96 protein-coding genes (2 of these 96 only partly in view) are annotated in these 115,343 nt (G+C 73.0%); 68 read left to right on the top strand and 28 right to left on the bottom strand.

Annotation, left to right across the window (positions count from 1 at the left end; translation table 11 throughout):
* The 3 genes in view from HNP84_RS56220 to HNP84_RS27735 are tightly spaced (at most 22 nt apart) and all read left to right on the top strand, a layout consistent with a single transcriptional unit that may run on beyond the window.
* Nucleotides 1-261, top strand: the final stretch of a protein-coding gene (locus tag HNP84_RS56220; protein ID WP_185052856.1) for an FAD/NAD(P)-dependent oxidoreductase. The gene continues 1,137 nt to the left of window position 1, outside the view; only the last 261 of its 1,398 coding nucleotides appear in the window; its start codon lies beyond the left edge, outside the window; it ends in the stop codon at nt 259-261.
* On the top strand, nt 258-1,145 hold the full coding sequence (locus HNP84_RS27740) for a dihydrodipicolinate synthase family protein (RefSeq protein WP_185052855.1): 888 nt from the start codon (nt 258-260) through the stop codon (nt 1,143-1,145). The genes HNP84_RS56220 and HNP84_RS27740 overlap by 4 nt, the downstream gene beginning before the upstream one ends.
* A gap of 22 nt (nt 1,146-1,167) precedes the next feature.
* Nucleotides 1,168-2,169, top strand: coding sequence for a proline racemase family protein (locus HNP84_RS27735; RefSeq protein ID WP_185052854.1), 1,002 nt, complete (start codon nt 1,168-1,170; stop codon nt 2,167-2,169).
* On the opposite strand, the gene HNP84_RS27730 is transcribed toward HNP84_RS27735, so the two are convergent.
* Nucleotides 2,166-3,644, bottom strand: a complete 1,479-nt coding sequence (locus HNP84_RS27730; protein WP_312925817.1) for an MFS transporter — start codon at nt 3,642-3,644, stop codon at nt 2,166-2,168. The genes HNP84_RS27735 and HNP84_RS27730 overlap by 4 nt on opposite strands.
* 298 nt (nt 3,645-3,942) lie before the next feature.
* Between HNP84_RS27730 and HNP84_RS27725 the strand changes: the two genes are divergently transcribed.
* From HNP84_RS27725 to HNP84_RS27710, 4 genes are all read left to right on the top strand, one after another.
* Entirely contained in the window at nt 3,943-4,866 is a 924-nt protein-coding gene (locus HNP84_RS27725) for an SDR family oxidoreductase (protein ID WP_185052853.1), read from the top strand.
* 5 nt (nt 4,867-4,871) lie between these two features.
* Nucleotides 4,872-5,717 carry a MaoC/PaaZ C-terminal domain-containing protein gene (locus HNP84_RS27720; protein ID WP_185052852.1) on the top strand — a complete coding sequence of 282 codons (846 nt, stop codon included), beginning with the start codon at nt 4,872-4,874 and terminating at the stop codon, nt 5,715-5,717.
* Between the two features lie 1,425 nt (nt 5,718-7,142).
* A complete protein-coding gene (locus HNP84_RS27715; protein ID WP_185052851.1) occupies nt 7,143-8,312 on the top strand; it encodes an acyl-CoA dehydrogenase family protein in 1,170 nt (389 codons plus the stop codon).
* A gap of 1 nt (nt 8,313) precedes the next feature.
* Nucleotides 8,314-10,452 (top strand): acetate--CoA ligase family protein, encoded by a 2,139-nt coding sequence (locus HNP84_RS27710; RefSeq protein WP_185052850.1) that lies wholly within the window; start codon nt 8,314-8,316, stop codon nt 10,450-10,452.
* 37 nt (nt 10,453-10,489) lie between these two features.
* Here HNP84_RS27710 and HNP84_RS27705 read toward each other — a convergent pair whose 3' ends face one another.
* Both HNP84_RS27705 and HNP84_RS27700 read right to left on the bottom strand, forming a co-directional pair.
* Nucleotides 10,490-11,638, bottom strand: a complete 1,149-nt coding sequence (locus HNP84_RS27705; protein ID WP_185052849.1) for a thiolase C-terminal domain-containing protein — start codon at nt 11,636-11,638, stop codon at nt 10,490-10,492.
* Entirely contained in the window at nt 11,635-12,114 is a 480-nt protein-coding gene (locus tag HNP84_RS27700) for a Zn-ribbon domain-containing OB-fold protein (RefSeq protein WP_185052848.1), read from the bottom strand. The genes HNP84_RS27705 and HNP84_RS27700 overlap by 4 nt, the downstream gene beginning before the upstream one ends.
* Before the next feature lie 125 nt (nt 12,115-12,239).
* Here HNP84_RS27700 and HNP84_RS27695 point away from each other — a divergent pair, with 125 nt between their 5' ends.
* The 4 genes from HNP84_RS27695 (at nt 12,240) to HNP84_RS27680 (ending at nt 15,681) form a co-directional block, all read left to right on the top strand.
* Nucleotides 12,240-13,202 carry a proline racemase family protein gene (locus HNP84_RS27695; RefSeq protein WP_185052934.1) on the top strand — a complete coding sequence of 321 codons (963 nt, stop codon included), beginning with the start codon at nt 12,240-12,242 and terminating at the stop codon, nt 13,200-13,202.
* A 2-nt stretch (nt 13,203-13,204) separates the two neighbouring features.
* Nucleotides 13,205-14,173 (top strand): ornithine cyclodeaminase family protein, encoded by a 969-nt coding sequence (locus HNP84_RS27690; protein WP_185052847.1) that lies wholly within the window; start codon nt 13,205-13,207, stop codon nt 14,171-14,173.
* Between the two features lie 61 nt (nt 14,174-14,234).
* Nucleotides 14,235-14,930 (top strand): GntR family transcriptional regulator, encoded by a 696-nt coding sequence (locus tag HNP84_RS27685; protein WP_185052846.1) that lies wholly within the window; start codon nt 14,235-14,237, stop codon nt 14,928-14,930.
* A gap of 106 nt (nt 14,931-15,036) precedes the next feature.
* Nucleotides 15,037-15,681, top strand: coding sequence for a dihydrofolate reductase family protein (locus tag HNP84_RS27680; RefSeq protein WP_185052845.1), 645 nt, complete (start codon nt 15,037-15,039; stop codon nt 15,679-15,681).
* 28 nt (nt 15,682-15,709) lie between these two features.
* On the opposite strand, the gene HNP84_RS27675 is transcribed toward HNP84_RS27680, so the two are convergent.
* The 5 genes from HNP84_RS27675 to HNP84_RS27655 form a co-directional block, all read right to left on the bottom strand.
* Nucleotides 15,710-16,057 carry a hypothetical protein gene (locus HNP84_RS27675; protein ID WP_185052844.1) on the bottom strand — a complete coding sequence of 116 codons (348 nt, stop codon included), beginning with the start codon at nt 16,055-16,057 and terminating at the stop codon, nt 15,710-15,712.
* The gene (locus tag HNP84_RS27670) at nt 16,054-17,028 is read right to left on the bottom strand and encodes a zinc metalloprotease (protein WP_185052843.1); all 975 of its coding nucleotides are present in this window, start codon (nt 17,026-17,028) and stop codon (nt 16,054-16,056) included. The genes HNP84_RS27675 and HNP84_RS27670 overlap by 4 nt, the downstream gene beginning before the upstream one ends.
* A gap of 118 nt (nt 17,029-17,146) precedes the next feature.
* Complete coding sequence (locus HNP84_RS27665) at nt 17,147-18,082, bottom strand: EamA family transporter (protein WP_185052842.1); 936 nt, start codon at nt 18,080-18,082, stop codon at nt 17,147-17,149.
* Nucleotides 18,083-18,167: 85 nt separating this feature from the next.
* On the bottom strand, nt 18,168-18,893 hold the full coding sequence (locus tag HNP84_RS27660) for an ABC transporter permease (protein ID WP_185052933.1): 726 nt from the start codon (nt 18,891-18,893) through the stop codon (nt 18,168-18,170).
* A 41-nt stretch (nt 18,894-18,934) separates the two neighbouring features.
* Nucleotides 18,935-19,855, bottom strand: coding sequence for an ABC transporter ATP-binding protein (locus HNP84_RS27655; protein ID WP_185052841.1), 921 nt, complete (start codon nt 19,853-19,855; stop codon nt 18,935-18,937).
* Between the two features lie 260 nt (nt 19,856-20,115).
* Here HNP84_RS27655 and HNP84_RS27650 point away from each other — a divergent pair, with 260 nt between their 5' ends.
* The 10 genes from HNP84_RS27650 (at nt 20,116) to HNP84_RS27605 (ending at nt 30,540) form a co-directional block, all read left to right on the top strand.
* A complete protein-coding gene (locus HNP84_RS27650) occupies nt 20,116-21,366 on the top strand; it encodes a multidrug effflux MFS transporter (protein ID WP_185052840.1) in 1,251 nt (416 codons plus the stop codon).
* Nucleotides 21,367-21,553: 187 nt separating this feature from the next.
* Nucleotides 21,554-22,327 (top strand): helix-turn-helix transcriptional regulator, encoded by a 774-nt coding sequence (locus HNP84_RS27645; protein WP_185052839.1) that lies wholly within the window; start codon nt 21,554-21,556, stop codon nt 22,325-22,327.
* Nucleotides 22,324-23,736, top strand: a complete 1,413-nt coding sequence (sufB, locus tag HNP84_RS27640) for a Fe-S cluster assembly protein SufB (protein WP_185052838.1) — start codon at nt 22,324-22,326, stop codon at nt 23,734-23,736. The genes HNP84_RS27645 and sufB overlap by 4 nt, the downstream gene beginning before the upstream one ends.
* 2 nt (nt 23,737-23,738) lie before the next feature.
* Complete coding sequence (gene sufD / locus HNP84_RS27635) at nt 23,739-24,860, top strand: Fe-S cluster assembly protein SufD (RefSeq protein ID WP_185052837.1); 1,122 nt, start codon at nt 23,739-23,741, stop codon at nt 24,858-24,860.
* Entirely contained in the window at nt 24,857-25,174 is a 318-nt protein-coding gene (locus HNP84_RS27630; protein ID WP_185052836.1) for a non-heme iron oxygenase ferredoxin subunit, read from the top strand. Before sufD ends, HNP84_RS27630 begins: the two co-directional genes overlap by 4 nt.
* Nucleotides 25,175-25,178: 4 nt before the next feature.
* A complete protein-coding gene (gene sufC / locus HNP84_RS27625) occupies nt 25,179-25,925 on the top strand; it encodes a Fe-S cluster assembly ATPase SufC (protein WP_185052835.1) in 747 nt (248 codons plus the stop codon).
* A complete protein-coding gene (locus HNP84_RS27620; RefSeq protein WP_312925812.1) occupies nt 25,922-27,202 on the top strand; it encodes a cysteine desulfurase in 1,281 nt (426 codons plus the stop codon). Before sufC ends, HNP84_RS27620 begins: the two co-directional genes overlap by 4 nt.
* A 2-nt stretch (nt 27,203-27,204) precedes the next feature.
* Nucleotides 27,205-27,642, top strand: a complete 438-nt coding sequence (gene sufU / locus HNP84_RS27615; protein ID WP_185052834.1) for a Fe-S cluster assembly sulfur transfer protein SufU — start codon at nt 27,205-27,207, stop codon at nt 27,640-27,642.
* Complete coding sequence (locus HNP84_RS27610; protein WP_185052833.1) at nt 27,639-28,007, top strand: metal-sulfur cluster assembly factor; 369 nt, start codon at nt 27,639-27,641, stop codon at nt 28,005-28,007. Before sufU ends, HNP84_RS27610 begins: the two co-directional genes overlap by 4 nt.
* Nucleotides 28,008-28,806: 799 nt before the next feature.
* Entirely contained in the window at nt 28,807-30,540 is a 1,734-nt protein-coding gene (locus HNP84_RS27605; RefSeq protein WP_185052832.1) for a DEAD/DEAH box helicase, read from the top strand.
* 1,294 nt (nt 30,541-31,834) lie between these two features.
* Here HNP84_RS27605 and HNP84_RS27600 read toward each other — a convergent pair.
* A complete protein-coding gene (locus HNP84_RS27600; protein WP_185052831.1) occupies nt 31,835-32,860 on the bottom strand; it encodes a LacI family DNA-binding transcriptional regulator in 1,026 nt (341 codons plus the stop codon).
* A gap of 221 nt (nt 32,861-33,081) precedes the next feature.
* Here HNP84_RS27600 and HNP84_RS27595 point away from each other — a divergent pair, with 221 nt between their 5' ends.
* The 8 genes from HNP84_RS27595 to hisG all read left to right on the top strand — a co-directional run bounded on the left by HNP84_RS27595 (nt 33,082) and on the right by hisG (nt 42,565).
* Nucleotides 33,082-35,577, top strand: a complete 2,496-nt coding sequence (locus tag HNP84_RS27595; RefSeq protein ID WP_185052830.1) for a glycoside hydrolase family 2 protein — start codon at nt 33,082-33,084, stop codon at nt 35,575-35,577.
* Between the two features lie 31 nt (nt 35,578-35,608).
* The gene (locus tag HNP84_RS27590; protein ID WP_185052829.1) at nt 35,609-37,369 is read left to right on the top strand and encodes an ABC transporter substrate-binding protein; all 1,761 of its coding nucleotides are present in this window, start codon (nt 35,609-35,611) and stop codon (nt 37,367-37,369) included.
* 64 nt (nt 37,370-37,433) lie between these two features.
* Entirely contained in the window at nt 37,434-38,429 is a 996-nt protein-coding gene (locus HNP84_RS27585) for an ABC transporter permease (RefSeq protein ID WP_185052828.1), read from the top strand.
* Nucleotides 38,426-39,358, top strand: a complete 933-nt coding sequence (locus HNP84_RS27580) for an ABC transporter permease (RefSeq protein ID WP_185052827.1) — start codon at nt 38,426-38,428, stop codon at nt 39,356-39,358. Before HNP84_RS27585 ends, HNP84_RS27580 begins: the two co-directional genes overlap by 4 nt.
* Nucleotides 39,358-40,305 carry an ABC transporter ATP-binding protein gene (locus HNP84_RS27575; RefSeq protein WP_185052826.1) on the top strand — a complete coding sequence of 316 codons (948 nt, stop codon included), beginning with the start codon at nt 39,358-39,360 and terminating at the stop codon, nt 40,303-40,305. The genes HNP84_RS27580 and HNP84_RS27575 overlap by 1 nt, the downstream gene beginning before the upstream one ends.
* Nucleotides 40,306-40,309: 4 nt before the next feature.
* Complete coding sequence (locus HNP84_RS27570; RefSeq protein WP_185052825.1) at nt 40,310-41,182, top strand: ATP-binding cassette domain-containing protein; 873 nt, start codon at nt 40,310-40,312, stop codon at nt 41,180-41,182.
* 206 nt (nt 41,183-41,388) lie between these two features.
* Nucleotides 41,389-41,652 (top strand): phosphoribosyl-ATP diphosphatase, encoded by a 264-nt coding sequence (locus HNP84_RS27565; RefSeq protein ID WP_185052824.1) that lies wholly within the window; start codon nt 41,389-41,391, stop codon nt 41,650-41,652.
* Nucleotides 41,653-41,719: 67 nt separating this feature from the next.
* Nucleotides 41,720-42,565 carry an ATP phosphoribosyltransferase gene (gene hisG / locus HNP84_RS27560; protein WP_185052823.1) on the top strand — a complete coding sequence of 282 codons (846 nt, stop codon included), beginning with the start codon at nt 41,720-41,722 and terminating at the stop codon, nt 42,563-42,565.
* Between the two features lie 121 nt (nt 42,566-42,686).
* On the opposite strand, the gene HNP84_RS27555 is transcribed toward hisG, so the two are convergent.
* A complete protein-coding gene (locus tag HNP84_RS27555) occupies nt 42,687-43,859 on the bottom strand; it encodes an EAL domain-containing protein (RefSeq protein ID WP_312925807.1) in 1,173 nt (390 codons plus the stop codon).
* A gap of 1,290 nt (nt 43,860-45,149) precedes the next feature.
* Nucleotides 45,150-45,656, bottom strand: coding sequence for a hypothetical protein (locus tag HNP84_RS27550; protein ID WP_185052822.1), 507 nt, complete (start codon nt 45,654-45,656; stop codon nt 45,150-45,152).
* Here HNP84_RS27550 and HNP84_RS27545 point away from each other — a divergent pair.
* The 5 genes from HNP84_RS27545 (at nt 45,642) to HNP84_RS27525 (ending at nt 51,603) form a co-directional block, all read left to right on the top strand.
* Nucleotides 45,642-46,106, top strand: a complete 465-nt coding sequence (locus tag HNP84_RS27545) for an acVLRF1 family peptidyl-tRNA hydrolase (RefSeq protein WP_185052821.1) — start codon at nt 45,642-45,644, stop codon at nt 46,104-46,106. The genes HNP84_RS27550 and HNP84_RS27545 overlap by 15 nt on opposite strands.
* Nucleotides 46,107-46,532: 426 nt before the next feature.
* Nucleotides 46,533-48,131 carry an ABC-F family ATP-binding cassette domain-containing protein gene (locus HNP84_RS27540; RefSeq protein WP_185052820.1) on the top strand — a complete coding sequence of 533 codons (1,599 nt, stop codon included), beginning with the start codon at nt 46,533-46,535 and terminating at the stop codon, nt 48,129-48,131.
* Between the two features lie 114 nt (nt 48,132-48,245).
* Nucleotides 48,246-48,461 carry a helix-turn-helix domain-containing protein gene (locus HNP84_RS27535; RefSeq protein ID WP_093173121.1) on the top strand — a complete coding sequence of 72 codons (216 nt, stop codon included), beginning with the start codon at nt 48,246-48,248 and terminating at the stop codon, nt 48,459-48,461.
* A 133-nt stretch (nt 48,462-48,594) separates the two neighbouring features.
* Complete coding sequence (locus HNP84_RS27530) at nt 48,595-49,413, top strand: enoyl-CoA hydratase/isomerase family protein (protein WP_185052819.1); 819 nt, start codon at nt 48,595-48,597, stop codon at nt 49,411-49,413.
* 318 nt (nt 49,414-49,731) lie between these two features.
* Complete coding sequence (locus HNP84_RS27525; protein WP_185052818.1) at nt 49,732-51,603, top strand: ABC transporter ATP-binding protein; 1,872 nt, start codon at nt 49,732-49,734, stop codon at nt 51,601-51,603.
* On the opposite strand, the gene HNP84_RS27520 is transcribed toward HNP84_RS27525, so the two are convergent.
* Nucleotides 51,600-52,502, bottom strand: a complete 903-nt coding sequence (locus HNP84_RS27520) for a sulfotransferase family protein (protein WP_185052817.1) — start codon at nt 52,500-52,502, stop codon at nt 51,600-51,602. The genes HNP84_RS27525 and HNP84_RS27520 overlap by 4 nt on opposite strands.
* 128 nt (nt 52,503-52,630) lie before the next feature.
* On the opposite strand from HNP84_RS27520, the gene HNP84_RS27515 reads away from it, so the two are divergent.
* Both HNP84_RS27515 and HNP84_RS27510 read left to right on the top strand, forming a co-directional pair.
* The gene (locus tag HNP84_RS27515) at nt 52,631-53,542 is read left to right on the top strand and encodes a S66 peptidase family protein (RefSeq protein ID WP_185052816.1); all 912 of its coding nucleotides are present in this window, start codon (nt 52,631-52,633) and stop codon (nt 53,540-53,542) included.
* A 38-nt stretch (nt 53,543-53,580) separates the two neighbouring features.
* On the top strand, nt 53,581-54,510 hold the full coding sequence (locus HNP84_RS27510) for a hypothetical protein (RefSeq protein ID WP_185052815.1): 930 nt from the start codon (nt 53,581-53,583) through the stop codon (nt 54,508-54,510).
* Between the two features lie 46 nt (nt 54,511-54,556).
* Here HNP84_RS27510 and HNP84_RS27505 read toward each other — a convergent pair whose 3' ends face one another.
* On the bottom strand, nt 54,557-56,389 hold the full coding sequence (locus HNP84_RS27505; RefSeq protein WP_185052814.1) for a glycoside hydrolase family 15 protein: 1,833 nt from the start codon (nt 56,387-56,389) through the stop codon (nt 54,557-54,559).
* Between the two features lie 9 nt (nt 56,390-56,398).
* A complete protein-coding gene (gene yczE / locus HNP84_RS27500) occupies nt 56,399-57,067 on the bottom strand; it encodes a membrane protein YczE (RefSeq protein ID WP_185052813.1) in 669 nt (222 codons plus the stop codon).
* 74 nt (nt 57,068-57,141) lie between these two features.
* On the opposite strand from yczE, the gene yczR reads away from it, so the two are divergent.
* Entirely contained in the window at nt 57,142-58,617 is a 1,476-nt protein-coding gene (gene yczR / locus HNP84_RS27495; protein WP_312925803.1) for a MocR-like transcription factor YczR, read from the top strand.
* A gap of 35 nt (nt 58,618-58,652) precedes the next feature.
* Here yczR and HNP84_RS27490 read toward each other — a convergent pair whose 3' ends face one another.
* A complete protein-coding gene (locus tag HNP84_RS27490) occupies nt 58,653-59,267 on the bottom strand; it encodes a trimeric intracellular cation channel family protein (protein ID WP_185052811.1) in 615 nt (204 codons plus the stop codon).
* Nucleotides 59,268-59,408: 141 nt separating this feature from the next.
* On the opposite strand from HNP84_RS27490, the gene HNP84_RS27485 reads away from it, so the two are divergent.
* The 3 genes from HNP84_RS27485 (at nt 59,409) to HNP84_RS27475 (ending at nt 63,981) form a co-directional block, all read left to right on the top strand.
* Entirely contained in the window at nt 59,409-61,253 is a 1,845-nt protein-coding gene (locus HNP84_RS27485; protein WP_185052810.1) for an AMP-dependent synthetase/ligase, read from the top strand.
* A gap of 633 nt (nt 61,254-61,886) precedes the next feature.
* Nucleotides 61,887-63,371: a hypothetical protein gene (locus HNP84_RS27480; RefSeq protein ID WP_185052809.1), complete on the top strand. Its 1,485-nt coding sequence runs from the start codon at nt 61,887-61,889 to the stop codon at nt 63,369-63,371.
* A gap of 136 nt (nt 63,372-63,507) precedes the next feature.
* Entirely contained in the window at nt 63,508-63,981 is a 474-nt protein-coding gene (locus HNP84_RS27475) for a hypothetical protein (RefSeq protein WP_185052808.1), read from the top strand.
* A gap of 63 nt (nt 63,982-64,044) precedes the next feature.
* Here HNP84_RS27475 and HNP84_RS27470 read toward each other — a convergent pair whose 3' ends face one another.
* Entirely contained in the window at nt 64,045-65,373 is a 1,329-nt protein-coding gene (locus HNP84_RS27470) for a glycoside hydrolase family 6 protein (RefSeq protein WP_185052807.1), read from the bottom strand.
* A gap of 247 nt (nt 65,374-65,620) precedes the next feature.
* Here HNP84_RS27470 and HNP84_RS27465 point away from each other — a divergent pair, with 247 nt between their 5' ends.
* The 6 genes from HNP84_RS27465 to HNP84_RS27440 all read left to right on the top strand — a co-directional run bounded on the left by HNP84_RS27465 (nt 65,621) and on the right by HNP84_RS27440 (nt 74,312).
* Nucleotides 65,621-66,253, top strand: a complete 633-nt coding sequence (locus tag HNP84_RS27465; RefSeq protein ID WP_185052806.1) for an alpha-ketoglutarate-dependent dioxygenase AlkB — start codon at nt 65,621-65,623, stop codon at nt 66,251-66,253.
* Nucleotides 66,254-66,667: 414 nt separating this feature from the next.
* The gene (locus HNP84_RS56750) at nt 66,668-67,075 is read left to right on the top strand and encodes a S16 family serine protease (protein WP_376771963.1); all 408 of its coding nucleotides are present in this window, start codon (nt 66,668-66,670) and stop codon (nt 67,073-67,075) included.
* A 75-nt stretch (nt 67,076-67,150) separates the two neighbouring features.
* Nucleotides 67,151-67,612 (top strand): GNAT family N-acetyltransferase, encoded by a 462-nt coding sequence (locus HNP84_RS27455; RefSeq protein ID WP_185052804.1) that lies wholly within the window; start codon nt 67,151-67,153, stop codon nt 67,610-67,612.
* 220 nt (nt 67,613-67,832) lie between these two features.
* Nucleotides 67,833-73,469: a SpoIIE family protein phosphatase gene (locus tag HNP84_RS27450; RefSeq protein ID WP_185052803.1), complete on the top strand. Its 5,637-nt coding sequence runs from the start codon at nt 67,833-67,835 to the stop codon at nt 73,467-73,469.
* A complete protein-coding gene (locus tag HNP84_RS27445) occupies nt 73,466-73,846 on the top strand; it encodes an STAS domain-containing protein (RefSeq protein WP_185052802.1) in 381 nt (126 codons plus the stop codon). The genes HNP84_RS27450 and HNP84_RS27445 overlap by 4 nt, the downstream gene beginning before the upstream one ends.
* Nucleotides 73,847-73,916: 70 nt before the next feature.
* The gene (locus tag HNP84_RS27440; protein WP_185052801.1) at nt 73,917-74,312 is read left to right on the top strand and encodes a DUF3224 domain-containing protein; all 396 of its coding nucleotides are present in this window, start codon (nt 73,917-73,919) and stop codon (nt 74,310-74,312) included.
* 241 nt (nt 74,313-74,553) lie between these two features.
* Here the strand turns inward: HNP84_RS27440 and HNP84_RS27435 are convergent, their stop codons facing one another.
* The 5 genes from HNP84_RS27435 to HNP84_RS27415 form a co-directional block, all read right to left on the bottom strand.
* A complete protein-coding gene (locus HNP84_RS27435) occupies nt 74,554-75,624 on the bottom strand; it encodes a helix-turn-helix transcriptional regulator (protein ID WP_185052800.1) in 1,071 nt (356 codons plus the stop codon).
* A 370-nt stretch (nt 75,625-75,994) separates the two neighbouring features.
* Complete coding sequence (locus HNP84_RS27430) at nt 75,995-76,777, bottom strand: enoyl-CoA hydratase/isomerase family protein (protein ID WP_185052799.1); 783 nt, start codon at nt 76,775-76,777, stop codon at nt 75,995-75,997.
* Nucleotides 76,774-78,345 carry an AMP-binding protein gene (locus HNP84_RS27425; RefSeq protein WP_185052798.1) on the bottom strand — a complete coding sequence of 524 codons (1,572 nt, stop codon included), beginning with the start codon at nt 78,343-78,345 and terminating at the stop codon, nt 76,774-76,776. The genes HNP84_RS27430 and HNP84_RS27425 overlap by 4 nt, the downstream gene beginning before the upstream one ends.
* A 19-nt stretch (nt 78,346-78,364) precedes the next feature.
* A complete protein-coding gene (locus HNP84_RS27420; RefSeq protein ID WP_185052797.1) occupies nt 78,365-79,087 on the bottom strand; it encodes a TetR/AcrR family transcriptional regulator in 723 nt (240 codons plus the stop codon).
* A gap of 880 nt (nt 79,088-79,967) precedes the next feature.
* Entirely contained in the window at nt 79,968-81,122 is a 1,155-nt protein-coding gene (locus tag HNP84_RS27415; RefSeq protein WP_185052796.1) for an RtcB family protein, read from the bottom strand.
* 212 nt (nt 81,123-81,334) lie between these two features.
* Here HNP84_RS27415 and moaA point away from each other — a divergent pair, with 212 nt between their 5' ends.
* Genes moaA through HNP84_RS27400 form a run of 3 tightly spaced genes read left to right on the top strand, consistent with a single transcriptional unit; the run spans nt 81,335 to nt 83,223 of the window.
* Nucleotides 81,335-82,324 carry a GTP 3',8-cyclase MoaA gene (gene moaA / locus HNP84_RS27410; RefSeq protein ID WP_185052795.1) on the top strand — a complete coding sequence of 330 codons (990 nt, stop codon included), beginning with the start codon at nt 81,335-81,337 and terminating at the stop codon, nt 82,322-82,324.
* 16 nt (nt 82,325-82,340) lie between these two features.
* Nucleotides 82,341-82,988 carry a molybdenum cofactor guanylyltransferase gene (gene mobA, locus HNP84_RS27405; RefSeq protein ID WP_185052794.1) on the top strand — a complete coding sequence of 216 codons (648 nt, stop codon included), beginning with the start codon at nt 82,341-82,343 and terminating at the stop codon, nt 82,986-82,988.
* Entirely contained in the window at nt 82,975-83,223 is a 249-nt protein-coding gene (locus HNP84_RS27400; protein WP_185052793.1) for a DUF6457 domain-containing protein, read from the top strand. The genes mobA and HNP84_RS27400 overlap by 14 nt, the downstream gene beginning before the upstream one ends.
* 417 nt (nt 83,224-83,640) lie before the next feature.
* Here HNP84_RS27400 and HNP84_RS27395 read toward each other — a convergent pair whose 3' ends face one another.
* The 3 genes from HNP84_RS27395 to HNP84_RS27385 form a co-directional block, all read right to left on the bottom strand.
* Nucleotides 83,641-83,961, bottom strand: coding sequence for a DUF3099 domain-containing protein (locus HNP84_RS27395; protein WP_312925794.1), 321 nt, complete (start codon nt 83,959-83,961; stop codon nt 83,641-83,643).
* 206 nt (nt 83,962-84,167) lie between these two features.
* Complete coding sequence (locus HNP84_RS27390; RefSeq protein ID WP_185052792.1) at nt 84,168-85,541, bottom strand: metallopeptidase TldD-related protein; 1,374 nt, start codon at nt 85,539-85,541, stop codon at nt 84,168-84,170.
* Entirely contained in the window at nt 85,541-87,034 is a 1,494-nt protein-coding gene (locus tag HNP84_RS27385) for a TldD/PmbA family protein (RefSeq protein ID WP_185052791.1), read from the bottom strand. Before HNP84_RS27385 ends, HNP84_RS27390 begins: the two co-directional genes overlap by 1 nt.
* Nucleotides 87,035-87,111: 77 nt before the next feature.
* Here HNP84_RS27385 and fabG point away from each other — a divergent pair, with 77 nt between their 5' ends.
* Entirely contained in the window at nt 87,112-87,816 is a 705-nt protein-coding gene (fabG, locus tag HNP84_RS27380) for a 3-oxoacyl-ACP reductase FabG (RefSeq protein ID WP_185052790.1), read from the top strand.
* A 1-nt stretch (nt 87,817) separates the two neighbouring features.
* Nucleotides 87,818-88,579, top strand: a complete 762-nt coding sequence (fabI, locus tag HNP84_RS27375; RefSeq protein WP_185052789.1) for an enoyl-ACP reductase FabI — start codon at nt 87,818-87,820, stop codon at nt 88,577-88,579.
* 136 nt (nt 88,580-88,715) lie between these two features.
* On the opposite strand, the gene HNP84_RS27370 is transcribed toward fabI, so the two are convergent.
* Nucleotides 88,716-89,591, bottom strand: coding sequence for a hypothetical protein (locus HNP84_RS27370; RefSeq protein WP_185052788.1), 876 nt, complete (start codon nt 89,589-89,591; stop codon nt 88,716-88,718).
* Nucleotides 89,592-89,871: 280 nt separating this feature from the next.
* Nucleotides 89,872-90,819, bottom strand: a complete 948-nt coding sequence (locus HNP84_RS27365; protein WP_185052787.1) for an aldo/keto reductase — start codon at nt 90,817-90,819, stop codon at nt 89,872-89,874.
* Between the two features lie 200 nt (nt 90,820-91,019).
* On the opposite strand from HNP84_RS27365, the gene HNP84_RS27360 reads away from it, so the two are divergent.
* The 5 genes from HNP84_RS27360 (at nt 91,020) to mshC (ending at nt 95,268) form a co-directional block, all read left to right on the top strand.
* Entirely contained in the window at nt 91,020-91,721 is a 702-nt protein-coding gene (locus HNP84_RS27360; RefSeq protein ID WP_185052786.1) for a histidine phosphatase family protein, read from the top strand.
* A 9-nt stretch (nt 91,722-91,730) separates the two neighbouring features.
* On the top strand, nt 91,731-92,279 hold the full coding sequence (locus HNP84_RS27355; protein WP_185052785.1) for an Rv2134c family protein: 549 nt from the start codon (nt 91,731-91,733) through the stop codon (nt 92,277-92,279).
* Nucleotides 92,280-92,330: 51 nt separating this feature from the next.
* Complete coding sequence (locus tag HNP84_RS27350) at nt 92,331-93,092, top strand: Rv2133c family protein (protein WP_185052784.1); 762 nt, start codon at nt 92,331-92,333, stop codon at nt 93,090-93,092.
* A 110-nt stretch (nt 93,093-93,202) separates the two neighbouring features.
* On the top strand, nt 93,203-93,973 hold the full coding sequence (locus HNP84_RS27345; RefSeq protein ID WP_312925791.1) for an NRDE family protein: 771 nt from the start codon (nt 93,203-93,205) through the stop codon (nt 93,971-93,973).
* Between the two features lie 71 nt (nt 93,974-94,044).
* A complete protein-coding gene (gene mshC, locus HNP84_RS27340) occupies nt 94,045-95,268 on the top strand; it encodes a cysteine--1-D-myo-inosityl 2-amino-2-deoxy-alpha-D-glucopyranoside ligase (RefSeq protein WP_185052783.1) in 1,224 nt (407 codons plus the stop codon).
* An 83-nt stretch (nt 95,269-95,351) separates the two neighbouring features.
* Here mshC and def read toward each other — a convergent pair whose 3' ends face one another.
* Nucleotides 95,352-95,828 carry a peptide deformylase gene (gene def / locus HNP84_RS27335; protein ID WP_185052782.1) on the bottom strand — a complete coding sequence of 159 codons (477 nt, stop codon included), beginning with the start codon at nt 95,826-95,828 and terminating at the stop codon, nt 95,352-95,354.
* A gap of 286 nt (nt 95,829-96,114) precedes the next feature.
* On the opposite strand from def, the gene HNP84_RS27330 reads away from it, so the two are divergent.
* The 7 genes from HNP84_RS27330 (at nt 96,115) to HNP84_RS27300 (ending at nt 105,979) form a co-directional block, all read left to right on the top strand.
* Nucleotides 96,115-97,476 (top strand): MFS transporter, encoded by a 1,362-nt coding sequence (locus HNP84_RS27330; RefSeq protein WP_185052781.1) that lies wholly within the window; start codon nt 96,115-96,117, stop codon nt 97,474-97,476.
* 196 nt (nt 97,477-97,672) lie between these two features.
* Nucleotides 97,673-99,802 carry a molybdopterin oxidoreductase family protein gene (locus HNP84_RS27325; RefSeq protein ID WP_185052928.1) on the top strand — a complete coding sequence of 710 codons (2,130 nt, stop codon included), beginning with the start codon at nt 97,673-97,675 and terminating at the stop codon, nt 99,800-99,802.
* Nucleotides 99,799-101,226, top strand: a complete 1,428-nt coding sequence (locus HNP84_RS27320; protein ID WP_185052780.1) for an FAD-dependent oxidoreductase — start codon at nt 99,799-99,801, stop codon at nt 101,224-101,226. The genes HNP84_RS27325 and HNP84_RS27320 overlap by 4 nt, the downstream gene beginning before the upstream one ends.
* A complete protein-coding gene (nirB, locus tag HNP84_RS27315) occupies nt 101,223-103,679 on the top strand; it encodes a nitrite reductase large subunit NirB (RefSeq protein WP_185052779.1) in 2,457 nt (818 codons plus the stop codon). Before HNP84_RS27320 ends, nirB begins: the two co-directional genes overlap by 4 nt.
* Nucleotides 103,676-104,035 carry a nitrite reductase small subunit NirD gene (nirD, locus tag HNP84_RS27310; RefSeq protein ID WP_185052778.1) on the top strand — a complete coding sequence of 120 codons (360 nt, stop codon included), beginning with the start codon at nt 103,676-103,678 and terminating at the stop codon, nt 104,033-104,035. The genes nirB and nirD overlap by 4 nt, the downstream gene beginning before the upstream one ends.
* 22 nt (nt 104,036-104,057) lie before the next feature.
* Complete coding sequence (locus tag HNP84_RS27305) at nt 104,058-105,239, top strand: uroporphyrinogen-III synthase (RefSeq protein WP_185052777.1); 1,182 nt, start codon at nt 104,058-104,060, stop codon at nt 105,237-105,239.
* Nucleotides 105,236-105,979: a sirohydrochlorin chelatase gene (locus tag HNP84_RS27300; protein WP_312925787.1), complete on the top strand. Its 744-nt coding sequence runs from the start codon at nt 105,236-105,238 to the stop codon at nt 105,977-105,979. The genes HNP84_RS27305 and HNP84_RS27300 overlap by 4 nt, the downstream gene beginning before the upstream one ends.
* Before the next feature lie 114 nt (nt 105,980-106,093).
* Here the strand turns inward: HNP84_RS27300 and HNP84_RS27295 are convergent, their stop codons facing one another.
* A complete protein-coding gene (locus HNP84_RS27295; RefSeq protein WP_185052776.1) occupies nt 106,094-106,948 on the bottom strand; it encodes a PAC2 family protein in 855 nt (284 codons plus the stop codon).
* A gap of 307 nt (nt 106,949-107,255) precedes the next feature.
* Between HNP84_RS27295 and metH the strand changes: the two genes are divergently transcribed.
* The 5 genes from metH to HNP84_RS27270 form a co-directional block, all read left to right on the top strand.
* Nucleotides 107,256-110,720: a methionine synthase gene (metH, locus tag HNP84_RS27290; protein WP_185052775.1), complete on the top strand. Its 3,465-nt coding sequence runs from the start codon at nt 107,256-107,258 to the stop codon at nt 110,718-110,720.
* Nucleotides 110,713-111,393: an HAD family hydrolase gene (locus HNP84_RS27285; protein ID WP_185052774.1), complete on the top strand. Its 681-nt coding sequence runs from the start codon at nt 110,713-110,715 to the stop codon at nt 111,391-111,393. The genes metH and HNP84_RS27285 overlap by 8 nt, the downstream gene beginning before the upstream one ends.
* A gap of 111 nt (nt 111,394-111,504) precedes the next feature.
* Nucleotides 111,505-111,996, top strand: coding sequence for a cellulose synthase (locus tag HNP84_RS27280; RefSeq protein ID WP_185052773.1), 492 nt, complete (start codon nt 111,505-111,507; stop codon nt 111,994-111,996).
* Between the two features lie 1,815 nt (nt 111,997-113,811).
* Complete coding sequence (locus HNP84_RS27275; protein ID WP_185052772.1) at nt 113,812-114,807, top strand: ABC transporter permease; 996 nt, start codon at nt 113,812-113,814, stop codon at nt 114,805-114,807.
* Between the two features lie 61 nt (nt 114,808-114,868).
* Nucleotides 114,869-115,343, top strand: the 5' end (the start) of a protein-coding gene (locus HNP84_RS27270; RefSeq protein WP_185052771.1) for an ABC transporter substrate-binding protein. It continues 1,292 nt past the right edge of the window; the window shows 475 of its 1,767 coding nt (coding positions 1-475); the start codon lies at nt 114,869-114,871; its stop codon lies off the right edge, out of view.

The raw sequence follows: 115,343 nt of genomic DNA, 5'->3' as shown, positions 1-115,343 counted from the left end.
TGCGAGGAGGTGCCGTACTCCCGCGTCGCCGAGGCCCGCAGGCTGGGCGCCCGCGACGCCCGCGCGATCAAGCTCCTGGCCCGCCCCGGCATGGGCTGGTGCCAGGGCCGGGTGTGCGGCCACGCCATCGCCTCCCTGGCCGGCGAGCCGCCCGCGCCGCCCCGCCGCCCGATCGCCCAGCCCGTACGCCTGGGCGACCTCGCCGCACCCCCCGACTCCGGGACCGAACCCGGGCAAGCACCCCCAAAGGAGATTCGATGACGACCCTTCCGTGGCACGGCGTGCTCGTCGCCACCGCGCTGCCGCTGAACGAGGATCTATCCCCCGACTTCGGCGCATACGCCGAGCACTGCCGCTGGCTGGTGGCCAACGGCTGCGACGGCGTCGTGCCCAACGGCTCGCTGGGCGAGTACCAGACCCTCACCCCGGAGGAGCGGGCCCGGGTGGTGGAGACCGCGGTGGCCGCCGTCGGCCCGGAGCGGGTCATGCCCGGCGTCGCGGCGTACGGCGCGGCCGAGGCGCGCAGGTGGGCCGAGCAGGCGCGCGACGCGGGGTGCGGCGCGGTGATGCTGCTGCCGCCCAACGCCTACCGGGCCGACGAGCGCGCGGTGCTCGGGCACTACCGCGAGGTGGCCGAGGCGGGCGTGCCGGTCGTGGCGTACAACAACCCCTACGACACCAAGGTGGACCTCACCCCGGCGCTGCTGGCGAGGCTGCACGGCGAGGGGCTGATCGTGGGGGTGAAGGAGTTCACCGGCGACGTGCGCAGGGCGTACGAGCTGGCCGAGGTGGCCCCGGGGCTGGACCTGCTGGTCGGCTCCGACGACGTGCTGCTCGAACTGTGCCTGGCCGGCGCGGCCGGCTGGGTGGCCGGCTACCCGAACGCGCTGCCCGCCTCCTGCGTCGCCCTGTACCGCGCCGCGGTCGCCAAGGACCTGGAGACCGCGCTGCCGCTGTACCGGCTGCTGCACCCCCTGCTGCGCTGGGACTCCAAGACCGAGTTCGTGCAGGCCATTAAGCTGTCGATGGACCTGGCCGGGCGCAGGGGCGGGGCGTGCCGGCCACCGCGGGTGCCGCTGACGCCCGAGCAGGAGGCCGCGGTGCGCGCGGCCACCGAGAAGGCCCTCGCCGAGGGACTGCGCTAGGAACCGGGGAGGGGAGTCACAGGTGAGAACGCGCCACGTCTACCACGCGGTCGACTCGCACACCGAGGGCATGCCCACGCGGGTGATCACCGGCGGGATCGGCGTGATCCCCGGCGCGACCATGGCCGAGCGCCGCGAGCACTTCATGGCGAACCTCGACCACGTGCGCAGGCTGCTGATGAACGAGCCGCGCGGCCACTCCGCGATGAGCGGCGCGATCCTGCAGCCGCCCACGCGGCCCGACGCCGACTACGGCGTGGTCTACATCGAGGTCTCCGGCTGCCTGCCGATGTGCGGCCACGGCACGATCGGGGTGGCGACCGTGCTGGTCGAGACCGGCATGGTGCCGGTCGTGGAGCCGGTCACCACGATCCGCCTCGACACCCCCGCCGGGCTGGTGGTCGCCGAGGTGAAGGTCGAGGACGGCGCGGCGACCGCGGTCACGATCCAGAACGTGCCCGCCTTCAGCGTCGGCCTGGAGCGCACGGTGAAGGTGCCGGGCCTGGGCGAGGTCGGCTACGACCTGGCGTACGGCGGCAACTTCTACGCGATCCTGGACATCGAGTCGGTGGGGCTGCCGTTCGACCGGGCGGCCAAGCAGCAGATCCTGGACGCCGGGCTGGCCATCATGGCGGCGATCAACGAGCAGGACGAGCCGGTGCACCCGCTCGACCCGGGCATCCGCGGCTGCCACCACGTGCAGTTCGTCGCCCCCGGCTCCGACGCCCGGCACTCGCGGCACGCCATGGCCATCCACCCGGGCTGGTTCGACCGCTCGCCGTGCGGCACCGGCACCAGCGCCCGCATGGCCCAGCTCCACGCCCGCGGCGAGCTGGAGCTCGGCGCCGACTTCGTCAACGAGTCGTTCATCGGCACCCGGTTCGTGGGGCGGCTGGTGGCCGAGGCGGAGGTCGCGGGCAGGCAGGCGGTCGTGCCCACGATCACCGGGCGGGCCTGGGTGACCGGCACCGCGCAGTACTTCCTCGACCCGCGCGACCCCTTCCCCGAGGGCTTCGTCCTCTAGCGGCCCGCGGCGGCCCGCCGGCCCGCGCGCCGCCTGCCCAGGCAGGTGAGCGTGCACAGCGCCGAGACCGCGGCCATGCACGCCAGCGCCCAGCGGTAGCCGAGCGCGAGCTGGGCGGTGGCGGGGCCGGAGACGTCGTGCAGCGTCCCGGCGAACACCGCGTCGTGCAGGTCGGCGGGCAGCGGCGCCGTGATGATCGACAGGGCCAGGGCGGTGCCGACCACGATGCCGGTGTTCTGCAGCATGAGCCGCATCGCGTTGGCGATGCCCACGCGGCCGGCCGGCATGCCGTCCATCAGCACCACCGTGTTGGACGGCAGGAACGTGCCCGAGCCCAGGCCGATGACCAGCAGGGCCGCGCCCAGCAGCGGGTAGGGCGCGTCCGGGGAGATCGTGGCGAGCAGCGCCAGCAGGCCCAGCGTGACCAGGCCGCTGCCCGCCGCGGCGAGCGTGCGCGCGCTGAGCCGCCGCTGCAGGAACCCCGACCCGGCCGAGGCGACCATCGCCGCGACCGCCAGCGGCAGGATCTTCAGCCCGGCCGTGACCGGGTCGTCGCCGTGCACGGCCTGGAAGAACAGGGCCAGCAGCAGCACCACCGCGACCCGGGCGCACGAGGCCAGGAACGAGGCCGCGGTGCCCAGCGCGAACGCCGCCTGCCGGAACATGCGCAGGTCCACCACCGGGCGGCGGTGCCGCAGCTCCACCAGCAGGAACAGCGGCAGGGTGACCGCGAACCCGGCCAGGCCCGCCAGGATCAGCGGGTCGTGCCAGCCGCGCCTGCTGACCTCCGACAGCGCGATGAGCAGGCCGCCCAGGCACAGCAGCACCAGCAGGTTGCCCGGCCAGTCCATGCCGCGCTCGGTCTGACGCGGCCGGGTGCGCCGCAGCACGTACGCGTCCCAGGCCAGGCAGCCCACGCCGATCGGCACGTTGTACCAGAACACCCAGCGCCAGCCCAGATGCTCGGCCAGGAAGCCGCCCATGGTCGGCCCGATGAGCTGGGCGATGGAGAAGCAGGCGGTGTAGACGCCCATGCCCTCGCCCAGCCGGGCGCGGGGGAACGCGTCGGTGATCAGCGCGGCGCTGTTGGTCAGCAGCATCGCCGTGCCCGCCGCCTGGAACACCCGCAGCGCCACGATCAGCCACGGGTCGGGCGCGAACCCGGCCAGCAGGCTGGCCGCGGTGTAGGTGGCCAGGCCGCCCAGGTACATCGCGCGCCGTCCGAACATGTCGGCCATGCGGCCGAAGGCGACCATCAGCGTGGTCGTGGTGAGCTGGAAGGACAGCAGGATCCAGCTCGCGGCGGCGGCGCTCGCGCCCGTCTGCTGCACCACCTGCGGCAGGGCCACGTTCAGGGCGCTGCCGCCCAGCGCGGTGAGCACGCCGGCCAGGCCGACCACCGAGACCACCCGCCAGGCGTAGCCGATGCTCCGCTCCTCGCCGCCCGCGGTGACCTCTTCCCGTACCGAAGTCACCTCGCAGGCTCCCGTCTGTCTGGGGGGTGGCGCACACCGGAGTTCTTGAAGTCTAATACTAGAATTACATTCGCGACAGAGGGCGGTGAGTGGACCAACCTCGTCCGGCCCGCCCAAGGGGCCGGTGAGAGGCGCGCCAGGGCGCCCGGATGTGCGCCGGAGCCCGGTGGCCCCTCCTGCCTGCGGGAACGGCACGGTTGGCGAAGGTTCGGTGTTGACATCGGGTCCGGCGTGGGAAACGCTCAGCGTTCTAGAACTATGTTCCACTCTGGGTCCGGAGCGTTCGATGGGAGATCGGATGAACGGGATCGCGGCCGGCCGCACGGTGATCGTCACCGGGGCGGCGCGGGGGATCGGCAGAGGGCACGCGCTGGAGTTCGCCCGCCAGGGCGCCCGGGTCGTGGTCAACGACCTCGGCGCGGAGGTGGACGGCACCGGGTCCTCGACCGGGCCCGCCGGCGAGGTCGTGGAGGAGATCCGCGCGATGGGCGGCGAGGCCATCGCCAACGGCGAGGACGTCGCGGACTTCGAGGGCGCGCGGCGGCTGATCCAGGCCGCCATCGACCACTTCGGCGAGCTGCACGTGCTGGTCAACAACGCCGGCATCCTGCGCGACCGGATGCTGGTCAACATGACCGCCGAGGAGTGGGACGCCGTCATCCGGGTGCACCTGCGCGGCACGTTCGCGCCGACGCGGCACGCGGCGGCGTACTGGCGGGAGCGGGCCAAGGCCGGCGAGCAGGTGGAGGCCGCGATCATCAACACCACCTCGTCGTCCGGCATCTACGGCAACCCCGGGCAGACCAACTACGGCGCCGCCAAGGCCGGCATCGCCGCCTTCACCGTCATCGCCGCCCAGGAGCTGGCCAGGTACGGCGTCACGGTCAACGCCGTAGCGCCCGCCGCGCTCACCCGCATGACCGAGAACCTCATGCCCGGCCGGCGCCGGCCCGCCGAGGGCGAGTTCGACGCCGGCCACCCCGACAACATCGCCCCCCTGGTCGTGTGGCTGGGCAGCGAGGAGGCCCGCGGCATCACCGGCCGGGTGTTCAACGTGCGCGGCGGCATGATCAGCGTCGCCGAGGGCTGGCACGCCGGCCCCGGCGCCGACAAGGGCGCCCGCTGGGACCCCGCCGAACTCGGCGCCGTCATCCCCGGCCTGGTCGAGAAGGCCGCCCCCAACGCCCGGCAGGACGGCGTGATCCCCGGACGGGAGGGCTGATCGGCATGCCGCTGGACCACGACGTCATCGGGGTGGAGAGCGAGCCGTACGAGCGCTCCTGGACCTCCAAGGACACCCTCCTGTACGCCGTCGGCGTGGGCGCCGGCCTCGGCGACCCGCTGCGCGAGCTGCCCTTCACCACCGAGAACTCCGCGGGCGTACGGCAGCGGGTGCTGCCCACCTTCGCCGTCCTGGCCGCCCAGGCCCCCCTCGGCCGCAGGTTCGGCGACTTCGACCCCGCCATGCTCGTCCACGCCGAGCAGTCCTTCGAACTGCACCGCGAACTCCCGCCCGAGGGGACCGTACGCACCACCTCCAAGGTCACCGGCATCTACGACAAGGGCTCCGGCGCCCTGGTCGTCACCGAGGCGGCCGCCGTGGACGCCGCCACCGGCGACCCCATGATCACCTCCCGCAGCTCGGTGTTCATCCGCGGCGAGGGCGGCTGGGGCGGCGACCGCGGCCCCCGTACCACCTGGGAGGAGCCCGACCGGGCCCCCGACCACAAGCTCACCTACGAGACCCGCCCCGAACAGGCCCTCATCTACCGCCTGTCCGGCGACCGCAACCCCCTCCACTCCGACCCCGCCTTCGCCGCCCGAGCCGGCTTCGACCGCCCCATCCTGCACGGCCTGTGCACGTACGGCGTCACCGGCCGAGCCCTCCTCCACGCCCTCACCGACGGCGACCCGTCCCGCTTCAGATCCATGTCCGGCCGCTTCACCACCCCCGTCTTCCCCGGCGAGTCGCTGACGATCAACATCTGGGTGGACGACCGTACGGCCCGCTTCCAAACCCTCAAACCCGACGGCCGCCCCGCCATCTCCCACGGCGTCGCCACCTTCATCTAGCCCCGCCCCAGGCCCAGGGCGCCCTTCCCCCCAGCAGCAGGCGCGCCCCGGGCCGCACGCCACAAGACCGCCGCTCCCGCCGCCGTGCCCCCGGGCCCACGGCGTCCTCCAAGGCGGCCCGGCGCGTGCGCACGAGGAGAAGGCAGGGAGTGTCCGGGCAACGGTGGATCTTGCGCCCGACGGGATGGGGGTGGATGCCGGAACTTGCGGAAACGCGACGCCCTCCGGCCGCCTCCTCCCGAACGGCGACACACCCAGAAGGCAGGGGAGAACGCCGCCCGTCGGCACATGCTCCGCCATCCACACCGCGTTATGGAAGATCCCCCGTTGCCCGGGCACTCTCGCGGGGACCTGTCGGGGGCGGCGACGCCCCGACCCGGCACGGCCCAGGAGTGCGGGCGCGGCACCGGGGTGGGTGTGGGGTGGGGCTGTGGGCCGTGTCCGTGGCGTGTGCCGCAGCGTCCGAGGGTGGGGTGCGGCGCCGGGGTGAGCGGGGAGGTGGGCTGTGGGCCGTCTCTGTGACGTCTTGCCGCAGCCTCCACGGTGTGCGGGGCGCGGCGCCCTGGTGGGGGCATCGGGTGGGGTGTGGGCCATGGAGTGGCCGTAGCGTCCGCTGCGCGGGGTGCGGCGCCGGGGTGGCGTGGGCGGCCCCGGTGGGCCTGTGGGCCGTGTCCGCGGCGTGCGCCGCAGCGTTCGGGCCGCTGCGGGTGAGGGCTGTAGCGGCGGATCGCTTCGCCGGTCCCATTCCCAACCACCACCGTCCCCTCGCGCCCTGGCGCGTATCCTCGGCGGCACCGCGCACCGTTGGCCTCCCGTTCCGGCCGGTCCTGGGGGTTGCGCGTCCCCGCTCGCAGCGCAGGAGGGCACCGCGGGCGCACCTGTCACGCCGGAACGCGCGCGGCGTAAGAGGCCGCCGACGACGCCTGGCACGAGAGCCGGCGTGGGGCAGGGAACGTGGAGCCTGAGACCGAGGGGAGCGAAGCCCGAGAACGGGACGTGGAGGCGCGGGGCCGTGGGCGCTGGGAACCTGCGGATGCCCGGCACGAACTCGGCAGCGGACAGCGGGAACAGGCCGGCGGTTCACACCCGAGGTGAGGGCCGGTCGCGTCGTGGGCGGCGGCGGGGCGACCAGGCCCATCGGGGTGCTCTGGCCGATCGACGGCCGGCGGTTGAAGGCGTTCAGCAGGTTCAGGCCCATCACCCCGACGGCCAGGAACATGACCGGGTGCTGGGGGGCGGAACCTTCGAAGCGCGGCCGCGCTCTCGCGCTGTGCGCTCTCCCGCTGTGCTTTGCCTGTCGCGGCTCCTCTTGGGGGTGGGTGCGCACTGCTGGGGCCTTGACAGGGGGCGGTGGGCGGATCAGGGTGGAATTTACTTCTAGAGGCGTATTCTAGAAATGACGTCGGACGGCGGAAGGACCCGGCCATGGACTTCGGGCTCAGTGTGGAAGAGCGGCAGATTCGGGACACGGTGCGGGCGTTCGTGGAGAAGGAGGTCATGCCGCTGGAGCCCGAGGTGTTGCGGAACGAGCGGGCGGGGCGGCCGGGGATCGAGCCGGAGGTGTTGCGGGGGCTGCGGGACAAGGCGCGGCAGATGGGGTTCTGGGGGATCAACACGCCGGAGGAGTACGGCGGGGCCGCGCTCGGGCCGGTGATGTCGGCGATCATCGCGATGGAGACCGGGCGGACGTTCGTGCCGTTCAGTTTCGGGGGCAGCGCGGACAACATCCTGTACGCCGGGAACGAGGAGCAGAAGCGGCGGTACCTGATCCCCACGATCGAGGGGGAGCGGCGGTCGTGTTTCGCGATCACGGAACCGGGGGCCGGGTCGGACGCGCGCAACATCCGGACGCGGGCGGTCAAGGACGGCGGCGAGTGGGTGATCAACGGGGAGAAGACGTTCATCACCGGGGGCAACGAGGCCGACTTCGTGATGGTGTTCGCGGTGACCGACCCCGAGAAGGGCGCCAACGGCGGGGTGACCTGCTTCCTGGTGGACCGGGACATGGGGTGGAAGTCGGAGCCGATCCCGACGATGGGGCAGTGGGGGCCCGCGTCGCTGGTGTTCGAGGACGTCCGGGTCCCTGAGGAGAACATCCTCGGGGAACTGGGGCAGGGGTTCCAGCTCGCGATGCAGTGGATCGGGCAGGGGCGGTACATGATCCCCGCGCGGGCGGTCGGCGCGGCCGAGCGGCTGCTGCAGATGGCCATCGACTACGCCAAGATCCGCAAGTCCATGGGGCGGCCGATCGCGGAGTACCAGGCCATCCAGTGGATGATCGCCGACTCGCAGGTCGAGATCGAGGCGGCCAAGTGGCTGACCCTCAACGCCGCCTGGCAGGTGCAGCAGGGCCGGGACGCCCGGCACGCCGCGTCCATCGCCAAGCTGAACGGGGCGATCATGGCCAACCAGGTGGTGGACCGGGTGATGCAGATTCACGGGGGCATGGGATACACCAAGGAGCTGCCGATCGAGCGGTGGTACCGCGAGCTGCGCCTGTTGCGCATCTTCGAGGGCACCGACGAGATCCAGCGGCGCACGATAGCGCGCAACCTGCTGCGCGGGCACGCCCGTCTCGGCACCATCGGGGAGTGAGATGACGGCACAGGCGGGCGTTCCGGCGCCGGACGTCAGGGCCCTGTTCAACCCGCGCTCGATCGCGCTGGTCGGCGCCACGGACAAGTCCGGATGGTCGGTCAGCACCTTCGGCAACCTGCGGGCCCAGGGGTTCGCGGGGCCGGTGCACCTGGTGAACCCGCGCGGCGGCACGGTCCACGGGCAGGACGCATACCGCAGCCTGTCGGACGTGCCCGGTCCGGTGGACCTCGCGTACGTGATGGTGCCCACGCGGGCGGTGCTGCCGATCCTGCGCGAGGGCGCCGGGCTGGGCGTGCGCGCCTATGTGGTGCTCACCGCCGGGTTCGGCGAGGTGGGCGGCGAGGGCGCGGCGCTGGAGCGGGAGGTGGCCGGCTTCGCCCGGGAGCACGGCCTGGCGCTGCTCGGCCCGAACGGCAACGGCTACATCAACGCGGCGGCCGGCGTCACCCCGTACGGGCTGCCGATCCCGGCGCCGCTGCTGCGCGGCTCGGTCGGGGTGGTGCTGCAGAGCGGCGCGCTGGCCAGTTCGGTGCTGGCCTTCGCCCAGGCGCGCAACGTCGGGATCAGCCTGCTCACCTCGATGGGCAACGAGGCGGTGCTGACCGTCACCGACGTGATCGACTACCTGGTGGACGACCCCGCCACCAAGGTGATCGCGCTGTTCCTGGAGTCGGTGCGCGATCCGGCCGAGTTCGCCCGGGTGGCGCGCAGGGCGCTGCTGAAGGGCAAGCCGATCGTGGCGCTGAAGATCGGCCGCAGCTCGCTGGCCTCGCGCACCGCCCAGGCCCACACCGGCGCGCTGGTGGGCGACGACAACGTGGTGGACGCGGCGTTCCGCGGCCTGGGGGTGCTGCGGGTGCGCTCGCTGGAGGACCTGCTGATCACGGCCGGGCTGCTGGACGCGGTGGGCGAGATCCCCGGCCGCCGTCTCGGCGTCGTCACTCCGTCGGGAGGCGCCTCGGAGATCATCGCCGACCGGGCCGAGGACGAGGGCCTGGAGCTGCCGGAGTTCGCGCCGGAGACCGCGGCGAAGCTGGCCGGGATCGTGCCCGCGTTCGCGACCGTGCAGAACCCGCTGGACGTCACCGGCTACGTCCTCATCGACCGTACGCTGCTCGGCCGCGCGCTGGAGGCCGTGACCGGCGACCCCGGCATCGACGCCGTCCTGCTGCTGTCGGAGCCGCCCCGGGCGGAGCCGCCCGACCCGGCGCCGGTCCTGGCGACGTACCGGGCCGCCGCCGAGCGGATCGCCGCCTCGCCCACGCCGGTGGTGGTGGTCTCCAACGTGCTCACCGACATCAGCCCGTTCGGCCGCAGGGTGCAGGCCGAGACCGGCTACCCGTACGTCGCGGGCGGCATCGAGCACGGCCTGTCCGCCATCGGCGCGGCGGTGCGCTGGTCGGAGATCCGGCGCGCGGAGCTGGAACGGGCGGCGGCCTCCGCCGAGCCGGCGCGCCCGAAGGCCGTCGCGGTGCCCGAGGGGGCGAGCGGCCTGTGGGCCGAGCACCGCGCGGCCGCCCTGCTGGCCGAGGGCGGCATCCCGGTGGTGCCCTCCGAACTGGCCCGCGACGAGGAGTCGGCGGTGGCCGCGGCCGAGCGGTTCGGCTACCCGGTGGTGCTGAAGGTCGCCGCGGAAGGGCTCGGCCACAAGAGCGACATCGGGGGCGTGAAGCTCGGGCTGGCCGACGGGCACGAGGTGCGCAAGGCGTACCGGGAGGTCGTCGCGGCGGTCCCGGAGGGGATCGAGGCGAGCGGCGCGCTGGTGCAGCCGCAGCGCCCCAAGGGGGGTGTGGAACTGCTGGTCGGCGTGGTGCGCGACCCCGGCTGGGGCCTGACCCTGGCCGTCGGCCTGGGCGGCGTCTGGGTCGAGGTGCTGCGCGACACCGCCCTGCGGGTGCTCCCGGTGGACGCCGCCGAGGTGCGCCGGGCGCTGGGCGAGCTGCGCGGCGCCCGCCTGCTGGAGGGGGCCCGCGGCACCGAGCCCGCCGACCTCGGCGCGGTCGCCGCGGTCGTGGCCCGGATCGCCGCGTTCGCGCAGGGGCTCGGCGACCGGCTGGAGTCGCTGGAGATCAACCCGCTGCTGGTCACCGGCTCCCGGGTGGAGGCGCTGGACGCCCTGGTGACCTGGCGTGACTGAGCGCGGCGGCGGCGCCCGGCCGCCGCCGCGTACGCGGCTAGCCCTCGCGGTCGGCCAGGACCAGCGTGGCCGCGCTGGCGAACATCCCGCCGTTGCCCAGCACCACGCTCACCTCCACGCCGGGCACCTGTGCCGCGGCCTCGCCGCGAAGCTGGCGCACCGACTCCTGGATGGCGAACATCCCGTACATCCCGGTGTGCGTGTACGACAGCCCGCCGCCGTTGGTGTTCATCGGCAGCCGGCCGCCGGGCGAGGTGTGGCCCTCGGCGATGAACGCGCCCGCCTCGCCCCGCCCCACGAAACCCAGGTCCTCCAGGCCGTAGATCGGCACGTGCGCGAACGCGTCGTAGATCATCAGGTGGTCCACGTCGGCGTGGGAGATCTTCGCCTCGGCGAAGGCGGCCTCGCCCGCCCTGCGGAAGGCGGCCGACGTGGTGAAGTCCTCCATCTGGGAGATGATCGGCGACTCGGCGGACTCGCCACTGCCCAGCACGTACACCGGGGGCCTGGGCGTGCCGAGCGCCCGCGCCCGCTCCTCGGAGGTGACGACGAGCGCGCCGCCGCCGTCGGTGACCAGGCAGCACTCCAGCAGGTGGAACGGGTAGGCGACCATCCGGGAGGCGAGCACGTCCTCCACGGTGATCGGCTCGCGCATCATGGCCCGCGGGTTGAGGTGCGACCAGCGCCGCTGCGCCACGGCCACCTCGGCGAGCTGCTCGTGGGTGAGCCCGGTCTCCTTCATGTAGCGCAGCGCGGTCAGGGTGAACGTGGTGGCCGGGCCGAGCACGCCGTACGGGGCCTCGAACTGCCCCGGCAGCGAGTCCGGCGCGGGCGCGAAACGGGGCGCGCCCACCCGCGAGCGTCCCGACTCGCCGTGGGTGATCAGCACCGTGTGGCACAGCCCGGCCCGGATCGCCGCGACGGCGTGCCGCACGTGGAACAGGAACGACGAGCCGCCCACGCCGGTGCCGTCCAGCCAGGCCGGCGTGATGCCGAGCGCGTGCGCGATCTGGATCGGGCCGGGCGTGCCCACCGTGGCCACGCCGTCGATGTCGTCCTTGCCGAGCCCGGCGTCGGCCAGGGCGTTGCGCGCCGCCTGGAGGTGGAGCTGCGTGGCGGACATGTGGGGCAGCTTGCCCAGCTCGTCGGTCTCCGCGGCCCCCGCGATCACGATCCGCACGCTCATCCCTCCGCCGCCTCGGCCGCGGGCTCGTACGCGGGTTCGAACAGGGGCAGGCGCACCCCGCCGCGCTCCTCGAACACCACCCGCAGCGGCATGTCGAGCACCAGGTTCTCCGGCGTGGCCTCCACGTTGACGATGTTGGTCATCATCCGCACGCCCTCCTCCAGCTCGACGACGGCTATCGCGTACGGTCCCTCGTGCTCGAAGCCGGGGGCGGGCCGGTGGCTGATCACGTACGAGTACAGGGTGGCCCGCCCGCCGGTGGCGACCCACTCCACGTCCTGCGAGCCGCACCTGGGGCAGGCGGGCCGCGGATAGAAGTAGTGCCGCGCGCAGGCCGTGCACCGCTGCACCCGCAGCTCCCCGGCGGCGGCGCCCTCCCAGAAGGGCAGGGTGTCCGGCGTCGGCTTGGGCACCGGCTTGGGCACGGGCGGGCGCGGGCCGTCGGGTGGGGGCGGGGGTGGAGCCGGAACGCTCATCGTTCTCCTCGCGGCCGGGGGCCAGGTCTTAGAGGTTTATTCTAGAACTCAACTCTAAGAATGGCGAGGCCCCTCCCGCCTGCATCGAAGCCGCAGTAATACATCACACTTTGTATGTGACTTACTTGAGCGAGGTCCGTACCGTGGACTACCACACGGCCGGGGAGCCGTTCCGGATCGTGCTGTCCGGGGTGCCGGAGATACCCGGGGCCACCGTGCTCGACCGCCGCGAGGCCGCCGCCGCGCCCGCGATCGACCGGGTACGCAGGCTGCTGTGCCACGAGCCGCGCGGTCACGCCGACATGTACGGCTGCTTCCTGGTGCCGCCCGACGACGACGGCGCCCACCTCGGGGTGCTGTTCTGGCACAAGGACGGCTACTCCACCGCCTGCGGGCACGGGACGATCGCGCTCGGGGTGCACGCGGTGGAACGGGGCCTGGTCGAGGCCGCGCCCGACGGCGAGACCGACGTGGTGATCGACGTGCCCTCGGGGCGGGTCACGGCCCGGGTGCGCTGCTCGGGCGGGCGGGTCGAGGAGGTGACGTTCCGCAACGTGCTGTCCTACGTGCTCGCGCGCCGGGTCCCCGTGCCCGGCGGGCACGCCGACCTCGCCTACGGGGGCGCGATCTACGCCAGCGTGCGCGCCGCCGATTTCGGGCTCGCGGTGGAGCCCGCGCGCCTGGGCGAGCTGATCGCGGCCGGCCGGGCCGTCAAGGCGGCGCTGGCCGGCCACCCCGCCACCCGGCACCCCGACGACGAGCGGCTGTCCGGCGTGTACGGCGTGATCTTCCACGACGAGCTGGGCCCCGGGCGGCAGCGCAACGTCACCGTCTTCGCCGACGGCGAGGTGGACCGCTCGCCCTGCGGCTCGGGCACGGCGGCCCGGCTGGCGCTGCTGCACGAAGAGGGGTTCACCGGGACGCTCACCCACGAGAGCATCGTGGGAAGCGTGTTCAGCGGCCGGGTCGCGGAGGCGCGCGACGGCGGGGTGATCCCGGAGATCGCGGGCATGGCGTACCGCACGGGGGAGCACCGCTTCATCCTCGACCCGCGCGACCCGCTCGGCACCGGGTTCACCCTGCGATGAGGATGGGGACCGACGTGAACGAGGAGACCGCGCCGCCGCACATCGGCGGCGCCGAGCTGCGGGCGCTGGTGCCGGTGGAACGCGCCGTACGCGTGCTGGGCGACGCCCTGCGCGGTGGGCTGGACCCCGAGGACACCCCGCGCCGGCCGGTCATGGACGTGCCCGCCGGGCAGTTGATGATGATGCCCGCCGCCTGGGACCGGTACGCGGGCCTGAAGGCCGTCACCGTGGCGCCCGGCAACCCGGGGCGAGGGCTGCCGCGCATCCAGGGGACGTACCTGCTGTTCGACGGTGAGACGCTGGCGCCGCTGGCCACGCTGGACGGGATCGCGCTCACCTCGCTGCGCACCCCGGCGGTCTCCGCGCTCGCGGTGGACCACCTGGCCCGGCCCGGCGCGCGCACGCTGACGGTCTTCGGCACCGGCCCGCAGGCGTGGGGCCACGTGGAGGCGCTGCGCGCCGTGCGCCCGGTCGAGCGGGTCACCGTGGTCGGGCGCGACCCCGGGCGGACGGCCGCGTTCGCCGCCCGATGCGCCGGCGCGGGCCTGGAGGCCGCCGCCCTGACCGCCGGCGACCCCGCCGTGGCCTCGGCCGTCGCCGGATCGGACCTCATCGCCTGCTGCACAACCGCTCGCGTCCCCGTGTTCCCCGGTAAGCTCACCCGCGACGACGCCACCGTCGTCGCGGTCGGCTCGCACGAGCCCGACGCCCGGGAGATCGACGAGGATCTCGTCGCCCGCGCCACCGTGGTCGTGGAGGCGCGCGGCGCCGCCCTCGCCGAAGCGGGCGATCTGGTCGTTCCCCTGCGAACCGGTACCATCGCGGTTGGCCATCTCGCCGGGAATCTGGCCGAGCTGGTGACCGGCGCCGTCGAGCCGGCCCCCGGTCCACGGGTGTTCAAGGGCGTGGGCATGGCCTGGGAGGACCTGGTCGTGGCCGCCGCCGCGTACGAAGCCCGCGCGGCGCGGTAGCCGAGGGGCGAGCAAGTCGGATGCGTTCACGCGCGCGAGCGCGACGAGGGAAGGTCTTGGGATGATGCCTTCGGCGGATGGCCGGCTCGATCTGCCGGTCGTGGGCGAGCGGCAGAGCCTGCGCGAGCAGGTGGCGCACGCACTGCGCGTCGCGCTGATCACCGGTGAGATGCGGCCCGGCATGGTGTACTCGGCGCCGGTGCTGGCCGCGCAGTTCGGGGTCTCGGCCACGCCGGTGCGCGAGGCCATGCTCGACCTGGCCAAGGAGGGCCTGGTCGAGGCGGTGCGCAACAAGGGTTTCCGGGTGACCGAGCTGTCCGACCGCGACCTCGACGAGCTGACCCACATCCGCCGGCTCATCGAGGTGCCCACCGTCGCCGCGCTCGCCGACGCGTCCCGCGAGGACGAGTTCGAGCTGCTGCGCCCGCTGGCCGAGGAGATCGTCACCGCCGCCCGCGAGGGCGACCTGCTGACCTACGTCGACGCCGACCTGCGCTTCCACCTGGAGCTGCTGTCGCTGTCGGGCAACGCCCACCTCGTGGACGTGGTGCGCGACCTGCGCAACCGGGCCCGCCTGTACGGCCTGGACGCGCTGTACAGGAAGGGCACGCTGGAGGAGTCGGCCCGCGAGCACGTCGCGATCCTCGACGCCCTGATGGCCGGCGACAGCGAGGCCGCCCGCCGCCTCATGGACCAGCACATCCAGCACGTACGCGGCATCTGGGCCGCCCGCCCCGAGCCGCCCGCCCCGGCCTAGCACACAGCCGCGGATCGCGCCGACGCCCTGCGTGACGCCGGACGCAGGGGCGGCCTGTGATCTATCGTGGGTGGGGAGTGGACGGCCAACTCATCGGGAGCAAGGCATGGGCCTCATCCACATCGAGATGTTCGCGACCCTCGACCTCGTCGGGCAGGCGCCCGGCGGCCCCGGCGAGGACCCGGTGGGGTTCCCGTTCGGCGGCTGGCAGGCGCCCCTGCTGGACGAGGTCACCGGGGCGCAGGTGAGCGCCGCGTACGAGGGCACCGACGCCCTCCTGCTCGGCCGGCGGACGTATGACATCTTCGCCGCCTACTGGCCCTACCAGGAGGGCGGCGAGGCCGACGAGATCGCCACGCTCTTCAACAGAGTCCCCAAGTACGTCGCCTCCCGCGGCAGGCCCGACCTCTCCTGGGCCGGGTCCACGCACCTCGGCCCGCACCTTGCCGGTGCGGTGCGCGAGATCCGCGACCGGCACGAGCACGTGAAGGTCGTCGGGAGCCTGAACCTGGTGCAGACCCTCCTGCGCGAGAAGCTCTTCGACCGTCTCGACCTGTGGGTGTACCCGATCGTGCTCGGCGTCGGGAAGAAGGTGTTCGACGGTGGCGCGGTGCCCACGAACGTCACACTCCTCGAACCGCCGGTGGCCAGTCCGAAGGGCACCGTGTACCTGCGCTACGGCCTCGCCGAGGGCACGCCCGCGACGGGGGACATGAGCGAGCCCGGCCGCGGCGCCGGGCCCGGGGACTGAACCGTTCTCACCCTCGTCCCGCCCCCGGTCAGGGCTCGGGGACGCGCACCTCGATCCGGCCGGGGCCGGCGGCGACGACCTCGATCCTGCGCGAGCGGGCGGCGGGATCGTCGGGGGTGAGCACGATCGCGGGCCCGGGGCCCACCGTCCACCGGCCGTGGTCGCGGGCCGAGCGGTCGTCGGCGGCCAGGCGGTGGTCCACGTACGTGCCGTCGGGGCGCAGGTCGAGCCGGTGCCGCCAGCGCGAGGGCGGCAGCGGGTGGCCCCTGGGGCGGTAGACCCGCACGCCCGCGGAGTCCTCCTCGCGGGCGTGGGTCCACTCGCCGGCGAGACGGGCGCGCAGCGCCCCCGCCTCGGCCGGAAGGTCCTCGCTCACGCTTGGCTCCGGGTCATCTCCTCGGGCACGCCCTCCCACATCTGCTCCAGGGTCGGCTTGGCGACCAGTGAGGAGCGCGGGCCGGCCAGGCAGGCGTCCATGCGCTCGCCCTGCCCCTTGGTGAACATGAACATCGCCCGGTCGTCGGTGTAGTCCATGAAGTTCATGAACATGTCGCCGTCGGGGGCGTTGCCGCAGCTTATGTGGGGGAAGGCCGGGGCGCCGAAGTTGGGGCCGCCCTGGTTGGGGGTGTCGGCCACGAAGTCGTCGCCGGAGCAGCCGTCGCCGTCGTCGCCCCAGATGTGGCGCAGGTTGAGCCAGTGGCCCACCTCGTGGGTCGCGGTGCGCCCCAGGTTGTACGGCTCGGCGGCGGTGCCGGTGGTGCCGAAGGCGGTGTGGCCGATGACCACGCCGTCGGTCTCGGCCGGCCCGCCGGGGAACTGCGCGTAGCCCAGCCACGGCTCCAGCCGGCACACCCACAGGTTCAGGTAGCGGTCGGCGGGCCAGGCGCTGGAGCCGCCCCGGTCGTCGAACTTCACCGCCTCGTCGTCGCCGAAGGAGGACCGGGTGGTCCGCCTGCGCACGATGCCGTCGGTGGCCGCGCCCGAGGGGTCGGTGTCGGCGAGGCGGAACTCGATCCGCGCGTCGTCGGCGAGGTCGCGCCAGACCGACGGCACCTTCGCGGCGTCGGGGTTGGCCTTGCGGAAGTCCTGGTTGAGCACCGCGATCTGGCTGTCGATCTGCTCCCGGGAGACGTTCTCCTCCTCGCTCGCGTACACGACGTGCACCACGACCGGGATCGTGACCACGTCGGCCCGGCGCGGCGCGCGGGCGGTGCGGCGTTGGAAGGCGGTGTTCTCGATCGCCGCCCTGGCGATGGAGTACTCGGGCAGGCCGGCAATGAGCTGGTGGTGCACCGGCATCGTGCCGCACCAGTGGCGGCGGCGGTCCTCCGCGTCGGGCATCGACATGGCCCCTCCTGGACTGCGCTTCCTGGACTGCGCTGGCTGACCACGCCATCCTCGCCCGCGCGGGCCCGTCGCGCACGAGGACCCGCGTACTCAGGCGGTCAGAACCCTGTAACCCCGCTCAGGACGCGCGGCCCGACCGGGTGGCGCCGACGCTGGCCACGACCACGCAGCCGATCGCGGCCCACTCGCGCAGGTGCAGCACCTCGCCCAGCACGACCAGGCCGACCAGGGCCGCGGCGGCGGGCTCCAGGCTCATCAGGATGCCGAAGACCTTCTTCGGCATCCGGCGCAGCGCCTCCAGCTCGATGGAGTAGGGGATCACCGAGGACAGCAGGCCCACGCCCAGCCCGATGAGCAGCAGCTCCGGGTCGAGCAGGCCGGCGCCGCCGCTGGCGAGCCCGACCGGGGCCACGAGCACCAGCGAGACGATCATCGCGAAGGACAGCCCGGTGGTGCCGGGGAAGCGCCGCCCGGTCGCGGCCGACAGCACGATGTACCCGGCCCAGCACAGCGCGGCCAGCGCGGCGAAGCCGATCCCGGCCCAGCTCACCCGGGACGCCTCGCTCCACGGCGCCAGCAGCGCGATGCCGGCCGCGGCCAGGACCACCCACAGCAGGTCCAGCCGCCTGCGGGAGGCGGCCACGGCGACGCCGAGCGGGCCGAGGAACTCGATCGCCACGGCGATGCCCATCGGCAGCCGCGACAGCGCCTCGTAGAACGCCAGGTTCATCAGGCCCAGGGTCACGCCGAACGCCACGCCCACGGCCAGGTCGGAGCGGCTCAGGCCGCGTAGGCGGGGGCGTACGAACGCGCCCAGGATCAGCGAGCCGGCCGCGATGCGCAGGAACACCACCGCGCTCGGCGGGAGCTGGGCGAACAGGTCCTTGGCGAGCCCGGCGCCGATCTGCACCGACAGGATCGCCAGCAGCACCAGCCCCGACGGCGGGATCGCGCCCGCGGCGGCCGACAGCAGGTCTCCGGGCCGGGGCAGCCCCCGCCGGTACGGCTCGCCGGGGCCGGTCACCGAAAGGCCGGTCACCGGAACGGGGGTCATCGAAAGACCGGTAGTCGAAAGGCCGCTCATGGCAGCGCCCATGGCAGTGGGACGATCACGGGGGAAGCGGTCACGGTGGAGAACGCTACTCCCAGCGGAACGTGCGCGCCGCGAGGGCCAGGGCCGCCGCGGCCCACACCACCAGGACGGCCGCCGGGCCGAGCGGCAGGGCCGCGCCCTCGGCCAGCACCTCGCGCAGGCCGCCGGTGAGCGCCGTGATCGGCAGCAGTTCGAGCGCCGGCCGCACGGCCTCGGGGAACGCGGTGAGCGGGAACACCACCCCGCCGCAGCCGAGCAGCACGAGGTAGACCAGGTTCGCCGCGGCCAGGGTGGCCTCGGCGCGCAGCGTGCCGGCCATGAGCAGGCCGAGCCCGCTGAACGCGGCCGTGCCCAGCACGATCAGCAGGGCGGCGGTGAGCGGCGAGCCCTGCGGGCGCCAGCCGAGCGCGAGCGCGACGCCGGCGATCACGGCCACCTGCACGACCTCCACCGCGATCACCGCGGCGGTCTTGGCCAGCATCAGCCCGGTCCGGCTCAGCGGGGTCGCGCCCAGGCGCTTGAGCACGCCGTAGCGCCGCTCGAACCCGGTGGCGATGGCCTGGCCGGTGAACGCGGTGGACATCACCGCCAGCGCGAGCACGCCCGGCGCGAGGAAATCGACCCGGCGCACCTCGCCCAGGTCGAGCAGCGGCGCGGCGGAGAACCCGGCCAGCAGCAGCACCGGGATGATCAGGGTGAGCAGGAGCTGCTCGCCGTTGCGCAGCGTGGCCCGGACCTCGGCGGCGGCCTGCGCGGCGACCATGCGCGCCATCGGGGCGGCCCCGGGCGCGGGGCTCACGTCGAGGGTCGGGGTCAACGCAGCTCCCTGCCGGTGAGTTCGAGGAAGACGTCTTCGAGGGTGCGCCGCTCGATGCTCAGGTCGTCGGCCGTGACGCCCTCGGCGGCGCACCAGGCGGTGACCGTGGCCAGCAGCTCGGGGCCGACGCCCGCGGAGGCGGGACCCTCGATGATGTAGTGGCCCGCGGGCGACTCCTTGGCCGCCGAGCCGTCGGGCAGGCCGGTGAGCAGCTCGTCGAGGTTGAGCCCGGGACGGGCGCGGAAGCGGAGCTGCCGCTCGGCCCCGGTGAGGGTGGCGGGGCTGCCCTCGGCCACGACCCGCCCCCTGTCGATGATCACGACGTGGTCGGCCAGCTTCTCGGCCTCGTCCATGTGGTGGGTGGTGAGCACCACCGACACCCCGGCGCGGCGCAGGTCGCCCACGAGGTCCCAGCAGGCGTGCCTGGCCTGGGGGTCGAGCCCGGCGCTCGGCTCGTCCAGGAAGACCAGCTCCGGGCGGCCGATCACGGCCGCGGCCAGCGAGATGCGCTGCTGCTGCCCGCCCGACAGCCGCCGGTACGGCGTGCGCGCGTGCCCGGTGAGCCCGAGCCGGTCCAGCAGGGCGGCCGGGTCGAGGGGACGGGCGTAGAACCGGCTCACCAGGCGCAGCCACTCGCCCGCCCGCGCAGCCGGGGGCACGCCGCCCGCCTGGAGCATCACGCCGACCCGGGCGCGCAGCTCGGGCCGCGCGGGGTCGAGGCCGAGCACGCGCACGACGCCGCCGTCGGCCTGCCGGAACCCCTCGCAGATCTCGATGGTGGAGGTCTTGCCCGCGCCGTTGGGGCCGAGGATCGCCGTCACCTCGCCACGCCGCGCCGTGAGGGTGAGGCCGTCGATCGCGGTCGTGCGGCCGTACCGCTTGACCAGGCCGTCGATCTCGACCGCTGCGGACTCCATGCCCACGAGTGTAAGGAGTCTGCGCGACGGTCCCGCCCGCGGCTCGGCCGCCGGGAAGGGGGCGGAAAGCCGGGCATCGAGGATTTCGGCACGGAAATTTAACCCGATTTGGGGAATCCCAGAGTTGTTCATGGGGTTTTGATCATTCGGCTGCGGCCGGACGCTGACGCTGCGTGTCCGGTCCATGGCCGTCCGTGCACCCGAGAGCCTGTCCGCTACCGAGCCCTGTCGTGCCTCGTCGCGTTGGAAAGGAACCACGCATGTCCGCGACGGAAGTCGCATCCAGCACGTCCCCGTCCGCCGTCCTGACCCCCGAACCCCCGCCCACCGCCCGGCGCAGGCTGGTGCTCCTGGTGCTCGGCGCGCTCTCCGCCATCGGCCCGCTCTCCATCGACATGTACCTCCCGGCGCTGCCCGAGATCACCTCGGAGATGCTCACCGGGCCCGCGCAGGTGCAGCTCACCCTCACCGCCTGCCTCATCGGCGTCTCGCTGGGCCAGGTCGTCGGCGGGCCGCTGAGCGACGTGCGCGGGCGGCGGGCGCCGCTGCTCGTGGGCATCGCCGGCTACGCCGTGGCGTCGCTGCTGTGCGCGTTCGCCCCCTCCGTGTACGCCCTGGTGGCGCTGCGCCTGGCGCAGGGCTTCACCGGCGGCGTGGCGCTGGTGATCGTCCGGGCGATCGTGCGCGACCTGTACGACGGCGCCGCCATCGCCCGCATCTTCGCCTCCCTGATGCTGGTCAGCGGACTGGCCCCGATCCTGGCCCCGATCGCCGGCGCCCAGTTGCTCACCTTCACCTCCTGGCGCGGCGTCTTCGTCGCCCTCAGCGCCGCGGGCCTGGCGCTGCTGGCCTGGGTGCTGTGGGGCGTGCGCGAGTCGCTGCCCCGCGAGGCGCGGCAGTCCGGCGGCCTGCGGCACACCCTGGTGATCTTCGCCCGGCTGCTGCGGGACCGGTCGTTCATGGCCTGCGCGCTCGCCGCCGGCCTCGGCTTCGCCGGCATGTTCGCCTACATCTCCGGCTCGCCGTTCGTGCTGCAGGAGATCTACGGGGTCTCGCCGCAGACCTACTCCCTGCTGTTCGGCCTGAACGCCTTCGGTCTCATCGCGGTCTCCCAGATCGGCGGCCGGATCACCGGCCGGGTGCCGGGCGCGCGGCTGGTGCTCATCGGCCTGGCGGTGTCGCTGGCGGGCGCGCTCGGCCTGCTGGCCGGCGTCACCACCGGGCTCGGCCTGCCCGCGGTGGCCGCGGCCCTGTTCGTGATGATGTGCGGCGCGGGCCTGACGCTGCCGGGCACCGGCGCGCTCGCGCTGGCCGGGCAGGAGCCGCAGGTGGCCGGCAGCGCCTCGGCGCTGCTCGGCGTGCTGCAGTTCGCGCTCGGTGCGGTGGCCGCCCCGCTGGTCGGCCTGGCCGGCACCGACACCGGCGTGCCGATGGCGGTCGTGATGATCGTCGCCGCGGCGCTGGCGCTGCTCGTCTTCGTCGCGCTCCGCAGGGGCGTTTCCGCAGGTTAGGTAAGGCTTACCTGCGTGAGGAACTGCATCGCGGGGACTTCCAGATCGGTTTGTGCGGCGGGAAGGAAATACGTCACACTGATGTTGTCAAAAACATGAGGGCGGTCCTGCAGGACGCCTTCACGCACGCACGACACCAGTGAACACGACACCCAGTGGACACACGACATCCAGTGGACGAGGAACGGTGAGCAAGGCCGTGAGGCATGCCGGGGCGAGGAACACCGAGGCGGGCGCCGAGCAGAGCACTCGCGCGCGCGTCGCCCGGCTGATCCTGGAACACGGCCCGATCACCGCCGCCGCCCTCGGCGAGCGGCTCGGGCTGACCCCCGCCGCCGTGCGCCGCCACCTCGACGCGCTGCTCGCCGACGAGATGATCGAGCACCGCACGGCCAGGCCCCGGGTCCAGCGCGGGCGCGGGCGGCCGGCGAAGCTGTTCGCGATCACCGACGCCGGCCGCAGCGCGTTCGAGCACGCCTACGACGACCTGGCGGGCAGCGCGCTGCGCTTCCTGGCCGAGCGCATGGGCGAGGAGGCGGTGGCCGAGTTCGCCCGCACCCAGGTCGCCGGGCTGGTCCAGCGCCTGGCCGGCACGATGCGCGAGGTCCCCCCGGACCAGCGCGTACGCGTCCTGGCCGAGGCGCTGTCGGCCGACGGCTACGCCGCCTCGGCGAGCAAGGCCAGCCTCGGCGGCGAGCAACTGTGCCAGCACCACTGCCCGGTCGCCCACGTCGCGGTCGCGTTCCCGCAGCTCTGCGAGGCCGAGACCGAGGCGTTCGCGCAGATCCTGGGCACCCCCGTGCAGCGGCTCGCCACCATCGCCCACGGCGACGGCGTGTGCACGACCCATGTAAGTCCCCACGAGCTGGCCGGCGCCCGAGCGCGGCGGCCCGCCAGACATACGACGAACGACGATTCGAGCATCGATTCGAACGATTCGAGCAAGGAGACCGGAAGGTGACTGTCACCGACCGCCCGGAGCTGGAAGGCCTCGGGAACTACAAGTTCGGCTGGGCCGACCCCGACGTCGCGGGCGCCGCGGCCAAGCGCGGCCTTTCCGAGGAGGTCGTCCGCAACATCTCCGCGCTCAAGAACGAGCCGGAGTGGATGCTGGACCTGCGCCTGAAGGGCCTGCGGCTGTTCGGGAAGAAGCCCCTGCCCACCTGGGGCTCTGACCTTTCCGGCATCGATTTCGACAACATCAAGTACTTCGTCCGCTCCACCGAGAAGCAGGCGGCGTCCTGGGACGAGCTCCCCGCCGACATCAAGGCCACCTACGACAAGCTCGGCATCCCCGAGGCCGAGAAGCAGCGCCTGATCGCGGGCGTCGCGGCCCAGTACGAGTCGGAGGTCGTCTACCACAAGATCCGCGAGGACCTTGAGGAGAAGGGCGTCATCTTCCTCGACACCGACACCGGCCTGCGCGAGCACCCCGAGCTGTTCAAGGAGTACTTCGGATCGGTGATCCCGGTCGGCGACAACAAGTTCGCCTCCCTCAACACCGCCGTGTGGTCGGGCGGCTCGTTCATCTACGTGCCGCCGAACGTCACGGTGGAGATCCCGCTGCAGGCCTACTTCCGGATCAACACCGAGAACATGGGCCAGTTCGAGCGGACCCTGATCATCGTGGACGAGAACTCCTACGTCCACTACGTCGAGGGCTGTACCGCGCCGATCTACTCCAGCGACTCGCTGCACTCCGCGGTCGTGGAGATCATCGTGAAGAAGGGCGCCCGCTGCCGCTACACCACGATCCAGAACTGGTCCAACAACGTCTACAACCTGGTGACCAAGCGCGCCGTGGCGTACGAGGGCGCGACCATGGAGTGGATCGACGGCAACATCGGCTCCAAGGTCACGATGAAGTACCCCGCGGTCTACCTCATGGGCGAGCACGCCAAGGGCGAGACCCTGTCGGTCGCCTTCGCCGGTGAGGGCCAGCACCAGGACGCCGGCGCCAAGATGGTGCACCTCGCGCCCAAGACCTCCTCGACCATCGTGTCGAAGTCGGTCGCGCGCGGCGGCGGGCGCACCTCCTACCGGGGCCTGGTCCAGATCGAGGAGGGCGCCGCGGGCAGCGCCTCCACCGTCAAGTGCGACGCGCTGCTGGTCGACCAGATCAGCCGCTCCGACACCTACCCGTACGTGGACGTCCGCGAGGACGACGTGTCCATGGGCCACGAGGCCACCGTCTCCAAGGTCTCCGAGGACCAGCTCTTCTACCTGATGAGCCGGGGCCTGAACGAGGACGAGGCGATGGCGATGATCGTGCGCGGGTTCGTCGAGCCGATCGCGCGCGAGCTGCCGATGGAGTACGCGCTGGAGCTCAACCGGCTGATCGAGCTGCAGATGGAAGGAGCGGTGGGCTGACGATGGGCCTGGAGACCAAGCCGCTTTCGACCCTGCACGAGAAGTCGTCCTTCGACCTGGCCGACTTCGAGGTGCCGACCGGCCGCGAGGAGGAGTGGCGGTTCACCCCGCTGCCCCGCCTGCGCGGCCTGCACAACGGCAAGGCCCCGGCGTCGGGGCACGTCGTGGTCGAGGTAGACGCAGCCCCCGAGGTGACCGTCGAGACCGTCGGCCGCGACGACCCGCGGATCGGCACGGCGTACGTGCCGCGCGACCGGGTCAGCGCCCAGGCGTACTCCGCCTTCGAGAAGGCCACGGTGCTGACCGTGCCCGCGCAGGCCGTCGCCTCGCGCACGACCACCCTCACCCTGCGCGGGCGGGGCCAGGGCGCCGCGTACGGCCACATCGTGGTCCGGCTGGAGCCGATGGCCGAGGCCGTGCTGGTCCTGGACCACCGGGGCAGCGCCGTGTACGCCGACAACGTCGAGTTCGTCGTCGGCGACGGCGCCACGCTCAAGGTCGTCAGCCTCCAGGACTGGGACGACGACGCCGTGCACGTCTCGCACCACCACGCCCAGCTCGGCCGCGACGCGACCTTCCGCAGCTTCGTGGTCACGCTCGGCGGCGACCTGGTCCGCCTGTCGCCGTCGGTGTCCTACACCGCCCCCGGCGGCGACGCCGACCTGACCGGCCTGTACTTCGTGGACGCCGGCCAGCACCTGGAGCACCGGCTCCTGGTGGACCACAGCGTGCCCAACTGCCGCAGCAACGTCGAGTACAAGGGCGCGCTGCAGGGCGAGGACGCGCACGCCGTCTGGATCGGCGACGTGATCATCAGGGTCGAGGCCGAGGGCACCGACACCTACGAGTACAACCGCAACCTGATCCTCACCGACGGCGCCCGCGCCGACTCGGTGCCCAACCTGGAGATCCTCACCGGCGAGGTCGCCGGCGCCGGGCACGCCTCGGCCTCCGGCCGCCTCGACGACGAGCACATCTTCTACCTCCAGGCGCGCGGCATCCCCTACGACGAGGCCCGCCGCCTGGTGATCCGGGGCTTCTTCGCCCAGGTCATCGAGAAGATCGAGATCGAGGAGATCCGGCAGAGGGTCCTGGCCGCGGTGGAAGCGGAGCTGGAGAAGTGAGCTTCCAGAAGGTGTGCAAGGTCCAGGACATCCCCGAGGACGGGCCCCTGGGAGTGGAGGTCGGCGACACCCCGGTCGCGCTGGTGCGCACCGAGGGCGAGATCCACGCCTTGCACGACGTGTGCTCACACGCCGAGGTGCGCCTGAGCGAGGGCGACGTGTACGACGGCACCCTGGAGTGCTGGCTGCACGGCTCCTGCTTCGACGTGCGCACCGGCAAGCCCACCGGACCGCCCGCCACCCGGCCCGTCCCCGTATACCGAGTCAAGATCGACGGCGACGACGTCTACGTCTCGCTCTCGAAGGAGTCATAGAACCGTGTCCACCCTTGAGATTCGCGACCTGCACGTCTCCGTCGCCGACAAGGCGATCCTGACGGGCGTCAACCTGACCGTGCGGTCGGGGCAGACCCACGCCATCATGGGCCCCAACGGCTCGGGCAAGTCCACCCTCGCCTACGCCATCGCCGGTCACCCCAAGTACACCGTCACCGGCGGCGAGGTCCTGCTCGACGGCGAGGACCTGCTGAGCATGAGCGTGGACGAGCGCGCCCGCGCCGGCCTGTTCCTGGCGATGCAGTATCCCGTCGAGGTCCCGGGCGTCTCGGTGTCCAACTTCCTGCGCAGCGCGGTCACCGCCGTGCGCGGCGAGGCCCCCAAGCTCCGCGAGTTCACCAAGGAGCTGAAGACCGGCATGGACAACCTGTCCATCGACGCCGCCTTCGCCCAGCGCAACCTCAACGAGGGCTTCTCCGGCGGTGAGAAGAAGCGCCACGAGATCCTCCAGCTCGAACTCCTCAAGCCCAAGATCGCGGTGCTCGACGAGACCGACTCCGGCCTCGACGTGGACGCGCTGCGCGTGGTCTCCGAGGGCATCAACCGGTTCCGCGGCAGCGGCGACACCGGCGTGCTGCTCATCACCCACTACACCCGCATCCTGCGGTACGTGAAGCCGGACTTCGTGCACGTGTTCGCGGGCGGCAGGATCGTCGAGGAGGGCGGCCCCGAGCTGGCCGACCGCCTTGAGGCCGAGGGCTACGAGCGCTACGCGAAGGCGTTGGCGTGACCGCACAGGTCTCCGGCGGGGTGACCGCGCTGGACGTGGACAGGATCAGGAACGACTTCCCGGTCCTGTCCCGCGAGCTGCCCGGCGGCCGGCCGCTGGTCTACCTCGACTCCGGCAACTCCTCCCAGAAGCCCGTGCAGGTCGTCGAGACCATGCGCGAGCACCTGAGCATGCACTACAGCAACGTCGGGCGCGCCATGCACGTGCTCGGCGCCGAGTCCACCGAGGCGTACGAGAACGCGCGCGACAAGGTGGCCGCGTTCGTCGGCGCCCCGTCGCGTGACGAGATCGTCTTCACCAAGAACGCCTCCGAGGCGCTCAACCTCGTCGCCTACGCCTTCGGCAACCCCGCGGGCAGTGACGAGCGGTTCCGCATGGGGCCGGGCGACGAGATCGTCATCTCCGAGATGGAGCACCACTCCAACATCGTGCCCTGGCAGCTCCTGGCCCAGCGCACCGGCGCCACCCTGCGCTGGTTCCCGGTCACCGACGACGGCAGGCTCGACCTGTCCGGCATCGGCGACCTGGTGAACGAGCGCACCAAGATCGTGTCCATCGCGCACCAGTCCAACGTGCTCGGCACGGTCAACCCGGTCGCCGACGTGCTGGCCCGGGTGCGCGACGTCGGCGCCCTGCTGATGCTCGACGCCTCCCAGGCGGTGCCGCACCACCCGGCCGACTTCGCCGCGCTCGGGGTCGACTTCGTGGCCTTCACCGGGCACAAGATGCTCGGCCCGTCCGGGATCGGGGTGCTGTGGGGGCGGCGCGAGCTGCTCGACGCCATGCCGCCGTTCCTGGGCGGCGGCGAGATGATCGAGGCGGTCTGGATGGACCGCTCGACCTACGCACCGGTGCCGCACAAGTTCGAGGCCGGCACGCCGCCGATCGTGGAGGCGATCGGGCTCGGCGCGGCCGTGGACTACCTCAACGCGGTGGACATGCGGGCCGTCGAGGCGCACGAGCGCGCGCTCACGGCGTACGCGCTGGACGCGCTGCGCGAGATCCCCGGCCTGCGCGTGATCGGCCCCACGACGCTGGAGTCGCGGGGCGGCACGGTGTCCTTCACCCTGGAGGGCATCCACCCCCACGACGTCGGCCAGATCCTCGACGACTCCTTCGGCGTCGCCGTACGGGTCGGCCACCACTGCGCCCGCCCCCTGCACCTGCGGTTCGGAATACCCGCGACCACCCGGGCGTCGTTCTACCTGTACAACACCACGGGAGAGATCGACGCACTGGTGCGCGGCCTCCACTACGTGCAGAAGGTGTTCGCCTAGCCATGATCGCCGAGTCGATGTACCAGGAGCTGATCCTGGAGCACTACAAGCACCCGCAGGGCCGCGGGCTGCGCGAGCCGTACGACGCCGAGGTCCACCACGTCAACCCGACGTGCGGCGACGAGATCACCATGCGGGTGAAGCTCGGCGACGGCGGCAAGGTGGAGGACGTCTCCTACGACGGCCAGGGCTGCTCCATCAGCCAGGCCGCCGCCTCGGTGCTGCACGAGCTGGCCAGCGGCTCCACCGTGGAGGAGACGCTGGGCGTGGTGGAGGAGTTCACCCGCCTGATGCAGGGCAGGGGCCAGGTGGAGCCCGACGAGGACGTCCTCGGCGACGCGGTCGCCTTCGCGGGCGTGGCCAAGTTCCCCGCCCGGGTGAAGTGCGCGCTGCTGGCCTGGATGGCCTACAAGGACGCATTGGTGAGGAGCACGACATGAGCAAGCCCGTGGAGACCCCGACCACGGGGGCCTACGACGGCGAGACCACCCTCGACGAGGTCCTGGAGGCCCTGAAGGACGTCGTCGACCCCGAGCTCGGCGTCAACGTCGTCGATCTCGGCCTGGTCTACGGCGTCAACCTCGACCCCGGCCCCGAGGGCGCCCCCCCGGTCGCCACCATCGACATGACCCTGACCAGTGCCGCCTGCCCCCTGACCGACGTCATCGAGGACCAGGCCAACACCGCCCTGGAGGGCATGGTCTCCGAGGTCAACATCAACTGGGTCTGGCTGCCGCCGTGGGGCCCCGACAAGATCACCGACGAGGGCCGCGACCAGCTCCGCATGCTCGGCTTCAACGTCTGACCTCCCGCCCGGAACCGAACAAAGTCCGGTATGGGGGAGCGGCGGCGGACATCGTGGATGACCTGGCCGCCGCGTATCGCCCGCTGCACGACGTGCCGGCCGAGATGGTGCGCGGCATCGCATCGGGGGAGCTGCCGGCGCCGGTGGCGCGAGGCGTCTCCGGCACCCACGACGCCGTGCGCGCGCATCCACCCGGGCACCCGGCTGGCCCGGGTCGGGACCCGCTGCCGCCGCGAACTCCGGCCACGACCCGGCCGGCCGAGCACCGGACCACGCCCTGGACACCACCGGGCCGCCGAGCCTGCCGTATCCCGGCACGACCTGGTGTCGTCCTGGGCCTGGCCGCGCCCGACGGGAGCCGGTGGGCCTTCGGCGATGCCGCAGGCCGCCGACGCGCCCCGCGTCTCCGTGTGGTGCGCGCGCCCACGCGGCCTGACCGGGCCGCACCGGCCCCTGAGAGCGGTGGTGAGAAAGAGTTTTCCTGGGCCGGGAAGAAACACGGGCCGCCCGGTGTTTCCGGATACAGGTGGCGTACGTGGTGTGATCCGCGCGGTCGCACCATATGCGCGCCGGGCCCGGGCTGCGGCCGGGCCGGCTTGATCGCGGTTTGGCTCTGTGCGGGTAGACTGGCGTTACCCGCCCCGTGCGGTACTCAGATGTCATACCTCGGCATACACCGCACAACACCCGAAACAGCGGGTGCTCGCTCATACGCGGCTTGACGCCGCGGGTTCCAGGCTCGTCCTTTCGCAGAAGTGACGTGCCGTACTTCTATGGAAAGGCACGAATCTTCGTGACCATGCTTGACGCTGTCCTGCCCGAGACGACCGACGGCGGCACCGAGACCGCCGCCGCGGCCACGGAGCCGCAGATCTCGGAGTTCGCGCTCCTGGGCCTGCCCCGGCCCCTGGTGTCGGCCCTCGCCCGGCAGGGCATCACCTCCCCCTTCGAGATCCAGCGGGTGACGATCCCCGACATTCTCGGCGGGAACGACGTTCTCGGCCGGGGCCAGACCGGCTCCGGCAAGACCCTCGCCTTCGGACTGCCCACCCTGGCCCGAGTCGCGGGCACCAAGGCCCGCCCGGGACGGCCGCTGGCCGTCATCCTCGTCCCCACCCGTGAGCTCGCCCTCCAGGTGCACGACGCGTTGGAGCCGCTCGGCCGCGGCCTGTCGCTGCGCATGAAGACCGTCGTCGGCGGCATGTCCATGGGCCGCCAGATCGAGGCGCTGCGCCGCGGCGTCGAGGTCGTCGTGGCCACCCCCGGCCGCCTGACCGACCTCATCCAGCAGGGCGAGTGCTCGCTGGCCGACGTCCAGGTGACCGTGCTCGACGAGGCCGACCACATGTGCGACCTCGGCTTCTTCCCCGTCGTCACCGCGCTGCTGGAGCAGACGCCGCCCGACGGGCAGCGGCTGCTGTTCTCCGCCACGCTCGACGGCGACGTGGACAAGCTCGTCAAGCGGTTCCTGAAGGACCCGGTCACCCACTCGATCGCCCCGGCCACCTCGCCGGTGGACACCATGGAGCACCACGTGCTCCAGGTCACCCGCGACGACAAGTTCCCCGTCACGGCCGAGATCGCCAACCGCGACGGCCGTACGATCCTGTTCGTGCGCACCCAGCACGGCGTTGACCGACTGGTCAAGCAGCTCGCCCGGGTCGGGGTGCGGGCCGGCGGCCTGCACGGCGGCAAGCGGCAGAACCAGCGCACCCGCATCCTCAACGAGTTCCGCGAGGGCGCCATCCAGGTGCTGGTGTGCACCGACGTCGCCGCCCGCGGCATCCACGTGGACGACGTGAGCCTGGTGCTGCACGTCGACCCGCCGCAGGACCCCAAGAGCTACCTGCACCGGGGCGGGCGCACCGCACGGGCGGGCGAGCGGGGCACCGTCATGACCCTGGTCCTGCCCAACGAGCGCCGCTCCACCGACGCGCTGACCCGCCAGGCCGGCATCCGGCCGTTCCGGCTCAAGGCCACGCCCGGGCACCCGCGCCTGGCCGAGGTGGCCGGGGCCCAGCCGCCCAGCGGCCAGGAGATCCCGGTGTGGGAGCCCGCGCCGCTGGAGAAGCCGCGCCGCAGGAGCCGCGACGGCCAGGGCGGCCACGGCGACCGGCGCCCGCGCCGCCGCCACGGCGAGGGCTTCGACGGCGAGCGCCGCCCGCGCCGCCACGAGAACGGCGACGGCTTCCGTCCCCGCCGCCACGAGGCCGACGGCGCCCCCGCCGAGGACCGCCGCGACGACCGCTCCCGCTCCTACGGCCGCGACCGCCGCGACGACCGCCCCGGCCGCCCGTACAACGGCGGCGACCGCACCGCCCGCCCGTACGGCGGCGGCGACCGCAAGGAGCCCGGCTTCCGCACCGGCGACCGCGACACCCGCGCCTACCAGTACCGCGGCGACGACCGCGACACCCGCGCCTACCAGTACCGCGGTGACGACCGCGGCCCCCAGCGCGAGAGCCGAGGCCGCGACCCCCGCACCGGCTTCCGCCAGGACCGAGGCCGCCCCGAGCGCCGCTACTCCCGCTGACACCCGGGCCGACACACACCAGGGCCCCGGACGCACCCGCGTCCGGGGCCCTGCCCTTCCCCGCCGGCAGACCGGAACGGTGATGGGTACCGGGCCTGCCGGTGTCCTCACCGCGCTCGGGCACGGGACCGCCCCCTCCGGTTTCGATGGCCGGACGATCGCTCTGGCTGCCGAGGCCCTCGCCACTCCCGCCGGCCCGAGCCGCCGCCCACGAATCCGCGCGGCTCAGCGCGCCAACCCATGCAGTCGCGGTGCCGATCGGCACCGTCCTCATGCGCCGCGCGGCACTCGCGGGCCCAGCCGGCACGGTTGCACGGGAGTGGAGGCGCGGCCCTGGCCGCGAGGCCCCGGGCTCGCGGGGCCGCGCTCCCGACGGCCTGAGCGGTCGCGCACAGCCAGTTCCACCTTCACCGGGTCGGCGTGCGGGGCGTTGGTGGCCAGCGCGAAAAGCCACGGTCGCGGGAGCCGGAGCGGCATGGTGGCAGGGACCGCCCGGCGTCGTCCCCGACCCGCGCAGACCGGGGCGAACCTGAGCCCTGCGCGTGCCCAGCGCCAACCCGCGCCGCTCCGCGCTTTGACCCGCGCCGCTCCGCGCTTTGACCCGCGCCGCTCCGCGCTTTGACCCGCGCCGCTCCGCGCTTTGACCCGCGCCGCCTCGGGCTTTGACCCGCGCCGCCTCGGGCTTTGACCTGCGCCGTCTGCTCCGGGTTGTGGTGCGCGCTGCCGTGGGCTCTGATCCGCGCCCGCCCGGCGCGAACCCTGCGCGCCGCCCTCGCGCCGACCCCGCGCGTCAACCCCATGCCGCCCCGCGCTCTGATCCGCGCCCTCCGCCCCGCGCGTGATCCCGCGCCGCCCACTAGGTGTGTGGTTCGGGGCCAAGGGGCGCTTGCAACCCACCCGCATGGCCTTCGTCTACTTAACTGGATAAGTGGCAATTCGTGCAGGTCCGCGTTTCGGGGTGGACCCCGTTGGGGTGGCCGTGTGCCGGCTTGTGGGCCTCGGGTGCTGCCTGGCGGCCGATTGGGGATACGGCCAGGTAAGAGGGGGGTTTACGGGCCTGGGGGCCGCGGCCGGTGAGGGTGGGGTGGGCGGGTTGGGGGCGGTCGCGGGGAATGAAACGGTTCAGTAACACTCGCGAAACGCCCCGCCCCAAACCATTGCGTCTGCGCTTCCCCGGGTGTTCACATGGCGCCAGGACATCGCTGCGGGAGCGCTCCCACGCGTGCCTGCCTAGGGAGGCGGTCGGCTTACGGTGGAGTCACACGGGTTCCGCGGGCGGCCTCCGGGCCTGCCGTCAGCCTGCCTGGGCGGGTGGGGGAGCGGTGCTGCCTCGGGGGACGAGGCGGGCCGCCTCGTCCTCGAAGGGGTCGGCCTCGCCGTCGGCGATCAGGGTCAGCAGCCGCCGCGCGGCGTGGGCGCCGTACGCCGGGATGTCGCGGGTGAGGGCGGTCAGCGCGGGGCGGACCACCTGCGAGAGCGGGGAGTCGTCCCAGGCGACGATCGACAGGTCGGCCGGCACCGTCAGGCCCATCTCCTGGGCCACCGACAGGCCGGCGACGGCCATTATGTCGTTGTCGTAGACGATCGCGGTCGGGCGGCGCGGCGAGCTGAGCAGCCGCCGCGTGGCCCGTGCGCCGTCCTCGCCGGTGTAGTCGGCGTGCACCGTGACGTGCTCGGTGGCCCCCAGCTCCGCGCACACCCCGTCGAAGGCCCGGTCGCGGATCACCGTGTGCACCAGCTTGGGCAGGCCGGCCACGCGGGCGATCCTGCGGTGGCCCAGCGCCACGAGGTATTCGACGGTCTCGCGCACCGCCGCGCCGTCGTCGGACCAGACCGGCACCAGCGAGCCCGCCTCGGAGGGGTGGCCCACCACGATCACCGGCATGCCCAGCCGCTCCAGCTCGGGCACGCGCGGGTCGCCGACGTGCAGGTCGACCATGATGGCGCCGTCGATGCGGCCCTCGCCCCACCAGCGGCGGTAGACGCCCAGCTCGGCATCGTGGTCGGCGACCACCTGGAGCATCAGGGCGGCCGACCGCGTGGCCAGCTCGGCCTCGATGCCGCTGATCAGCTCCATGAAGAACGGCTCCACGCCGAGTATGCGCGCCGGGCGGCACAGCGCCAGCCCCACCGCGTCGGCGCGCCTGCCGTTGAGCGCGAGCGCGGCCCGGTTGGGGCGCCAGCCGATCTCCTCGGCGATGGCCCTGATCCGCGCCCTGGTGGCCTCGGAGACCCCGGGCCTGCCGTTGAGCGCGTAGGAGACGGCGCCCTTGGAGACGCCGGCCCTCCTGGCGATGTCGGCGATGGTCGGTCTGTTCACGGCCCCCCTTCCTTGAACCGGTTGAGCAAGCGTTTCACCCCCGGCCGCCGCGCCCGGCCCGGCCGGTACGGGCCGCGGCCACGTCCTGGGCTGCGCCGTCACCGATTCTCGCAGCACGCGCGGCCAGTGTCGATTAAACCACCCGTTGACATCTCTGATATGCCCCGTTTACGGTCCTCCTACTTGACCGGTTCAGCTCTCCCGTCGGGAGGAGACCCCCAGTGACCTACCGCCAGTTGCACGAGGGCTGGTCCCTCACCGCCGTCCCGGACGCGAGCCCCGGTCATGGGAGCGCTCTCGCGGTCCTCGGCGGCAAGAGCGTGCCGGCGACGGTGCCCGGCTGCGTGCACACGGACCTGCTGGCGGCGGGCCTGATCGAGGACCCCTACCTTGACGACAACGAGACCCGCCTGGGCTGGATCGGGCGCACGCGGTGGGCGTACGAGACCGCCTTCGAGTGGGACGGCGCGGGCGAGGACCGCGTGGACCTGGTCTGCGCGGGGCTGGACACCGTGGCGACGGTGCTGGTCAACGGGCGCGAGGCGGGCTCGTCGGCCAACCAGCACCGCTCCTACCGGTTCCCGGTGCGCGACCTGCTGCGCCCCGGCCGCAACACGCTGCGGGTGGAGTTCGAGCCCCCCTACGCGTACGCCGAGGCGCAGCGGGCCGCGCTGGGCGCCCGCCCCGGCGCGTACGACGAGCCGTACCCGTTCATCCGCAAGATGGCCTGCAACTTCGGCTGGGACTGGGGCCCCACCCTGGTGACCTCCGGGATCTGGCGGCCGATCGGCCTGGAGAGCTGGTCGGTGGCCCGCCTGGCCGAGGTCCGCCCCCTGGCCGAGGTCACCGAGGCGGGCGACGGGCGGGTCACCGTGCACGTGCGGGCCGAGCGCGCGGCGGACCGGCCGCTCACGGTCGAGGTGACCGCCGGTGGACTCGCGCACGCTCTGGGAGCGCTCCCAGAAGGCGAGACCGGCACCGCGGTGACGCTCGACGTGCCCCGGCCCGAGCTGTGGTGGCCGCGCGGACGCGGCCCCCAGCCCCTTTACGAGCTGACCGTACGGCTCGCCGACCCCTCGTCCGGTGCCACCCTGGACACCTGGCGGCGCAGGATCGGATTCCGGTCGATCCGGCTGGACACCGCCGACGGCGCCTTTACTCTGGTGGTCAACAATGAGCCGATCTTCGTCAAGGGGTTCAACTGGATCCCCGACGACTGCTTCCCCCACCGCGTCACCCGCGAGCGGCTGGCCGAGCGGTTCGACCAGGCGTGCCTGGCGGGGGCGAACCTGCTGCGCGTGTGGGGCGGCGGCCTGTACGAGAGCGAGGAGTTCTACGACCTCGCCGACGAGCGCGGCCTGCTGGTCTGGCAGGACTTCCCGTTCGCCTGCGCCGCCTACCCCGAGGAGGGCCCGTTCGCCGCGGAGGTCGAGGCCGAGGCCAGGGAGCACGTCACCCGCCTGGCGAGCCACCCCAGCCTGGCCCTGTGGTGCGGCAACAACGAGAACCTCGAAGGCTACGCCGAGTGGGGCTGGCGCGAGCGCCTGGGCGGCCGCTCCTGGGGCGCCGGCTTCTACCACGGCCTGCTGCCCTCGATCGTGGCCGAGCTGGACCCGACGCGCCCGTACTGGCCGGGCAGCCCCTACTCCGGCGAGCCCGGCCTGCGGCCCAACGACCCCGACCGGGGCACCATCCACATCTGGGACGTCTGGAACACCCGCGACTACACCCACTACGCGAGCTACCGCCCCAGGTTCGTGGCCGAGTTCGGCTTCCAGGGCCCGCCCGCGTACGCGACCCTGCGCCGGGCGGTCACCGACCGGCCCCTCACGCCCGAGTCGCCGGGCGTGCTGCACCACCAGAAGGCCGACGACGGCAACGGCAAGCTGATGCGCGGCCTCGCCGGGCACCTGCCCGTCCCGTCGGACTTCGACGACTGGCACTACCTGACCCAGCTCAACCAGGCCCGCGCGATGGCCTTCGGCGTGGCGCACCTGCGCTCCCTCGCCCCCCGGTGCATGGGCGCGGTCGTCTGGCAGCTCAACGACTGCTGGCCGGTCACGTCCTGGTCCGCCGTGGACGGCGACGGCAGGCGCAAGCCCCTGTGGTACGCCCTGCGCCGCGCGTTCGCCGACCGCCTGCTCGTCATCGCCGGCATGGACGCGCCGGGCGGCGTCCCGGAGATCGCCATGGTCAACGACACCGCCCGGCCCTGGACCGGGCAGCTCGCGGTGACCCGGATCAACGTCGCGGGCGAGCCCCTGGCCAAGGAGTCCTACGAGGTGAGCGTCCCGCCGCGCCAGGTCGCCCGCGTCGCGCTGCCCGCCTCCCTGGCCGAGCCCGGCTACCCCAGGCTGGAACTCCTCGCCGCCGAACTCGACGGGGTGCGCGCGCTGTGGGCGTACGCGCCGGACAAGGACATGGCCTACCCGCCGGCCCGGATGGAGGTGCTGGCCGAGCCCGCGCCCGGCGGCGCGACGGTCACGGTCACCGCGCTCACCCTGGTCCGCGACCTCGCGCTGTTCCCCGACCGGCTCGACCCGGCCGCGTCGGTGGACGACATGCTGGTGACCCTGCTGCCTGGCGAGCGCGCCAGGTTCCATGTGACGGCTCCGGGCGGGCTCGACGTCGCCGCCCTCGCCGCCCACCCGGTGCTCCGCTGCGTCAACGAGGCGCCGTTCGGGGGGCGCACTGCTCTGGGAGATCGTTCCCGATGAAGACCTCCGCCAGGGAGGAAGGAGTGGCACGATGCGAAACCGGTCCAGGTTGATGATCCTCCTGGCCGCGGCCACCATGGTCGCGGCCGGGTGCACGGGCGGCGGTGGGACCACGCCGCCGCAGAGCGCCCCGCCCAGCGGCGCCGCCTCCGCGCCCGCCGCGGCGGCGAACGGCCAGTTCCCGCGCAACGAGACGCTCTACACCAGCGGCACCCAGTACGGCCCCCCGGCCAACTGGAACCCGATCCGGGAATGGGACTTCGCGACCGGCACCAAGGGCCTGTGCTACGAGACCCTGTTCCTGTACGACACGCAGAAGGGCGAGTTCACCCCCTGGCTGGCCGAGAGCGGAAGCTGGACCGGTGACAAGGAGTACACCCTGAAGCTGCGCCAGGGCGTCACCTGGTCCGACGGCAAGCCGCTGGTCGCCGACGACGTGGTGTACACCTTCGAGCTGGGCAAGATGGAGACCATCCCCTATCACCCGCTGTGGGAGTTCCTGGAGAAGGTGGAGGCGGTCGATCCGGCCACGGTGAAGTTCACCTTCAAGGAGGCCAACTACCAGCAGTTCGCCAACCACCTCTACAGCCGGGCGATCGTGCCCAAGCACGTCTGGGACGGCCGGTCGGAGAAGGAGGTGCTCGACGGGCTGAACGAGAAGCCGGTCGGCACCGGCCCGTACGCCTACCACAGCCATGACCAGGACCGCATGGTGTGGGTCAAGCGCGACGGCTGGTGGGCCACCAAGGCGCTCAACCTGGACGTCAAGCCCAAGTACATCGTCGACATCGTCAACGGCAGCAACGAGGTCGCGCTGGGCCTGCTGCTGCAGAACGGCCTGGACCTCAGCAACAACTTCCTGCCCGGCATCGCCAACCTGGTCAACGGCAACTTCGGCATCAAGACCTACTACTCCAAGCCGCCGTACATGCTCTCGGCCAACACCGCCTGGCTGGTGCCCAACACCACCCGCAAGCCCATGGACGACCCCGAGTTCCGCAAGGCGCTGGCCCACTCCATCGACCTGAAGACGATCGTGGAGAAGGTGTACGGCAACCTGGTGCTGCCCGCGAGCCCGACCGGCCTGCTGCCGCAGTGGGACAAGTTCGTCGACAAGAGCGTGGTGAGCTCCCAGGGCTTCACCTACGACGAGGCCAAGGCCAAGAAGCTGCTGGCCGACGCCGGCTACCGCGACCGCGACGGCGACGGCCTGGTGGAGAACAAGGACGGCTCCAAGATCGAGCTGGAGCTGGCCGTGCCCAACGGCTGGACCGACTGGATGGAGTCGATCCGCGTGATCAGCGCCAGCGCCAAGAAGGCCGGCATCAACGTCGAGCCCGTCTTCCCCGAGTACCCCAAGCTGGTCTCCGACCGCAGCAGCGGCGACTTCGACCTGATGATCAACAACGAGCGCCAGCTCAGCAACACGCCGTGGCTGTACTACGACTACCTGTTCCGCCTGCCGGTGCAGAAGCAGCAGAACACGGTCAACTTCGGCCGGTACGAGAACGAGCGCGCCTGGGAGCTGACCCAGGACCTCGACCGCACCAAGGTCGAGGACGTCGAGGGCATGGCGAAGATCACCTCTGAGCTGCAGAAGATCCACCTCGACGAGATGCCGGTCATCCCGCTCTGGTACAACGGCCTGTGGTCGCAGACCACCTCCACCGCGTGGAAGAACTGGCCGTCGGCCGAGGGCAGCGCGCCCAAGAACCCGCCTACGCTGTGGCGGAACTGGATCGAGCTCGGCGGCATCTACACCCTGACCAACCTCCAGCCCGCCCAAGGCTGACATCCATGGCGCGCTTCCCCGCCCCGCGCGGGGGAGCGCGCCCGACGCGGACCGGGAGGACCGCTTGCGACAGTACTTCGGCAGGAAACTGCTCATATACGCGCTGACGTTCTTCGCGGCGGTGACGATCAACTGGATGATCCCGCGGTTCATGCCGGGCGACCCGATCCAGGGCCTGGTCGCGCGGGCCCAGGTCGCCGACCCCGCCTCCGTGGACGCGATGAACGCCCACTACCGCAACCTGTTCGGGCTCGACGTGCCCGTGTGGGAGCAGTACATGAACTTCTGGGGGGCGCTGCTCCGCGGCGACCTGGGCCTGAGCATCTGGGCCTTCCCCACCCCGGTCAGCGACCTGATCGTGCGCGCCATCCCCTACACCCTGGCGCTGCTCATCCCGGCCATCCTGCTGAGCTGGTGGGCCGGCAACCGGTTCGGCGCGTTCGCCGCGCGCCGCAAGTGGCTGGACAACACGATCCTGCCGGTCGGCTACATCCTGACCGCCACGCCGTACATGTGGCTGGCGCTGCTGCTGGCCTGGTCGCTGGCCATCGTCGCCGGCATCTTCCCGGTCTCGCACGCCTACAGCTTCTCGCTGACCCCCTCGTGGTCGCCGGAGTTCCTGGGCAGCCTGCTGGCGCACTGGGTGCTGCCGTTCGCCTCGCTGTTCCTGGTCATGTTCGGCGGCTGGGCGATCGGCATGCGCAACCTGATCATCTACGAGCTGGAGGCCGACTACTCCAACTACCTGCTGGCGCTGGGGGCGCGCGGCAAGCTGGTGCGCGACTACGCCTTCAGGAACGCGGTGCTGCCGCAGATCACCGGCCTGGCCCTGCAGCTCGGCACGATCGTGGCGGGCGCGCTGGTCACCGAGATCGTCTTCTCCTATCCCGGCATCGGTTACCTGATCCTCCAGGCCATCAACAGCCAGGACTTCTTCCTGCTGCAAGGGGTGTTCCTGTTCATCGTGCTCGGCGTGCTGATCGCCAACTTCATCATCGACGCCGTCTACACCCTGGTCGATCCGCGGACCAGGGTCCGTCTGCAAGGAGCAGGGGCATGAGCCAAGCGGACCAGATCAGCCTGCCCGCCGAGAGCGGCGGCGCCGCGCCGGGGCAGCCCGCCGCCCCCGCGCCGGTGGCGGCCAGGCGCGGCGGCGACACCCTGTACTTCGCGCTGCGCAACAAGAAGCTGGTGGGCGGCCTGATCGTGGTGCTGGCCCTGCTGGTCCTGGGCGTGGTCGGCCCGCTGGTGCACACCAACTCGCCCACCGAGTACCTCGGCACCCCCGGGCAGAGCCCCGGCGGCGAGTGGCTCATGGGCACCACGATGTTCGGCCAGGACGTCCTGGCCCAGTTCCTGCACGGCCTGCGCTCGACGTTCCTGGTGGGCGCGCTGGGCGGCGGCCTGGCCGCGATCGTCGGCATGGCGGTCGGCTTCGTGGCCGGATACCGCGGCGGCCTGGTGGACGAGGTGCTGAACATGCTCACCAACATCCTCCTGGTCATCCCCACCCTGGCCGTGCTGATCATCATCGCGGCCTACCTCAAGGTGCGCGGCGTCATGGTGGAGGCCCTGTTCATCGGGTTCACCTCCTGGCCGTGGGCGGCCCGCGCCGTGCGCTCGCAGACGCTCACGCTGGCCTCGCGCGACTTCGTGGACCTGGCCAGGCTCAGCGGCGTACCGACCTGGAAGATCATCACCAGGGACATCGCGCCGAACATGAGCTCCTACCTGTTCATGACCTTCATCCTGCTGTTCGGCGGCGCCGTGCTCGCCGCGGCCACGCTCGACTTCATCGGCCTCGGCCCGACCGACGGCATGTCGCTGGGGCTGATGCTGAACAACGCGGTGCGCTGGAGCGCCCTGCAGCTCGGCCTGTGGTGGTGGTTCGTGCCGCCCGGCCTCGGCATCACCGCGGTGGTGGGGGCGCTGTACGTGATGAACGTCGGGCTCGACGAGGTGTTCAACCCGCGGCTGAGGGAGATGTGATGGCACTGCGGGTCAGCGACCTGACGGTCCACTACCGTACGCTGCGCGGCGCGGTGAAGGCGCTCGACGGCGTGACGTTCGAGGTCGGGGACGGCGAGATACTCGGCCTGGCCGGCGAGTCCGGCAGCGGCAAGAGCACCCTCGGCAAGAGCCTGATCCGGATGGACGGCCGCATGCGCCACGTCGGCGGCACGGTCGAGCTGGACGGCAAGGAGCTGCCGATCGGCGACGACGGCGCCATGAACCGCTTCCGCTACAAGGAGGTCTCGCTCATCCCGCAGTACGCGATGAGCGCGCTCAACCCCACCCGCAAGATCGGCAAGATGGTGGCCGACCTGCTCGACTCGCACGGCGTGCGCTACAAGAGCGTGGAGGAGGAGCTGGGCCGCCGCCTGGACCTGGTCGAGCTGCCGGCGGAGGTGCTGGGCAAGTACCCGATCGAGCTGTCGGGCGGCATGAAGCAGCGCATGGTCATGGTGATCTCCACGCTGCTCGACCCGTCGCTGCTGATCGCCGACGAGGTCACCTCCGCCCTGGACGTCTCCACCCAGAAGGCGGTGGCCACGACCCTGGCCGGGTTCCGCAACCGCGGATTCGTCAAGAGCATGATCTTCATCACGCACGACATCTCGCTCACCCACCAGATCGCCGACACCATCATGGTCATGTACGCCGGCAAGCTCGCCGAGAAGGCCCCGGCCGACACGGTCGTGCGGGCGCCGCGCCACCCGTACACCAAGGCCCTGATCAACTCGCTGCCCGAGGTCGGCGTCCAGTACGCCGAGCGCAAGCTGGCCGGCATCCCCGGCAGCCCGCCCTCGCTGCTGAACCCGCCCGCCGGATGCCGCTTCCGCGACCGCTGCCCGCTCGCCTTCGACAAGTGCGGCGAGCAGCCGCCCGCAGTGGAGGTCGCGCCCGGCCACCTCGTCGCCTGCTGCAAGGCGTGAGCCGATGCTGAGCCTGCACTCCATCTCCAAGGACTACCGCACCGGCGCGTTCGGCGGCGCCACCATGACCGCCGTCCGCGACGTCAGCTTTGACGTCGGCGTGGGCGAGGTCGTCTCGCTCATCGGCGAGAGCGGCAGCGGCAAGAGCACCATCGGCCGGATGATCCTGCGCCTGGCCTCGGTCACCCGGGGCAAGGTCACCTTCGACGGCGCCGACATCTCGGCCTATCGCGGCCCGGCGCTCAAGGAGTACTACCGCGACGTCCAGGGGGTCTTCCAGGACCCGTTCAGCTGCTACAACCCCGTCTTCCGCGCCGACCGCGTGTTCGCCATGATCAAGGAGGAGTACTTCCCGCGGGTGCCGCGCGAGGAGTGGGCCGAGAAGATCGAGGCGGCGGTGGAGGCCGTGCGGCTCAACCCGGGCGAGGTGCTGGGCAAGTACCCCCACCAGCTCAGCGGCGGCCAGCTCCAGCGGCTGCTGATCGCGCGGGCGCTGCTGCTGGACATCAAGCTCCTGGTCGCCGACGAGATCACCAGCATGCTGGACGCCTCGACCCGCATCGACGTGCTCAACCTGCTCGCCGACCTCAAGGCCCGCGGGCTCGGCGTGCTGTTCATCACCCACGACCTGTCGCTGGGCAACTACGTCAGCGAGCGCACGATCGTGCTGCGGCGCGGCTCCATCGTGGAGATGGGCCCGACGAACCTGGTCTTCGGCAACCCGCTGCACCCGTACACGATCAAGCTGCTGGACTCCGTGCCGCGCCTGCACGAGAAGTGGGACGTGGACGCCGAGCGGCCCGCCGAGCCCGCGTGGGCGGTGGAACCGCTGGTGGAGGCCGAGCCCGGCCACTTCGTCGCCGGCTACGCGGCCTAGCCGGCGCCACAGCGGGGACACAGCGGGGACACAGCGGGGCCACGGCCGGGACACAGGGGACACGCGCGGACCCGCGGGGACACGCGGGCGGGCGGCGCGCACCGCCGCCCGCCCGTCCCCGTTACGCTGGAGGGGGCCACCGCGCAGGTGCGGCGGCCAGAGCGCCGCCGCACGCGCGGCGCCTCCACCGAACGCCGAGAGAGACGATGAAGACCTTCGAAGAGCTGTTCGCCGAGCTGTCCGAGAAGGCGCGCACCCGGCCCCCGGGCTCGGGCACCGTCGCCGCGCTGGACGCCGGCGTCCATGCCATCGGCAAGAAGGTCGTCGAGGAGGCCGCGGAGAGCTGGATGGCGGCCGAGTACGAGTCCGACGAGCGGGCCGCCGAGGAGATCTCCCAGCTCCTGTACCACGTGCAGGTCCTCATGCTGGCCCGCGGCATCGGGCTGGAGCAGGTCTACAAGCATCTGTAGGCCGGGCGCCCGCCCGGCCACGGCACCTGCCCCGCGTCCGTCCCCGCATCCGAGGAACCGAACAACCATGCTCCGACTGGCAGTACCCAACAAGGGCGCGCTCGCCGAGGCCGCCCAGGCCATCCTGAAAGAGGCCGGCTACCGCAACCGCAAGGACAGCAAGGAACTCGTGGTCGTCGACCCCGAGAACTCCTGCGAGCTGTTCTTCCTGCGCCCGCGCGACATCGCCGTCTACGTCGGCGAGGGCACGCTCGACGGCGGCATCACCGGCCGCGACATGCTGCACGACTCCGGCGCGCCCGCCGAGGAGATCCTGCCGCTCGGCTTCGGCGGCTCCACCTTCCGCTTCGCCGGCAAGGCCGGCCAGTTCAGCTCGGTGCACGACCTGTCCGGGCTGCGCGTGGCCACGTCCTACACCGGCCTGGTCGAAAAGCACCTCGCCGAGGCCGGCGTGGACGCCCGCGTGATCAAGCTGGACGGCGCCGTCGAGACCGCGATCCGGCTCGGCGTGGCCGACGCGGTCGCCGACGTCGTCGAGACCGGCACCACGCTGCGCAACGTCGGGCTGGAGGTCTTCGGCGAGCCGATCATGCGCTCCGAGGCGATCCTGATCAAGCGCGCCGGCGTGCCCCACGCCAACGGCCTGGAGCAGCTCATCCGGCGGCTGCAGGGCGTGATGGTGGCCCGCGACTTCGTGATGATGGACTACGACATCAAGGCCGAGCAGATCGACAAGGCCATCGCGATCACGCCCGGCGTCGAGGGCCCGACGGTCTCGCCGCTGCACCGCGAGGGCTGGGTGGCCGTGCGCGCCATGGTCCGCCGCAAGGGCCACCAGCAGGTCATGGACCAGCTCTGGGACATCGGCGCCCGCGCCATCCTGGTCACCGACATCTACGCCGCCCGCCTGTGACCCTCAGCCCCGGCCACGACCACGCTCGTGGCCGGGCGCCCGATCCTGTCATGGCACGTCGTGTCATGGCACGTCGTGGCATGGCACGACGTGGTACGGCACCTCGTGGCGCCGCGCGGCGTCAGGCGCCGCGCTGGTGCCGTCCGGGGGAGTTCAGCGGCCCGCTCGGGGCCAGGCCCGGCTGCCCCGACACCTGCCGGATCAGGTCGCTCACCCGCAGGATGCCCATGCACCGGCCCATCTCGTCGGTCACCACGAGATCGTCGTAGACCCGCTCGTTGTCCCGGCCGGCCACCTGCATCGCCGCGATGGCGGGGGTCGTTTTGGGCACCGTACGGGGCGGGTCGGCCAGGCGGATGGCGGGCTTCTTACCGTGCAGGGCGTAGCCGTACCTGCTGGCCACCGAGAGCATGAACCGGCTGCGGTCCAGGCTGCCGCGCGGGCGCTGGTACTCGTCCACCAGGATCACGCTGGTGATCGAGGGCTCGCTGCCGAACGCCTCTATCGCCTCCTCGGCGGTGGCGTGCTCGTCCATGGTGACCGCGGGCAGCAGCATCTCCTGCACCCGCGGGCCGAGCATGCCCGCGATCGGCGCCTCCTCCGGCACCGGCAGCGGCACGTGCACCCGTCCCGACGGGCCCGGCTTGAGCAGCGGGCCGTGCGCCAGGCGCACCTCCCACGACCGCACCGCCGCGAGCTGAGCCTCCTCGCTCACCTCCGGCACCAGCACGTGCGCGCCCACGTTGCGGGCCAGCGCGGCCAGCGAGCGCCCCAGCGCCTCGGCGCGCGGGTCGCGCGGCACCCGCCCCACCAGGCGCGGCGAGAGCACCATGAGGTACGGCGCCGCGTCGGCGGCCAGGTCCATGGGCATGTGGCCCGTGCCCACGTCCCCCAGCGCCACCAGGTAGCCGATCGCGCGCAGACCGTCCAGCGCGGCCAGCAGCCGCCGCCGGTCACCCGGCGCGAAGCCGCCCTCGACGGTCAGAATCACCTCCCGCGGGCGGCGTCCGGCCACACGCAGGGCCTCGTGCAGGGGAGCCAGCCCGGCCGACCCGGCGTCGATCACCGACTGCGCGGAGATCCGCAGCACGAGGGGGAGTGAGGTCTCGCGCCTCGCCGCGTGGAGGGCGGCACGAGCCACATCGACGACGGCCGGCGCGCCGCCGGGACCGCCGGTTGGTTCGGCTGCCGCCCACAGCGCGATGACCCCGCCGGTGTCGAGATCGACGATCGGCGAGACGGCCGAGGGCATCTGCGCCTCGGCGGGCGGAAGGAGAGGAGTTCTGCCCGGCACGTTCAGATGATGCTCCCTACAGGGAGTGATATACGCTCCGTGAGGCTAAGTTCATCCACATTTCGCCCACTCTTCGAACACGCGGTGACGAGGGTAACCTCACGTACCGTGAGCGGCCGAGCGGACTCCCGGGCCACGGGCCCGGCACGCGGTGGTGGACGCTGGGTAACCGTCGCCCCCGAGCGCCTGAATCATTGGATCACCGGTTTCCGCACCCGCCACGGCCCCTTCACCGTCACCGCCGCCCCCGGCACCCTCCACCTCACCGCCACCGACGGCGCCACCGCCGAGATCCACATCCCCTTCCCACCCCTCCCGGGCGGGGACGCGGCGCCGGGCAAGGGGGTGGTTGCCGGGGAGGTGCCGGATGGGGAACCGGTGTCCGGCAAGGGGGTGGTGCCGGATGGGGACCAGGTGGCCCGCGAGGGCGCGATGTCCGACGGGGATCGGGTGGTCCCTGAGGGCCGGGTGCCGGATGGGCATTTGGCGGTCGGCAGGGAGATCGTTCCTGCGGGCGACGTGGGAGCTGTGGGCGCTGTGCCTTCCGGGGATCGGGTGTCCCCTGGGGAAGGGGCGCCAGGCACGGACTTCGTGCCCGGCGGGGAGGGGTTGGGCGACCTTGTGCCGGGTGGCGATCTCCTGCCCGGCAGGGGCAGGGCGCGCGGCTCCGATCATGGCCCCGATGGTGAGGGGTGCGCCCGCCCGGAGCACGAGGATGCCACGCCGGCCGAGCCGGGCCCGGAGACCGCCCGCGACCGGAGTACCGGCCCCGCCCGGCCGTCGGCTGGGGAGGAGGCGGTGCCGAGTTCGGAGTGGGGTCGTGCCTCTGGTCCGGATTGCTCGCCGGCCGGGCAGGAGGGGGTGCCGAGTTCGGAGTGGGGCCGTGCCTCTGGTCCGGATCGTTCGCCGGCTGGGGAGGCGGGGGTGCCGAGTTCGGAGCGTCACCCTGTCTCCGGCACGGATCCTTCGCCGGCCGGGCAAGACGGGGTGCCGAACTCGGAGTGGCACCCTGTCTCCGGCACGGATCGGTCGCCTGCTCCAGCGCCGGCTCCGGCCTCCCGCCGCGCGGCTCAGGAGGGCTCTGAGCGGGGCGGGGATGCCGGCCATGGTGTGACCCCGGATCGTCCTTCCTGGGGGCCCTCCGCCCCAGCCAGGGGCCGCGTAGCCGCCTTTGGCCGGTCCGCCCGGAGGGAGGACGGTTCCGGTGGCGGCGATGACCCGGCACCCCCTGGTGTGACCGGCTCGCGCACGGATGGGGACGTCCCCATGGGCCGGGGCGATGCCTCCGGCTCAGACCTCGGGCCGGATGGGGAGGGGCGGGCTCTCCCCACGGAAGGGGATGGTGTGCCGGGCGAGCGGAGGTCGGGGGGTGGTCTGGCCGGGTCGTCGGCATTTCGCGAGGCCGGTCTGGGGCACGCGGGCCTGCCGGAAGGGGATGGTGTGCCGGGCGAGCGGAGGTCGGAGGGTGGTCTGGCCGGGTCGTCGGCATTTCGCGAGGCCGGTCTGGGGCACGCGGGCCTGCCGGAAGGGGATGGTGTGCCCGGCGAGCGGAGGCGGGGGATCGGGTCCGCTGGGGCCCCGGCGACCCGCCAGGATCGCCAGGGCCGGGAGGGCGGCCTTGGCCCGGATCTCGGTCCCGGTCCCGGCCCGGATCCCGGTCCCGGTCCCGGCCCGGATCTCGGTCCCGGTCCCGGCCCGGATCGTGGCCCCGGTCCCGATCTCGGTCTCGGCCCCGATCTTGGCGGGGACCTCGGTGGGGATCTTGGCCGGGAGCTGGTCGGGATGGTGGTGGCGCATGCGCTGCGGGAGCGGTGTGTGGGTGTGGTGCTGGTGCGGCTGGGCGGCTACGCGGCGGGGGTGTTCGAGGGGGAGCGGCTGGTGGCGTCGAAGGTGGGGGCGCGGCTGGTGCAGGGGCGCACGGCGGCGGGCGGGTGGTCGCAGCAGCGGTTCGCGCGGCGGAGGCGGCAGCAGGCGGGGCAGGCTCGGGAGGCGGCGGCCGATGCGGCGGCGCGGGTGCTGCTGCCGTGGCTGGGGAGGCTGGAGGCGGTGGTGTTCGGCGGCGACCGGCGGTCGGTGGACGCGCTGCGGGGCGACCGGCGGCTGGACCCGCTGTTCGCACTGGAGGCCGGGCCGTTCCTCACCGTGCCCGACCCGCGGCTCCAGGTGCTCCAGGACACGCCCCGCGACTTCCGGGCCGTGCGCGTGCGGGTCGTCGAGCCCGGCGAGCGACCCGGGCCGGGTGGGTGAGCCGGGCGCGCGAGCCGGGCGGGCGGTCAGCGCCGGGGCGGGCGGTCAGCGCCGGGGTGGGTGAGCGGGCTGGCGGGTGACCGGCAGTCGGGCCGGAGGGGTGGGCTGGGGCGGTGGGTGACCGGCAGCCGGGGCGGTGATCGGCGCTGGGTGGGTAACCGGCGGCCGAGCCGGGCGGGTGATCGGCGCCGGGTGGGTAACCGGCGGCTGAGCCGGGCGGGTGATCGGGGCCGGGTGGGTGGCCGATGGCCGGGGCGGGTGGGGGATCTGCGCCGGGCGGGTGAACGGCCGGGGGCGGGCCTGGTGAATAACCAACGGAAGGCGTGGGCGCGGTCACCGTACACTGTGTGCATGCGCGCTCCCGACTGACGGCTCCACATCCTCCGCCCCGTCCTTCCACCTCCGGCTCGGGAGTGTTCCTCCACCATGATCATTGCCACCGACATCGAACTGCGCGCGGGCGCGCGGCTGCTTCTTGAGAAGGCCACCTTCCGCGTCAACCCCGGCGACAAGATCGGCCTCGTGGGCCGTAACGGCGCGGGCAAGACCACGCTGACCAGGGTGCTCGCCGGTGAGGGCGTGCCCGCGGCCGGCACCGTCACCACGACCGGGAGCGTGGGCTACCTGCCGCAGGACCCGCGCACCGGCGACCTGAGCGTGCTCGCGCGCGACCGCATCCTGTCCGCCCGGGGGCTGGACGAGGTGCTGCGCGAGCTGCGGGCCGCCGAGAAGGCGATGGCCAGCGCCGACGACCGCACCCGCGACCGGGCCGTGCGCGCGTACGGGCGGCTGGAGGACCGGCTGCACGTGCTGGGGGGCTACGCGGCCGAGGCCGAGGCCGCCTCGATCGCCTCCAGCCTCGGCCTGCCCGACCGGGTCATCTCCCAGCCGTTGGAAACGCTCTCCGGTGGGCAGAGGCGGCGGGTGGAACTCGCCAGAATCCTGTTCAGCGGAGCTGAGACTCTCCTGCTCGACGAGCCGACAAACCACCTCGACGCCGATTCAATCGGGTGGCTTCGTGATTTTTTGCGCTCCCATCAGGGCGGTTTGATCATCATCAGTCACGATGTCGGCCTACTTGAAGCGACGGTAAACAAGGTCCTGCACCTCGACGCCAATCGTTGTGTGATCGATACGTACAACGTCGGCTGGACCGCCTATCTCGCGCAGCGCGAGACCGATGAGCGGCGCCGCAAGCGCGAGCGCGCCAACGCCGAGAAGCAGGCGTCCGCATTGCTGTCGCAGGCCGACCGGATGCGCGCCAAGGCCACCAAGGCCAAGGCCGCGCAGGACATGGAGCGGCGGGCCAAGCGGCTGCTGGCCGGGGTGACCGAGGAGCGCAGGAGCGACAAGGTCGCCAAGCTGCGCTTCCCGCAGCCGGCGCCGTGCGGGCGCACCCCGCTGTCGGCGGTGGGGCTGTCGAAGTCCTACGGCTCGCTGGAGGTCTTCACCGACGTCGATGTCGCGGTCGATCGGGGCAGCAGGGTCGTGATCCTCGGCCTCAACGGCGCGGGCAAGACCACGCTGCTGCGCCTGCTCGGCGGCCTGGAGCGGCCCGACACCGGGGAGGTGCGCCCCGGCCACGGCCTCAAGCTGGGCTACTACGCCCAGGAACACGAGACGCTCGACCCGGAGCGTACGGTGCTGGAGAACATGCGCTCGGCCGGTCCCGACGTCCCCGACGTCGATCTGCGCAAGGTTCTCGGGTCCTTCCTGTTCAGCGGTGACGATGTCGACAAGCCGGCCGGGGTGCTGTCGGGAGGTGAGAAGACCCGGCTGGCGCTGGCCACGCTCGTGCTGTCCAGTGCCAACGTCCTCCTCCTCGACGAGCCCACCAACAACCTCGATCCGGCCAGCCGCGATCAGGTACTTTCGGCACTTAGGTCCTATTCTGGGGCGATCGTCCTTGTGACGCATGATGAGGGCGCCGTGGAGGCACTTCAACCGGATAGGGTGATCTTGCTACCGGACGGAGTTGAAGACGCGTGGAGCGAGGAATTTTCCGATCTTGTGGCACTTGCCTGATCTTAATTTGAGCGGGTACGGATCTTTTCCCGTGGAGTAGGTAGCCGATCCGGCTGAAATGACTGATCATGGCGTGAGTAACGCTGCGGAAGTCTGGCACTACAGGAGGTACTCGTGGCCGAGACTCTGAAGAAGGGCACCCGGGTAACCGGGGCCGACCGTGAAAAACTGGCCGCCGATCTCAAGAAGCGCTACGCCGCGGGTGAGAGCATCCGCGCGCTGGCCGCTTCCACCGGCCGGTCGTACGGGTTCATCCACCGCATCCTCAGCGAGTCCGGTGTGACTCTTCGGGGACGCGGCGGGGCCACCCGGGGCAAGTCCAAGCGCTAGCGCCGCCTCGGAAACGCGCGACCGCAGCCGCTCGTCCCGACGGTCGGTACCGTCGCGCCCGGGTCGAACAGAACCATATTCTGTAGAGTGACCAAGGACTCGGGCGTGACGGATCAGCAGACGGGAGCGGGCGATGGCGGACGCGGCGGTTGGGGGGAGCGTGGAGACGATCGACGCGGCCGAGCTCGCGGAGATCGGACTGCGCTTCGAGGTGGACGGCGAGATCGCGACGATAACACTGGACCGGCCTGACAAGCGGAACGCGCAGACGTTCGCGACCTGGCGGGCACTCGCCAGGATCGGGGAGAACCTGCCCGGTCAGGTGCGCATCGTCGTGGTCGAAGGTGAGGGGCCGTCCTTCTCGGCGGGGATCGACCTGCGAATGTTCACCCCGGAGGGGGTTCCGGGGCAGGGCTCGTTCGCATCGAACCTCTCGCGCGACGACGAATCCATGGAACAGGCGGTGGCCACGGCCCAGCAGGGCTTCCTGTGGCTGCGGCGGCCGGACATCGTGTCCATCGCCGCGGTGCAGGGCCACGCGATCGGCGCGGGGTTCCAGCTCGCACTCGCGTGCGACCTGAGGGTCCTGGCCGACGACGCCAAGTTCTGCATGAAGGAACCCGCGCTCGGCCTGGTGCCCGATCTCACCGGTACCAAGCCGCTGGTCGACCTGGTCGGCCTGCCGCGGGCGATCGAGATGTGCCTCACGGCACGCACGGTGGAGGCGAAGGAGGCGCTCGAACTCCGGCTGGGCGAGCTTGTGGTTCCACGGGGAGAGCTCAGGCAAGCCGTGCGCGATCTGGCAGCCGCGCTGCTGAGCACGGATCGGGGAGCGGCGACGGCGACCAAGCGCCTGCTTCAGGGAGCGCAGGGGCGCTCGCTGGAGGAGCAGGCCGCGGCCGAACGCCGCGAGCAGGTGCAGCGCATGAAGGCCCTCTTCGCCAGAGGGTGACAGGGGGTGAGCCGGGCGGGCATCCACCGCGCCGACGCCGCGAGACGGCTCGGAAACGGCTCGGGACCGCTCGGGGGCGGTCCGATCCGGGAATCGGGGGTGTACGGGCGGCGCCGAGCCGCCGCAGGACTTCGGGGAACTCAATGACGCATGCCCGGCGACCGCCCGCGATGATGGTGTTCGCCGGAAGCTGATCGGGGAATCGCGGACCCCCTCCACGCCGCTTCGACAAGCGAGGAGCGCGGGAGGGGCGTCCGCCCCGTGCCCGGCGCGACATCGCGACATCCTCCAGCCGGGAAGGACGGGCGGAATCCCGAGATGACCATGATGGGCGGAGGCTACGGGCCTCAGGTGATGCGCTCGCTGCGGCGCGACGAGTCCGTGACCAAGGAGCGCGTCGCCCCCGGAACGGTCCGCCGCATCGGCTCCTACGCCCGCCCCCACGCCCGCCAGATCAGCGCCTTCCTGCTGCTGGTGGTCCTCAACGCGGTCATCGTCATCGCCAACCCGCTGCTGATGAAGGCGATCATCGACGACGGCATCATCCCCAGGCGCTCGGGCGTCGTCGTCGGCCTGGCCCTGGCCATCGCCGGGCTGGCGGTCTTCGACGCGCTGCTCGGCCTGGCCCAGCGCTGGTTCTCCGCCCGCATCGGCGAGGGCCTGATCTACAACCTGCGCACCGAGGTCTTCGACCACGTGCAGCGCATGCCCGTCGCCTTCTTCATGCGCGCCCAGACCGGCGCCCTGGTCTCCCGGCTGAACACCGACGTCATCGGCGCCCAGCGCGCCCTGACCACCACCCTGTCCTCGGTGGTGTCCAACGTGATCAGCCTGGTCCTGGTGGGCGGCGCGATGCTGGTGCTGTCCTGGCAGATCACGCTGATCGCGCTGGTGCTGCTGCCGGTGTTCCTGTTCCCGGCCCGCTGGGTGGGCCGCCGCATGTCCAAGCTGACCCGCGAGCAGATGCAACTCGACGCCGAGATGAGCTCGGTCATGACCGAGCGGTTCAACGTCGCCGGCGCGATGGTCGCCAAGCTCTACGGCCGCCCCGACGACGAGGCCGTCACCTTCGCCACCCGGGCGGGCCGGGTCCGCGACGTCGGTGTCACCGTCGCCATGTACGGCACCGTCTTCCGCATCGCCCTCGGCCTGGTCGCCGCCCTGGCCACGGCCCTGGTCTACGGCGTCGGCGGCGTGCTGTCGGTCAACGGCGCCTTCGAGCTGGGCACCCTGGTGGCCCTGTCGGCCCTGCTGATGCGCCTGTACGGCCCCCTCACCAGCCTGTCCAACGTGCACGTGGACGTCATGACCGCCCTGGTCAGCTTCGACCGCGTATTCGAGGTGCTGGACCTCAAGCCCATGGTCGCCGAGCGCCCCGGCGCCACCCCCGTGCCCGGCGGCCCGGCGACCGTCGAGTTCGACGACGTACACTTCCGCTACCCCGCGGCGGCCGAGGTCTCCCTGGCCAGCCTCGAATCCGTGGCCCGTCCCGACAGCGGCCAGTCGCAGGACGTCCTGACCGGGGTCACCTTCACCGCCCGCCCCGGCGAACTGGTCGCCCTGGTCGGCCACAGCGGCGCGGGCAAGACCACGATCACCTCCCTGGTCTCCCGCCTGTACGACGTCACCGAGGGCGCCGTCCGGATCAACGGCCAGGACGTCCGCGACGCCACCCTGGACAGCCTGCGCGACACCGTCGGCGTGGTCACCCAGGACGCCCACCTCTTCCACGACACCATCGGCGCCAACCTCCGCTACGCCCGCCCCTCCGCCACCGACGAGGAGATCTGGGAGGCCCTGCGCGCCGCCCAGATCGCCGAACTGGTCGAATCGCTGCCCGACGGCCTCGACACCGTGGTCGGCGACCGCGGCTACCGCCTGTCCGGCGGCGAGAAGCAGCGCCTGGCCCTGGCCCGGCTCCTCCTCAAGGCCCCCCGCGTGGTCGTCCTGGACGAGGCCACCGCCCACCTCGACTCCGAGTCCGAGGCCGCCGTCCAGCGGGCCCTGAAGACCGCCCTGGCGGGCCGCACGTCCCTGGTGATCGCCCACCGCCTGAGCACGATCCGCGAGGCGGACCAGATCCTGGTGGTGCAGGACGGCCGGATCGTGGAGCGAGGGCGCCACGAGGACCTGCTGCGCGAGGGCCGCGTGTACGCCGAGCTGTACAAGACCCAGTTCAGCGGGGTCTAGGCCCGGGTGACGGGCCTGTAGTTCAGGCGGGTGAGCTCCTCTCCGGCGACCTTCTCGAACAGGGTCAGGTCCTCCGGGCGCAGGCGGGAGCGCCACCCGCCGACGCGGGAGGCGCCGTTGCCGTACAGGGCGGTCTCCGGCACCTGGGCCTGCAGGTACTCCGAGACGGCGGCCAGGGACTTCTTGGGGGAGGCGATGAGGTCCTCGTAGCGCAGGGTGAGGAGCTGGTCGCGGGGGAGGTCCTGGCGCAGGGCGGCGCTCAGGCGCACGGCGCTGCGCCAGCGCAGGGCGCACTTGCCGGCGGTGGGCATGCGCTGCCAGCGGGGGACGTGCTCGTCCTTGTTCAGGCCGAGGAAGGCGTTGGGGAACTCGGTCTCGTCGCTCAACCGGGCCGGCTTGAACCAGGCCAGGCAGTCCGGGTCGGCCATCATGTCGGCGGCGACGTCGCGGCCGTCGCGGATGAGCTGGACGAAGCGGGCGTCGGGGAACGCGCGCCGGAGCACGGTCACGCTGTAGATCAGGTCGGGGCTGGCGTCGCCGAACCGGGTGACGGAGGAGGCGTCGGCGCAGGAGCTGTAACCGGTGACGCCGCCCGCCGTACGGCAGGAGTCGCCGCACTCGCGGCACGCGCCGGGGACGATCTGCCAGGACTCGGCCAGCGCGTCGCGCAGCACGCGGGCCGCGCCCCCGCCGCCGTTGCGGTTCATGATCGACGGTCTGCGCGCGAACATGTGGATCACGTCCGAGACGGACTGACGGCCCATCGTGACGTGGAAGCCGGGGGAACGCTTCAGGACGCGGGCGAGCAGGTCCGCGCCGGAGTGCGGGGCGGCGAGCACGAACACCGGCCGGCGGACCTTGATGCCGTTGACCACGAGGATGTGCGTCGGAGGTCGCATATGACTGGACAGTGTGTCACCGTTGGGTCAGTGAGCGGATCATCTACATATATCCCAGCACGGACCGTCGCCTTCACTTCACGGAATTGCGCAATTGAGGGGGATATTTCACGGCGGAAGGCGGCGGCGTGGTAGCGCGCCCCCCGCTGCTGCGTCCCGGCGATCTCGTCGCCGTCGTGGCGCCCTCCGGGCCGGTGGACCCGGAGCGGCTGGAGGCCGGGGTGCGGATGCTGGAGGGGATGGGGCTGCGGGTCACCACCGGCAAGCACGTGCTGGACCGCGCCGGATTCCTCGCCGGCGCCGACGCCGACCGGGCGGCCGACCTGCGGCGGGCCTGGTGCGACCCGGAGGTGCGGGCGGTCGTGTGCGCCCGGGGCGGGTACGGCGCGACGCGGCTGCTCGGCCTGCTCGACTGGGAGGCGATGGCCCGCGCCGAGCCGAAGATCCTGCTCGGCTCCAGCGACATCACCGCGCTGCACCAGGCCTTCGCCGTACGCCTCGGGGTGGCGACCTGCTTCGGGCCGATGCCGGCGAGCGTGCTGCTCACCGGCGACGGCGGGCCCGAACCCCGCTCGCACGAGCACCTCGCCGCCGCCCTGTTCCGGGACCGCCCCCTCACCGTGCGGGGTGACACGGTACTGGCCCCGGGGCGCGTAGTGGCGCCGATCACGGGGGGTAACCTCACGTTGCTCGCCGCGCTGTGCGGCACGCCGCACGCGCCTCGCACCGGGGGGAGGATCGTGCTGATCGAGGACGTCAACGAGGCGCCCTACCGCGTCGATCGGATGCTGACCCAGCTCGTCCAGGCGGGGGCCCTCGACGGGGCCGCCGGGATCGCGCTCGGCTCGTGGGTGGGGTGCCATGAGGTCCTGCCGGTGCTCGCCGAGCGCCTGCTGCCGCTCGGCGTGCCCGTGCTGGCCGGGCTTCCGGTGGGCCACGGCAGCCCGCAGTTGTCCGTGTGGCTTGGGGGACTTGGTGTTATTGATACAGAATCGTGCTCGCTGACCAGTCTGTTCTGCGATGAGGGACCGGCAATGTAGGTCGTGGCCCGGAGAAACCCGGCAGAGGGGACGGTCGTGTGAGGTTCTTCCGGCGTACGCGGCGGCGTATCCGTGACCGGCAGGTCGAGGTGTCCGGGCGTCCGGTGGACGACGTGGATCTCGACTCCCTGCTCGCTCTCGTGGCCGACTCCCTCGGCTACGAGAGCACCTTCGCCGCCGACGGCGCGACGCTGCTGCTCAGCGGCCCGCGCGAGTTCTCCGTACGGCTGACCGGGCTGCGCCGCGAGGCCGCGCGCAGGACCCGCGAGGACTGGCCGATGCTGGTCTCCGAACACCTCGCCCACGCGGTCGCGGTGGTGGACGAGCCGCTCGACGCCTGCGACCTGGGCCAGGTGCGCCCGCTGCTGCGGGTCCGCGTCTTCCTGGCCGACGAGATCGAGGGCGCCCGCGTGGTCGGCCGCCACCTCAGCTCCGACCTGGTCGAGGTGCTCACCGTCGGCTACGGCGGCGCGGTGCGGCCGGTGCGTCCGGAGGAGGCCGGCTGCTGGCCGATCCCGGCCGCGCAGGCGCTGGACCTGGCGCTGCGCAACGCCCGTGACGACGAGCGGCTGTCGGTGTCGCGGCGCGACCTCGGCGGGGTGGCCGCCTGGCAACTCGACGGGCCCACCGCCGGCGCCACCGCCCACCTGCGGCATCTGGACGACTACCTGCCCGTGCCCGACGACGGCGTGCTGGTCGCGGTGCCCGCGCCGGGCACGCTGCTGGTGCACCCGGTCGAGGGCATCGGCGTGGTGCGCGCCATCGAGCGGATGCGCCTGCACGCCCAGCGCGAGGTGGACGGCCGCGAGGACGGGCTCAGCCCTCAGGTGTACTGGTGGCGCGACGGTCGGCTGACCCTGATCCGGGCCGACGTGATCGCCCAGGACGGGCAGGTGCGGCTGGTGGTGGCCCCGCCGCCGGAGTTCGCCCGGCTGCTGGCCGCCATCGCCGCCCGCCCGCCCCGCTAGCCGCCGCCGGCCGCCCTCGGCCGGTGGTCAGCCGCCGTCGGCCGGGTCACTCCCCGGAGGGCGCCTCGCGGGTCAGCCCCGGGTGGGTGCCGGTCAGCGCCGGCGACTCGGCGGCCTTGGCGAGCGCGCGGGCGGTGTGGATCAGGGGCACGTGGCTGAACGCCTGCGGGAAGTTGCCCACCAGCCGGCCCGTGTGCGGGTCGTACTCCTCGGCGAGGAGCCCCAGGTCGTTGCGGAGCGCGAGCAGCCGCTCGAACAGCCGCGTCGCCTCCTCCCGGCGGCCGATCATGGCCAGGGCCTCGGCCATCCAGAAGCTGCACGCCAGGAACGCGCCCTCGCCGCCGGGCAGGCCGTCCACCGCGTTGTCCTCGGCCAGCGGATAGCGCAGCACGAACCCCTCGACGGTCAGCTCGCGCTGGATCGCCTCGATCGTGCCGATCACGCGCGGGTCCTCGGGTGGCAGGAAGCCCACCACCGGGATCAGCAGCAGCGCGGCGTCCAGCTCGCGGGAGCCGTAGGACTGGGTGAAGGTGTTGCGCTCGGGGTCGTAGCCCTTGTCGCAGACCTCGGCGTGGATGCGGTCGCGCAGCACCCGCCACCGCTCCACCGGGCCGGTGCGGCCGAACCGCTCGACCTGCCCGATCGCGCGGTCCAGCGCGACCCAGCACATCACCTTGGAGTGGACGAAGTGCCGGCGCGGGCCGCGCACCTCCCACAGGCCCTCGTCGGGGGCGTCCCAGTGGTGCTCCAGGTACTCCAGCAGCTCGCGCTGGATGGCCCAGGCCCGGGTGTCGGGCTCCAGGCCGTAGGACCGCGACAGGTACAGCGAGTTCATCACCTCGCCGTAGACGTCGAGCTGGAGCTGGTCCACCGCGCCGTTGCCGATCCTGACCGGCCGCGAGTCCTCATAGCCCGGCAGCCACTCCAGCTCCATCTCCGGCAGGCGGCGCTCGCCGGCGACGCCGTACATGATCTGCAGGTCCTGGGCGCGGCCGGCGATGGCGCGCAGCAGCCAGCGGCGCCAGTCGCGGGCCTCCTCCAGGTAGCCGGAGCCGATCAGCGCGTCGAGGGTCATGGTGGCGTCGCGCAGCCAGCAGTAGCGGTAGTCCCAGTTGCGCACGCCGCCCAGGTCCTCGGGCAGCGAGGTGGTCGGGGCGGCGACGATGCCGCCGGTCGGGGCGTACGTCAGCGCCTTGAGCGTGATCAGGGAGCGGATCACGGCGTCGCGCCACGGCCCGTCGTAGGTGCAGCGCGAGACCCACTCGCGCCACATGGACTCGGTCTCCACGAGCTGGAGCTCCGGGTCGATCTCCACGGGCATCGGCTCGTGCGAGGGGTGCCAGGTGAACACGAACGGCAGGCGCTCGCCCTCGGAGACCGTGAACGTGGCGCGGTGGGCGTAGTCGCCGCCCTTCAACGGCACCGGCGCGTGCAGCCAGACCGAGTCGGGCCCGCCGATGGCCTGGAGGTGGCCGTCGCTGCGCCGCACCCACGGCACGATGCGGCCGTAGTCGAACCGGACGCGGATCGTGGTGGCCATCTCGACCGTGCCGCGCACGCCCTCGACGATGCGCACCACGTCGGGGTGGGGGTGCCGGGGCGGCATGAAGTCGATCACGCGCACCGTGCCGCCCTCGGTGTCCCACTCGCTCTCCAGCACCAGGGTCTCGTCGCGGTAGCGGCGCCGGGTGGCCATCGGGCGCTCGCCGGGCCCGTTGGGCCCCAGCCACCAGTGGCCGTTGCGCTCGGAGCCGAGCAGCGCGGCGAAGCAGGAGGGCGAGTCGAACCTCGGCAGGCACAGCCAGTCGATCGATCCGTCGCGGGCGACGAGCGCGGCCGACTGCATGTCTCCGATAAGGGCGTAGTCCTCGATCCGCATGCCCCGACGCTAGCGCCCGGCGGCGGCTCGCGCAGCAGGCTGCGGCTCCCCGTCCGGGCCCGCCGGCGCGGGCCGGGCCGGCCCGAGGCGGGTCATGAAGAACTGGGCGAGCGGGCCGATCGCCACCGCGAAGACCAGGGTGCCCGGCCCCACCGTGCCGCCGAGCAGCCAGCCCAGGACGAGCACGCTCGCCTCGATCAGCAGCCTGGCGGCCCCGATGGGCAGGCCGAGCCGGGTGTTCAGGCCGGTCATCAGCCCGTCGCGGGGCCCGGGGCCGAGGCCGGCGCCGATGTATAGGCCGGTGGCCGCGGCGATCGCGACCACGGCCGCGATCAGGAACGCCCAGCGCGCGGCCCAGTGCGCGGGCGTGGGCAGCAGCCACAGCGCGGCGTCGGCGAACAGGCCGAGGAAGACGACGTTGCTGATCGTGCCGACGCCCGGACGCTGGCGCAGGGGGATCCAGCAGAGCATGACGGCCGCGCCCGCCAGGATGATCCAGGTGCCGATGGTCCAGCCGGTGCGCACCGACAGCCCCTGGTGCAGGACGTCCCAGGGATCGACGCCGAGACCGGACTCGACCTGCAGGGCGATGCCGGTGCCGTACAGGGCGAGGCCGGCGTAGAGCCGGACGAGGCGGGCGGGCAGGGAACCGTGCGGGGAGACGGATGATTCACGCATAGTGGCCTCATCGTGCCGGGCCACGTGGCATCAGATAAATGGCCAATTCAGGAAAGTGGCCTTATGGTGGGCGAGTGGACCGATACCTGAGCGGGCCCCAGCTCGCCGCGCTGGTGCGGCTCGACCCCGCCGAGCGGCCCTACTACCGCGCGCTGGCCCGCGCCGTGCGCACCCTGATCCTCGACGGGCGCCTGCCCGTACGCGTCCGCATGCCCGCCGAGCGGCACCTCGCGGACGCGCTGGGCGTCAGCCGCACCACCGTCACCGCCGCCTACGACCGGCTGCGCGAGCAGGGCTACCTCGACAGCAGGCAGGGCGCGGGGAGCTGGACCGCGCTGCCCGACCCGGCGGCACTCGGCGCCGACACCCCGTGGCTGACCGCGGGCGACGACGGCCTGCTGCCGATGGCCACCGCCGCCCCGGCCGCGAGCCCGCTGGTGGCCGAGGCGATGGCCCGCGCGGGCGAGGACGTGCCCCGGCACACCCTCGGCATCGGCTACGAGCCGGTCGGGCTGCGGGAGCTGCGCGAGGCCGTCGCCGCCCGCTACACCGAGCGCGGCGTCCCCACCCGCCCGGAGCAGATCCTCGTCACCACCGGCGCGCAGCACGCGATCCACCTGGTCATGAGCCTGCTGGCCGGGCCCGGCGCGCCGGTGCTGGTGGAGTCGCCGACCTATCCGCACCTGCTGGACACCGCCCGCCGGGTGGGGGCCCGGCTGGTGCCGGTGCCCGTCGGGGCGGAGCGGGCGGCGCCCGGCGAGGACCCCGGCGACGGATGGAGCCCCGACCTGATCGCGAGCGCGTTGCGGCAGTCGGGCGCGCGGCTGGCGTACCTGGTGCCCGACTACCACAACCCGACGGGCCGGCTGATGTCCGCCGCGACCCGGGCCGCGGTCGCCGAGGCGGCCCGGCGGCACGACGCGATGCTCGTGAGCGACGAGTCCTGGGCGGAGCTGGAGCTGGAGCCGGGCGCGCCCGCGCCGCCGCTGGCCGCGTACGACGCCGGGGGGCGGGTGATCAGCATCGGCTCGGCCGCCAAGCTGTGGTGGGGCGGGCTGCGCATCGGCTGGATCAGGACCACGGCCGCGCTCGTGCGCAGGCTGGCGGCACTGCGCGCCGCGGTGGACATCGCCAGCCCGCTGTTCGAGCAGCTCGTCGTGGCCCGGCTGTTCGAGCACGTCGAGCAGGCCCGCGCCCACCGCCGCCGCACCCTGCTGGCCGCGCGCGACACGCTGGCCGCCGCCCTGCGCGCCGAGCTGCCCGGCTGGAGCTTCACCCCGCCCGCGGGCGGGGCCTCGCTGTGGGTGCGCCTGGACGCCCTCGCCGCGACGCCGCTGGCCGAGGCCGCCGCCGCGCACGGCGTACGGCTGGCGCCGGGGCCGTGGTTCGGCGTGGACGGCGCGCTGGAGGGCTACCTGCGCCTGCCGTTCACCCAGCCGCCCCAGGTCCTGGCCGAGGCGGTGCCGCGCATCGCCGCCGCGGCGGCGGCCCTGGCCTCCGGCGCGTACGCCCCGCGCCCCCTGCCCGGCTCGCTGACCCCGGCACTGTGACCGGGCGCGTCATTCCAGTGGCTCATTCCAGTGGCTCATTCCGGTGGCGCCACCCCGCGGGCCAGCGGCGCCCGCAGCCTGAACCGCATGGCCGCGATGCGCAGGCAGAAGGCGAGCACGGCCGAGGCGAGCACCGCGGGCCAGCCGTGCAGGTCCAGCTCCGACAGCGTGGCCATGGCCGCCGCGCCCAGCAGGGCGGGCACGGCGTAGAGCTGCCGGTCGTACAGCAGGCGGGGGATCTCCCCGGCCAGGATGTCGCGCAGGATGCCGCCGCCGACGGCGGTGGTCACGCCCAGCAGCGTGGCGTGCAGCGGGCTCAGCCCGGCGGTCATCGCCTTCTCCGCGCCGACCGCGCTGAACAGCCCCAGCCCGGCCGCGTCGAACACCAGCACCGCGGGCATCAGCCGCTCCACATGGGGGTGCCAGAAGAACGCGATGGCGGTCGCGGCGAGCGGCACGAGCACGTACCCGAGGCTCTCGAACGCGGCCGGCCGCACGTTGAGGATCAGGTCGCGCAGGATGCCGCCGCCCAGCGCGGTCATCTCGGCGAGCACGGCCATGCCCACGACGTCCAGCCTCTTGCGCACCGCCAGCAGCGCGCCGGAGAGGGCGAAGACGAAGATCCCCGCCAGATCGAGCAGCTCGTTCACCGACGGATCATCCCATATCGGGGCATATCACTCAGTCCCGCTTCTTGTCCTCACCGGGGTCTTGTCGGCCCCGTGGGCGTTGTGATGCGATGCAGATCACATCGCGCTGGATAAGTGAACACTTTCCCCTGGAGGCGTGTCATGGCCGACACCGGGATCCTCGGCGTGCGAGCCGAGATCGAGGCGGAGATCGCCGGTCTCACGGTCTGCGAGCAGTTGCGCCGCACGGCCGAGGACCACCCCGACGCCCCGGCGTACTCCGATCCCGCCGAAGGGGGAGGGTGGTCCACCCTGACCTACGGCCAGGCGCGGGGGCGCGTGCTGGAGATCGCCGCCGCGTTCGCCGCGATCGGCGTCGAGCCCGGCGACGCGGTCGCGCTGATGATGGTCAACCGCAGCGAGCACGTCCTGGCCGACCTCGGCGCCGTGCACGCCGGGGCCACCCCCTGCTCGGTCTACTCCACCTTCGCGCCCGAGCAGATCGCCTTCGTGGTCTCCGACGTGGGCGCCCGGGTCGCCGTCCTCGGCGGCCCGGACGACCTGGCCCGCTGGGAGCCGGTGCTCGACCGGCTGACCCGGGTGGAGAAGATCGTCCTGCTGGAGGGCGCGCCCGACGGCGACCGCTTCATGTCCTGGGAGGACTTCCTCGCCCTCGGCCGGGCCAGACTGGAGGAGGACCCCGCGGCGGTGGACGCCCGCTGGCAGGCCGTCGCCCCCGGCGACACCCTCACCGTGCTCTACACCTCCGGCACCACCGGGAACCCCAAGGGCGTCCCGCTCACCCACGCCAACGTGATCTACGAGGTCGCCGCCACCGACCGCATGACCTCCCTGCCCATGAAGGGCACCCAGATCTCCTACCTCACCTACGCCCACATCGCCGAGCGGGTGCTCAGCCTCTACCTGCCGCTGTTCAAGGTGGCCCACGTCCACTTCTGCACCGACCTCGCCCAGCTCGCCGCCACCCTCGGCCAGGTCAAGCCGGTGCTGTTCTTCGGCGTGCCCCGCGTGTGGGAGAAGATGATGGCCCGGCTGCAGGCCCTGCTCGCCACCCAGCCCGAGGAGCAGCAGCGCGCCGTGCGCGAGGCCATGGCCGCCGGCCTGGCCTACATCGAGTCCTGCCAGCACGGCCGCACCCCCACCCCGGAGGTGCGCGAGGCGTACGAGGCGGCCGACGCCTCGCTGCTCGCGCTGATCCGCTCCATGGTCGGCTTCGACAACGCCAAGTGGGTGGCCACCGCGGCGGCGCCCATGCCGGCCGAGGTGCAGCGCTTCTTCGCCGGCCTGGGGCTGAAGGTGCTGGACGTCTACGGCATGACCGAGACGACCGGCGCATTCACCGCCAACAGCGTGGACGACTACAAGCTCGGCACCGTCGGCAGGCCCGAGCCCGGCGTCGAGGTGCGCATCGCCGAGGACGGCGAGATCCTCACCCGCAGCCCGCTCAACTGCCGCGGCTACCTCGGCAGGCCCGAGGAGACCGCCGCCCTGATCGACGAGGACGGCTGGCTGCACACCGGCGACGTCGGCACCATGGACGAGGACGGCTTCCTGAGCATCGTGGACCGCAAGAAGGAGCTGATCATCACCGCCGGCGGGGAGAACATCTCGCCCGCCAACATCGAAAGCCACCTCAAGGAGCACCCCCTGATCGGCCAGGCGCTGGCGTACGGCGACGGGCGCCCGCACCCGGTGGCCATCCTCACCCTGGACGCCGAGGTCGCCCCCGGCTGGGCCGAGGCCCGCGGCATCCCCTTCAGCACCCTGGCCGAACTGGCCGAGCACCCCGAGGTGCTCAAGGAGGTCGCCGCCGCGGTCGAGTCCGCCAACCAGAAGCTCGCTCGGGTGCAGCAGGTCAAGCGCTGGCGCCTGCTCCCGGTCGAGTGGACCCCCGAGACCGAGGAGCTGACCCCGAGCCTGAAGCTCAAGCGCCGGGTCATCCACGCCAAGTACTCCGACATCATCGACTCCATGTACGGCGCCTGAGGGGAGCGGTGTTCCGGGGGGCCCGGTGTCCGAGGGGCGAGTGGTCGGGCTGTAGCCGGTGGACCTGCCGATGGCCACCACGTTGTCGCCCGGGACTGGCCACCGAGCCCAGCCGCTGCGCGGCCACGCCGGTGTCTGAGGGGCGCGGTGTCTGAGGGGCGCGGTGTTTGAGGGGCGCGGTGTTTGAGGGGCGCGGTGTCTGAAGGGCGCGGTGTCTGAAGGGCGCGGTGTCTGAGGAGCGTGGCGCCGTGAGGGCGGCGGCCCGTGAAGGGCGCGCGTGGGAGCACGGCGCCTGACATCGGGCCCGCCGCACCATCTGATGGCCCGCCCGTCGCCGTCTGGCCCGCGCCCGTCTGGCCCGCGCCCGTCTGGCCCGCGCCCGTCTGGCCCGCGCCCGTCTGGCCCGCGCCCGTGGGGTCCGCTCCCCGCGGGGTCCGCTCTCCGTCGGGTCCGCTCTCCGTCGGGTCCGCTCTCCGTCGGGTCCGCTCTCCGTCGGGTCCGCTCTCCGTCGGGTTCGCTCCTCGCCGGGTCCGCCCGTCCTCGCCCGTCCTCGTCCCGGCGAGGGCGGGTTTTGCCTTGCGGGGTGTGTGTCGGGGCCACGGGCATTACCTGGCGGTTCCTACCGTCTTGATCATGAGCAGGAGGATTCTTCTCACATCGCTGGCGGCGAGTGCGCTCGTCGCGCCGATACTCGTCCAGGCCCCGCCCGCGGCCGCGGAGGGCCTTGAGATCAGGTCCATCAGCCTGCGGCCGATGTCCCCGACCGTCGGGCCCAAGGGGTCGGTGCGGATGGTGATCGAGGTCGTGGCCCGCGGCGCCAGCGGCCGGGACGGGGTGACGATCAAGGTCGAGCCCAGCAGGCACGGCGGGGCCCAGGCCCAGCGGCCCCACGCGCAGCCGACGCCGCCCCTGTCGTCCCCGCCGCCTCCGATCCCCGCCCCGGACCCCGCCCAGCCCGCGCAACCCGCCAATCCCGCACAGCCCGCCCAGCCCGTGCAGCCCGACTCCGCCCAGCAGGTCCCCGCCCAGCCAGAGCCGTCCGCCCCCGTCGTCCAGCCCCAGCCTCAGCCCCTGCCGCAGCAGGCCGGGCCGCCGAAGCAGTCCAAGCAGCCGAAGCAGGGCGAGAAACCCAAGCAGGCCGAGCAGTCCAAGCAGGCCGAGCAGCCCAAGCACCCCAAGTCGCCCAAGCCCGCCCAGCAGGACCTCCAGCAGGACCTCTCGCAGGACCCCGAGGCGGTCCAGCCCGCGCAGCCGCAGGTCCCCGCCCAGCCTGCCCAGCCCGCCCAGTCGGCGCCGCCGGTCACTGGGCAGTACCAGTGGCCCCTGCCTCAGGCGCCCCTGCCTCAGCCGTCCCCGGGGAGCCAGGTTCCGCAGCCCGCCCAGCAGGTTCTCCCCGTCCCGCAGGAGCCGGGGTCGTGGCTGCAGATCCCGCCGTACGTCGTGCAGCTTGAGCCTCAGGCGCCGATTCCGCCGCTCACCGCTCAGCACGCCCAGATCAGGCCGGCGGGCTCGTCGGTGCAGGCCGTCGAGGGCCGTCCGGCGATCCAGGGCCGTCCCGCCGCCCGGCCCAGGTCGGGGGCCGGGCTGGACGAGCGGGCCCGTGCCGAGGGGCGTGCCGCGGCGCCGGCGTACCAGCTCCAGGTACGGCCGTCGGAGCTGGGCGAGGAGTGGCAGACCTGGCGCTTCCTGCCCACCAGGGGGCTGGACCGCTGGTACCCCGCGGGACGCTGGACCGTCACCGCCGTGGCGCGGAACGCCGACGGCCAGACCGTGACCAGCGTGATGGTGTTCTGGCTGAAGCGGGAGACCATGTTCAGCGGGCTGAAGGTCGAGCGCGTCCGCGACGGCGACCGGGTCACGGTGCGGGTGAGCGGGCTGCTGAACCGGGTGGACCCCAAGGGCTATATCGACTACGCGCCGTTCCCCGGCCAGCCGGTCGAGATCCTGCACCGCCACCCGGACGGCGTGCAGTGGACCAGGCTCGCCTCGGCGACGACCGACAGGTACGGCCGGTTCGAACGCAGGTTCACCGGCTCGTCGCAGGGCGAGTGGCGGGTGCAGTACCGCGGCAGCGAGGCGTACGCCCCCGAGGTCAGCGCACCCCGCCAGGCCGGCTGACCAGCGGGTATCGGCATCGTGATCAAACCGTAACGGGCTTTACCGGAACTTTTCCCGCGCTTGACCGGTCGCATGACCGTAGGCGCGCGCTCCGTACCGGGAGCGCGGACGACAGCACGGGGAGAGGAAGTACCTGATGTTGCGACGAGTCGCCACCACCGCGGCGGCGGCGATGGCCGTGGGCGCCCTGGCGCTCGCGACGGCCGCGCCGGCGATGGCCGATCCCGACATCGACGTCGGCCACACCAAGCTGTGGTTCGACGCCGGGCCGGAACCGGCGCACGCGCACCGCCCGCTGTACCTCGGCGGCAAGCTGCAGGTCCGGTGCGAGGAGGACTACATCGACGGCTTCGTGTCGGTGCACCACGCCGACTCGTGCGAGGACTACGAGCGCTGGCACCGCCTCGCGGGCAAGAAGATCCACATCCTGTTCCTGCCGCGGGGCGAGCACCGCTGGGAGTACGTCGACACGACCCGGACCCGCCGCGACGGGTCCTTCCACCTCAAGGTCCCGGCCTACTGGTCGGGCACCTGGAAGGCGGTCTTCGACGGGGCGCGCGGCCTGGCCCCCGCCTCGGCGACCGACTACGTGAAGGTCATCCGCCACTGACGCGGCGCGCGGCGCCCGGTCCGAAGGAGAGGGACCGGGCGCCGCGCCGTGCGCGGGAGGGGATCAGCCCGAGCACGCGGCCCCGTTCAGCGTGAACCCGGTGGGCGCCGGGTTGCCGGAGGTGAAGGAGCCGTTGAAACCGAGGGTGATCGTGCCGCCGGCCGAGACGTTGCCGTTCCAGGGGGCGTTGCGGACGGTGATCCGGGTGCCCGACTGCGACCACTCGCCGTTCCAGCCGTTGGTCACGGTCACGCCCGAGCCGACCGTGAACGCGACCTGCCAGCTCGACAGCGCCCCGCCGCCGTTGCGTACCGACAGCTCGGCGGTGAAGCCGGAGTTCCACTCGTTGACCTTGCGGTAGGTGACCGAGCACGCGCCGCCCGTGGGCGTCACCGTCGGGGTGACGGTGGGGGTCACCGTGACCGTGGGGCTCGCGGTGGGCGCGGCCTGCGCCAGCTCGTACGCCCGCTGCGGCACGAACTGCCCCGCGCTCGCGATGCACCCGTCGGCCTCGCCCGGCAGCTTGATCCACAGGAACGCGTCCACCATCGAGTCGCCGGTCTGGTCCGTGCTCGGCGTGCCGATCGCGCGGCCGGGCGGGTCGCACCACTCCGAGCCCTGCGGGCCGTTGCCGTTGCGGCTGGTGTCGACGACCGCCCGCAGCCGGGACACGCCGGTGGCGGCGATCACGGCCTTGGCGTAGTTGACCTCGTCGGAGGTCCACCGGTAGTTGGAGACGTTGGTGGAGATGCCGTCGGCGCTGTTGGCGATGTCGGCCGCGACCAGCCGGGAGGCCATCTCGCTGGGGGACAGCCAGGCCGAGTGCGCGGCGTCGAAGTACACCTTCGCCTGCGAGGAGCCCGCCTTGAGCCGCTTGCCCGCGTACGCCATGGAGGCGCGGACCTCGGCCTGCTGCGAGGCGTTCATGCAGTTGGTCATCAGGGCCAGCACGTCGGGTTCGAGGATGATCGTGGCCCGTCGCCCGCCGAGGCCCGCGGCGACCTGGTCCACCCACTGCCGGTACGAGGCGTGGTCGGGCGCGCCGCCGCTGCTGGCGCCGCTGCAGTCGCGGTTGGGGATGTTGTACACGACCATGATCGGGATCTTGCCGGCGGACGCGGCGGCTCCCACGAAGGCGTCCACCTGTGCGCGCACGGTGGACGGGTTGTACGCGGTGAACCAGCGCGCCTGCGGCACGCTCGCGATGCGGTCGCGGATCACCGGGGTGCGCGAGTCGCCGGGGTTCTGCGCCACCCACTTGGCGGCCTGCGTCTCCGGATCGACGTAGAAGGGCGAGTCGGCCGCGAGCGCGCCCGCCTGCGTGACCGCGGCGCCGGCGGTCAGCGTGACGGCCGCCACGGCCACGGCGGCGACGATGGAGCGTAACGACATTCGGCTGGGTTCCTTCCTGATGGGCGGGAGGGCGGCGGCCGCGGCGATCATGGGAGCGCTCCCATTTGTCGCGGACTCTATGCCCGGCTCCCGGGCGGCGGAAAGGCCGCGCCCGCGGGCGCCGAGCCCCGCGTCCCGCTCCGCCGCAGGCAGGCGCCGCACTCGCGCCTCTGTGACGTGGTGAAACTTTCAGCTCCCGCACGGCATGATCGAAAATGCGTGCGAATAATCGCGTATAGTCGGCGGTATGGACGGCGTATTCCAGGGATCGTTGCTCGACCTCGACACCGAGATCGGCCCCGGCCCGCTGGGCGCGACGGTGCGCCGCACGCCCCTCGCCCACGGCGCCTGGATCGACGTGCGCCGCGGCTGGATGGGCGGCGCCGACGCCCTGTTCGAGCGCCTGGCCGACACGGTGCCCTGGCACGCCGAGCGCCGCAAGATGTACGACCGGGTGGTGGACGTCCCCCGGCTGCTGAAGTTCTACGACGAGGGCGAGCCCCTGCCCGACCCGGCTCTCGACGCCGCCATGGCCGCCCTGAACGAGCACTACGGCCCCGAACTGGGCGAGCCCTTCCGCACCGTCGGCCTGTGCTTCTACCGCGACGGCCGCGACAGCGTCGCCTGGCACGGCGACCGCATCGGCCGGGGCGGCACCGAGGACACCATGGTCGCCATCGTCTCCGTCGGCACCCCCCGCTCCCTGCTCCTGCGCCCCGCCGGCGGCGGAGGCCCCACGATCCGCCACGACCTCGGACACGGCGACCTCATCGTCATGGGCGGCAGTTGCCAGCGCACCTGGGAACACGCCATCCCCAAGACCAGCCGGCCCACGGGCCCCCGCATCAGCATCCAGTACCGCCCACGCGGAGTCCGCTGACGGCGCCGCCCTTTCGCCGCCCCCAAAAGCCTGACTGGAATTCCCGCACGAATCCACCGGGAAAAGGCGAGAGGCGCCCGCCGATCCGGAACCGTCGCCGGCCGCGACCCGATACCCCGAAACCGAGCCGGTGAAATCGCCGAGCGGAACCGCCCCGACACTTTGCGGCCGAAGGGGTGGAAATGTCCCGAGACCTGGAGCGTCAGCCGCAGCCGGATACGGTGCCCGAAGGCGCCGACGCACCCGGGCCCTGTCGCACAGCGGGCGGACAACAATCGAGGAGGGGCACCTTTAGTCTCATGGCGTCCCCCGGTCCGGCCCGCGGACCGCACCCTTGGCCGGGAGCGGGCGGCCGGGGGAGGGCCCGGGAGCCCGCCGCCGGGAGGAGCGGCGGCCCGTAGCCGCCCGGAATGCGTGGCCCGGGGGTGGAGCCGCCGGACTGCGTTCCGGGGCGGGGTGGGGGCGGGTCCGGGGGGATCGGCGGGTCGGTGCCGTTCGGGATGTGTGGCTGGGGGTGGAGCCGCCGGACTGCGTTCCGGGGTGGGGTGGGCGCCGGGTCCGGGGGGATCGGCGGGTCGGTGCCGCCCGGGATGCGTGGCGGGGGCGGAGCCGCCGGACTGGGATGCGTGGCCGGGGGCGGACTTGCCGGGCCCGGTGCCGACCATCGGCGGCGTGAAGCCGAAGCTCCTCGCCGCCCACCGCGCGGGCGTCGCCACCGTCCTGATCCCGGCATGGGCCACCGCTCCCGCAGGACCCCGCGCTACCTGCTCGGTGCGCGTAGGGCGCGGGGCCGAGGGGGGAATCGCCGGGCCGGAGGCGTGAGGGTGGGGGCGGCGGCTCGCAGGTCGCCGCGCCCGTGGGCGTGGAATGTCGGTGCGGGGTGCGAGACTCGCGCGCATGGACGATCAGGTGGGGCTGCGCGATGTCGAGGCGAGCGATCTCGACGTCTTCTTCGAGCAGGAGCACGATCCCGAGGCGGTGCGGCGGTCCAGGTTCCGGCCCCGTGAGCGGGGCGCCTTCATGGCGCACTGGAAGGACGCGATCCTGGGCGATCCGACGGTCTTCGTGCAGACGGTCACGGTGGGCGGTGAGGCGGCGGGTCACATCGTCGCCTGGTGGGAGGGCGAGCGGCGGTTCCTCGGCTACTGGCTGGGGCGCGGCTACTGGGGGCGGGGCGTCGGGACCAGGGCGCTGACGCTCTTCCTGGCCCTGGAGAAGACCCGCCCGCTCCATGCCGACCCGTTCGCGGGCAACGCCGCCTCGGTGCGGCTGCTGGAGCGGGCCGGGTTCACGCGCGCGGGGACCGTACGGCACGGCGGGCAGGAGCACGTCATGCTCGTGCTTCGCGAAGACGGATAAATCGTAATCTGTCCAGATATAAGAATAGATGGTGGCGATGGTCGGGAAGCAAAGGTGAGCGCGAATAGGGTTCTGGTAATTCGGCGATAAATAAAGTGCGGACATGGCCCCGGTGTTAATCTCGGGAAGGTCGTCAATCGGGGAGTCCGACCCTTGCTAAGGGGAAGGCGGGGGGATGTCAGCACAATCGGTCTCACGCCGTCCGATACCGGATCTCGGCATGCGGGCAGCCCTGTTCGCGGGCGAGGGCGAGATGGCCGCCTGCATGCGGAGCCTCGACTGGGGCCGCACGCCGCTGGGCGAGCCGGAACAATGGCCCGAAAGCCTGCGCAACGCGGTTCGGATCGTGCTCGGGTCCCGGTTCCCGATGTTCGTGTTCTGGGGCCGGGAGCTCTACCAGCTCTACAACGACGCCTACCTCCCCATCCTGGGCGAGAACAAGCATCCCCGCGCGCTGGTCCAGCCCGCCGCCGAATGCTGGCCCGAGATCTGGGACGTCGTGGGCCCCATGTTCGAGAGCGTCCTGGCCACCGGCGTCGCCAACTACGTCGAGGACCAGCTCCTGTGGCTGCAGCGCAACGGCTTCGTGGAGGAGACCTACTTCACCTACTCCTACAGCCCCGCCCCCGACGACGACGGATCGGTGGGCGGCGTGTTCTGCGCCTGCTTCGAGACCACCCGGCGGGTCCAGGGCAAGCGCAGGCTCCAGCTCGCCCGCGACGCCGCCGCCCGCGCCGCCGGGGGCACGACCGCCGACGACGCCTGCGCCCGCGCCGCCGAGGCCCTGGAGGGCAGCCCCGACCTCCCGTTCGCCCTCTTCTACCGCGTCCCCGCCGACCCGGCCCGTCCCCCCGAACTCATCGCCGAGTCCGGCCTCTCCTGGCCCGCCGACCCCGCGCTCCTCCGCGACCCGGCCGCCTGGCCCCTCCGCGAGGTCCTCACCACCCCCGCCTCGCCCGCCACCGGCCCTTCCTCGTCGGTCGCGCCCGCCCCGGCTCCGGCCGCCCCCGTCGCTTCTTCTCCGGCCGAGCCGGCTCCGGTCGCTTGTGCTGGTTCCTCCTCGGTCGTGCCCGCTCCGGTCCCGGCCGGTCCCGGTGCATCCTCTCCGGTTGCCTCCGTCGGTTCGTCCCCGGTCGTGCCCGCTCCTGTTCCGGGCGGGTCCGCTCCCGTCCCGGCTGCTGCCGCCGTCTCTTCCTCGGTTGCGTCCGCTCCCCTTCCGGCCGGGTCCGCTGCTGCTTCCCCGGCCGCGCCCGCTCCGGTCGCCGCCTCCTCCGCCCAGGCCGCTCCGGAGGCGCCGTTCGCCGACGCCCCTCCCGCGATCGCGGAGTCCCCGGCCGTGCCTTCGCCGGACTTGGCGGCCTCGGTGGCGGCCTCCCCGGTGGTGTCCGCTTCGGTCGCGGCTTGCGCGGTTCCGGCCGATCCGGAGGCCGCTTCCCCGGTGGTGCCGGCCTCGGGCTCGCGGGCCGCCAAGGCCGAAGCCGATGTGGCGGGCCCGGCCTCGGCCGCCTCGGCGGCCCTCGCTTCGGGGCCGTCGTGTGCGGGGCCGCCCGTCTCGGTGACGTTCGCCCGGGTTCCGGGTGCTTCGCAGGCGCCTGCGGCGGTTCCGGCGTCCTCGGCCGGGCCCGACTCGGTCGCGGCCTCCTCCGTTTCGGCGTCCTCGACCCAGGCCGCCGCGATTCCGGCGACTCCCGTTCCGGCCTCCTCCAGCGGTCCCGCCGCCTCCGAGGGCGGGCGGTGCGCCTCGGAGGGCTCCGGCGGGTCCCGGGGCGTCGAGGGGGCGGTCTCCACAGCCCCGCCCCCGCTCTCCGCGCACCTGTCCCTGGCCGCGACGGCCCCGGCCGTGCGGACCTCGGTGTCGGTCTCCGTGACGCAGGCGCCCGAACCTGCGGCCGTCGCGACCGTGACGGCCGCGGCCGGTGCCGGGGTGACCGTGACGGGCCTGGCGGCGCGTACCGCCGGGCGTACGCCGCCGGGGCTGGCCGGGGTGCCCGACCGGGCGCACGTGGTGCCGCTGCCTGCCGGGCGGCCCGACGGCGACTCGCTGGTGCTGGTCGCGGGGCTGAGCCCCAACGCCGCCTTCGACGAGGACTACCGCGACTTCGTGGAGGTGCTCGCCGATACCGTCGGCGCCGCCGTGGCACGCGCGGGGGCCCATCGCGACGCCGTCGCGCGGGCCGAGGCGCTGGCGCGGCTCGACCAGGCCAAGACGGCGTTCTTCGGCAACATCAGCCACGAGTTCCGCACCCCGCTGACGCTGATGCTGGGCCCGCTGCGCCAGGTGCTGGCGCGCATGGACGACAGCGACCCCAACCGGGCCGACGTCGAGGTGGCCGAGCGCAGCGCGCTGCGGATGCTGCGCCTGGTCAACACGCTGCTCGACTTCTCCAGCATCGAGGCCGGGCGCATGGTCGCCTCCTTCGAGCCCACCGACGTCGGCACGGTCACCGCCGAGCTGGCGGGGATGTTCCGCCCCATCGCCGAGGCGGCCGGGCTCGAACTGGTCATCGACTGCCCGCCGCTGCCGCCGGAGGTGTACGTCGATCCGGGGCTGTGGGAGAAGATCGTCCTCAACCTGATCTCCAACGCGTTCAAGCACACGCTCTCCGGCCGGATCACCGTCGCCGTGCGGCCGGGCGAGGACGAGTGCGCGCTGAGCGTCGCCGACACCGGCGAGGGCATCCCGCCCGAGGAGGTGCCGCGGGTCTTCGAGCGGTTCCACCGGGTGCAGCACTGCGGCGGGCGCAGCGTCGAGGGCACGGGCATCGGCCTGACCCTGGTACGCGACCTGACCGAGCTGCACGGCGGCGAGGTGCGCGTCGAGAGCGTCCTCGGCCGGGGCAGCACGTTCACGGTCACACTGCCCCGCGGGCGCGCCCACCTGCCCGCCGACCAGGTCTCCGAGCACCCCGCCGGGCCGTTCCGCGCGGTGTCCGCGCCGCTGTTCCTGGCCGAGGCCGAGCGGTGGGGCGCCGGCGACGCCGCCGACCACGCGGCGCCGAACGACGAGGACGTCGCCTCCCCGCCCGACGCCGCCTCCGGAGCCGGCCCGGCCCCCGCGCTGGTCGGCGACTTCGACGAGCAGGTCCTGATCGTCGATGACAACGCCGACATGCGGGCCTACCTGCAGCGCATCCTCGGCGAGCACTGGCGCACCACCGCGGTCGGCAACGGCGCCGAGGCGCTCGAGCTGATCCGCACCGGCGAGTACGCCCTGGTGGTCGCCGACGTGATGACCCCCGGGCTCGACGGCCTGGACCTCGTCCGCGAGGTGCGCGCCGACCCCGCCACCGAGTCCGTCCCCGTGGTGCTGCTGTCGGCGCGCGCCGGGGAGGAGGCGGCGGTCGAGGGCCTGGCCACCGGCGCCGACGACTACCTCACCAAGCCCTTCGCCAGCCGCGAGCTGCTGGCCCGGGTGGGCGCCCACCTGGTGATGTCCCGGCTGCGCCGCTCGGCCACCATCCAGCTCGACGCGACCGAGCGGAGGTTCCGGCAGATGTCGGACGCCGCGCCGGTGCTGATCTGGTCGGCCGACGCGAAGGGCGAGTGCGACTTCGTCAACCGCGCCTGGCTCGACTACACCGGGCGCACCTTCGAGGAGGAGCTCGGCGAGGGCTGGGCCGAGTGCGTGCACCCGGCCGACGTCGATGCGCTGTGCGCCATCTACAACGAGGCGTTCACCTACCGGAGGCCCTTCGACGTGGAGTACCGCCACCGCCGCGCCGACGGCTCGTACGGGTGGGTGATCGCGCGCGGAGTGCCGCGGATCGACAGCGACGGCGTGTTCTGCGGGTTCGTCGGGGCGTGCACCGACATCACCGAGCGCAGGCGCAACGAGGAGCGGCACCGCATCCTCGCCGAGATCACCGCCGGGCTGGACACCCGGGCGTCCCTGGCCGACCAGCTCGGCCGCACTGGAACGATCCTGGTGCCGGCGTTCGCCGACCGGTGCACCCTGGAGGTCCCCGCGCCCGACGGGCGGCTGCTGCAACTGCTCGACGTGCGCCAGGAGGGCGGCGGCCCGGCCGAGGTCACGGTGCCGGAGGAGGCGCTGGAGCAATGGCTGGAGGCGGGCGGCCAGGGCCCGGCCGAGGCCACCGGGCCGCCCGCGTGCCGGGCGGTGCCCAACGCCGTCGTCAGCCCGATCTCGGTCCAGGGGCGGGTCCTCGGCGCGCTCACGCTGGTCGGCAGCGCGGGGCGGCCGGCGTACGAGCGGGAGGACCGGCTGTTCGCGGCCGAGCTGGCCCGGCGGCTCGGCCTGCACCTCGACTACACCCGGCTGCTGCACGTCGAGCGGGTGGCCCGGCGCGACGTGGAGCGGGCCGCGGCCCGCACCGCCCGGCTGCAGGAGATCACCGCCGACCTGTCGGGCGCGCTCACCGCCGACGAGGTCGCGACGGTCATCGTGCGGCACGTGATGCCGATCACGGGCACGTCCGCGCTGGTCTCCATGCCCGACGAGAGCCGCACCCTGGTCACGATCGCGGTCTCCGGCGACGAGCCGCGCGATCGCGACGGCTTCCCCGGCGAACTGCCCGGCGAGCTGGCCCGGGTCATGCGCGACCGCATGCCGTGCTGGCACGCCGTCACCTCCGAGGGCCGCGGCTACGCGCTGCTGCCGATGGCGGTGGAGGACCAGGTGCTCGGCGTGCTGGGGGTGCGGCTGCCCGAGGGCCGCCGGCTCACCGGGGCCGAGCAGGACGAGCTGATCGCCATCGCCGGGCTGGGCGGGCGGGCGGCGCAGCGCGCGGGCCGGTTCGACATCGAGCACCGCGCCGCGGCCACGCTGCAGCACAGCCTGCTGCCCGAGCGGCTGCCGTGCGTGCCGGGCCTCGACACCTGGGCCAGCTACATCACGGCCGCCTCCGACACCACGATCGGCGGCGACTGGTACGACCTGCTGCCGCTGGAGGACGATCGCATCGCGGTGGTGATCGGCGACGTCTCCGGGCACGGCGTGGCCGCCGCGGCCGTGATGGGGCAGATCCGCAGCAGCCTGTCGGCGTACCTGATGGAGGGGCATGACCCCGGGCAGGCGCTGGTCAGGACCGCGCGCATGGCCGAGGCGCTGGAGCCCGACCTGATGGTGACGGTCTGCTGCGGGGTGCTGCACCTAGAGAGCGGCATCCTCGAATACGCCAACGCCGGTCACCCGCCGCCGCTCGTGTGCCGGTCCGACGGGCATGTCGGCTATCTGCGCTCGGCGGTCTCGCCGCCGCTGGGGATCGGCGAGCGCGAGCCGTACCAGACCTTCCGCGAGCCGCTGCCGCCGGGCACCACCCTGGTGCTGTACACCGACGGGCTGATCGAGCGGCGGGGCGAGTCGATCGACGAGGGCATGACCCGGCTGGCCGAGCGGCTCGCCGAGTCGCGCGGCGACCTGAAGGAGCTGGGCAAGCGGCTGTTGCTGCCGATGCTCGGCGTCGAGGGCACCGACGACACCGCGTTGCTGCTGGTGCGCACCAACGGCGCGCCCCTGTCGCTGCACCTGGAGTTCCCGGCCGACGGCGGCAACCTCGCCGACCTGCGCCGCACCCTCGCCAAGTGGCTGTCGGCCGCCCACCTGACCGAACTGGAGGAGTTCGAGTTCCTGCTGGCCTGCAGCGAGGCGGTGTCCAACGCGGCCGAGCACGGCTACGCCTTCCAGCCCGGCGTCGTCACCGTCGATGGCCGCATCAGCGCCGGCCAGGTCGAGATCCGCGTCTCCGACCAGGGCACCTGGCGCGACCCCTGCAGCTCTGACCGGGGCCGCGGCATCCCGCTGATGCGCGCCGTGATGGACTCCGTGACCATCGACCCCGGCCCCTCGGGCACCACCGTCGAGATGCGGCGCAGGCTCCGCCGCAAGGAGTGCTCATGAGCACGCTGGTCCACTTCGTCACCCACGCCACCGGCGAGCACGCCGAGCTGGCGGTGCACGGTGAGATCGACGCCTCCAACACCGCGCTGCTCCACGACGCCATCCAGCAGGCCGTGCACGGCGGCCGGGCCGTCCTGGTGATCGACCTCACCGCGATCACCTATCTCGACAGCGCGGGCATCAACACCCTGTTCCGCATCCACCGCGACCTGACCCGCACCGGCGTGGAGCTCCACCTGGTCGCCCCGGTGGGCTGCTGCTCCCGCTACGCCCTCAACCTGGTCTGCGCGCAACGGCTCGTCCCCATCCACGACTCCCGTCCCGAGCTCCGCTCGCTGCCCGTGGCCCGGGCGAGCGGCGCCGCCGCGCGTACCTGACAGGATCTGACAGGTTCACCGGAGAGGATGGGCCCGTCCGTGACGAGATTCGGGATTCAGGAGGGCTGACGTGGCGGTTGCCGGCGGGACGTTCGAGGTCGTCGTCTGGGACGAGACGCCGTACGACGAGCGTGCGGGGGCCAAGCTGAGCCGGGTGCACATCGAGAAGACGTTCCGGGGGGACATGGAGGGCGCCAGCACCACCGACATCGTGACCGCCGTGGCGGAGGGGGAGAAGTCCATGGCCTACTCCGGGTTCGAGCGGTTCGACGGCACCCTCGGCGGGCGGCGCGGCACCTTCGTGCTCGGCCATGTGGCCACGGCGCTCGGCGGGGAGCGGTCCCTGGACTGGACGGTGCTGCCCGACTCCGGCACCGGCGAGCTGGCCGGCATCCAGGGGCGGGGGACCATCGAGGTGGACGACGAGGGCGTGCACACCTACACGCTGGAGTACGAGGTCGGCTGACCGGTCACCCCGCCGGCACGGGCCGGTTGTGGTGCGCGATCCCGGCGGGGGCGGGTCGCGTTGTGCGGTCGCGTCAGCGGCGGGGGCGGGTCGCGACTGTCCGGTCGCGTCATCGGCGGGGGCGGGTCGTGTTGTGTGGTCGCGTCATCGGTGGGGGCGGGTCGTGTTGTGTGGTCGCGTCACCGGTGGGGGCGGGTTGCGTTGTGCGGTCGCGTCACCGGCGGAGGCCGGGGCGCGGCGGTCACTCCGCCGGTGGGAGCAGGTTGTGCCGGGCGGCCAGGACGCCGGCGTGGAAGCGGGTGCGGGCGCCCAGGCGTTCGGTGAGGGCCTGGACGCGGCGCTGCACCGTGCGCGGGCTCAGCCCGAGCTGGCGCGCGATGGCGTCGTCCTTCAGGCCCGCGGCGAGCAGCGTCAGGACGTCGGCGTCCTGGTCCCCCGCCGGCGCCGGCGCGGCGGACAGCGCCCGCGAGGCCGAGAGGGCCGGTGAGGGCGACAGCGCCGACGGGCCCGGCAGCGCCGACGGTGACGCGGCCGACGGGGGCGCGTCGAGCGCCGCGGGCAGGGGGATCGCGGTGCGCCACACCGCCTCGAACAGGCCGATGAGGGCGTCGAGCAGCCCCGACGGGTGGACCACCAGCGCGGTCTCGACCGCGCGGTCCCCGTCGGAGACCAGCGGCAGAATCGCCGTACGCCGGTCGGCCACGGCCAGCTTGACCGGCACATGGCCGAGCCGCGCCTCCTCTCCCTCGGCGATGGCCCGGCGGGTGTGCTCCAGCATGCCCGGCACCTCGAAGGCGTTGGGCCCGTACACGCCGCGCGTGCGGGCCCGCTGCGCGGTGGAGCCGTCCTGGCCCGCGTCGCTGATGTCCACCGCGTACGGCGGGCTGACCAGCACCAGCAGCTCCTCGGTGGCGGTGCGTTCGAGCTGCAGGAAGCGCCGCCCCACGGCGTCGCGGCCGGTGATGACCTCCAGGACCTCCTCCGGGTGCGGGCCGGTGCGCGCGGCGACCTCCGCGGCCAGCAGCGCCGCCGAGGCCCGGCTGTGCGCGATCTCCTCCTGGCGGCGCGCCACGAGCACGTCCACCGCGATGCCCGGCGGCGTGGCCACCAGGCGCAGCGGCCGGCCCGCGACCCGGGACACCAGGCCCAGGTCCTCCATCCGGGGCAGCATGCGGCGGATCGCGGTCGCCGACACCCCGGCCGCGGCGGCGAGCGCGGTCAGCGTGGCGGGGCCGTGGCGCAGCAGCGCCCGGTAGGTGGCCTCCTCGGCGGCGCCGACGCCGAGCCCTTCAAGCAGTCGCCGTTCGGCCACTCGCCGTGTCCCTTCTCCCTGCGGACCTTCGCATCTTAGGGGTGGCGCCCCCGCCCTCGTTGGCGGATTCACGACATGTCGGCATTTGGCCAGGTGTAGCTCATGGACAGCGCCCCCGCCCGCCCATTAGGAAAGCGTTGATCCGTTCAACCGGGTTCCCGGGGGAGATGCGACCGCGGGCGGCGTCCCTGCGCGCCGTCTCGCGTCCCCCGGGGCCCGGCCCGCCTGGACGCCGCCGAAGCCGGGGGAGAACCCCCCAGGCCGGCGGCGGCCAGGGCGTACGGGCCGCGCCGACCGGCACGCCCATACGCGCGGGCGCCGTCGCCGGGGGAGGACGGCGGCGGCGCCCAGCGGCGCATTCCGGCCGTGATCAGGTGGACCGGGCGGCGCGGCGGCTCAGGAAGGCGTTCACGCCCGACCGCGCCAGCCCGGATTCGTCCACCTGCCCGGCCGCCCGCGTCTCGGCGGCGAAGGCGCGCTCGACGTCCTCCAGGCTCGGCCGAAGGAGCGCGAGGTGCACGGCCGTGGCCGAGCCGGGCCGGCTCCACCGGCGCACCAGGCCCACGGCGGCGTCCACCAGGCCGTCCGCGGGGACGATCTCGTCCAGCAGCCCCGCCGCCACGGCCTCCTCCGCGCCCAGCCGGGCGGTGTCCAGCACGAGGCGCAGCGCCCGCCCGCCTCCGGTCAGCCGCGGGAGGAGCAGGCCGGCGGCGTTGGAGACCGGCAGGCCGATGCCGTTCTCGGGCAGGAAGAACTCCGCGGCGGGGGAGCCGATGCGGGCGTCGAAGCACAGGGTCCACTCGAACGCGCCGCCGACCGCGATGCCGTTGACGGCGGCCACCACGGGCACCCGGGTCTCCAGCACGGCGCGGGTCATGTCGTGGAAGACCTCCACCTCCTCCACGAAGCCGCCCGGGAGCAGCTCGGCGGCCTGGCGCAGGTCCTCCCCGGCGGAGAACGCCCGGCCGCTGCCCGTGACCACGATGCCGTCGGCGCGGGAGCCGTCGCCGAAGTGGCGGACGATCGCGGCCAGCTCCCTGCGCATCTCGGTGGTGAGCGCGTTGAGCTTGTCCGGACGGTGCAGCGTGACCACGGCCACGTCGTCGCGGACCCGGGTGGTGATGTGTCCGGAGTCGATGCCCCAGTCGGTCATATCTCCGCCTTTCTCGGTTCGCCGTCCGCCGGCAGGTCCGCGGCCGCGTACGCGCCCGCCCGCTGGTCGCGTCCGGGCGCCAGCAGTTCGCGCTTCCTGATCCGGGCCGAGGGCGTCATCGGGAACTCCGTCACGAACTCCAGGTAGGCCGGCACCTTGAACCGCGCCAGGCGCCGCGCGGCGTGGGCCAGGATGCCGGCAGCGGTGCCGGCGTCCGGCTCGTGGCCGGGGCGGAGCTGGACGAACGCCTTGGGCAGCTCGCCGAACAGGTCGTCCGGGATCGGCACCAGCGCCGCCGCCAGCACCGCGGGATGCCCGTTGAGCACGCTCTCCACCTCGGCGCAGGAGATGTTCTCGCCGCCGCGGCGCACCATGTCCTTCAGCCGGCCGGCGTGGTGCACGTGCCCGCGGGCGTCGCGGAACCCCAGGTCGCCGGTGTGGTACCAGCCGTCGCGGAACACCCTCGCCGTGGCCTCGGGGTGGTTCCAGTAGCCCGCCATCATCGGCCGGCCGCGTACCAGGATCTCCCCGGCCTCGCCGTCGGGCAGGGTCCGGCCGTCCTCGCCGGCGATGCGCACCTGCTTGCCCGGCGGCGGCGTGCCCATGGAACCGGTGCCGACCGTGGCGGCGTCGTCCGGGTGGACCAGCAGGTCCAGCCCGCTCTCGGTGGAGCCGTACAGCTCGCGCCACGGCACGCCCCACCGCTGCTCGAAGTGCGCGTGCAGCTCCGGGGCGATGCCCGAGCACAGCACCAGCCGCATCCGGTGGTCCCGGTCGGCCGGCCGCGGCGGCTGCTTGGACATCAGCAGCGGCATCGTCCCGAGCACGTACGTCACGGTCGCGCCGTGCTCGCGGGCGGAATCCCAGAAGCCGGAGGCGGAAAAGCGCGGCAGCGTGACGTGCGGGACCCCCGCCATCAGGCACATCAGCGCCGTCCACTGCGGGTCCATGTACGAGAACGCCTGCGCCATCATCACGACGTCACCCGGGCCGAGGCGGCAGGCGGCGGCGGTGTACCAGGCGGTGCGCAGCCAGTAGTCGTGGGAGAGCATGCACGCCTTGGGGAAGCCGGTGGTGCCCGAGGTGTACTGGAAGTTCACCACGTCACCGGGCTGGTGCCCCGTGTACGCCGGCCCGCCGCCGGGCGCCGTGGCCTCCAGCTCGGCGAACGTGACCACCTCCCGCAGCGTCGCGACACCGGCGGCGACCCCGCGTACCGGTTCGAGGTGAGCGTCCGAGGTGATCGCCAGCACGGCCCCCGAGTCGCGCAGCACGTGCGCCAGGTCGGCCTCCCGGTAGCGGACGTTGACCGGCACGGTGATCGCCCCGGCCAGCATGATCCCGAACCAGCTCAGCGGCCAGCCGGCCACGTTCTCCATCATGATCGCGACGCGCTCGCCCGGCCGTACGCCCCGCGCCGCCAGGGCCCGCGCCAGCCGCGCCGACCTGGCCCGGGTCTCCGCGAAGCCGAGCGACTCGCCGCCCAGCCGCAGGAACTCACTGCCGCCGAACCGCTCCGCGGCCTCGCCGAGCAGCCCGGCGATCGTGCCCCACCGAGGTTCCTCCACCTGCGCCCTCCTCAGCGTCTCATCCGGCGAGATCCGCCGCCTCGTCCCAGGGCGGCTCCCACGGCAGCGGCGGGACCAGCGACAGGTCCGGTGGCGGTGTGTCCCCGGCGGTCACCGGCACGCCGTCCCGCCGCGCCCGCACCGCGCGCAGCCCCATCTCCACGAACTCCAGGCACACCCGCTCCAGCGCCGCCGGCCCGCCCGGCCGGTACCACTCGCTGGTCCCCGTGCACATGGCCATCAGCCCGAGCCTGGTCAGCCGAGGGTCGCCGATCCGGAACACGCCCTCCTCGACCCCGCGCGCCAGCACCCGCCGCCACTCGTCCTCGTACGCGTCGCGCAGCGCGATGATCTCCTGGTACGCCGCCGAGCCGGGTGTCAGCGACCGCAGCTCCCCGTCCATCACCCGCGTCACCATCCGGTGCAGCCCGTGCGTGGCGGTGAGCGACGAGATCAGGATCGCCAGCGCGTCCTCGGGCCGCACCACCCCGCGCAGCCCCCGCCGGGTGGACGCGATGAGCCGGTTCTGCCCGGCCCGCATGATGTCCGCCAGCAACTCCTCCTTGCTGGAGACGTGGTGGTAGATCGCCGCGTTCGTCAGCCCCACCAGCCGCGCGATGTCCCTGACCCCGGTGGCCGCGTATCCGCGCCGCGCGAACAACAACACCGCCGCCGTCCGAATCCGCAGATCCGCATCCACCGACCGATCGGCGAGCAGCGTCCCTACCGAACGTTCGCTCATACCGACGAACGTAACGATCAACCGCAAAGCGGTCAATAGCCACATCCATCCTTCAAAAGGACGCCGAGGGCAAGGGGGAGCGGTGCCCGCCCTCCAAGGCCACCGGGGGGAAGAGGGCGCACGCGCCAACCCCGGCCCTGCATACCCCGCCCGGCCACACCATCGCCGCGATGGGGAGTGTGGGCGGTGGAGCGGTGAGGTGGGGGTGCAGGGGCCGTGCTGCGTGGTGGGCCGGCGCCCGGTCCCGGTGCGGTAGGGCGGGGCGTGCAGGGGCCGTGCTGCGTGGTGGGCCGGCGCCCGGTCCCGGTGCGGTAGGGCGGGGCGTGCAGGGGCCGTGCTACATGGTGGGCCGGCGTGCGGTCCCGGTGCGGTAGGGCGGGGCGTGCGGGGGCCGCGGTGCACACCGCCGGGGGAGCGGGCGAGCTCCTGGACGCCGCCATCGCGGCGCCGGTCACCCGCCCGGCGCGTGGGGGCGGCTTGGGCCGGGGGGCCTGTGCGCCCGCACGGGGGGTGAGCGACGGGCCCACGGGGCCGGTTGCGACGCTCCGAGCGGTGGTGGCCGGGGCGGGTGCGCAGAGGGCTGTGGTGCGGGCGAGGTGGGTGTCCCACGGGCCGTGCCCGCCTCAACGCCCGCGTTGCGCGGGCTGAGCGTGGCGCGTGGGCCTTGCCCGCGCCCGGGGGACGCCGCTCGGTCGGCGGCTGGGCGGCTCGTGCCCGTGCGGCCCGTGCCCCCGCTCACTCGGCCCGTGCCGGGCCGCGTCGCGTTACGGGCCGCGCCGGGGCCGGACGGGCGCCGCCTACCCGGCGTCCGGCGCGGTGACCGGAGGCCGGAAGGGCGGCCCGCACTGCCCCCCGGGGGCCGGGGGACGGTGCGGGGGGTTCAGCCCTTGTAGTTGAAGATCTGGTGGAGGGTGTGCTGGATCTCCACCAGGTCGCGCTGGTCGGCCATGACCTGGTCGATCGGCTTGTACGCGTCCGGGTGCTCGTCCACCAGGGACGCCGCGCGGTCGGCGTTCCAGGTGCGGCCTCGCATCGCCTTGGTGAGGGACTCGGGGGACAGTTCGCGGCGGGCCCGGTTGCGGGACATGCGGCGGCCCGCGCCGTGGGAGCAGGAGTGGTACGACTCGGGGTTGCCCCGGCCGCGGACGATGTAGGAGCGGGTGCCCATCGAGCCGGGGATGACTCCCTCGTCGCCCTTGTCGGCCTTGATGGCGCCCTTGCGGGTGATCCACAGTTCGCGGCCGCCGTGGACCTCGCGCTGGGTGAAGTTGTGGTGGCAGTTGATCACGCGTACGCGCCCGCTCTTGCCCACGACCTGGAACAGCGCGTTGACCAGGACCTCGTTCATGCGGGCCCGCGAGGCCATGGCGTAGCGCTGCGACCACAGCATGTCCTCGATGTAGGCCGCGAACTCCGGGGTGCCCTGGGTGAAGTAGGCCAGGTCGGGGTCCTCCAGGCCGGCGGCCTGGCGCTTCATCAGGTCCTTGGCGCCCGCGATGTGCTTGGTGGCGAGCTGGTTGCCGATGCCGCGCGAGCCGGAGTGCAGCACGGTCCAGACCCGGTCGCGCTCGTCGAGGCAGACCTCGGCGAAGTGGTTGCCGGAGCCGAGGGTGCCGAACTGCAGCCCGGCCGTCTGCTCCTGCTTGGGGGTCAGGTCGGTGTGCGGGCGGCCCAGCGCGGCCAGCGCGGTGTCCACCGCCGGGTCGTCGTGGCCCTTGCCGACCCCGGCGGGGATGCGCCGGGCGACCAGCGGCATCAGCGCGCGCAGGTCGTCGGGGAGGTCGGCGGCGGTGAGCGTGGTCTCGGTCGCGACCATGCCGCAGCCGATGTCGACGCCGACGGCGGCCGGGATGACGGCTCCCTCGGTGGGGATGACCGAGCCGACCGTCGCGCCGATCCCCAGGTGGGCGTCTGGCATGAGGGCGACGTGGCCGGACACGAACGGCAGGCGGGCGGTGCGCGCGGCCTGCTGGATCGTCTGCTCGTCGATCTCACTGGCCCACGACACCAGGTTGGGTGCGGGGTGGTTCGGCATGATCGGTCTCCTTCGGATGCGAGATCCAGTGTGCCGGTGCCGGGCGAACGGCCCCACTCATTTATTGGACCGCCACGGGGACGGCCGCCGGGAATCGGGAGCCCCCGGACGGCGTTGCGCGTTTGATGAGGGCGAGGCGGGGCGGCGATCAGGCACGCCCCGGCAGCGCGTAGGCTTCGGGTAATCGTTTGCGAGTCAGGGAGGTTCGGCCTGTGCTGGTGGACTCGTTCGGCCGAGTGGCGACCGATCTCCGGGTGTCCCTGACCGATCGCTGCAACCTGCGGTGCACCTACTGCATGCCGCCCGAGGGGCTGGAGTGGCTGCCCAAGCCCGAGCTGCTCACGGCCGACGAGATCGTGCGCCTGGTCCGGATCGGCGTCGAGCGGCTGGGCATCACCGAGGTGCGCTACACCGGCGGCGAGCCGCTGCTGCGCCGCGAGCTGGTCGAGATCGTGCGCCGCACCACCGAGCTGCGCCCCCGCCCGCAGGTCTCGCTGACCACCAACGGCATCGGCCTGGCCCGCCTGGCCGGGCCGCTGGCGGAGGCCGGGCTCGACCGGGTGAACGTCTCGCTCGACACCCTCGACCGCGAGGTGTTCGTCAAGCTGGCCCACCGCGACCGGCTCCCCGACGTGCTGGCGGGGCTCGCCGGCGCGGCCGGGGCCGGGCTGCTGCCGGTGAAGGTCAACTCGGTGCTGATGCGCGGGATCAACGAGCACGAGGCCGCCCCGCTGCTGCGCTACTGCCTGGAGCACGGCTACGAGCAGCGGTTCATCGAGCAGATGCCGCTCGACGCCCAGCACGGCTGGCGCCGCGAGAACATGGTCACCGCCGACGAGATCCTCGCCATGCTCTCGGCCGAGTTCGAGCTGACCCCCGACGACCCGCGCGAGCGCGGCAGCGCCCCGGCCGAGATGTTCCTCGTGAACGGCGGCCCGGCCCGCGTGGGCGTGATCGGGTCGGTGACCCGCCCCTTCTGCGGCGCCTGCGACCGGGTGCGGCTGACCGCCGACGGCCAGATCCGCAACTGCCTGTTCGCCACCGAGGAGTCCGACCTGCGCGCCGCGCTGCGCTCGGGCGCGAGCGACGACGAGCTCGCCGAGCGGTGGCGGGCCGCGGTGAGCCGCAAGCGCGCCGGCCACGGGATCGACGACCCGTCCTTCCTGCAGCCCGCCCGCCCGATGTCGGCCATCGGCGGCTGAGCCGCCGCCCCGGGCCATGCGCTCCTTCGACGCCGTGGTGCTGGCCGGCGGCCGGGCCGAGCGGCTCGGCGGGCGCGACAAGCCGGGCCTGCGCGTCGGCGGCGCCGCGCTGGTGGAGCGCGTCGTCGCGGCCGTACGCGGCGCGCGTACGGTGGTCGTGGTCGGCCCCGCACGCGGTGGCCTGCCCGCGGGCGTGGTCTTCGCCCGCGAGGAGCCGCCCGGCGGCGGCCCGGTGCCCGCCCTGCGCGCCGGCCTCGCGGCGCTCGCGGAGTCCCCGGCCCCGTGGGTGGCGCTGCTGGCGGGCGATCTTCCCTTCCTGCGCCCCGAGCACGTCGCCGTGCTCGCCGGGGCGGCGGCCCGCAACGGGGCCGGCGCGGTCCTGGAAGACGACGAGAGGCGCCCGCAGTGGCTGGTGGGTGTCTGGAGCCGGGGACGCCTCTCGGTGGCTCTGGAGGCGTATCAGGGCCGCTCGCTGCGCGGCCTGCTCGGCCCGCTCGGCCCGGCCCTCGTCCGCCTGGAGCCCGGCGCCGCCGGAACCCCGCCGTGGTTTGATTGCGACACCATGGACGATCTTCGCCTCGCCCGCGGCCTCGCCGGGACGGGACCCGCCGGGGAGGCGGGCGGGGCAGGGACTGAAGGAGCGCAGCCGCATGAACGTGCTTGAGGAGTGGACGGCGCTGGTCTGCCGCGAGCTGGGCATCGACCCGGAGAAGGTGGACCGCGACATGGTCCTGGACCTGACCAAGGAGGTCGCCCACGGCGTCGCCCGCCCGGCCGCGCCCCTCACGGCGTACCTGCTGGGGCTGGCCCAGGGCGCGGGCACGGCCGCACCCGGCGCCGTGGACCGGCTCGTGGAGCTGGCGCAGACGTGGGAGCGCGCGCCGCGCGAGCCTGAGTGAACGGCGAACTTGAGTGAACGGCGAGCCCGGGTGAACGGCGAGCCCGGGTGAACGACGGGCCCGGGGTGAACGGCGAGCCCGGGGTGAACGGCGAGCCCGGGGTGAACGGCGAGCCCGGGTGAACGACGGGCCCGGGGTGAACGGCGAGCCCGGGTGAACGGACGAGCCCGGGTGAAGCCGCCGGGATTCCGGGTTGACGCGGCGGCTGACTGGGCGTGTCGGAGGATCTTGACCGCCCGGTGGGATGGGCCGGGCATGAAAAAGGCGACGCCGGGTGGTTACGGGGGCAAACCACCCGGCGCCGCGTCATCGGCGTTCCGACGGGGGCCCGGAACGCCGGCACCAGCGCCCTGACGGGGGACCAGAGCGCTTGGCTAAAGCGTACACCTCCAACCCATAGGATGCGTCAAGACTTAGTCACGACCCGATCTCGCGTCGGTGCCGTGGTATCTCGTTTTGGTTAGCCTCGGCCATGTCCAGCATCGTGGGCGCGCTCTTTCCCCGCTCGTTGGCACCGATCACGGCAACGTACGGCAAAAAGACCGCGGCCGCGATGAACAGGCCGCGAATGGGCCAGGGGGCCGGCACCACGACCGCCAGGATCAGGCATAGCGTGCGGATGCCCATCTGGATGAGGTACCGCTTTTCACGCCTGCGGATATCGTCGCTCAGCGACGGCTGTGCGTCGGTCACCGCGTGCACAACCGGACGCCGGTGCCATGTCTTCACCTTTTCCACGGTAGACCTCCATTCACGGGCGGCGCCAATGCCCGGAGGGCCGCGGTGGAAGGTCATACGACCATGGCCTCGGGGTAAGGGCGGACGGCGTGCCGGTTCGAACGTACCGGCGGGGCCGGCCGGTCGGCGCTCCGGGGGCACCGCGGGCAACGGTCGTCCGGAGCGCCGATATGCGAGCCGTCCGTAATGGCGGCGGGCGGAGCGGGTCAGCTCGCCTGGCTCACCGTGGACATGTTGAAATCGGGCACCCGCATCGCCGGCATCACCGTGCGGGTGAAGTAGTCGTTCCATTCGCGCGGCAGCGTCTGACGGCTCGCGCCCACCTCGGTCATCCGCGCCAGCAGGTCTACCGGGCTCTCGTTGAAGCGGAAGTTGTTCACCTCGCCGACGACCTCGCCGTGCTCGACCAGATACACGCCGTCGCGGGTCAGGCCGGTCAGCAACAGGGTCTGCGGATCGACCTCGCGGATGTACCACAGGCAGGTCAGCAGCAGGCCCCGGCTGGTGGCGGCGATCATCTCCTCCAGGGAGCGCCCGCCCTCGGGACCGGTCATGATCAGGTTGTCGATGGCCGGCGTGACCGGCAGCCCGGTCAGCTCGGCGGAGTGGCGGGTCTGGCGCAGCCCGGCCAGCTTCCCCCCGGCCACCCAGTCGGTGGCCGCCAGCGGCAGGCCGTTGTCGAAGACCGAGGTCTCGCGGCTGGAGGCGTGCGCGATGACGAACGGCGCGCACTGGATGCCCTCGGCCGCCGGGTCGCTGTAGAGCCGCACCGGGGTGCTGGTCAGGGCCTCGCCGACCCGGGTGCCGCCGCCGGGCTTGGAGAACACCGTGCGCCCGTCGGCGGCGTCGCGCGCCCCGCTCGACCAGTACATGTACGTCATCAGGTCGGCCACCGCCGTCGGCGGGATCAGCGTCTCGTAACGTCCGGCCGGCATGTCGATGCGCACCTTGGCCCACTCCAGCCGCTGCGCCAGGGAGGAGTCCAGCGCCGCGACGTCCACGTCGGAGAAGTCGCGGGTGGCCACGCCGGTCCAGGCCGAGCGCTTCATGTCGGGCGACTTGGCGTTGAGCTCCAGCCGCCCGGTGGGCTGGTCGTGCCGGAGCCGCAGCCCCGCCGACGAGCCGACGAAGGTGCTGGTGAGCGTGTGCTCGGCGAAGCCGTACAGCCGCCTGCCGCCCGCCTCGGCGGCGGCGAACGCCTCGCCCAGCGCCGGGGCGAACCGGCTGAACACCCCGATCGAGGTGGTCGCCGGCGGCTCGGCCCAGTCGGGCGACTCGGCGGCGGCGACCAGCTCGCGGGCGTCCTCGGCCGGGCCCGCCTCCCGGGCCGCGCGGTCGGCCGCGGTCACCACGTCGGCGAGCTGGTCCTCGCGCACCGCGGCCCGCGACACCACGCCCACGCCCTCGCCCACCACCGAGATCACCGTGAGCCGGGCCGAGCGCGCCACGCCGTTGGTCGTCAGCGTGTTGCCCGCGAAGCGCAGGTTGGCGGTGGAGGTCTCGTCGGCGATCACCACGCAGCCGTCGGCGCCGCTCAGCGCGAGCGCCCGCTCGACCATCTCCTGCGGAGTCGCCCCCATCACTTACCACCCTCCTGGACGGTGTTGAGAATCCGGACACCGCGGAACAGCGCCGACGGACAGCCGTGGCTGACCGGCGCGATCTGGCCGGGCTGGCCCTTGCCGCAGTTGAACGCCCCGCCGAGCACGTACGTCTGCGGCCCGCCGACCGCCTCCATCGACCGCCAGAACTCGGTCGTGGTCGCCTGGTACGCCACGTCGCGCACCTGCCCGTCGAGCCGCCCGCCGGTGATGCGGTAGAACCGCTGGCCGGTGAACTGGAAGTTGTAGCGCTGCATGTCGATCGACCAGGACCGGTCGCCCACGACGTAGATGCCGCGCTCGACCCCCGAGATCAGCTCCTCGGTGGACGGCCCGCCGGGCGCCGGCTGCAGCGAGACGTTGGGCATGCGCTGCATCGGCATGTGGCCGGGGGAATCGGCGAAGGCGCAGCCGTTGGAGCGGCCGAAGCCCTTCATCAGCGCCATCCGCCGGTCGAGCTGGTAGCCGACCAGGGTGCCCCCGGCGATGATGTCGAACTGGCGGGTCTGCACGCCCTCGTCGTCGTAGCCGATCGTGGCCAGGCCGTGCTCGGCGACGCGGTCGCCGGTCACGTTCATGATCGGCGATCCGTAGACCAGGTCGTGGAGCTTGTCGAAGGTGGCGAAGCTGGTGCCGGCGTAGGCCGCCTCGTAGCCGAGCGCCCGGTCCAGCTCGGTGGCGTGGCCGATCGACTCGTGGATGGTCAGCCACAGGTTCGACGGGTCGATCACCAGGTCGTACTCGCCGGCCTCCACCGAGGGCGCGGCCAGCTTCTCGGCCAGGTGCTCGGGGACCCGCTCCAGCTCGGCCGGGAAGTCCCAGCCGGTGCCGGTGAGGTACTCGTAGCCGCGCCCGGCGGGCGGGGCCAGGGTGCGCATCTCCTCGAACCGGCCGTCCTCGACCTTCATCGCGGTCAGCACCGGGTGCAGCCGTACGCGCTGCTGGGTGGTGGAGGTGCCGGCGGTGTCGGCGTAGAACTTCTGCTCCTTGACCTGCATCAGCCGGGCATCGACGTGGTCCACCGACTTCAGCAGGCCGGCCGACCAGGAGGCCAGCAGCTCCACCTTGTCCTGCTGCGGCACCTCGAACGGATCGACGTCGTACGCCGACACCCACGTCGCGTCGCGGTAGACCGGCTCGGGGGCCAGCTCGATCCGCTCGCGGTTGACGGCGGCGGCGACGGCGGCGACCTCCACGGCCTGCTCGGCGATCTTCGCCGCCGCGCCCGGGGTGAGCTCGACGCCCGCGGCGAAGCCCCAGGTGCCGTTCTTGATCACGCGTACCGCGTATCCGAGGTCGTCGGCGTCGATGGAGCCGATCAGCCGGGCGTCGTACAGGCGCAGCGTCTCCGCGCGCACGCGCTCCAGCCGGAAGTCGGCGTGCTCGGCGCCCAGGTCGCGGGCGCGCTGCAGCGCGGCGTCGGCGAGCTGCCGCAGCGGCAGGGCGAGGAAGTCCGGATCGATCTGGCGCATGTCAACGATCCTAACCCTGCGATCTTGTCCCTCCCGGACAAGAGGACTACCGGCAAGTAGCCGCTACGGTCACTAGCATGAGTCGTTCTGTTCTCGTCACCGGCGGCAACCGCGGCATCGGGCTCGCGATCGCCCGTGAACTCGACGCGGCCGGCGACGCCGTCGCCGTTACCTACCGCTCAGGTGAGCCCCCGGAGGGCCTGTTCGGCGTCCGCTGCGACGTGACGAGCGCGGCCGACGTCGACGCGGCGTTCGAGAAGGCCGAGGCCGAGCACGGCCCGGTCGAGGTGGTCGTGGCCAACGCCGGCATCACCAAGGACACGCTGCTGGCGATGATGAAGGAGGAGACCTTCACCGACGTCATCGACACCAACCTCACCGGGGCCTACCGCGTCGTCAAGCGCGCCACGCGCGGCATGCTGCGCATGCGGCGCGGGCGCGTCGTGCTCGTCTCCTCCGTCGTCGCCATGCTCGGCTCGGCCGGGCAGACCAACTACGCCGCCTCCAAGGCGGGGCTGATCGGCTTCGGCCGGTCGCTGGCCCGCGAGCTGGGCTCGCGCGGCATCACGGTCAACATCGTCGCGCCCGGCTTCGTCGAGACCGACATGACCGCCGAGCTCGGCGCGGAGTACCAGGAGCAGATCCGCAAGAACATCCCGCTGGGCCGCATGGCCAGCGCGCAGGAGGTCGCGCGGGTGGTCAGGTTCCTGGCGAGCGACGACGCCGCCTACGTCACCGGGGCCGTGATCCCGGTCGACGGCGGCCTGGGAATGGGGCACTGACATGGGACTTCTCGAAGGCAAGCGGATCCTGGTCACCGGTGTGCTGACCGACTCCTCCATCGCGTTCTCCACCGCCAAGATCGCCCAGGAGCAGGGCGCGCGGATCGTGCTGACCGGGTTCGGGCGGCTCAGCCTGGTCGAGCGGATCGCCAAGCGGCTCCCCGAGACGCCCCCGGTGGTGGAGCTGGACGTGCAGAACCAGGAGCACCTCGACACGCTCGCCGACCGGGTGGGGGAGCACCTCGACGGCATCGACGGCGTCGTCCACTCCATCGCGTTCGCGCCGCAGACCGCGCTGGGCGGCAACTTCCTGAACACCTCCTGGGAGGACGTCGCCACCGCGGTACAGATCTCCACGTTCTCCCTCAAGTCGGTCGCCGTGGCGTGCCTGCCGCTGATGAAGGAGGGCGGCGCGATCGTCGGCCTCGACTTCGACGCCAGCCGCGCCTGGCCGGTCTACGACTGGATGGGCGTGGCCAAGGCGGGCCTGGAGTCGGTCTCGCGCTACCTGGCGCGCGACCTGGCCCAGCACGGCATCCGGGTCAACCTGGTGGCCGCCGGGCCGCTGCGCACGATGGCGGCCAAGAGCATCCCGGGCTTCGCCGAGTTCGAGAACAGCTGGCCCGAGCGGGCCCCGCTGGGCTGGGACCTGTCCGACACGGTGCCCACCGCCAAGGCGTGCGTGGCGCTGCTGTCGGACTGGTTCCCGGCGACCACCGGCGAGATCGTGCACGTGGACGGCGGCGCCCACGCCGTGGGCTGAGCCCGCGCGGGCCGCGCCGGGTCGTGCCGGGGCGACCCCGGCCGCGGCCCCGTACGCCCGTCAGGCCGGCGTACGCCCGTCAGGCCGGTATGCGCCCGTCAGCCTGGCATGTGCCCGTCAGCCTGGCATGCGTCCGTCAGGCCAGGCGGTGGCGCCCGCTGCGGGAGCGCACCGGCTCGAACGGGATGGACGGCTCCTGCCGCCCCCGCCGCGCGTAGCCGATGCGGGCCGCCAGGATCGCCGACAGCAGCAGCACCGCGGTCAGCGCCGTGCCGGCGGTGTCGGAGCGGCGCTGCGGCTTCAGCTCCTCGGGCCGCACCCGCATGGGCACCGGCAGCCGCTCGGTGAGCGGCCACAGCAGATCCACGCGCGGCTCGTCGAGGTCGATCGGCAGCGGGTCGGGGGTGAGGGTCTGCTCCGTGTCCTGGGCGGTGACCTGCCGCGGGCCGCGCTCCGGCGGCCGGGGCGGCTCGATGGGCAGCGGCGCGGCGGTGCGCCGGCTCTCGCGCCGCCGGTCGGGCTCGGGTGTGGGCGTGGGCCGCTTGTCCGGCGGGGACGTGGCCTCGGCCTCGGCGCACTTCGGCGAGGCGACCAGCGGGACGCACACCTCGTCCAGGCCCTTGGGCAGCAGGCCGTGGGAGCTCTCGGCCGAGGGCGTGGGCGTGGCGGTCTCGCGCTCGGCCGGCCCGCCCTTGTCCGCCTCGCCCTTGCCGGTGTCCTTGCCCAGGTCACCGGTCGTCCCGGTGCCGGTGGAGGAGTCGTCGCCGCCCCCCAGCACGGTCTCGGCGGTGCGGTCCAGCGGCTCGGTGACCGGGCCGAGCGCGCCGCCGGTCAGCCCGTCTACGGCGTCGGTGACCTCCCCCACCAGGTCGCACACGCCGCTCGCGAGCCCCGACACCAGCCCGCTCCCGCTTCCCCGGTCGCAGTCGAGCACGGGCACCGCTGCCGAGGCGGCCGGCGCGGTGACCAGGGTGCTCCCCCCGATCGCCAGAGCCAGCGCGCCCGCGGACACGGCGGACCTCCCGCGTCCCCTCCCCATGGTCCTCCCCCTCCACGTCTTCGTCGCGGGTGCGCAGGGCGCGCCGCCCGCTTTCTTGGAGCGCTTGAAAAGCCGCCCTGACCGCGACCGTCATCCGGGTCAACCCTGCTGCCAGTTTTGTAAGGCGGGCACGGGTTTTCCGGGAAAAGTTGCAATTCGGTATCGATTAGTGATACGCGAGCGGGACTTGCGTTTCCTGGGGCGGGGGCGGCGGGCCGGGCGTTCCGGCTCATTCAGCGGAAACCGTGCCGGCTCATTCGGCGGAAACGTCGTCCAGCGCCTCCCTGATCTCGTGCGGCAGCGTGAGGTCCTCGGCCTTGAGCACCCCGGCGAGCTGGGCGTTCGTACGCGCGCCGACGATCGCGGCCGCCACCCCCGGCTGGTCGCGCACCCACGACAGCGCCACCGACAACGGCGAGACGCCCAGGCCCTCGGCCGCCGTGGTGACCGACTCCACCACCCGCCGCGAGCGCTCGTCGAGGTAGGGCCGGACGAACTCCGCGAAGTGCGGGGTAGCCGCCCGCGAGTCGGCCGGGATGCCGGTGCGGTACTTGCCGGTGAGCACGCCCCGGCCCAGCGGCGACCAGGCCAGCAGCCCGGCGCCCACGTACTCGGCGGCCGGCAGCAGCTCGCGCTCGGCGTCGCGGGCCAGCAGGGAGTACTCCGCCTGGGCCGCCACGATCGGGGTGCGGCCGGCTCCGCCCGCGCGCTGCCCGGCCGCCGCCGCGGCGAGCTGCCAGCCGGCGTAGTTGCACACCCCCGCGTACGCCGCCCGCCCCGAGGACACGATCGTGTCGACCGCCGCGAGAGTCTCCTCCAGCGGCACCTCGGGGTCGAAGGCGTGCAACTGCCACAGTTCGACGTCGTTGACCCCGAGCCGCGCCAGCGAGGCGTCGGCCGCGGCCACCAGGTGACGCCGGGAGGCGTCGCAGGGCCGCCGCCCGTCGGGGGTGAGCACCGCCTTGGTGGCGATGACCAGCTCCGAGCGCGGGACCACGTCGCGGATGAGCCGCCCGAGCAGCAGCTCGGCCTCGCCGCCGGAGTAGACGTCGGCGGTGTCGATCAGGGTGCCGCCCGCCTCGGCGAAGGTGCGAAGCTGCGAGGCGGCCTCCTCCGGGCCGGTGTCGCGCCCCCACATCATCGTGCCGAGCCCGAGACGCGAGACCGACAGCCCGCTCCGGCCGACATACCGCTGCTCCATGATCAGGCCAGATTACCGCCCGGGGCCCGCCCGCGTGGGGCGGCCTGACGTTTCCGCTCCCTTTCCGGCCGGGCGAAACGGCCTTTCCGGGCGCACCGGACGGCCCGCGACTCCGGCGCGACCAACACGTGACGTTCGCATGGTGACCGCCGCCGTACCGTTATGCCGTCGTTAAGGCGGAGAGTCGTAGTCTTTTGGGTGTGACGACGCTGATACTCGCCCGCCACGGCCTGACCGCCCTCACCGGGCCGGTCCTCGCCGGCTGGACCCCGGGCGTCCACCTGAGCGAGGAGGGGGCCAGGCAGGCCAAGGCCCTGGCCGAACGGCTCGCCCCGCTCGACCTCGACGCGATCGTCACCAGCCCCCTGGAACGGTGCAGGGAGACCGCCGGCGCGGTCGCCGAGGGGCGGCCCGGCGCGGAGGTGGTCGTCGACGACCGGTTCGGCGAGTGCCGCTACGGCGAGTGGACCGGGCGGCCGCTGAAGGAGCTGGCCGAGGAGCCGCTGTGGCGGGTCGTGCAGGCGCATCCGAGCGCCGCGGTCTTCCCCGGGGGAGAATCCTTGACCGACGTGCAGCACCGGGCGGTCGGCGCGGTGCGCGAGTGGAACGCGAAACTCGGCCCCAAAGGGGTCTATCTCGTGTGCAGCCACGGCGACGTGATCAAGGCGATCGTGGCCGACGCGATGGGCCTGCATCTCGACCAGTTCCAGCGCATAACCGCAGATCCCGCCTCCCTGACGGCCATCCGCTACACCCCGCTGCGCCCCTTCGTGCTGCGGCTGAACGACGTGGGCGGCGACGTGGCGGGGCTGCGCCCGCCCGAGGGTTCGGGACAGGAAGACGGGGGAGAAAACCTCACCGAGAGCGACGCCGCCGTCGGCGGCGGCGCGGGAAGCACATAGGGTCGCCTTATGCCGGTCTTCGACTACGATCCACCCGAGCGGTTCGTGGCCGGCGCCGTGGGGCAGCCGGGCGCTCGCGCCTTCTTCCTGCAGGCGCGGGCCAAGGGGCGCCTGACCACCGTCGGGCTGGAGAAGTTCCAGGTGGCCGCGCTGGCCGAGCGCCTGGACGAGCTCCTCGACGAGGTGCTGCGCATGAGCGGCGGCACCGCCCAGGTGCCCGCCATCGCCCCCGCCGACCTCACCGACAACGGGCCGCTCGACCTGCCCATCGACGCCGAGTTCCGCGTCGGCACCATGGCACTCGGCTGGGACCCCGAGGCGTCCCAGGTGGTGATCGAGGCTCAGGAGATCACCGACGAGGACGACGAGGACGCGCCCGAGCCCGCGGTGCTGCGGGTGCGCGTCAGCGCCGGGGTCGCCCGCGCGTTCACCAAGCGGGCCCAGGCGCTGGTCGCCGCCGGACGCCCGCCGTGCCCGCTGTGCGGGCAGCCGCTCGACGCCGAGGGCCACATCTGCGTACGTCTCAACGGTTACCGAGCGAGCCAGGGGGGTTCGTGAGCGAGCGGAGCGAGCGAACCGGCGAGGTCCGGGCCGGGGGCGAGGTGGCGCATGTCGGCGGAGAGTGAGCCCACCCTGAGCACCCAGCCCGCGTACACCATGGACGACGCCACCGCGCTGCGACTGCTGCGGGAAGGGCAGATCGAGGTCGCCGGCCGGCTGGTCGAGGCGACCAACATGACCCTCTACTGCACGGTGCGCCTGGGCACGCTCAGCGCGGCCTGCGTCTACAAGCCCGTACGCGGCGAGCGCCCGCTGTGGGACTTCCCCGACGGCACCCTCGCGGCCCGCGAGGTGGCCGCGTTCGAGGTCTCGGCCGTGACCGGCTGGCGGATCGTGCCGCCCACCGTCTACCGCGACGGCCCGTTCGGGCCCGGCATGTGCCAACTGTGGATCGACGCCGACGAGGAGGTCGATCTCATGGCGCTGATCCGCAGCCGCCACCCGGCGCTGCGCCGCATGGCGGTCTTCGACGCGGTGGTGAACAACGCCGACCGCAAAGGCGGGCACATGCTGCCGCTGCCCGACGGCCACGTGTACGGCGTGGACCACGGGGTGTGCTTCTCGGCGGAGAACAAGCTGCGCACGGTGCTGTGGCAGTGGCGCGGCAAGCAGCTTCCGCGCGAGGCGATGGCCGTGCTCAACCGGCTGGAGGGCGAGCTGGATCACGGCCGCCTGGGCCGCCGCCTGCGCGAGCTGCTCACCGCGGCCGAGGTCGAGGCGGTGTGGCAGCGCGTGCGCAACCTGATCGAGACCGGCGTCCACCCCTATCCGCCGGAGGACTGGCCCGCCATCCCCTGGCCGCCCATCTGAGCCATCCCTCTGACGCGCCCTTCCGACCGTCCCCGCGGCGGATCATCGTGCCGGGACCCGCTGCGAATCGGGCGAACCGGGCGGCGTACCCTGCTGGGGAGCCTGGGGAGGTGGCGCGCGCGTTGTGCACCGTGATCGTGAGCCTGGAGCCAGGGGCGCCGGTGCCGGTCCTGCTGGCCGGCGTACGCGACGAGTTCGCCGAGCGGCCCTGGGAGGGGCCGGGGGAGCACTGGCCGCGGAGCCACCCGGGGGTGCTCGGCGGGCGCGACCTCCAGGCGGGCGGCACCTGGCTGGCCGTCCATCCCGCGGCGCGCCGCGTGGCCGCGCTGCTGAACGGGCGCGGGGTGCTCGCCGCGCAGGAGCGGCGCAGGTCGCGCGGCGACCTGCCGTTGCGCGCCGTGGAGCTGGGCGAGCCGCCGGATGAGGACCTGACCCGGTACGACCCGTTCCACCTGGTGGTCGCCGACGCCGGCGGGGTGCGGCTGTGGCACTGGGACGGCGTGCGCCTGACCGACGACAAGCCCGCGCCCGGCACGCACGTGATCGTCAACAGCGGCTGGGAGCAGGGCGGCGAGAACGCCCGCGCGGCGTACTTCCGCGACCGCTTCGCCGCCGCGCCGCGTCCCGGCCCGATCGGCGGCGGGGAGGACCCGCCGGCGTACTGGGGGGAGTGGGCCGTGCTGGCCACCGGCGACGGGCTCGCCACGGGCGACCCGCGGGCGCTGATCGTACGGCACGAGCTGCCCGACGGCCGCGTCTGGGGCTCCTCCTCGGTGACCCTGGTCGGGCTCGCCCCCGAGGCGCCGGAGGGGGCCGGAGTCCGGTACGACTTCACCGCCCGGCCCGGAGACCCGCGCGGCTTTTATCGAGTGCTGGGATGAATGTGAGGTATGTGGGGAAATTGGGCACCCAGGCTGATCGGTGTGCCCGGACGCCTGGATAGGCTCAGGGCATGCGATCGTGGTCTGCCCCCAATGTCCCCGTGCTCCCCGGCCAGGGGCGCGTGCTGCGACTCTACGACACCGGCGCGCGGGAGATCCGCCCCACCGAACCCGGCGGCACCGCCCGCATGTACGTGTGCGGCATCACCCCCTATGACGCCACCCACCTCGGCCACGCCAACACCTACCTGGCCTTCGACCTGGTGAACCGGATGTGGCGCGACGCCGGCCACGACGTGCACTACACCCAGAACGCCACCGACGTGGACGATCCCCTGCTGGAGCGTGCCGACAGCACCGGGCAGGACTGGCGCGAGCTGGCCGCGCGCGAGATCGAGCTGTTCCGCACCGACATGGAGGCGCTGCGCATCCTGCCGCCGCGCGAGTACGTCGGCGTGACCGAGGTCGTGGACCAGGTGGCCGAGCTGATCGCCCGGCTGCGCGACAAGGGCGCCACCTACGAGCTCGACGGCGACGTGTACTTCAACTCCGCCGCCGCGCCCAAGTTCGGCGCGGTGTCCGGCTACCCGGAGGAGACGATGCTCGCGCTGTTCGCCGAGCGCGGCGGCGACCCGGGCCGCGGGGGCAAGCAGCACCCGCTCGACTGGGTCCTGTGGCGGGCCGAGCGCCCCGGCGAGCCCTCCTGGCCCTCGCCGTTCGGCCCCGGCCGTCCCGGCTGGCACGTCGAGTGCACCGCCATCGCGCTGGCCAACCTGGGCAGCGGCTTCGACGTCTCCGGCGGCGGCTCCGACCTGATCTTCCCGCACCACGAGATGGGCGCCTGCGAGGGGCACGTGGCCACCGGCGAGTGGCCCTTCGCCAAGGCGTACGTGCACGCGGGCATGGTGGCGCTGGACGGCGAGAAGATGTCCAAGTCGCGGGGCAACCTGGTGTTCGTCTCCCGGCTGCGCCAGGACGCCGACCCCATGGCGATCAGGCTGGTCCTGCTGGCCCACCACTACCGCAGCGACTGGGAGTACACCCCCGGCCAGCTCGCCGCCGCCGGGGAGCGCCTGGCGCGCTGGCGCGCCGCCACCGCGCTGCCGGCCGGCCCCGACGCCGGCCCGGTGGTGGAGGAGATCCGCGACCGCCTCGCCGACGATCTCGACGCGCCCGCCGCGCTGGCCGCCGTGGACGACTGGGCGGCGCGCGCCCTGGCCGCGCCCGGTGGCGACCCCGGGGCACCGGCCCTGGTCCGGGCCGCCGCCGACGCCCTGCTGGGCGTCGCGCTGTGACACCCCGCCCCCACGGGGGCGGGACTCAGGCACGGGCTCAGGCGCGTGTCGGTCGCGGGCTCAGGCGCGTGTCGGTCGCGGCCTCAGGCGATGGCCTCCAGGAAGCGCTCGCGCTCCTCGGCCTCCAGGTGGTCGATGAGCAGGACGCCGTCGAGATGGTCGGCCTCGTGCTGGAGCACCCGGGCCAGCACGCCGAGCGCGCGGACCGTGACCGGCTTGCCGAACATGTCGCGGCCGCGCGCGGTGACCGCGTAGGAGCGTTCCAGGGGCCACCACACGCCGGGGGCCGACAGGCACGCCTCGTCGGCCACCACCCGGCGCTCCGACAGCTCCAGGCGCGGGTTGACGATGTGGCCGGATCTGCCCTCGTACTCGAAGACCACGACCCGCACCGGCTCGCCCACCTGGGGGGCGGCCAGGCCCGCCCGGCCCGCGCCGGCCCGCATCGTGGCCTGCAGCGACTTCACCAGCCTGCGCAGCTCGCGGTCGAAGGAGGTCACCGGCTCGGCCGCGGTTCGCAGCACCGGGTCGCCGAACAGGCGGATCTGCCTAACGGTCATGCGTACTCCCCGCGGTGACGATGACACGCTCATGGTTGTCGTTGTCGTCCTGCCGCCCTCATTCTCCCCCGGATCGCGGCGGAGATCACCTCACCGCGCGGTCGTACAGATGTGCCCGTCCGGAGGGCATGTTAAGGGGCTATTGCGGCTGTGCGTCCTGTTTGTTGCTTGTTACGCCGGTGAGTTACATGTAACCGTGCACCGTCACGGTTCGTCGTTGTGCGTAACGGCGCCCTCCTACCTTCGGTAACCGGCCACCCCCCGTGAGAGAACCGCAGGAGGAGCGATGACGGTGACCGAGGCCACGTCCGCCGCGCCGAAGAAGGGGCGCTGGATCGGCGACTGGCGCCCCGACGATCCGGCCTTCTGGGCGAGTGGCGGCAGCAGGGTCGCACGGCGCAACCTGATCTGGTCGATCTTCGCCGAGCACCTCGGGTTCACGCTGTGGACCGTGTGGAGCATCGTCACGGTCAAGATGAGCTCCTACCAGTTCACCACCGACCAGCTCTTCTGGATCGTCTCGCTGCCCAACCTCATCGGCTCCACCCTGCGCATCCCCTACACCTTCGCCCCGGCCAGGTTCGGCGGGCGGAACTGGACCGTGGTCAGCGCGCTGCTGCTGCTCATCCCGGCGGTGCTGCTTGCGGTCGCGGTCAGCAACCCGGACACGCCGTACTGGGCCTTCCTGGTGATCGCGGCGACCGCGGGCTTCGGCGGCGGCAACTTCGCCTCCAGCATGGCCAACATCACCTACTTCTACCCGCAGTCCAAGCAGGGCTCGGCGCTCGGGCTGAACGCCGCGGGCGGCAACATCGGGGTCAGCTCGGTGCAGCTCCTGATGCCGCTGGTGATCACCGGGTTCGGGCTGGCCGCCGCCGGGCTGTTCTGGGTGCCGTTCATCCTCGCCGCCGCCATCGGCGCCTGGTTCTTCATGGACAACCTGACCACCGCCAAGGCCAGCCCCCGCGACCAGCTCAAGATCGCTGGCCGGGCCCAGACCTGGATCATGTCCTTCCTGTACATCGGCACCTTCGGCTCCTTCATCGGCTACTCCACGGCCTTCCCCCTGCTGATCAACAGCCAGTTCCCCGAGCACGCCGGCCTGGTCTCCCTGGCCTTCCTCGGCCCGCTGGTCGGCTCGCTCATCCGCCCGGTCGGCGGCTGGCTGTCGGACCGCATGGGCGGCGCGCGGGTCACGCTGTGGAACTTCGTCGCCATGGCCGGCGCGGTGCTCCTGGTCGGCTACGGCCTGAGCGTGCACAACTTCGCGCTGTTCTTCGGCTCCTACATGCTCCTCGTCGCCAGCACCGGCGTGGGCAACGGCTCCACCTACCGCATGATCCCGGCGATCTTCCGCGCCAAGGCCACCGCCGGCCTCGCCAAGGGCACCGAGGCGTACGAGGCCGCCGCGATCGTCGGCCGCCGGAACGCCGCCGCCGCCGTCGGCATCATCTCCGCCATCGGCGCCTACGGCGGCTTCTTCATCAACCGCGGCTTCGGCAGCTCGATCGCCGCGACCGGCGGCGCCGGCGCGGCCCTGACCGCCTTCGCCCTGTTCTACGCGGCCTGCTTCGTCCTGACCTGGGCCTGCTACCTGAGGAAGGTCGGGGCCGGCACCGTGCCGAGCCTGGCCGCGGCACGGATCTGACGCCGCCGGGCGGCGGCGGTCCACCGAGCGGGCGTCCCTCGCGGGGACGCCCGCTGCTGTGCCCACCGGTTCGCTCGCTCCGCTCGCTCACAGCGGCGTCCGCCCTTGTGTGAACGCGGTTAGCGGCTTGTTGCACAGCGGTAACAGAAGGGACCCAGCGGTGAAACCCCTCGAAAGCACCATCGGACCCATGCCGATGACCTCACTTCCCGCCCCGGAGCCTGTGAAGGCCCCGGGCTCCGGTCGTGCGGACAGCGGCGCCGGGACCGCCACGCACTGCCCGTACTGCGCGTTGCAGTGCGGCATGCGCATCTCCGCGACCGCCGCGCCGGGCGGCCGGCAGGAGATCTCCATCACCCCCAGGGACGACATCCCCGCCAACGCCGGCGGCCTGTGCCAGAAGGGCTGGACGGCCGGCGAACTGCTCACCAACGGCGCCCGCCTCACCACCCCGCTCGTCCACGGCGAGCCCGCCACCTGGGACGACGCGCTGGACTACATCGCCGAGCGGATCAGGCGCATCCAGGCCGAGCACGGGCCCGACGCGGTCGCGGTGTTCGGCGGCGGAGGGCTGACCAACGAGAAGGCGTACCTGCTCGGCAAGTTCGCCCGGGTGGCCCTGCGCACCAGCCAGATCGACTACAACGGCCGGTTCTGCATGTCCTCGGCCGCCGCGGCGTCCATCCGCGCCTTCGGCATGGACCGGGGCATGCCCTTCCCGATCACCGACCTCGCCGCCGCCGACGCCGTGCTGTTCGCGGGCGGGAACGTCGCGGAGACCATGCCGCCGTTCGTGCGCCACCTGAACGCCATGCGCGAGCGCGGCGGGCGGCTGATCGTCGCCGACCCCCGCCTGACCGCCACCGCCAAGAGCGCCGACCTGCACCTCCAGCTCACCCCGGGCACCGACCTGGCGCTCGCGCTCGGGCTGCTGCACATCGCCATCGCCGACGGGTACGCCGACGAGGACTACATCGCCGCCCGCACCACCGGCTTCGAGGCGGTGCGCACCTCGCTGGCCGCCTGGTGGCCCGAGCGTGTGGAGCGGATCACCGGCGTCCCGGTCGCCCAGATGCGCGAGGCCGTGCGCCTGCTCGGCACCGCGCGCCGGGCGATGGTGCTCACCGGGCGCGGCGCCGAGCAGCACGCCAAGGGCACCGACACCGTCACCGCCTTCATCAACCTGGCCCTCGCGCTCGGCCTGCCCGGCACCGAGGGCTCCGGGTACGCCTGCGTCACCGGCCAGGGCAACGGCCAGGGCGGCAGGGAGCACGGCCAGAAGGCCGACCAGCTCCCCGGCTACCGCAAGATCGACGACCCGGCGGCCCGCGCCCACGTCGCCGCCGTGTGGGGCGTGGACCCCGAGGAACTGCCGGGGCCGGGGCGCTCGGCGTACGAGCTGCTGGACGCGCTCGGCACGCCCGCCGGGCCGAAGGCGCTGCTGCTGTTCGGCTCCAACCCGCTGGTCTCCGCGCCGCGCGCCGGGCACGTCGCCGAGCGCATCGGCGACCTGGAACTGCTCGTGGTCTCCGACCTGGTGCTGTCTGAGACCGCCGCGCGCGCTGACGTAGTGCTGCCGTCCACGCAGTGGGCGGAGGAGAGCGGCACCATGACCAACCTGGAGGGCAGGGTGCTGCTCCGCAGGCGGGCCGTCGCTCCGCCCTCGGGGGTGCGGAGCGACCTCGCCGTCCTGTCGGGCCTGGCCGGGCGGCTGGGCCACCCGGACGGCTTCCCCGACGACCCCCGCGCCGTCTTCGACGAGCTGCGCCGCGCCAGCGCCGGCGGCGTCGCCGACTACTCCGGCATCACCTACGAGCGCATCGCCGCCGAGACCGGGGTCTTCTGGCCCTGCCCGGCCGAGGACCACCCCGGGACGCCGCGCCCCTTTCTGGACGGCTTCGCCACCCCCGACGGGCGCGCCAGGTTCGTGCCGGTGGACCACCGCCCGGCCGCCGAGGACATCGACGAGGACTACCCGCTGTACCTGACCACCGGGCGCGTGCTCGCCCACTACCAGAGCGGCGCGCAGACGCGCAGGATCGGGCCCCTGGTGCAGGCCGCGCCCGAGGCGTACGTCGAGCTGCACCCCGACCTCGCCGAGCGGCTCGGCGTGACGGCGGGGGAGCGGCTGCGCGTGGTCAGCCGCCGCGGGACCGCCGAGGGGGTGGCCAGGGTGAGCGGCGCGATCCGCGCCGACACCGTGTTCATGCCGTTCCACTGGGCGGGGCGCGCCAGCGCCAACCAGCTCACCAACGCGGCGCTCGACCCGACGTCGAGGATGCCGGAGTTCAAGGTATGCGCCGTGCGAGTGGAGAGGGTCGCATGAGGCTTGTTGTGGTGGGGAACGGCATGGCCGGTTCCCGGCTCGTCAGCGAGGTCCGCGCCCGTGACAAGGACATCGACGTCACCGTCCTGGGTGCGGAGACCTGGCAGCCCTACAACCGGGTGCTGCTGTCCAACGTGCTGGCCGGCACCTCCGGCCCGGACCAGGTGCGCATGCTCGACGCCTCCTGGTACGCCGACCACGACGTCACCGCGGTCTTCGGCGACGAGGTCGTCCAGATCGACCGCGACACCAAGTCGGTGATCACCGCGAGCGGGCGGCGCGAGCCGTACGACGTGCTGGTGCTGGCCACCGGCAGCGAGGCCGTGGTGCCGCCCATCCCGGGCGCCGAGCGCGCCGTGGCGTTCCGCACCCTCGACGACTGCACCGCGATCCTGGCCGCGGCCGGGGTCGCCCGCAGCGCCGTCGTGGTCGGCGGCGGCCTGCTCGGCGTCGAGGCGGCCCGCGGCCTGGCCGGGCGGGGCCTGCCGGTGACGCTGCTGCACCTGGCCGGGCACCTGATGGAGCGCCAGCTCGACCCCGAGGCCGGGCTGGTGCTCGGCGAGACCCTGGCCGAGCTGGGCGTGCGCACCAGGACCGGCGTGACCGTGACCGAGGTGCTCGGCGACGAGAGCGGGCCCACCGGCGTGCGCCTGGCCGACGGCGAGGTCGTGGACGGCGACCTGGTCATCATGGCCTGCGGCGTGCGCCCCCTGGCCGGACTGGCGCGTGACGCGGGCCTGGAGGTCGAGCGCGGCGTCGTGGTGGACGACGAGCTGCGCACCGACGACCCGTCCATCTACGCCATCGGCGAGTGCGCCCAGCACGCCGGCACCGTCTACGGCCTGGTCGCCCCCGCCTGGGAGCAGGCCGCGATCGTCGCCGACCTGGTCACCGGCACCGACAAGAACGCCAGGTACCGCGGCTCGCGCCTGGTGACCCGGCTGAAGGCCAAGAGCGTGGAGCTGGCGGCCATGGGCGAGACCCACGTGGACGAGGGCGCCGACAAGAGCACCGAGGTGGTCCGCTTCAGCCACCGCGCCCGCGGCACCTACCGCAAGCTGGTGATCCGCGACGGCCGTCTCGTCGGCGCGATCCTGCTCGGCGAGACCACCGCCGTGGGCACGCTCACCCAGCTCTACGACCGGGGCGGGCCGCTGCCGGGCGACCGGGCCGGGCTGCTGTTCCCCGGCCTGTCCTCCGCCGCGCCCGTGGCCGACAGCCCGGTCCGCATGCCCGACTCGGCGCGGGTGTGCCAGTGCAACAACGTGACCAAGGGCCAGATCCGGGCGTGCTGGGAGTCCGGCGCCCGCGACGCCGACGCCGTGGCCGCCGTGACGCGGGCCACGACCGGGTGCGGCACCTGCAGGGAGGCCGTCGAGGGCATCGTCGGGTGGCTGTGCGAGCAGGAAGGAGTCTCCGCATGACGCGGCTAGTGGTGGTGGGGCACGGGCCCACGGCGTACCGGCTGATCGAGACGCTGTACGCCAAGGGGTTCGGCGGCAGCGTGACCGTGCTGGGGGAGGAGCCCAGGCCCGCCTACGACCGGGTCGCGCTCACCTCCTACCTGAGCGGCAAGAGCGCCGAGGACCTGACCTACCCGGTGCCCGAGGGCGTCGTGCTGCGCCTGGGCGCGAAGGTCACCGGGATCGACCGCGAGGCCCGCACGGTCACCGCGGCCGACGGGCACACCGAGCCGTACGACGTGCTGGTGCTCGCCACCGGCTCCAGCCCCTTCGTGCCGCCGGTCCCCGGCAAGGACCTGCCCGGCTGCTTCGTCTACCGCACCATCGACGACCTGGACGCCATCGCCGCCGCGGCCGAGGGGGCGAGCTCCGGCGTGGTGATCGGCGGCGGCCTGCTCGGCCTGGAGGCCGCCGACGCGCTGCGCGGCCTCGGCCTGGTCACCCACGTGGTGGAGATGAGCCCGTGGCTGATGCCCCGCCAGGTGGACGAGGGCGGCGGCTCGATCCTCAAGAACCACATCGAGGCGCTGGGCCTGGCGGTGCACACCGGGGCCGGGGTGAAGTCGATCGAGCCCGGCGAGGACGGCCGGGTCGCCCGCCTGGTCAAGCCCGACGGCGCCGAGATCGAGGCCCAGGTCGTGGTGTTCTCCGCCGGCGTCCGCCCGCGCGACGAGCTGGCCCGCGCCAGCGGCCTGCCGGTCGGCGAGCGCGGCGGCATCGTCGTGGACGAGGGCATGCGCACCGCCGACCCCGCGATCTACGCCGTCGGCGAGTGCGCCCTCGCGGGCGGCATGGTGTACGGCCTGGTCGGGCCGTGCTTCACGCAGGCCGAGGTCGCCGCCGACCGGATCATGGGCGGCGACGCGGTCTTCACCGGCGCCGACATGTCCACCAAGCTCAAGCTGCTGGGCGTGGAGGTGGCCAGCTTCGGCGCCCTTGACGGCGCGCTGGACGTCACCTTCATGGACCCGGTCGGCGGGGTGTACAAGAAGCTGTTCGTCAGCGACGACGCCCGTACCCTGCTCGGCGGCATCTGCGTGGGCGACGCGGGGCCGTACAACTCGCTGCGCCCGCTCGTCGGCCGCGAGCTGCCCGCCAGCCCCACCGAGCTGCTGTTCGCCGGCACCGGCGGCGTGGACGTGGACCTGCCCGACGACGCGCAGGTCTGCTCGTGCAACAACGTCACCAAGGGGCAGATCTGCGAGGCCATCGCGAGCGAGGGCCTGACCGACGTCGCCGGGATCAAGAAGTGCACCCGGGCGGGCACCACCTGCGGAAGCTGCGTGCCCATGCTCAAGCAGATCCTCGTCAAGTCGGGCGTCGAGGTCAGCAAGGCGATGTGCGAGCACTTCGCGTACTCGCGGGCCGAGCTGTTCGACATCGTACGGGTGCGCGGCATCGGGACGTTCTCCCAGCTCATCGCGGAGCACGGCACGGGCAGGGGCTGCGACGTGTGCAAGCCCGCGGTGGCGTCCATCCTGGCCTCGCTCAACGGCGGGCACATCCTGGACGGCGAGCAGGCCGCGCTGCAGGACACCAACGACCACTTCCTCGCCAACATCCAGAAGAACGGCACCTACTCGGTGGTGCCCCGGGTGCCCGGCGGCGAGATCACCCCGGAGAAGCTGATCGTCATCGGCGAGGTCGCCCGCGACTTCGGCCTCTACACCAAGATCACCGGCGGGCAGCGGATCGACCTGTTCGGCGCCCGGGTCGAGCAGCTCCCGCAGATCTGGAAGCGGCTGGTGGACGCCGGGTTCGAGTCCGGCCACGCGTACGGCAAGGCGCTGCGCACCGTGAAGTCCTGCGTCGGCTCCACCTGGTGCCGCTACGGCGTACAGGACTCGGTGGGCCTGGCCATCGCCCTGGAGCTGCGCTACCGCGGCCTGCGCTCGCCGCACAAGCTCAAGTCCGCCGTCTCCGGCTGCGCCCGCGAGTGCGCCGAGGCCCGCAGCAAGGACTTCGGCATCATCGCCACCGAGCAGGGCTGGAACCTGTACGTCGGCGGCAACGGCGGCTTCAAGCCGCGCCACGCGGAACTGCTGGCCGCCGACCTGTCCACCGATGATCTGATTAAGATCATCGACAGGTTCCTGATGTTCTACATCCGCACCGCCGACCGGCTCCAGCGCACCGCCGCCTGGATCGAGAACCTGGAGGGCGGCCTCGACTACCTGCGCCAGGTGATCATCGACGACTCGCTCGGCATCTGCGCCGAGCTGGAGGCCCAGATGGAGCGGCACGTCGCCGGCTACTTCGACGAGTGGCGCGCCACCATCGAGGACCCGGAGAAGCTGCGCCGCTTCGTCAGCTTCGTCAACGCCCCCGGCACGCCCGACCCCTCGATCGCCTTCGAGACCGAACGCGACCAGATCAAGCCCGTGCTCATCCCCCTGGAGGTGGCCCGCTCATGAGCGTAGAACTGCAGGCATCGCCCGTCTCCACGGACCGCTGGCATCCGGTCTGCGCCTACTCCGACCTGATCCCGGAGCGCGGCGCGTGCGTCCTGGTCGAGGGCCGCCAGATCGCGGTCTTCCGCGGCTTCGACGGCGCCCTGTACGCACTGGGCAACCGCGACCCGTTCAGCGGCGCGTACGTGCTCTCACGGGGCATAGTCGGCACGAGGGCGGGGGAGCCCATGGTGGCCTCCCCGATGCACAAGCAGGCGTTCTCACTGCTGACCGGGGAATGCCTGGACGACCCGTCGGTGTCGGTTCCTACGTACCGCATCCGCGTCACGGACGGCGTCGTGGAGGTCAGCATCGCGTGAGGACATATCGCCAGGAGGACATATGACCGCTGTGGCCGAGGAGCAGGTCCCCGTGAAGGAACCGAGTTCACCGGAGACGGAGCCCGACGCGCTCGCCGGGTTCACCATCGGCGTGACCGCGACCCGGCGGCGCGAGGAGTTCTGCGCGCTGCTGGAGCGCAGGGGCGCCCGCGTGGTCAGCGCGCCCGCGATCAGGCTGGTCCCCCTCGCCGAGGACTCCGACCTGCTCGCCGCGACCAGGGCCACCCTGGCGGGCCCGGTGGACGACGTCGTGGTCACCACCGGCGTCGGGTTCCGGGGCTGGATGGCGGCGGCCGAGGGGTGGGGCCTGTCCGCCCAGCTCGGCGAGCACCTGACCAAGGCGCGCCTGCTCACCCGAGGGCCCAAGGCCCGCGGCGCGGTGCGCGCCGCGGGGCTCAACGACCACTGGACCCCGCCCACCGAGTCGTGCGAGGAGGTCAAGCAGCACCTGCTGGGCCAGGACCTGCGCGGGCGCCGCATCGCCGTGCAGCTCCACGGCGAGCCGCTGACCGGCTTCGTCGCCGACCTGCGCGCCGCCGGCGCGGAGGTCATCGAGGTGCCGGTGTACCGCTGGCTGCCCTACCGCGACTCCTCCCCGCTGCGCCGCCTGGTCACCCAGGCGGTCTCCGGCGGCGTGGACGCGGTGGCGTTCACCAGCGCCCCGGCCGTGCTCGCCATGCTCAACGCGGCGCGCGCCGACGGCCTGGAGGAGGCCCTGCTCGCCGCCTTCAGCGGCTCGGTCGTCGCCGCGTGCGTCGGCCCGGTCACCGCGGGCCCCCTGGTGACCCGGGGCGTGCCCGTCATCCAGCCCGACCGCTCCCGGCTCGGCGCGCTGGCCCGCCTGCTCGCCAGGCACCTTCCCGCCGAGAGTGTCACCCGGCTCGTCGCGGGCGGCCACCACCTGGAGATCCGCGGCCACGCGGTCGCGGTGGACGGCGACCTCAAGCCGCTGCCGCCGGCGCCGATGGCGGTGCTCAAGCGGCTGGCCGAGAAGCCCGGACACGTGGTCGCGCGCTCCGAGCTGCGCACGGTCCTGCCGGGCGGCCCCTCGCGCGACTCGGCCGAGCACGCGGTCGAGATGGCCATCACCCGGCTGCGCCGCGCGCTGGGCCCCTCCGGCATCGTGGAGACCGTCGTCAAGCGCGGCTACCGCCTGGCCTGCGAGCGCGGGGACGCCCTGTGACGCCTGGCCGCACCGCCGCCGCGCGCGCCGCGGACGCCCCGACGCTGGTCATGGCGGCCCACGGCACGCGCAGCACCCACGGGGAGGAAGTACTCGCCGGGCTGCGGGACCTGGTGCACAGGGCCCGCCCCGGCCACCGGGTGGAGCTGGCCTACCTGGAGATCAGCGCGCCGAAGCTGGAGGAGGTGCTGCCCGCGCTGGGCGGGCCCGTGGTCGTGGTGCCGATGCTGCTGGCCGGCGGCTACCACGTGCACATCGACCTGCCGGGCATCGTCGCCCGGACCCGCCCCGACGCGGTCGTGGCCCGCCCGCTGGGCCCGCACGCGCTGCTCACCGGCCTGCTCGCCCGCCGCCTGGACCGCGCCGGCCTGCGCGCCACCGACGCGGTCATCCTGGGCGCCGCCGGCTCCTCCGACCCGGGCGCCCTCGCCGACGTGCGCGCGGCGGCCCGGCTGCTGTCGGTGCGCCTGTCGCGGCCCGTCACCGCGGCCTTCGCCTCCGCGGGCGCCCCCGCACTCCCCGAGGCCCTGGACCGGCTGCGCTCGGGCCCCGCACCGCGCGTGGCGGTCGCGTCGTACCTGCTGGCCCCGGGCTTCTTCCAGACCCGCCTGGAGGAGTCGGGCGCCGACCTGGTCAGCGCCTCCCTCGGCGCCGACGCCGACCTCGCGCGCCTGGTCTGGGCCCGCCACGACGAGGCCGTCGCCACCGCGGCGCGTCCCGCCGTGCGCCTCGCGCTCTGATCCGGCTCTGATCCGGCCCGCCCGGGATCGCTCACGCCGCACCCCACCCGCCCCGGAGCCCCGCGCGGGCTCCAGGGGAGGGGTACGCAGGCGCCGCGGGTCGGGCGGCGCGGGTCAGGTGTCGTTGCCGGTGTCGCGGCGGCGCAGGTAGCGCTCGAACTCGGCCGCGATGGCGTCGCCGCTGGCCTCGGGGAGGTCGGCGGCGTCCTTGCGCTCCTCAAGCTCGCGGACGTACTCGGCGACCTCGCTGTCCTGGGAGGCCAGCTCATCGACGCCGTGCTCCCAGGCCCGCGCCTCCTCGGGCAGGTCGCCCAGGGGCATCGGGATGTCGAGGAGGTCCTCGGTGCGGCGCAGCAGGGCCAGGGTGGCCTTGGGGTTGGGCGGCTGGGCGACGTAGTGGGGCACCGAGGCCCACAGCGAGACCGCGGTGATGCCGGCGGCGCCGAACGCCTGCTGCAGCACGCCCACGATGCCCGTGGGGCCCTCGTAGCGGGTCAGCTCCAGGTGGATCGCGCGGGCCAGGCCGGGATCGGTGGAGGCGCCCACGACCGGCACCGGGCGGCTGTGCGGGGAGTCGTTCAGCAGCGCCCCGAGCAGCACGGCCATCTCGATGCCCAGCTCGCGGCAGATCGCGATGATCTCCTCGCAGAAGGTGCGCCAGCGCATGTTCGGCTCGATGCCGCGCAGCAGCACCACATCGCGCTCCACGCCCGGCGGGCGCGCCAGCGACAGCCGGGTGGTGGGCCAGGTGATGGGCCGGTTGACGCCCTCGCCCAGCTCGACGATCGGCCGGGTGACCTGGAAGTCGTAGTAGTCCTCCGGGTCGAGCGCGATCAGCGGCGTGGCCTTCCAGGCCGTTTCGAGATGGCTGAGCGCGCCGCTGGAGGCCTCGCCCGCGTCGTTCCAGCCCTCGAACGCGGCGATCAGCACCGGATCGACGAGCTCGGGGAGCCCTTCGAGCTCGATCACGCGCCGCCTCCTCTCCGCTGTTTCTTGGCTAAGCCTATGTGCTCGGCGACCCTTTGGCGTCCATGAGCGGCCAGTGGGCGCGCAGTGAGCCGAGAGTGAACACGCGACCCGCTCGCCGGGGGACGACCCGTGGCGGGTAAAGGATAGATCCGCGCCCCGTGGCACGCCGGAACGGGGCCGGAATGGGGGAGGGGCGGGCCGGCGTTGCGCCAGAGGCGGGAGGGCCGCCCGCCCGTCATTGGACGCCCCGTACAACAGCGGTCCCGCGAAGATTCCCCCCGACGACGATCCCGATAGGATTGCCCGCATGACTAGCAGACCGTCTTTCCGTGAAGTCCTGGCCGAGCGCGTCATGGTCGCCGACGGGGCGATGGGGACGATGCTGCAGTCACACGACGTCACCCTCGACGACTTCGAGGGCCACGAGGGCTGCAACGAGGTGCTCAACGTCTCCCGGCCCGACATCGTGCGCAGCGTCCACGACGCCTACTTCGAGGTCGGCGTCGACTGCGTCGAGACCAACACCTTCGGCGCCAACCTGGCCGCCCTCGGCGAGTACGGCATCGCCGAGCGCATCTTCGAGCTGTCCGAGGCCGGCGCCAGGCTGGCCCGCGAGCGCGCCGACCACTGGTCCACCCCCGAGCATCCCCGGTTCGTGCTCGGCTCCATGGGCCCCGGCACCAAGCTGCCCACCCTGGGCCACCTGCCGTTCGCCAAGCTGCGCGACGCGTACCAGGAGAACGCGGCCGGGCTGATCGCCGGCGGCGCCGACGCGCTGATCATCGAGACCTGCCAGGACCTGCTCCAGGTCAAGGCCGCGGTCATCGGGGCCAGGCGGGCCGCGGCCGAGGCCGGCCGCGACGTCCCGGTCATCGCCCAGGTCACCATCGAGACCAACGGCGCCATGCTGCTCGGCTCCGAGATCGGCGCCGCGCTGACCGCCATCGAGCCGCTGGGCGTGGACGTCATCGGCCTCAACTGCGCCACCGGCCCGGCCGAGATGAGCGAGCACCTGCGCTACCTCGCCCGCCACTCCCGGCTGCCGCTGTCGTGCATGCCCAACGCGGGCCTGCCCCAGCTCACCGCCGACGGCGCCTTCTACCCGCTCACCCCCGGCGAGCTGGCCGACGCGCACGACGGGTTCACCCGCGACTACGGCCTGTCGCTGGTCGGCGGCTGCTGCGGCACCACCCCCGAGCACCTGCGCCAGGTGGTCGAGCGGGTGGGCGGCAGGCCCCACACCCCGCGCCGGCCCCGTCCCGAGGCCGGCGCCTCCTCGCTGTACCAGCACGTCCCGTTCCGGCAGGACACCTCCTACCTCGCCATCGGCGAGCGCACCAACGCCAACGGCTCCAAGGCATTCCGCGAGGCCATGCTCGCCGGCGACTGGGAGACCTGCGTCGAGATGGCCCGCGGCCAGGCCCGCGACGGCGCCCACATGCTCGACCTGTGCGTCGACTACGTCGGCCGCGACGGCGTGGCCGACATGAAGGAGCTGGCCTTCCGCTTCGCCACCGCCTCCACGCTGCCGATCGTGCTCGACTCCACCGAGCCCGACGTGATCCAGGCCGGCCTGGAGATGCTGGGCGGGCGCGCGGTGGTCAACTCGGTCAACTACGAGGACGGCACCGGCCCCGACTCCCGCTTCCAGCGCACCATGCGCCTGGTGCGCGAGCACGGCGCGGCCGTCACCGTCATGTGCATCGACGAGGAGGGCCAGGCCCGCACCGCCGAGAAGAAGGTCGAGGTCGCCTCCCGGATCATCGACGACCTCGTGCGCGACTGGGGCATGCGGGTCGAGGACATCATCGTCGACTGCCTCACCTTCCCCATCGCCACCGGCCAGGAGGAGACCCGGCGCGACGGCGCGGCCACCATCGAGGCCATCCGCGAGATCAAGCGGCGCTACCCCGAGGTGCAGACCACGCTGGGCCTGTCCAACATCTCCTTCGGGCTCAACCCGGCCGCGCGGATCGTGCTCAACAGCGTCTTCCTCAACGAGTGCGTCAACGCCGGGCTCGACTCCGCCATCGTGCACGCCTCCAAGATCCTGCCCATGGCGCGCATCCCCGACGAGCAGCGCCAGGTCGCCCTGGACATGGTCTACGACCGGCGGCGCGAGGGCTACGACCCGCTGCAGCGCTTCATGGAGCTGTTCGAGGGCGTCGATGCCGCGGCGATGCGCGCCGGCAAGGCCGCCGAGCTGGCCGGGCTGCCGCTGTGGGAGCGGCTCAAGCGGCGGATCATCGACGGCGAGCGCAAGGGCCTGGAGGCCGACCTGGACGAGGCGCTGGCGCAGCGGCCCGCCCTGGAGATCATCAACGACGTGCTGCTCGACGGCATGAAGACGGTCGGCGACCTGTTCGGCTCCGGCCAGATGCAGCTCCCGTTCGTGCTGCAGTCCGCCGAGGTCATGAAGAGCGCCGTGGCGTACCTGGAGCCCCACATGGACCGGGTCGAGGGCACCACCAAGGGCCGCATCGTGCTGGCCACCGTCAAGGGCGACGTGCACGACATCGGCAAGAACCTGGTGGACATCATCCTGTCCAACAACGGCTACGAGGTGGTCAACCTCGGCATCAAGCAGCCGGTGTCGGCGATCCTGGAGGCCGCCGAGGACAAGGAGGCCGACGTCATCGGCATGTCCGGCCTGCTGGTGAAGTCCACGGTCATCATGAAGGAGAACCTGGAGGAGATGAACGCCCGGGGCATCTCCCGGCGCTACCCGGTGCTGCTCGGCGGCGCCGCGCTCACCCGGGCCTACGTCGAGCAGGACCTCGCCGACCTGTTCGAGGGCGAGGTGCGCTACGCCCGCGACGCCTTCGAGGGGCTGCGGCTGATGGACGCCTTCATGGCCGTCAAGCGCGGCGAGAAGGGCGCCGAGCTCCCGCCGCTGCGCGAGCGCCGGGTCAAGACCGGCGCGGTCCTGCAGCGCACGCCGGTGGAGGAGCTGCCCGCGCGCTCCGACGTCGCCACCGACAACCCCGTGCCGGTGGCCCCGTTCTACGGCGACCGGGTGGTCAAGGGCATCCCGCTGGCCGACTACGCCGCCTTCCTCGACGAGCGGGCCACCTTCATGGGGCAGTGGGGGCTGAAGGCCGCGCGCGGCGGCGACGGGCCGTCGTACGAGGAGCTGGTCGAGACCGAGGGCCGGCCGCGCCTGCGCATGTGGCTGGACCGGCTGCAGACCGAGGGCCTGCTGGAGGCCGCGGTCGCCTACGGCTACTTCCCGTGCGTCAGCGACGGCGACGACCTGATCATCCTGGACGAGTCCGGCGGCGAGCGCACCCGCTTCACCTTCCCGCGCCAGCGCCGCGACCGGCACCTGTGCCTGTCCGACTTCTTCAGGTCCCGCGAGTCCGGCGAGGTGGACGTCATCGCCTTCCAGGTCGTGACCATGGGCAACCGGATCTCCCAGGCCACCGCCGAGCTGTTCGCCAAGGACGCCTACCGCGACTACCTGGAGCTGCACGGCCTGTCGGTGCAGCTCACCGAGGCGCTGGCGGAGTACTGGCACGCCCGGGTGCGCGCCGAGCTGGGCATCGGCGGCGACGAGAGCCTGGAGGACATGCTCAAGGTCAACATCCGGGGCTGCCGCTACAGCTTCGGCTACCCCGCCTGCCCCAACCTGGAGGACCAGGTTCAGGTGATGGAGCTGCTCGACCCGTCCCGGATCGGCGTCACGCTGTCGGAGGAGTTCCAGCTCCACCCCGAGCAGGCCACGTCCGCGCTGGTGGCGCACCACCCCGAGGCGAAGTACTTCAATGTCTGAGCCCTCCGCCGCGGGGGCTCGCGGCGACGGCCTCGGCGCCGTCTTCTTCGACATGGACGGGCTCCTGGTCGACACCGAGAAGGTGTGGTTCGAGGTCGAGTCGGAGGTCATGGCCCGCCTGGGCGCCGGCTGGGGCCACGACCACCAGGAGGCCCTGGTCGGCGGGTCGATGCCGAGCACGGTGGCGTACATGCTCAAGGTCTCCGGCGCCTCGGTGCCGCCCGAGACCGTCGCGGAGTGGATGATCGAGGGCATGCGCGCCAGGCTGGCCGGCGGCGTCGAGCTGATGCCGGGCGCCCCCGAGCTGCTCGAGGCCGTGCGCGCGGCCGGCCTGCCCACGGCCCTGGTCACCTCCTCCGCGCGCAAGATCGCCGAGCTGTGCCTGGCCGGCATCGGCCGCCACTACTTCGACCACGTGGTGACCGGCGACGACGTCACCCGGGCCAAGCCCGACCCCGAGCCGTACGCCACCGCGGCCCGGCTGACCGGCGTCCATCCGGCCCGGTGCGCGGTGCTGGAGGACTCCCCGAACGGCGTCACCGCCGCCACGGCCGCTGGCTGCCGCGTGGTCGCGGTGCCCAGCGTCCTGCCGATCCCCGAGGCCCCCGGGCGCCTCGTGGTGACCTCACTGCACCAGGTGGACGTCACGGTGCTGCACGCCCTGTTCTCCTGAGCCGTCCCCCTAGGGGGCCCCTAGGGGGACAATCCGACCTCAGGAGGATCGGCCCCGGCCGCCACGCGTGCCAGGATGGAAGAGTGAAGCCGAGACGAGGGGCGGCCTGAAATGTACGACGCGATCGCGTGGTTGCCGTTGTGCGCCGGAGTCACCGGCGTGGGACTGGTGCTGAGCTTCCTGGTGCTGAGAAGACGCGGCGCCGCCGCGGGCCTGCGCCTGGCCGCCTGGTCCCTGCTGCCCATGGCCGCCTACCTGACCGGCGCCCTGCCCACCCTGTGGCAGATCGGCTCCGCCGCCGTGGGCTTCGTGACCGGCCTGGTCCTCTCGCCCACGGTCTGGGCCGGCGTCGCCGTCACCGGCCTGGCCGTGCTCCTCTACCTGGTCTCCGGAGTCCTCCGCTCCCGCACCCGCGCCACCACCCCACCCCGCACCCCCGCCGCCACCACCCCACCCACCCCCCGCCAGGCCGTCCCCCCCACCACCCCCACCGCCCCCCAGGCCCGCCCCGCCCAGCAGCCCGCCCCCGCCAAGAAACCCGCGGCCGCCGACGACGACTTCTCCGACATCGAGGCCATCCTCAAGCGCCGCGGCATCAGCTGACCGCCCACCCGGCCAGGGAATGATCCCCCAGGGCCCCCAAAAGGCCCGGGTCTCACGCCCTGGCCCGCCCGGCCCCAGCCGGCCGCACCGGGCAGCGTGGGAGCGCCCGGCCAACGGCGGATCTCCCGCCGCGGCAAGACGGGACGGGGATGGATGCCGGAACGTCGCGAAACGCGACACCATCCCGCTGTGTGGAGAGGGCGGGGTGTGCGGTGGTGGTCCTGGTAGCGGTGTGGGTCGTTGGTTGTGGTGCGCGGCAGGGCAGTGGGCAGATCACGTCGACGGCCCCCGGCCGGCAGGTCAACACCTCCATGCGTCCCGCCGCCCTACGGCAGGCGGGGCCGGGCTGACGGTCCAGGGCGAGCAAGACGGCGAGACCTGCCACCTCGGGGCGCGGGGGCGGGGGCGACGGCAGGGCGAGGGCCGGGATGTGCTGAGCGGAATTGCAGGCGAGCGAGATCGCGAGGCCACACCATCGGCTGGCGCGGCCGTCACCGCACGGCCCGCCTCTTCCGCACAGCGGGGTGAACACACCGCGGACAGAGCGCACGAAACCACACCAGCCAACCCCAGCCGCTCGTGCCCGCACCCCGGCCGCTCGCGCCCGCACCCCCGGTCACTCGCGCTTGCCTTCGTGCCCGCGCCCCGGCCGCTCGCGCTCGCCTTCGTGCCCGCGCCCCCGGCCCGGCCGGGCCCCGTCGCGCGTGCCCGCCGTCGGGCGGGAGTATCCGGGCGACGGTGGATCTTGCGCCCGACGGGATGGGGGTGGATGCCGGAACTTGCGGAAACGCGACGCCCTCCGGCCGCCTCCTCCCGAACGGTGACACACCCCGTCGGGCGGGTGACGGTGCCCGTCGGCCCGCGCCTGGTCCGACCCGCGCTTGGTCCGGCCCGGGTGGGCTGCCCTAGCTCGCCGTCGCGCGTCCTGCGCCTGGCTTGGCTCTGCCGCGCGTGTCGGCCGTTGGGTTCGTGCCCGTGCTCGACCGGGCCCCGGCGTCGTGCTCGTGCCCGGTCTGGTATCGCTGCGCGGTCACCGCCGGGCCGGTTGCGGTGCTTGTCCTCGTGTCCACGGCGGTCGTCGCTCCCGCGCTGGTCCGCCCGGGCGGGGCGCCCGAGGCCGTCAGCGTGTCCTGCGCCTGGCCTGGCTCCGCCGCGTGTGCCCGCTGTTGGGTTCGTGCCCGCACTTGGCCCGGCTCCGGCGTCGCGCTCGTGCCCGGTTGGTATCGCTGCGCGGTCGCCCGAGGGCCGGTGGCGGTGCCTGTCCTCGTGTCCGTGTCGGTCGTTGCTCCTGCGCTGGTCCGGCTCGGGCGGGCGGCCCGAGGCCGCCGTCGCGCGCTCGCGCCGGGTCTTGTCGCGTTCGTGCCCGTGCTGTGGTGGCCTGCCACCTGGGATGCCTTTGGGGTGGAGGGGGGCGGGGCTGGGCCGGGGTGGGGTGGTCGCGGGGGCCTGTGCCGAAGTGGGGAGTGGGGGCGGTCGGGCGGGATGGGGGGTTTGGGACGGTGTGGTGGGAGGGCTGTGGGGGCGGGTGGGCGGGATGGGGCGTCACTGTCTGTAGTGGGGATGTAGGCTGTGCAGCAGCGTTAATGTCACGAATCCGAGACGGAACCTGTACGGCTTCCAGACATACCCCGCAAGATCGATACGAATGAATTTCGCGTGAATCACAGTTGAGCCACATCGAGGCTTGAGGGACTAGTCAGCGCAGCTCAGCCCATAGATTCTGCCTCCGGGGGCCGTACCAAGCGGTTTCACCATCAGGTGCGAACCCGCGCCTAAATTCGGACGATGTCGTCTGGGATCCAGGGGGCTATCAGCATGACCGCGCCGCTCGATGTTCCCGGGTCGGCCACCGAGCCGGCACCGGAGGCCGTGCTTGCGGGAGCGGACCGTAAGGCGATCCAGGGGAGGTCGCTCGGGCAGATCGCCTGGATGCGCCTCAAGCGCGACAAGGTGGCCATGGCGGGTGCCGTGGTGATCGTCGTGCTCATCATCGTGGCCGTGTTCGCACCGCTCATCGTGAACCTCTTCGGGCACCCCCCGCTGGAGTTCCACCGCGAGAAGATCGACCAGTCCACGCTGGTGCCCAAGGAGCCGTTCGGCGGCATCAGCTGGGACTTCCTGTTCGGCGTCGAGCCGCAGTGGGGCCGCGACATCTTCAGCCGGGTGGTCTACGGCGCCCGGATCTCGCTGCTCATCGCGTTCCTCGCCACGCTGCTGTCCACGGTGATCGGCACCACGCTCGGCGTGATCGCCGGCTACTTCGGCGGCTTCGTGGACACCCTGATCAGCCGGGCCATGGACGTCTTCCTGGCCTTCCCGCTGCTGGTGTTCGCCATCGCGCTGGCCGGCGTGGTGCCCGACCAGGCGTTCGGGCTCTCGGGCGACACGCTGCGGGTCGCGCTGCTGGTGTTCATCATCGGCTTCTTCAGCTGGCCCTACATCGGCAGGATCGTACGAGGTCAGACCCTGTCGCTGCGTGAGCGGGAGTTCGTGGACGCGGCCAAGAGCCTGGGCGCGCGCAGCCCGTACATCATCTTCCGGGAGCTGCTGCCCAACCTGGTCGCGCCGATCCTGATCTACGCCACGCTGCTGATCCCGACCAACATCCTGTTCGAGGCCGCGCTGTCCTTCCTCGGCGTGGGCGTGCGCCCGCCGACTCCGACGTGGGGCGGGATGCTGGCGGAGGCCGCGCGCTACTACACCGTGCCGCACTTCGCGCTCTTCCCCGGCCTTGCGATCTTCATCACGGTGCTGGCCTTCAACTTGTTCGGCGACGGGCTGAGAGACGCGCTCGACCCGCGTGGCCGATGAGCTCTTCCGACCGGTTCCCCCGCAAATCCCTGGCTCCCGACAACAAGGGGTGTAGCAGCAAATGAAGAAACGACGCGTGGCGGCTGCCGCGGTCACCGCGGCGCTCGCCATGGGCCTGGCGGCCTGTGGCGGCACGAGCACGACGGGCGGCGAGTCCGGTCAGTCGGCGGCCCCCGCCGCCAAGGCCGAGTTCAACGCGGCGCTGACGAAGGTGTTCAACCCCTCCACCAAGAAGGGCGGCACCATCAAGTTCGCCAACTCCGGCGACTGGGACTCCCTCGACCCGGCCGACACCTACTACGGCTACTCGTGGAACTTCATCCGCCTGTACGGCCGGGCGCTGACGATGTTCAAGTCCGCCCCCGGGGCCGAGGGCGCGACGGTGGTGCCCGACCTGGCCACGGACCTGGGCAAGCCGAGCGAGGACTTCAAGACCTGGACCTACACCCTGCGTGACGGCCTGAAGTTCGAGGACGGCACCCCGATCACGTCCAAGGACGTCGCCTACGCGGTGGCCCGCTCCACCGACAAGGAGA

Origin of the sequence: Thermocatellispora tengchongensis (assembly GCF_014202315.1) — a bacterium.
In the GTDB taxonomy this organism is placed as follows: domain Bacteria; phylum Actinomycetota; class Actinomycetes; order Streptosporangiales; family Streptosporangiaceae; genus Thermocatellispora; species Thermocatellispora tengchongensis.
The sequence above is the reverse complement of the archived record's forward strand: the minus strand, read 5'-3'. Positions and strand labels throughout refer to the sequence as shown.

Coding starts and splice junctions, on each gene's coding strand:
- HNP84_RS27570 (WP_185052825.1), top strand. CDS start 40,310: ATGCTGAGCCTGCACTCCATCTCCAAGGACTACCGCACCGGCGCGTTC.
- HNP84_RS27280 (WP_185052773.1), top strand. CDS start 111,505: ATGTACGACGCGATCGCGTGGTTGCCGTTGTGCGCCGGAGTCACCGGC.
- HNP84_RS27525 (WP_185052818.1), top strand. CDS start 49,732: ATGACCATGATGGGCGGAGGCTACGGGCCTCAGGTGATGCGCTCGCTG.
- sufU (WP_185052834.1), top strand. CDS start 27,205: ATGATCGCCGAGTCGATGTACCAGGAGCTGATCCTGGAGCACTACAAG.
- nirD (WP_185052778.1), top strand. CDS start 103,676: ATGAGCGTAGAACTGCAGGCATCGCCCGTCTCCACGGACCGCTGGCAT.
- HNP84_RS27680 (WP_185052845.1), top strand. CDS start 15,037: ATGGGCCTCATCCACATCGAGATGTTCGCGACCCTCGACCTCGTCGGG.
- HNP84_RS27485 (WP_185052810.1), top strand. CDS start 59,409: ATGGCCGACACCGGGATCCTCGGCGTGCGAGCCGAGATCGAGGCGGAG.
- HNP84_RS27430 (WP_185052799.1), bottom strand. CDS start 76,777: ATGACCGACTGGGGCATCGACTCCGGACACATCACCACCCGGGTCCGC.
- HNP84_RS27385 (WP_185052791.1), bottom strand. CDS start 87,034: ATGCGCCAGATCGATCCGGACTTCCTCGCCCTGCCGCTGCGGCAGCTC.
- HNP84_RS27605 (WP_185052832.1), top strand. CDS start 28,807: ATGCTTGACGCTGTCCTGCCCGAGACGACCGACGGCGGCACCGAGACC.
- mshC (WP_185052783.1), top strand. CDS start 94,045: ATGCGATCGTGGTCTGCCCCCAATGTCCCCGTGCTCCCCGGCCAGGGG.
- HNP84_RS27545 (WP_185052821.1), top strand. CDS start 45,642: ATGGTGGTGGCGCATGCGCTGCGGGAGCGGTGTGTGGGTGTGGTGCTG.
- HNP84_RS27475 (WP_185052808.1), top strand. CDS start 63,508: ATGTTGCGACGAGTCGCCACCACCGCGGCGGCGGCGATGGCCGTGGGC.
- HNP84_RS27725 (WP_185052853.1), top strand. CDS start 3,943: ATGAACGGGATCGCGGCCGGCCGCACGGTGATCGTCACCGGGGCGGCG.
- HNP84_RS27520 (WP_185052817.1), bottom strand. CDS start 52,502: ATGCGACCTCCGACGCACATCCTCGTGGTCAACGGCATCAAGGTCCGC.
- HNP84_RS27420 (WP_185052797.1), bottom strand. CDS start 79,087: ATGAGCGAACGTTCGGTAGGGACGCTGCTCGCCGATCGGTCGGTGGAT.
- HNP84_RS27505 (WP_185052814.1), bottom strand. CDS start 56,389: ATGCGGATCGAGGACTACGCCCTTATCGGAGACATGCAGTCGGCCGCG.
- HNP84_RS27365 (WP_185052787.1), bottom strand. CDS start 90,819: ATGGAGCAGCGGTATGTCGGCCGGAGCGGGCTGTCGGTCTCGCGTCTC.
- HNP84_RS27285 (WP_185052774.1), top strand. CDS start 110,713: ATGTCTGAGCCCTCCGCCGCGGGGGCTCGCGGCGACGGCCTCGGCGCC.
- HNP84_RS27305 (WP_185052777.1), top strand. CDS start 104,058: ATGACCGCTGTGGCCGAGGAGCAGGTCCCCGTGAAGGAACCGAGTTCA.
- HNP84_RS27670 (WP_185052843.1), bottom strand. CDS start 17,028: ATGTCGATGCCCGACGCGGAGGACCGCCGCCGCCACTGGTGCGGCACG.
- HNP84_RS27275 (WP_185052772.1), top strand. CDS start 113,812: ATGACCGCGCCGCTCGATGTTCCCGGGTCGGCCACCGAGCCGGCACCG.
- HNP84_RS27690 (WP_185052847.1), top strand. CDS start 13,205: ATGGGGACCGACGTGAACGAGGAGACCGCGCCGCCGCACATCGGCGGC.
- yczE (WP_185052813.1), bottom strand. CDS start 57,067: ATGCGTGAATCATCCGTCTCCCCGCACGGTTCCCTGCCCGCCCGCCTC.
- HNP84_RS27575 (WP_185052826.1), top strand. CDS start 39,358: ATGGCACTGCGGGTCAGCGACCTGACGGTCCACTACCGTACGCTGCGC.
- HNP84_RS27480 (WP_185052809.1), top strand. CDS start 61,887: ATGAGCAGGAGGATTCTTCTCACATCGCTGGCGGCGAGTGCGCTCGTC.
- HNP84_RS27710 (WP_185052850.1), top strand. CDS start 8,314: ATGACGGCACAGGCGGGCGTTCCGGCGCCGGACGTCAGGGCCCTGTTC.
- HNP84_RS27550 (WP_185052822.1), bottom strand. CDS start 45,656: ATGCGCCACCACCATCCCGACCAGCTCCCGGCCAAGATCCCCACCGAG.
- HNP84_RS27660 (WP_185052933.1), bottom strand. CDS start 18,893: ATGGCGCGCATGGTCGCCGCGCAGGCCGCCGCCGAGGTCCGGGCCACG.
- hisG (WP_185052823.1), top strand. CDS start 41,720: ATGCTCCGACTGGCAGTACCCAACAAGGGCGCGCTCGCCGAGGCCGCC.
- HNP84_RS27455 (WP_185052804.1), top strand. CDS start 67,151: ATGGACGATCAGGTGGGGCTGCGCGATGTCGAGGCGAGCGATCTCGAC.
- HNP84_RS27325 (WP_185052928.1), top strand. CDS start 97,673: ATGACCTCACTTCCCGCCCCGGAGCCTGTGAAGGCCCCGGGCTCCGGT.
- mobA (WP_185052794.1), top strand. CDS start 82,341: ATGCGCTCCTTCGACGCCGTGGTGCTGGCCGGCGGCCGGGCCGAGCGG.
- HNP84_RS27400 (WP_185052793.1), top strand. CDS start 82,975: ATGAACGTGCTTGAGGAGTGGACGGCGCTGGTCTGCCGCGAGCTGGGC.
- HNP84_RS27665 (WP_185052842.1), bottom strand. CDS start 18,082: ATGACCCCCGTTCCGGTGACCGGCCTTTCGGTGACCGGCCCCGGCGAG.
- HNP84_RS27415 (WP_185052796.1), bottom strand. CDS start 81,122: ATGCCGAACCACCCCGCACCCAACCTGGTGTCGTGGGCCAGTGAGATC.
- HNP84_RS27740 (WP_185052855.1), top strand. CDS start 258: ATGACGACCCTTCCGTGGCACGGCGTGCTCGTCGCCACCGCGCTGCCG.
- HNP84_RS27720 (WP_185052852.1), top strand. CDS start 4,872: ATGCCGCTGGACCACGACGTCATCGGGGTGGAGAGCGAGCCGTACGAG.
- sufD (WP_185052837.1), top strand. CDS start 23,739: ATGGGCCTGGAGACCAAGCCGCTTTCGACCCTGCACGAGAAGTCGTCC.
- HNP84_RS27355 (WP_185052785.1), top strand. CDS start 91,731: ATGCCGGTCTTCGACTACGATCCACCCGAGCGGTTCGTGGCCGGCGCC.
- HNP84_RS27655 (WP_185052841.1), bottom strand. CDS start 19,855: ATGGAGTCCGCAGCGGTCGAGATCGACGGCCTGGTCAAGCGGTACGGC.
- HNP84_RS27540 (WP_185052820.1), top strand. CDS start 46,533: ATGATCATTGCCACCGACATCGAACTGCGCGCGGGCGCGCGGCTGCTT.
- HNP84_RS27580 (WP_185052827.1), top strand. CDS start 38,426: ATGAGCCAAGCGGACCAGATCAGCCTGCCCGCCGAGAGCGGCGGCGCC.
- HNP84_RS27610 (WP_185052833.1), top strand. CDS start 27,639: ATGAGCAAGCCCGTGGAGACCCCGACCACGGGGGCCTACGACGGCGAG.
- HNP84_RS27330 (WP_185052781.1), top strand. CDS start 96,115: ATGACGGTGACCGAGGCCACGTCCGCCGCGCCGAAGAAGGGGCGCTGG.
- HNP84_RS27320 (WP_185052780.1), top strand. CDS start 99,799: ATGAGGCTTGTTGTGGTGGGGAACGGCATGGCCGGTTCCCGGCTCGTC.
- nirB (WP_185052779.1), top strand. CDS start 101,223: ATGACGCGGCTAGTGGTGGTGGGGCACGGGCCCACGGCGTACCGGCTG.
- metH (WP_185052775.1), top strand. CDS start 107,256: ATGACTAGCAGACCGTCTTTCCGTGAAGTCCTGGCCGAGCGCGTCATG.
- HNP84_RS27715 (WP_185052851.1), top strand. CDS start 7,143: ATGGACTTCGGGCTCAGTGTGGAAGAGCGGCAGATTCGGGACACGGTG.
- HNP84_RS27445 (WP_185052802.1), top strand. CDS start 73,466: ATGAGCACGCTGGTCCACTTCGTCACCCACGCCACCGGCGAGCACGCC.
- fabG (WP_185052790.1), top strand. CDS start 87,112: ATGAGTCGTTCTGTTCTCGTCACCGGCGGCAACCGCGGCATCGGGCTC.
- HNP84_RS27590 (WP_185052829.1), top strand. CDS start 35,609: ATGCGAAACCGGTCCAGGTTGATGATCCTCCTGGCCGCGGCCACCATG.
- HNP84_RS27650 (WP_185052840.1), top strand. CDS start 20,116: ATGTCCGCGACGGAAGTCGCATCCAGCACGTCCCCGTCCGCCGTCCTG.
- def (WP_185052782.1), bottom strand. CDS start 95,828: ATGACCGTTAGGCAGATCCGCCTGTTCGGCGACCCGGTGCTGCGAACC.
- HNP84_RS27705 (WP_185052849.1), bottom strand. CDS start 11,638: ATGAGCGTGCGGATCGTGATCGCGGGGGCCGCGGAGACCGACGAGCTG.
- HNP84_RS27450 (WP_185052803.1), top strand. CDS start 67,833: ATGCGGGCAGCCCTGTTCGCGGGCGAGGGCGAGATGGCCGCCTGCATG.
- HNP84_RS27390 (WP_185052792.1), bottom strand. CDS start 85,541: ATGGGGGCGACTCCGCAGGAGATGGTCGAGCGGGCGCTCGCGCTGAGC.
- fabI (WP_185052789.1), top strand. CDS start 87,818: ATGGGACTTCTCGAAGGCAAGCGGATCCTGGTCACCGGTGTGCTGACC.
- HNP84_RS27700 (WP_185052848.1), bottom strand. CDS start 12,114: ATGAGCGTTCCGGCTCCACCCCCGCCCCCACCCGACGGCCCGCGCCCG.
- HNP84_RS27470 (WP_185052807.1), bottom strand. CDS start 65,373: ATGTCGTTACGCTCCATCGTCGCCGCCGTGGCCGTGGCGGCCGTCACG.
- HNP84_RS27465 (WP_185052806.1), top strand. CDS start 65,621: ATGGACGGCGTATTCCAGGGATCGTTGCTCGACCTCGACACCGAGATC.
- HNP84_RS27350 (WP_185052784.1), top strand. CDS start 92,331: ATGTCGGCGGAGAGTGAGCCCACCCTGAGCACCCAGCCCGCGTACACC.
- HNP84_RS27565 (WP_185052824.1), top strand. CDS start 41,389: ATGAAGACCTTCGAAGAGCTGTTCGCCGAGCTGTCCGAGAAGGCGCGC.
- HNP84_RS27530 (WP_185052819.1), top strand. CDS start 48,595: ATGGCGGACGCGGCGGTTGGGGGGAGCGTGGAGACGATCGACGCGGCC.
- HNP84_RS27685 (WP_185052846.1), top strand. CDS start 14,235: ATGATGCCTTCGGCGGATGGCCGGCTCGATCTGCCGGTCGTGGGCGAG.